This window comes from Achromobacter sp., assembly GCF_032102605.1.
In the GTDB taxonomy this organism is placed as follows: Bacteria; Pseudomonadota; Gammaproteobacteria; order Burkholderiales; family Burkholderiaceae_B; genus Achromobacter.
Window position 1 is genome coordinate 1 of record NZ_DAMDGT010000019.1, and the last position, 97,946, is coordinate 97,946.

The 97,946-nt window shown below is 66.2% G+C and carries 89 protein-coding genes, 3 tRNA genes and 1 riboswitch; of the genes, 39 read left to right on the top strand and 53 right to left on the bottom strand.

Translation table 11 applies throughout. The features are described from left to right. Positions 1–258: 258 nt before the first annotated feature. On the top strand, positions 259–1,098 hold the full coding sequence (locus RT614_RS26485) for a tRNA threonylcarbamoyladenosine dehydratase (RefSeq protein ID WP_313625308.1): 840 nt from the start codon (positions 259–261) through the stop codon (positions 1,096–1,098). Positions 1,099–1,136: 38 nt separating this feature from the next. On the opposite strand, the gene RT614_RS26490 is transcribed toward RT614_RS26485, so the two are convergent. The 3 genes from RT614_RS26490 to RT614_RS26500 are packed head-to-tail and all read right to left on the bottom strand — an operon-like array spanning position 1,137 to position 3,198. Further along, positions 1,137–1,448: a non-heme iron oxygenase ferredoxin subunit gene (locus tag RT614_RS26490; protein WP_313625309.1), complete on the bottom strand. Its 312-nt coding sequence runs from the start codon at positions 1,446–1,448 to the stop codon at positions 1,137–1,139. Positions 1,449–1,462: 14 nt separating this feature from the next. Next, entirely contained in the window at positions 1,463–1,936 is a 474-nt protein-coding gene (locus RT614_RS26495; protein WP_313625310.1) for an aromatic-ring-hydroxylating dioxygenase subunit beta, read from the bottom strand. A gap of 2 nt (positions 1,937–1,938) precedes the next feature. Further along, positions 1,939–3,198, bottom strand: a complete 1,260-nt coding sequence (locus tag RT614_RS26500; protein WP_313625312.1) for an aromatic ring-hydroxylating dioxygenase subunit alpha — start codon at positions 3,196–3,198, stop codon at positions 1,939–1,941. Positions 3,199–3,409: 211 nt separating this feature from the next. Between RT614_RS26500 and RT614_RS26505 the strand changes: the two genes are divergently transcribed. Continuing rightward, positions 3,410–4,312 (top strand): LysR family transcriptional regulator, encoded by a 903-nt coding sequence (locus RT614_RS26505; protein WP_313625313.1) that lies wholly within the window; start codon positions 3,410–3,412, stop codon positions 4,310–4,312. Positions 4,313–4,339: 27 nt separating this feature from the next. Here the strand turns inward: RT614_RS26505 and RT614_RS26510 are convergent, their stop codons facing one another. The 3 genes from RT614_RS26510 to uvrA all read right to left on the bottom strand — a co-directional run bounded on the left by RT614_RS26510 (position 4,340) and on the right by uvrA (position 11,971). Further along, positions 4,340–4,972 carry an aminotransferase class IV family protein gene (locus RT614_RS26510; protein WP_313625315.1) on the bottom strand — a complete coding sequence of 211 codons (633 nt, stop codon included), beginning with the start codon at positions 4,970–4,972 and terminating at the stop codon, positions 4,340–4,342. A 66-nt stretch (positions 4,973–5,038) separates the two neighbouring features. Then, the gene (locus RT614_RS26515) at positions 5,039–6,175 is read right to left on the bottom strand and encodes an aminodeoxychorismate synthase component I (RefSeq protein ID WP_313625316.1); all 1,137 of its coding nucleotides are present in this window, start codon (positions 6,173–6,175) and stop codon (positions 5,039–5,041) included. A 6-nt stretch (positions 6,176–6,181) separates the two neighbouring features. Continuing rightward, entirely contained in the window at positions 6,182–11,971 is a 5,790-nt protein-coding gene (uvrA, locus tag RT614_RS26520) for an excinuclease ABC subunit UvrA (protein ID WP_313625317.1), read from the bottom strand. A gap of 271 nt (positions 11,972–12,242) precedes the next feature. Between uvrA and RT614_RS26525 the strand changes: the two genes are divergently transcribed. The 4 genes from RT614_RS26525 (at position 12,243) to RT614_RS26540 (ending at position 14,968) form a co-directional block, all read left to right on the top strand. Beyond that, on the top strand, positions 12,243–12,983 hold the full coding sequence (locus RT614_RS26525; RefSeq protein WP_313625319.1) for an IclR family transcriptional regulator: 741 nt from the start codon (positions 12,243–12,245) through the stop codon (positions 12,981–12,983). A gap of 22 nt (positions 12,984–13,005) precedes the next feature. Beyond that, positions 13,006–13,656: a bifunctional 4-hydroxy-2-oxoglutarate aldolase/2-dehydro-3-deoxy-phosphogluconate aldolase gene (locus RT614_RS26530; RefSeq protein ID WP_313625320.1), complete on the top strand. Its 651-nt coding sequence runs from the start codon at positions 13,006–13,008 to the stop codon at positions 13,654–13,656. Beyond that, the gene (locus RT614_RS26535) at positions 13,649–14,581 is read left to right on the top strand and encodes a sugar kinase (RefSeq protein WP_313625322.1); all 933 of its coding nucleotides are present in this window, start codon (positions 13,649–13,651) and stop codon (positions 14,579–14,581) included. Before RT614_RS26530 ends, RT614_RS26535 begins: the two co-directional genes overlap by 8 nt. A 258-nt stretch (positions 14,582–14,839) precedes the next feature. Next, complete coding sequence (locus RT614_RS26540) at positions 14,840–14,968, top strand: hypothetical protein (RefSeq protein ID WP_019936597.1); 129 nt, start codon at positions 14,840–14,842, stop codon at positions 14,966–14,968. A gap of 103 nt (positions 14,969–15,071) precedes the next feature. On the opposite strand, the gene RT614_RS26545 is transcribed toward RT614_RS26540, so the two are convergent. Beyond that, entirely contained in the window at positions 15,072–16,031 is a 960-nt protein-coding gene (locus RT614_RS26545; RefSeq protein ID WP_313625327.1) for a LysR family transcriptional regulator, read from the bottom strand. Positions 16,032–16,255: 224 nt separating this feature from the next. On the opposite strand from RT614_RS26545, the gene RT614_RS26550 reads away from it, so the two are divergent. After that, positions 16,256–17,191 (top strand): glycosyltransferase family A protein, encoded by a 936-nt coding sequence (locus RT614_RS26550; RefSeq protein ID WP_313625329.1) that lies wholly within the window; start codon positions 16,256–16,258, stop codon positions 17,189–17,191. A 38-nt stretch (positions 17,192–17,229) separates the two neighbouring features. Here RT614_RS26550 and RT614_RS26555 read toward each other — a convergent pair whose 3' ends face one another. The 14 genes from RT614_RS26555 to RT614_RS26620 form a co-directional block, all read right to left on the bottom strand. Continuing rightward, the gene (locus RT614_RS26555) at positions 17,230–17,976 is read right to left on the bottom strand and encodes an ABC transporter ATP-binding protein (protein ID WP_313625331.1); all 747 of its coding nucleotides are present in this window, start codon (positions 17,974–17,976) and stop codon (positions 17,230–17,232) included. Beyond that, the gene (locus RT614_RS26560) at positions 17,977–19,770 is read right to left on the bottom strand and encodes a branched-chain amino acid ABC transporter ATP-binding protein/permease (RefSeq protein WP_313625332.1); all 1,794 of its coding nucleotides are present in this window, start codon (positions 19,768–19,770) and stop codon (positions 17,977–17,979) included. After that, entirely contained in the window at positions 19,767–20,807 is a 1,041-nt protein-coding gene (locus RT614_RS26565) for a branched-chain amino acid ABC transporter permease (protein ID WP_313625333.1), read from the bottom strand. The genes RT614_RS26560 and RT614_RS26565 overlap by 4 nt, the downstream gene beginning before the upstream one ends. Before the next feature lie 171 nt (positions 20,808–20,978). Beyond that, a complete protein-coding gene (locus RT614_RS26570) occupies positions 20,979–22,130 on the bottom strand; it encodes an ABC transporter substrate-binding protein (RefSeq protein WP_313625335.1) in 1,152 nt (383 codons plus the stop codon). Positions 22,131–22,295: 165 nt separating this feature from the next. Further along, on the bottom strand, positions 22,296–23,024 hold the full coding sequence (locus RT614_RS26575) for an SDR family oxidoreductase (protein WP_313625337.1): 729 nt from the start codon (positions 23,022–23,024) through the stop codon (positions 22,296–22,298). A 38-nt stretch (positions 23,025–23,062) separates the two neighbouring features. Then, positions 23,063–23,848, bottom strand: coding sequence for a cyclase family protein (locus RT614_RS26580; protein WP_313625339.1), 786 nt, complete (start codon positions 23,846–23,848; stop codon positions 23,063–23,065). A 47-nt stretch (positions 23,849–23,895) separates the two neighbouring features. Continuing rightward, a complete protein-coding gene (locus RT614_RS26585) occupies positions 23,896–25,143 on the bottom strand; it encodes an SDR family NAD(P)-dependent oxidoreductase (protein ID WP_313625341.1) in 1,248 nt (415 codons plus the stop codon). Then, positions 25,140–26,309: a thiolase family protein gene (locus tag RT614_RS26590; RefSeq protein ID WP_313625342.1), complete on the bottom strand. Its 1,170-nt coding sequence runs from the start codon at positions 26,307–26,309 to the stop codon at positions 25,140–25,142. Before RT614_RS26590 ends, RT614_RS26585 begins: the two co-directional genes overlap by 4 nt. Next, positions 26,306–27,973, bottom strand: coding sequence for an AMP-binding protein (locus RT614_RS26595; RefSeq protein ID WP_313625344.1), 1,668 nt, complete (start codon positions 27,971–27,973; stop codon positions 26,306–26,308). Before RT614_RS26595 ends, RT614_RS26590 begins: the two co-directional genes overlap by 4 nt. 9 nt (positions 27,974–27,982) lie before the next feature. Continuing rightward, positions 27,983–28,474, bottom strand: a complete 492-nt coding sequence (locus RT614_RS26600) for an aromatic-ring-hydroxylating dioxygenase subunit beta (RefSeq protein WP_313625345.1) — start codon at positions 28,472–28,474, stop codon at positions 27,983–27,985. Further along, complete coding sequence (locus tag RT614_RS26605) at positions 28,471–29,790, bottom strand: aromatic ring-hydroxylating dioxygenase subunit alpha (RefSeq protein ID WP_313625346.1); 1,320 nt, start codon at positions 29,788–29,790, stop codon at positions 28,471–28,473. The genes RT614_RS26600 and RT614_RS26605 overlap by 4 nt, the downstream gene beginning before the upstream one ends. 19 nt (positions 29,791–29,809) lie before the next feature. Next, a complete protein-coding gene (locus RT614_RS26610) occupies positions 29,810–30,787 on the bottom strand; it encodes a PDR/VanB family oxidoreductase (RefSeq protein ID WP_313625347.1) in 978 nt (325 codons plus the stop codon). Between the two features lie 27 nt (positions 30,788–30,814). Next, on the bottom strand, positions 30,815–32,359 hold the full coding sequence (locus RT614_RS26615; RefSeq protein WP_313625348.1) for an indolepyruvate oxidoreductase subunit beta family protein: 1,545 nt from the start codon (positions 32,357–32,359) through the stop codon (positions 30,815–30,817). Between the two features lie 13 nt (positions 32,360–32,372). Then, complete coding sequence (locus RT614_RS26620; RefSeq protein ID WP_313625349.1) at positions 32,373–34,595, bottom strand: indolepyruvate ferredoxin oxidoreductase subunit alpha; 2,223 nt, start codon at positions 34,593–34,595, stop codon at positions 32,373–32,375. 365 nt (positions 34,596–34,960) lie between these two features. Here RT614_RS26620 and RT614_RS26625 point away from each other — a divergent pair, with 365 nt between their 5' ends. From RT614_RS26625 to RT614_RS26650, 6 genes are all read left to right on the top strand, one after another. After that, positions 34,961–35,458 carry a MarR family winged helix-turn-helix transcriptional regulator gene (locus RT614_RS26625; protein WP_313625350.1) on the top strand — a complete coding sequence of 166 codons (498 nt, stop codon included), beginning with the start codon at positions 34,961–34,963 and terminating at the stop codon, positions 35,456–35,458. Between the two features lie 183 nt (positions 35,459–35,641). After that, a complete protein-coding gene (locus RT614_RS26630; RefSeq protein WP_313625351.1) occupies positions 35,642–37,213 on the top strand; it encodes an ABC transporter substrate-binding protein in 1,572 nt (523 codons plus the stop codon). Positions 37,214–37,271: 58 nt separating this feature from the next. Beyond that, the gene (locus tag RT614_RS26635; RefSeq protein ID WP_313625353.1) at positions 37,272–38,261 is read left to right on the top strand and encodes an ABC transporter permease; all 990 of its coding nucleotides are present in this window, start codon (positions 37,272–37,274) and stop codon (positions 38,259–38,261) included. Then, on the top strand, positions 38,261–39,175 hold the full coding sequence (locus tag RT614_RS26640; RefSeq protein WP_313625355.1) for an ABC transporter permease: 915 nt from the start codon (positions 38,261–38,263) through the stop codon (positions 39,173–39,175). The genes RT614_RS26635 and RT614_RS26640 overlap by 1 nt, the downstream gene beginning before the upstream one ends. A gap of 142 nt (positions 39,176–39,317) precedes the next feature. Then, positions 39,318–40,304 carry an ABC transporter ATP-binding protein gene (locus tag RT614_RS26645; RefSeq protein ID WP_313625357.1) on the top strand — a complete coding sequence of 329 codons (987 nt, stop codon included), beginning with the start codon at positions 39,318–39,320 and terminating at the stop codon, positions 40,302–40,304. After that, positions 40,301–41,296, top strand: a complete 996-nt coding sequence (locus RT614_RS26650; protein ID WP_313625359.1) for a dipeptide ABC transporter ATP-binding protein — start codon at positions 40,301–40,303, stop codon at positions 41,294–41,296. The genes RT614_RS26645 and RT614_RS26650 overlap by 4 nt, the downstream gene beginning before the upstream one ends. A gap of 75 nt (positions 41,297–41,371) precedes the next feature. On the opposite strand, the gene RT614_RS26655 is transcribed toward RT614_RS26650, so the two are convergent. Beyond that, positions 41,372–41,884 (bottom strand): hypothetical protein, encoded by a 513-nt coding sequence (locus RT614_RS26655; protein ID WP_313625361.1) that lies wholly within the window; start codon positions 41,882–41,884, stop codon positions 41,372–41,374. A 117-nt stretch (positions 41,885–42,001) separates the two neighbouring features. Continuing rightward, positions 42,002–42,793, bottom strand: a complete 792-nt coding sequence (locus RT614_RS26660; RefSeq protein WP_313625363.1) for a helix-turn-helix transcriptional regulator — start codon at positions 42,791–42,793, stop codon at positions 42,002–42,004. 99 nt (positions 42,794–42,892) lie between these two features. Here RT614_RS26660 and RT614_RS26665 point away from each other — a divergent pair, with 99 nt between their 5' ends. From RT614_RS26665 to RT614_RS26680, 4 genes are all read left to right on the top strand, one after another. Further along, positions 42,893–43,816 carry a DMT family transporter gene (locus RT614_RS26665; protein WP_313625365.1) on the top strand — a complete coding sequence of 308 codons (924 nt, stop codon included), beginning with the start codon at positions 42,893–42,895 and terminating at the stop codon, positions 43,814–43,816. A 93-nt stretch (positions 43,817–43,909) separates the two neighbouring features. Next, positions 43,910–45,583, top strand: a complete 1,674-nt coding sequence (gene ettA, locus RT614_RS26670) for an energy-dependent translational throttle protein EttA (RefSeq protein WP_313625367.1) — start codon at positions 43,910–43,912, stop codon at positions 45,581–45,583. A 199-nt stretch (positions 45,584–45,782) separates the two neighbouring features. Continuing rightward, positions 45,783–46,316, top strand: a complete 534-nt coding sequence (locus tag RT614_RS26675; RefSeq protein WP_313625368.1) for an isochorismatase family protein — start codon at positions 45,783–45,785, stop codon at positions 46,314–46,316. 190 nt (positions 46,317–46,506) lie between these two features. Then, the gene (locus RT614_RS26680) at positions 46,507–46,731 is read left to right on the top strand and encodes a glycine zipper 2TM domain-containing protein (RefSeq protein ID WP_056321146.1); all 225 of its coding nucleotides are present in this window, start codon (positions 46,507–46,509) and stop codon (positions 46,729–46,731) included. Positions 46,732–46,816: 85 nt separating this feature from the next. On the opposite strand, the gene minE is transcribed toward RT614_RS26680, so the two are convergent. The 4 genes from minE to RT614_RS26700 all read right to left on the bottom strand — a co-directional run bounded on the left by minE (position 46,817) and on the right by RT614_RS26700 (position 50,869). Further along, the gene (gene minE, locus RT614_RS26685) at positions 46,817–47,074 is read right to left on the bottom strand and encodes a cell division topological specificity factor MinE (RefSeq protein ID WP_006217654.1); all 258 of its coding nucleotides are present in this window, start codon (positions 47,072–47,074) and stop codon (positions 46,817–46,819) included. Positions 47,075–47,077: 3 nt separating this feature from the next. After that, complete coding sequence (minD, locus tag RT614_RS26690; RefSeq protein ID WP_008158705.1) at positions 47,078–47,893, bottom strand: septum site-determining protein MinD; 816 nt, start codon at positions 47,891–47,893, stop codon at positions 47,078–47,080. 142 nt (positions 47,894–48,035) lie between these two features. After that, entirely contained in the window at positions 48,036–48,944 is a 909-nt protein-coding gene (gene minC / locus RT614_RS26695) for a septum site-determining protein MinC (protein ID WP_313625369.1), read from the bottom strand. Positions 48,945–49,102: 158 nt separating this feature from the next. Continuing rightward, positions 49,103–50,869 carry a glutamine--tRNA ligase/YqeY domain fusion protein gene (locus RT614_RS26700; protein ID WP_313625371.1) on the bottom strand — a complete coding sequence of 589 codons (1,767 nt, stop codon included), beginning with the start codon at positions 50,867–50,869 and terminating at the stop codon, positions 49,103–49,105. A gap of 136 nt (positions 50,870–51,005) precedes the next feature. Between RT614_RS26700 and RT614_RS26705 the strand changes: the two genes are divergently transcribed. Next, on the top strand, positions 51,006–52,349 hold the full coding sequence (locus tag RT614_RS26705; protein ID WP_313625373.1) for a cytochrome ubiquinol oxidase subunit I: 1,344 nt from the start codon (positions 51,006–51,008) through the stop codon (positions 52,347–52,349). After that, positions 52,346–53,401: a cytochrome d ubiquinol oxidase subunit II gene (locus RT614_RS26710; RefSeq protein WP_313625374.1), complete on the top strand. Its 1,056-nt coding sequence runs from the start codon at positions 52,346–52,348 to the stop codon at positions 53,399–53,401. Before RT614_RS26705 ends, RT614_RS26710 begins: the two co-directional genes overlap by 4 nt. 69 nt (positions 53,402–53,470) lie before the next feature. Here the strand turns inward: RT614_RS26710 and recQ are convergent, their stop codons facing one another. After that, positions 53,471–55,300: a DNA helicase RecQ gene (gene recQ / locus RT614_RS26715; RefSeq protein WP_313625376.1), complete on the bottom strand. Its 1,830-nt coding sequence runs from the start codon at positions 55,298–55,300 to the stop codon at positions 53,471–53,473. 91 nt (positions 55,301–55,391) lie between these two features. Beyond that, a complete protein-coding gene (locus RT614_RS26720; protein WP_313625378.1) occupies positions 55,392–56,738 on the bottom strand; it encodes a fimbrial protein in 1,347 nt (448 codons plus the stop codon). A 218-nt stretch (positions 56,739–56,956) separates the two neighbouring features. Between RT614_RS26720 and RT614_RS26725 the strand changes: the two genes are divergently transcribed. The 5 genes from RT614_RS26725 (at position 56,957) to RT614_RS26745 (ending at position 62,496) form a co-directional block, all read left to right on the top strand. Next, a complete protein-coding gene (locus RT614_RS26725) occupies positions 56,957–57,658 on the top strand; it encodes a response regulator (RefSeq protein WP_056321163.1) in 702 nt (233 codons plus the stop codon). After that, positions 57,658–59,241 carry an ATP-binding protein gene (locus RT614_RS26730; RefSeq protein WP_313625380.1) on the top strand — a complete coding sequence of 528 codons (1,584 nt, stop codon included), beginning with the start codon at positions 57,658–57,660 and terminating at the stop codon, positions 59,239–59,241. The genes RT614_RS26725 and RT614_RS26730 overlap by 1 nt, the downstream gene beginning before the upstream one ends. Positions 59,242–59,313: 72 nt before the next feature. Beyond that, positions 59,314–60,387 carry a Holliday junction branch migration DNA helicase RuvB gene (gene ruvB, locus RT614_RS26735; protein ID WP_313625382.1) on the top strand — a complete coding sequence of 358 codons (1,074 nt, stop codon included), beginning with the start codon at positions 59,314–59,316 and terminating at the stop codon, positions 60,385–60,387. Between the two features lie 108 nt (positions 60,388–60,495). Further along, positions 60,496–61,461 carry a threo-3-hydroxy-L-aspartate ammonia-lyase gene (locus RT614_RS26740; RefSeq protein ID WP_313625384.1) on the top strand — a complete coding sequence of 322 codons (966 nt, stop codon included), beginning with the start codon at positions 60,496–60,498 and terminating at the stop codon, positions 61,459–61,461. Positions 61,462–61,554: 93 nt separating this feature from the next. Continuing rightward, complete coding sequence (locus tag RT614_RS26745; RefSeq protein ID WP_313625386.1) at positions 61,555–62,496, top strand: complex I NDUFA9 subunit family protein; 942 nt, start codon at positions 61,555–61,557, stop codon at positions 62,494–62,496. Here the strand turns inward: RT614_RS26745 and ruvA are convergent. From ruvA to RT614_RS26775, 6 genes are all read right to left on the bottom strand, one after another. Further along, complete coding sequence (ruvA, locus tag RT614_RS26750; protein WP_313625388.1) at positions 62,493–63,065, bottom strand: Holliday junction branch migration protein RuvA; 573 nt, start codon at positions 63,063–63,065, stop codon at positions 62,493–62,495. The genes RT614_RS26745 and ruvA overlap by 4 nt on opposite strands. Positions 63,066–63,190: 125 nt before the next feature. After that, positions 63,191–63,739: a crossover junction endodeoxyribonuclease RuvC gene (ruvC, locus tag RT614_RS26755; protein WP_313625390.1), complete on the bottom strand. Its 549-nt coding sequence runs from the start codon at positions 63,737–63,739 to the stop codon at positions 63,191–63,193. After that, positions 63,739–65,328 (bottom strand): bifunctional phosphoribosylaminoimidazolecarboxamide formyltransferase/IMP cyclohydrolase, encoded by a 1,590-nt coding sequence (gene purH, locus RT614_RS26760; RefSeq protein WP_313625392.1) that lies wholly within the window; start codon positions 65,326–65,328, stop codon positions 63,739–63,741. The genes ruvC and purH overlap by 1 nt, the downstream gene beginning before the upstream one ends. A 104-nt stretch (positions 65,329–65,432) precedes the next feature. Then, positions 65,433–65,672, bottom strand: coding sequence for a helix-turn-helix domain-containing protein (locus RT614_RS26765; RefSeq protein ID WP_006217670.1), 240 nt, complete (start codon positions 65,670–65,672; stop codon positions 65,433–65,435). Between the two features lie 36 nt (positions 65,673–65,708). Next, positions 65,709–66,734 carry a tRNA dihydrouridine synthase DusB gene (dusB, locus tag RT614_RS26770; protein ID WP_313625440.1) on the bottom strand — a complete coding sequence of 342 codons (1,026 nt, stop codon included), beginning with the start codon at positions 66,732–66,734 and terminating at the stop codon, positions 65,709–65,711. A gap of 120 nt (positions 66,735–66,854) precedes the next feature. Then, complete coding sequence (locus tag RT614_RS26775; RefSeq protein ID WP_313625393.1) at positions 66,855–68,024, bottom strand: UbiH/UbiF/VisC/COQ6 family ubiquinone biosynthesis hydroxylase; 1,170 nt, start codon at positions 68,022–68,024, stop codon at positions 66,855–66,857. A gap of 79 nt (positions 68,025–68,103) precedes the next feature. Here RT614_RS26775 and RT614_RS26780 point away from each other — a divergent pair, with 79 nt between their 5' ends. Beyond that, positions 68,104–68,568 carry a hypothetical protein gene (locus RT614_RS26780; RefSeq protein ID WP_313625395.1) on the top strand — a complete coding sequence of 155 codons (465 nt, stop codon included), beginning with the start codon at positions 68,104–68,106 and terminating at the stop codon, positions 68,566–68,568. Positions 68,569–68,584: 16 nt separating this feature from the next. On the opposite strand, the gene RT614_RS26785 is transcribed toward RT614_RS26780, so the two are convergent. Beyond that, the gene (locus tag RT614_RS26785; RefSeq protein WP_313625396.1) at positions 68,585–69,928 is read right to left on the bottom strand and encodes an aminopeptidase P N-terminal domain-containing protein; all 1,344 of its coding nucleotides are present in this window, start codon (positions 69,926–69,928) and stop codon (positions 68,585–68,587) included. A gap of 143 nt (positions 69,929–70,071) precedes the next feature. Then, positions 70,072–70,259: riboswitch (yybP-ykoY riboswitch) on the top strand. A gap of 43 nt (positions 70,260–70,302) precedes the next feature. Between RT614_RS26785 and RT614_RS26790 the strand changes: the two genes are divergently transcribed. The 5 genes from RT614_RS26790 (at position 70,303) to RT614_RS26810 (ending at position 77,461) form a co-directional block, all read left to right on the top strand. Next, the gene (locus RT614_RS26790; protein WP_313625398.1) at positions 70,303–71,307 is read left to right on the top strand and encodes a sodium:calcium antiporter; all 1,005 of its coding nucleotides are present in this window, start codon (positions 70,303–70,305) and stop codon (positions 71,305–71,307) included. Positions 71,308–71,747: 440 nt separating this feature from the next. After that, complete coding sequence (locus RT614_RS26795; RefSeq protein ID WP_313625400.1) at positions 71,748–72,101, top strand: hypothetical protein; 354 nt, start codon at positions 71,748–71,750, stop codon at positions 72,099–72,101. Between the two features lie 425 nt (positions 72,102–72,526). Further along, positions 72,527–75,325 carry a magnesium-translocating P-type ATPase gene (gene mgtA / locus RT614_RS26800; RefSeq protein ID WP_313625402.1) on the top strand — a complete coding sequence of 933 codons (2,799 nt, stop codon included), beginning with the start codon at positions 72,527–72,529 and terminating at the stop codon, positions 75,323–75,325. 52 nt (positions 75,326–75,377) lie between these two features. After that, positions 75,378–76,481 (top strand): porin, encoded by a 1,104-nt coding sequence (locus RT614_RS26805; RefSeq protein WP_313625404.1) that lies wholly within the window; start codon positions 75,378–75,380, stop codon positions 76,479–76,481. Between the two features lie 107 nt (positions 76,482–76,588). Further along, positions 76,589–77,461: a cytochrome c oxidase assembly protein gene (locus RT614_RS26810; protein WP_313625405.1), complete on the top strand. Its 873-nt coding sequence runs from the start codon at positions 76,589–76,591 to the stop codon at positions 77,459–77,461. Positions 77,462–77,485: 24 nt separating this feature from the next. On the opposite strand, the gene galU is transcribed toward RT614_RS26810, so the two are convergent. Beyond that, a complete protein-coding gene (gene galU, locus RT614_RS26815) occupies positions 77,486–78,337 on the bottom strand; it encodes a UTP--glucose-1-phosphate uridylyltransferase GalU (RefSeq protein ID WP_313625407.1) in 852 nt (283 codons plus the stop codon). Between the two features lie 56 nt (positions 78,338–78,393). Here galU and RT614_RS26820 point away from each other — a divergent pair, with 56 nt between their 5' ends. Further along, positions 78,394–79,917: a M48 family metalloprotease gene (locus tag RT614_RS26820; protein ID WP_313625409.1), complete on the top strand. Its 1,524-nt coding sequence runs from the start codon at positions 78,394–78,396 to the stop codon at positions 79,915–79,917. A gap of 66 nt (positions 79,918–79,983) precedes the next feature. Here the strand turns inward: RT614_RS26820 and RT614_RS26825 are convergent, their stop codons facing one another. From RT614_RS26825 to RT614_RS26840, 4 genes are all read right to left on the bottom strand, one after another. Next, positions 79,984–81,084 (bottom strand): YheT family hydrolase, encoded by a 1,101-nt coding sequence (locus RT614_RS26825; protein ID WP_313625411.1) that lies wholly within the window; start codon positions 81,082–81,084, stop codon positions 79,984–79,986. 17 nt (positions 81,085–81,101) lie between these two features. Further along, positions 81,102–81,524 carry a nuclear transport factor 2 family protein gene (locus RT614_RS26830; RefSeq protein WP_313625413.1) on the bottom strand — a complete coding sequence of 141 codons (423 nt, stop codon included), beginning with the start codon at positions 81,522–81,524 and terminating at the stop codon, positions 81,102–81,104. A 39-nt stretch (positions 81,525–81,563) separates the two neighbouring features. Further along, positions 81,564–81,785 (bottom strand): zinc-finger domain-containing protein, encoded by a 222-nt coding sequence (locus RT614_RS26835; protein WP_313625415.1) that lies wholly within the window; start codon positions 81,783–81,785, stop codon positions 81,564–81,566. 76 nt (positions 81,786–81,861) lie between these two features. Beyond that, positions 81,862–82,782: a branched-chain amino acid transaminase gene (locus tag RT614_RS26840; protein ID WP_313625417.1), complete on the bottom strand. Its 921-nt coding sequence runs from the start codon at positions 82,780–82,782 to the stop codon at positions 81,862–81,864. Positions 82,783–83,015: 233 nt separating this feature from the next. Here RT614_RS26840 and RT614_RS26845 point away from each other — a divergent pair, with 233 nt between their 5' ends. From RT614_RS26845 to RT614_RS26855, 3 genes are all read left to right on the top strand, one after another. Further along, complete coding sequence (locus RT614_RS26845; RefSeq protein ID WP_313625418.1) at positions 83,016–83,765, top strand: AzlC family ABC transporter permease; 750 nt, start codon at positions 83,016–83,018, stop codon at positions 83,763–83,765. Continuing rightward, a complete protein-coding gene (locus tag RT614_RS26850) occupies positions 83,762–84,097 on the top strand; it encodes an AzlD domain-containing protein (protein ID WP_313625419.1) in 336 nt (111 codons plus the stop codon). Before RT614_RS26845 ends, RT614_RS26850 begins: the two co-directional genes overlap by 4 nt. 382 nt (positions 84,098–84,479) lie before the next feature. Beyond that, the gene (locus RT614_RS26855) at positions 84,480–85,967 is read left to right on the top strand and encodes a DEAD/DEAH box helicase (RefSeq protein ID WP_313625421.1); all 1,488 of its coding nucleotides are present in this window, start codon (positions 84,480–84,482) and stop codon (positions 85,965–85,967) included. 88 nt (positions 85,968–86,055) lie between these two features. Here RT614_RS26855 and RT614_RS26860 read toward each other — a convergent pair whose 3' ends face one another. Further along, complete coding sequence (locus tag RT614_RS26860; RefSeq protein WP_313625422.1) at positions 86,056–86,442, bottom strand: thioredoxin family protein; 387 nt, start codon at positions 86,440–86,442, stop codon at positions 86,056–86,058. Positions 86,443–86,506: 64 nt separating this feature from the next. Between RT614_RS26860 and RT614_RS26865 the strand changes: the two genes are divergently transcribed. The 3 genes from RT614_RS26865 (at position 86,507) to RT614_RS26875 (ending at position 89,178) form a co-directional block, all read left to right on the top strand. Beyond that, on the top strand, positions 86,507–87,316 hold the full coding sequence (locus tag RT614_RS26865; RefSeq protein WP_313625424.1) for an EI24 domain-containing protein: 810 nt from the start codon (positions 86,507–86,509) through the stop codon (positions 87,314–87,316). Between the two features lie 32 nt (positions 87,317–87,348). Then, entirely contained in the window at positions 87,349–88,164 is an 816-nt protein-coding gene (locus RT614_RS26870) for a competence/damage-inducible protein A (RefSeq protein ID WP_313625426.1), read from the top strand. Between the two features lie 150 nt (positions 88,165–88,314). Then, entirely contained in the window at positions 88,315–89,178 is an 864-nt protein-coding gene (locus tag RT614_RS26875) for an IclR family transcriptional regulator (protein ID WP_313625427.1), read from the top strand. A 125-nt stretch (positions 89,179–89,303) separates the two neighbouring features. Here RT614_RS26875 and RT614_RS26880 read toward each other — a convergent pair whose 3' ends face one another. Beyond that, positions 89,304–90,281 carry a tripartite tricarboxylate transporter substrate binding protein BugD gene (locus tag RT614_RS26880; protein WP_313625428.1) on the bottom strand — a complete coding sequence of 326 codons (978 nt, stop codon included), beginning with the start codon at positions 90,279–90,281 and terminating at the stop codon, positions 89,304–89,306. A gap of 383 nt (positions 90,282–90,664) precedes the next feature. Here RT614_RS26880 and phaP point away from each other — a divergent pair, with 383 nt between their 5' ends. After that, positions 90,665–91,243, top strand: a complete 579-nt coding sequence (gene phaP, locus RT614_RS26885; RefSeq protein ID WP_313625429.1) for a TIGR01841 family phasin — start codon at positions 90,665–90,667, stop codon at positions 91,241–91,243. Between the two features lie 156 nt (positions 91,244–91,399). Here the strand turns inward: phaP and RT614_RS26890 are convergent, their stop codons facing one another. From RT614_RS26890 to RT614_RS26910, 5 genes are all read right to left on the bottom strand, one after another. After that, the gene (locus tag RT614_RS26890; protein ID WP_313625430.1) at positions 91,400–92,443 is read right to left on the bottom strand and encodes a quinone-dependent dihydroorotate dehydrogenase; all 1,044 of its coding nucleotides are present in this window, start codon (positions 92,441–92,443) and stop codon (positions 91,400–91,402) included. A 70-nt stretch (positions 92,444–92,513) separates the two neighbouring features. Then, positions 92,514–93,281: an arginyltransferase gene (locus tag RT614_RS26895; RefSeq protein ID WP_313625431.1), complete on the bottom strand. Its 768-nt coding sequence runs from the start codon at positions 93,279–93,281 to the stop codon at positions 92,514–92,516. A gap of 55 nt (positions 93,282–93,336) precedes the next feature. After that, positions 93,337–94,107 (bottom strand): leucyl/phenylalanyl-tRNA--protein transferase, encoded by a 771-nt coding sequence (gene aat, locus RT614_RS26900; protein WP_313625432.1) that lies wholly within the window; start codon positions 94,105–94,107, stop codon positions 93,337–93,339. Further along, positions 94,104–94,685 carry an NUDIX hydrolase gene (locus RT614_RS26905; RefSeq protein ID WP_313625433.1) on the bottom strand — a complete coding sequence of 194 codons (582 nt, stop codon included), beginning with the start codon at positions 94,683–94,685 and terminating at the stop codon, positions 94,104–94,106. Before RT614_RS26905 ends, aat begins: the two co-directional genes overlap by 4 nt. A gap of 10 nt (positions 94,686–94,695) precedes the next feature. Then, entirely contained in the window at positions 94,696–95,628 is a 933-nt protein-coding gene (locus RT614_RS26910) for a LysR family transcriptional regulator (protein WP_313625434.1), read from the bottom strand. A 132-nt stretch (positions 95,629–95,760) separates the two neighbouring features. Here RT614_RS26910 and RT614_RS26915 point away from each other — a divergent pair, with 132 nt between their 5' ends. After that, complete coding sequence (locus RT614_RS26915; RefSeq protein WP_313625435.1) at positions 95,761–96,162, top strand: DoxX family protein; 402 nt, start codon at positions 95,761–95,763, stop codon at positions 96,160–96,162. 59 nt (positions 96,163–96,221) lie between these two features. On the opposite strand, the gene RT614_RS26920 is transcribed toward RT614_RS26915, so the two are convergent. The 5 genes from RT614_RS26920 to RT614_RS26940 form a co-directional block, all read right to left on the bottom strand. After that, on the bottom strand, positions 96,222–96,821 hold the full coding sequence (locus RT614_RS26920) for a DUF2946 family protein (RefSeq protein ID WP_313625436.1): 600 nt from the start codon (positions 96,819–96,821) through the stop codon (positions 96,222–96,224). Positions 96,822–96,825: 4 nt separating this feature from the next. After that, positions 96,826–97,161, bottom strand: a complete 336-nt coding sequence (locus RT614_RS26925) for a hypothetical protein (RefSeq protein ID WP_313625438.1) — start codon at positions 97,159–97,161, stop codon at positions 96,826–96,828. Between the two features lie 100 nt (positions 97,162–97,261). After that, positions 97,262–97,335: transfer RNA gene (locus RT614_RS26930), tRNA-Cys, on the bottom strand. A 56-nt stretch (positions 97,336–97,391) separates the two neighbouring features. Continuing rightward, positions 97,392–97,467: transfer RNA gene (locus RT614_RS26935), tRNA-Gly, on the bottom strand. 174 nt (positions 97,468–97,641) lie between these two features. Continuing rightward, positions 97,642–97,717 (bottom strand) — tRNA-Gly (locus tag RT614_RS26940). Between the last annotated feature and the right edge of the window lie 229 nt (positions 97,718–97,946).

The window sequence follows — 97,946 nt, forward strand, 5'->3', positions numbered from 1 at the left end:
GATGCGCCCGACGGAATCCGAAGGCAGCCGCCGGAGGCGGCAACGAGGATGAGGATGGGGGAGTCCGGAGCGAAGGCTCCGGACCGCAATCGTAGCCCCGCGCTCCCCAGCCGCCGCCGTGCCAGGCGGCTTAAGAACCACAGCCGCCGTGCCACGGCCGCCGTGCCAGGCGGCCCAAGAACCCCAGCCGCCAAGCCAAACGGCCCAAAGACCCCCACCGCAGCAATCACAACCCACGCCTGCAATAAAATCCCCCCCATGAACTCCCCCGACCCCCTCCCCGAGCCCGCCGATCTAGACCGTCGTTTCGGCGCCCTGTCGCGCCTGTACGGCCCCGAAGCCCCCGCCCGCATCCGCAACGCCCATGTGGCCGTCGCGGGATTGGGAGGCGTCGGCTCCTGGACCGTCGAAGCGCTGGCGCGTTGTGGGGTAGGGGCGTTGACACTCATCGACCTGGATCACATCGCCGAATCCAACGTCAACCGGCAGATCCACGCGCTGAGTTCGACGCTCGGGCAGTCCAAAGTCGATGCGATGGCCGAGCGCGTGCTTGCCATCAATCCGGAATGCAACATCACGCGCGTAGATGACTTCGTCTCGCCCGAGAATGTGGCCGACGTGCTCCCCGGCCCGTACACGGTCATCATCGACTGCACCGACCAAGCGGCCGCGAAGATCGCGATGATCCTGCACGCACGCAAGCTCAAGACGCCGATGTTGCTGTGCGGCGGGGCCGGCGGCAAAACGGATCCGCTCGCCTTGCGCGCCGGAGACCTGTCGCACGCGCTCAACGACGCGCTGCTGGCCAAGTTGCGCAACAAGTTGCGGCGGGAACACGGATTCCCCCGGGCTTCCGACAAAAACGGCAAAGCGCTCAAGAGAGTGCCCAAAATGGGCATCCATGCGTTGTGGTTCGACCAGCCCGCCATCCTGCCCGACGCCTGGACCCGCCCTCGTGAAGGCGAAGACGACATGGGCGCGTCCGGCATGAACCTGGCGCCGCAGGGGCTGTCGTGCGCGGGTTACGGGTCCGTCGTCACCGTGACCGCCGCCATGGGCATGGCTGCCGCCAACGAAGCGCTGCGCCTGGCGGTCTGAGACCACCCTGGCGCAGCAAGGCCTGACAACTCACGCGTTCAAAGCGCCACGAACACCACACCGTCCTCGATCCGGACGGGATAAGTCGCAATATTCTCGCGCAGCGGAGAACAGAGCGCGCGGCCGTCGCGCACATCGAAACGGCCTTGGTGCAGCGGGCATTCGATTTCGTGGCCGGTCAGGAATCCATCGCACAGCCTGGCATTGCCGTGCGTACAGAGAATGTCGGTCGCGAAGACCTCGCCGTCCACGCCGTACAGCGCGATCTCGCGCTCGCCCGCCAGCACGGCGATGACGTCCTCTTCCGGTACCTCGTCACGTCCGATCGCCTTGATCCATTGCACACTCATTCTCGTCCTCTCCTTCAGATGGGATAGATCAGCGAATTCGGAATCAGCTCGCTGTCGAAGATGCACAGCCGCGACTCGAACTTCAGACCGTCCGGCGTCTGGCGTATCACGTCCAGATAGCGGCCCACGTTGAACACGGTGGTCAACTGGCTGGGCTTGGTGCGGAACACCGCGTAGTTGGCTTCGGACTCGATGCGGCCGTCCTGCACCAGCAGAACGCGCGGCGATCCCACCACGTGGCGCTGGTAATAGGGATCGTGGAAGATCGTCTCGGTGGCGCCGTAGATGCGATCCTTCAGCATGCCGCGGCTTTCGAACGCCATGGTGGCCAGGGGAAAGCCGCGCTCGTAGTTTTCGCGCGGCAGCACCTTGTACACGCAATCCTCCACGAAAAAGTCGGGCCATTTCTCCCATTCGCCGGCGTCCAGCGCCGCCGCGTAATCGGTGTACAGGCGGCTCAATTGGTAATACAGCGGGAAGTCCAGCATCGTCAGGCCTCCATCACACGGCGCCAGTACGCGTACATGCCGCGTATCAGCGTTTCCGTGACCATGTGGTCGGTGTTCTCGGCGGTCTTTCCGCCCAGTTCCGCCACGCTGCGGTGCCAGGGTTTTTGTTCGAACCCGGACTGCGAGAACTCGATGACCTCGCCATCGTCGGCCGACACGAAGCCCGCCGGCCCGAAGAGGTTGGCCTGGCGCAGGCGCCGTTGCGTCATTTCAGGGCTGTCGTCGGCAAAGCCGAAATGCGTCCAGACGAAGTCGAACGCGTCGCGGCCCACCGGCTGGATGTGGCGGGTGGACAGCGAATTCACCTGCTGCTGGATGATCACGCTGGGAAACAGCGTCATCAGCACCGCGGTGGGACCGTTCCACCAGGGTTCCTGCACGATGTCCAGGAAGCGGTCGTCGTTCAGCGACATCTGCTCTTTGAAGCTGGACACGCCGCTGGTGACGGTGCCCTTGCCGCCCTGGCCGCGCGTGGAGATCATGGCGGCATGGCGGAAATGCTGGTCCATCTTCAGTTCCGAGCGATTGTCCGCGCGCCACAGCCCGAAAGTCACGAACCACGTGTGCAGCAGGCCGGGGTGATAGGGATCCTTGATGTTCTCCTGCATCAGCTTCCAGTTGCCCGGAATGCGCTGCCGGCTGTAGCCGTGGATCACCAGTTCACGTCCGTCGAAGACGCGGTCGAAGTAATGCAGGATATCGGGGCCCAGATAATCCTCCAGCGGCTCGACGCCATGATCGAACGAGGCGAACACCACGCCGTTGCGACAGGCGACCGCCAGCTTGGTCAGGCCGTGGTCCTCGGGCTTGAAGTCGGGCGGCATGCCGCCGTTGATCTTGCCGTCCTGCTTCACGCCGCGACGGAACGGCACGCCGATCAGGTTGCCCTGCAGGTCGTAATTCCACTGGTGGTAGGGACACACGAACTCGCTGCGGTTGCCGGCGCGTTCTCGGCAGAACTGCACACCGCGGTGGGCGCACACGTTTTCCACCACGCGCACCTGGCCGTCGTTGTCGCGCAGCAGGATGACCGAACGTTCGCCCACCACGGTGCGCTTGAAGTCGCCGGCGTTCGGGATCTCGGCTTCCAGGCCCACGTAGCTCCAATGCCCGCGATAGAAGAAGCGGTCCAGTTCGCGCTGGTGCAGCGCGGCATCGGTGTACACGCCGAAGGGAATGCGATGGGAGCCGTCGCCCTGCCAGGGCGGGACGATATGGACGGGATATTCAGGGGCGTTCATGGGGCGCCCCGCGGACAGGGCGTGGCGATGCGATGCGTGCAGGCGCGCATGGTTTGTCTCCGTTTTCCTACTGGCCGCGCGGCGGCCGGGCAGAGCCTTGCGCGACATGGGCGCAGGCGTTTGGCGCATCATCGGGCACGCCACGAAATTAATAAATAGAATCTGGCTTATTACATAAATCACCAAAATCAATATTGGTGGAGACAAGCGCATGAACCTGAAAGACGTGGACCTGAATCTGCTCGTCGTCTTCAATGAACTGCACAAGCATGGCCGCGTGTCGGCCGTGGCGGCAAGCCTGGGCATATCCCAGCCCGGCGTCAGCAATGCGCTGGGGCGGTTGCGCAAGCTGCTGGGCGACGAGCTGTTCCTGCGCACGTCGCGCGGCATGGTGCCGACGCCTTATGCCGAAAGCCTCGCCCGTCCCATCGCCGACGCGCTGGGCGCGCTGCACGGCACCTTGAATGCGCGAATGGCATTCGATCCGGCGCGCAGCGAGCGCGCCTTCGTGATCGGCGTGAACGACGTGGGAGAAACCTACTTTCTGCCGCGCCTGATGCGGGCCCTGGACGGCGTGGCGCCCGGCGTCACGATCCGCACGGTCCGCACCACATCCATCGATGTCCGGGACGAAATGGAACGTGGGCGCATGGACCTGGCCATGGGCTTTCTTCCGGGATTGAAGGGCGGCTTTTTCCAGCGCCGGCTGTTCAGCCAGCCTTACGTCTGCATCTTCCGCCAGGACCATCCGCTGGCGCGCTCGGGCGTGTCCGCCAGGCAGTTCCGGGCGGCCGAGCACGTCGCCATCGTGTCCGAAGGCACGGGCCATGGCGTGGTGGACGAAGTGATCGAGCGCGCCGGCATCCGCCGGCGCTTGAGGCTGACAGTGCCGCACTTCATGGCGGTGGGACCGGTGCTGCAGGCCACCGACATGATCGCGGTGGTGCCGCAGCGCTTCGCCGACTGCGCCTGCGGCCCGTTCGGGCTGGCGGCGGCGCCGTGTCCGGTGAAGATCCCGGAATCCGTCATCAACGTGTTCTGGCACGCCCGCAACCACCGCGAGGCCGCCAACCAGTGGCTGCGGCAAGTGGTGGTGGACGTGTTCGCGGATTGACGGCGGGACGGGGCGCGAGATTCGCCGTCAGACGTCCCGGAACGTCACCGTGAACCAGCCGCGCAGTGCATTCGACAGGCGGACCTCGTCGGCGGCGTGCAGGTCGGCCAGGGTCAGCACGCGTTCCTTCGCCTTGCCGGCATCCAGCAGGTGGGCGCGCTGCACGCCGGGCAGGCAGCCGCTGTCCACCGGCGGGGTGTACCAGGCGTCGCCCATGCGCAGATAGACGTTGCTGCGGCTGCCCTCGCAGAGTTCGCCGCGTTCGTTCAGGTAGACCAGGTCGAAGATGTGCGGGTGCGCGGGCAGCCATTCGATGGTCTTGGTGTACCAGGGGCGGTGCGTGGTCTTGTAGCGCAGCAGGGGCTCGCTGGAGCGCAGCGCTTCGGGGGCCAGCATGATTTCCTGGTGCGCGGGCAGCGGGGGCAGGACTGCGGTCTGGATGTGGCGGCTGCCGTCGCGCGCGACCAGCAGGCGCAGGCGGTGCGGCCCGGGCGTGCCCAGCGCCATCACGGCGACCAGGATGTCGCCTTCGACGGCGCGTCCGCCCCACACATAGCCCAGCGCCTTGCAGGACGCCTCAAGGCGGTACAGGTGGCGCGCCAGCAGGGGCACGTTGCCGGACGCTTCAACCAGGATGGTCTCGATCAATTCGGGCTGCATGGAACTCTCCTGGATTGCGGCGGGCGGGGCCGCTCTATGCTACTACCGCCGGGCGGCTTTGCGCGCTCAGGCGCGCAGGATGCGGGCTTTCCAGTGGCACTCCTGCCATTCCTCGGCGGGGTCCGAATCGTAGACGATGCCGCCGCCGACGCTGTAGACGCCTTGGCCGTTCTGGCCAAGGACAAGCGTGCGGATGGCGACGTTCAACGAAAAGTCGCCATCCGGGGCAAGCCAGCCCACGCTGCCGCAATACAGTCCGCGCGGCGCGGATTCCATCTGGCGGATGCGGCGCATCGCGGCCACTTTCGGCGCTCCCGTGATGGAACCGCAGGGAAAAAGCGCATGCAGCACGTCCGACAGCGACGCGTCGGGCGCCCTGGCGGACACGGTGGACGTCATGGTCCAGACGGTCGGGTAGCGTTCCAGCGAGAACAGGGCGTCCACCTTGACCGAACCCGGCTCGGCCAGCCGGCCGAGGTCGTTGCGCAGCAGGTCGACGATCATCAGGTTTTCAGCGCGGTTCTTTACGCTGGCCAGCAATTCCCGACCCAGGCGCTCGTCCTCGACCGGATCCGGATGGCGTGGGGCCGTCCCTTTCATGGGGCGAGTCGTGAGGACGGGGCCGTCCCGCCGGACGAAAAGCTCCGGAGAAAACGACAGCACGGTGCGCTCGCCATCCTGGATGAAGGCGCCGTGGGCGACGGGATTGCGCGCGGCAATGCGCCGGTAGAGCGTGGCTGGATCGCCCTGGAACTGCAGATCCAGCGGCTGCGTGAAATTGATCTGGTAGAGCTCGCCGTCGCGGATCAGCCCGCGTATGGCGTCGATCTGGCGGACGTAGCCGGATTCGGTCATGCGGGGCGCGGGCAGGCTGATGGCGGCCGACGGCGCGTCAGCGTCGGGGGCGTCCCAGGGCGCTTCGTCGATCTTGCGCTCGAACACCAGCGCGGTCAGGCGTGCGCGGCCGTCGTCGCTCGGGGGCGCCCAGGACCCGGCCGGCGCGGGCAGGGCGGCTTCCGGAAGAAGCCATTCGCCCAGCTCGTAATCCAGCAGCAGGGCGATCCAGCGCCCCTGCTGCCGCGCGGCGTCGATGGCCGCCAGGGCCGGGGCGACCTCGGCGGCGGTGCGCGCCTCGATGCGGAAGCAGAATCCGTCCAGCCGCAGCGCGCGCCCGGCCAGCCGGTCTTCGAAACGACATTCCATGGCTGTTTACGGCTGTTGTTGCGCCAGGAACTCGGTCAGGACCCGGCCCGTGTGGGAATGGTCGGCCAGCGTCATGACGTGCTCCGGAGAGCCTTCGCCCACGAGTTGTCCGCCACCCGTGCCGCCTTCGGGGCCCAGGTCCAGCAGCCAGTCGGCTTCGGCGATGACGTCCAGGTTGTGTTCGATCACCACCACCGTGTTGCCGGCCTCGACCAGGCGGTGCAGCACGTGGATCAGCTTTTCGACGTCCGCCATCGACAGGCCCACCGTGGGCTCGTCCAGCACGTACAGCGTGTGCGGGATGCGCGACGCGCGGCCGGTCTTGATCAGGCCGTCGGTCAGCCGCGCCTTGGACAGTTCGGTCACCAGCTTGATGCGCTGCGCTTCACCGCCCGACAGGGTGGGCGACGGCTGTCCAAGCGTCAGATAGCCCAGGCCGACGTCCTGCATGAGTTGCAGCGGACGATGGATCTTGGGATGCGCCGCGAAGTAGCCGATGGCGTCGTCCACTTCCATGGACAGCAGCTCGCCGGCGTTCTTGCCGCGCATCTGCACGCTGAGCGTGTCGTTGTTGAAGCGCGCGCCGTTGCAGGCGTCGCACGGCACCTTCACGTCCGGCAGGAAGTTCATCTCGATGGTGCGCATGCCCTGGCCTTCGCAGATCGGGCAGCGGCCGTCGCCGGTGTTGAACGAGAAGCGCGCCGCCGTCCAGCCGCGCATGCGGGCCTCGCGGGTGTCGGCGAACTGCTTGCGCACGTCGTCCCAGAAACCCACGTAGGTGGCGGGGCACGAGCGCGGCGTTTTACCGATGGGCGTCTGGTCCACTTCCAGCACGCGGTCGATGGCCTCCCAGCCCTTGATGCTTTCGCAGCCCGCCCAACCCGGCGCCTTGCCTTGCGAGACGGCCTGGGTCAGGTTGTCCAGCAGCACTTCGCGCGCCAAGGTGGATTTGCCGGACCCGGAGACGCCAGTCACCACGCTGAGGCGGCCCACCGGGATGCGGGCGTCGACGCTGCGCAGGTTGTGCAGGCGCGCGCCGCGGATTTCGATCATGGGCGTGTCGGCCTCGACCGGACGGCGGCCTTGCAGCGGATGCGCAAGCGGCGTCTTCAGGTATCGGCCGGTCACCGATTCGGGCGAATCGATCACGTCCTGCACCGTGCCCTGCGCCACCACGCGGCCGCCGCGGATGCCCGCGCCCGGTCCGATGTCGATGACGTGGGAGGCGCGGCGGATCGTGTCGTCATCGTGTTCGACGACCACCAGCGTGTTGCCGTTGCCTTCCAGGCGCGCCAGCGCATCCAGCAGGATGCGGTTGTCGCGCGGGTGCAGGCCGATGGTGGGTTCGTCCAGCACGTAGCAGACGCCTTGAAGGTTCGAACCCAGCTGCGCGGCCAGGCGGATGCGCTGCGCCTCGCCGCCGGAAAGCGTGGGCGCGGCGCGGTCCAGCGCCAGGTAGTTCAGCCCCACTTCCTGCATGAAGTTCAGGCGGCCGCGGATTTCGGCCAGAATGTCGCGAGCGATCTCGCCTTCACGGCCGCGCGCCACCAGCCCGGTGAAGAAGGTGTGCGCGTCGGATACGGGCAGCGACGCCAGTTCGGCAATCGACTTGTCGCGCCAGCGCACGGCCCGCGCGACGCGGTTCAATCGCTGGCCGTCGCATTGCGTGCAGGTCTTGGCCTCGCCTTCGTACCAGGCGTTCCAGGCGGTTTCCTCGCCGGTCTGCTCTTCGTCGAAGCCCTGCAATTGCAGGCCCGTGCCGTAGCAGCCCGTGCACCAGCCGTGCTTGGAGTTGTACGAGAACAGGCGCGGATCGGGTTCGGGGAAGCTGGTGCCGCAGGACGGGCAGGCGCGCTTGACCGAAAAATGCTGTTGCTGCAGTTCGCTGTTCAGGGCCTCATGCAGCTTGTTCACGGGCCAGACCACCGACATCACGCCCTGGCCGTTTTCCAGCGCGCTTTTGACCGCCGCGCGCAGGTCGGCTTCGTTGGCCGGATCGACCACGACATCCGCCACCGGCAGTTCGATGGTGTGTTCCTTGTAGCGGTCCAGGCGCGGCCAGGGGGCCACGGGAATGAATTCGCCGTCCACGCGCAGATGCGAGTGGCCCTTGGAGCCAGCCCACTTGGCCAGGTCGGTGTAATAGCCCTTGCGCGCGGTGACCAGCGGGGCCAAAAGGCCGATGTGCTCGCCCTTGTGCTCGCGCAGCAGGCGCGCCACGATCTGGTCGGTGTTTTGCGGTTCGACCGCCACGTTGCAGTCCGGGCAGTACTGCGTGCCCAGCTTCACGTAGAGCAGGCGCAGGAAATGGTGGATTTCCGTCATCGTGGCCACGGTGGACTTGCGGCCCCCGCGGCTGGTGCGCTGTTCGATCGCGACGGTGGGCGGGATGCCGAAGATCGCGTCCACGTCGGGCTTGCCGGCCGGCTGCACGATGGCTCGCGCATAGGCGTTCAGGGATTCCAGATAGCGGCGCTGGCCCTCGTTGAACAGGATGTCGAACGCCAGCGTGGATTTGCCCGAGCCCGACACGCCCGTGATGACGGTGAACTTGTCGTGGGGGATCTCGACGCTGATGTTCTTCAGGTTGTGTTCGCGCGCGTTGCGGATTTCAATCGCCATGTTGCCGTGGCGGCGTTCGCGCACCAGGGACTGCAACGGCGTGCCTTCGCCGGCGCCATAGGACGCGTCGGGTTCGGCGATGCGGGCCGTCAGGCCCGCCTGCTCGACTTCCTGCGCGTCGGCGTCGTTGCTGACCACGACGTCGGCCTGCCCGCCCACCACTACATCGGTGGGCAGGATGCTGGTTTCGTAGTCGCGCAGTGCGGCGCCGGTATGCGACCGCGGATTGTCCATCAGGTCCTGCGGCGTGCCCGTGCCGATCACCAGGCCGCCGGCGTCGCCGCCTTCGGGACCCAGGTCGATCAGCCAGTCGGCCGCCCGAATCACGTCCAGGTTGTGCTCGATGACCAGCAGCGTGTGGCCTGCGGCCAGCAGCTTGCGGAACGCGCGCATCAGGCGAGCGACGTCGTCGAAGTGCAGGCCGGTGGTGGGTTCGTCGAACAGGAACAGGCTGCCCTTCTTGGCGACCTTGGCGGTCGAGATGCCGCTGCGCGCGGCCTCGGCCAGGTGGCCGGCCAGCTTCAGGCGCTGCGCCTCGCCGCCCGACAGCGTGGGCACGGGCTGGCCGAGCCGCACGTATTCCAGGCCCACGTCGGCCAGGGGCGCCAGGCCCGTCTGCACGTCGCGCAGGCCTTTGAAGAATTCCAGCGCCTCGCTGACCGTCATCTCCAGCACTTGGTCGATGGACGCGCTCTTGCCCAGGTGCTCGACGCGCACTTCCAGCACTTCGGGGCGGAAGCGCTTGCCGTCGCAATCGGGGCAGCGCAGGTACACGTCGGACAGGAACTGCATTTCAACGTGTTCGAAGCCGGTGCCGCCGCAGGTGGGGCAGCGGCCGTCGCCGCCGTTGAAGCTGAACGTGCCGGCCGTGTAGGCGCGTTCGCGCGCCAGCGGGGCCTGGGCGAACAGCTTGCGGATCGCGTCGAACGCGCCGACATAGCTGGCCGGATTGGAGCGCGCGGTCTTGCCGATGGGGGTCTGGTCCACCATGACCACGTCGGCGATCTGCTCGGCGCCCAGCAGGCGGTCGAAGGCGCCCGGCGCCTCCGAGGGCTTGCCCTTCTGCTTGAGCAGCGCCGGGTACAGCACGTCCTGCACCAGCGTGGACTTGCCGGAACCGGACACGCCGGTGATGCAGACCAGGCGGCCGAGCGGCAGCTCGACCGAAACGTTTTTCAGGTTGTGCGCGTTGACGCCTTCCAGAAGCAGGCGCGGCGTGTTGGCCGCCACCGGCATCGGGCGCGGCGCTTCCACGCGCATGCGGCCGCCCAGGTAGTCGCCGGTCAGCGTCGGGGCTGCGCGCAGGCTGTCGGGCGATCCGTCGAACACGATGCGGCCGCCGCGTTCGCCGGGGCCGGGCCCGATGTCGATGATGCGGTCGGCGGCCACCATGACCTGCGGATCGTGCTCGACGACCACCAGCGTGTTGCCCGCGTTGCGCAGGCGATGCATGACCTCGACGACCCGGTGCATGTCGCGCGGGTGCAGGCCGATCGACGGCTCGTCCAGCACGAACAGCGTGTTCACCAGCGAGGTGCCAAGCGCCGTGGTCAGGTTGATCCGCTGCACTTCGCCGCCCGACAGCGTGCGGCTCTGGCGATCCAGCGTCAGGTAACCCAGGCCGACGTCGCACAGGAATTTGAGGCGCGCGCGGACCTCGGTCATGAGCAGGTCGGTCGCGGCGTCCAGCGCGCCGGAGAAGGACAGCGTGTCGAAGAAACGCCGCACCCGTTCGATGGGCAGCAGCATCACGTCATGGAGCGACAGTCCGTCCAGGCCATTGAGCTGTTCGCGGCTCCAGGTGGTGCCGACGGGCATGAAGCGCTTGTAGCGGCCGTCTTCGGGCGGCAGCACGGCGTCGGCCTCGTCCTTGGCGCCCAGGCGCCACAGCAGCGCGTCGGGCTTCAGGCGCGCGCCGTTGCAGGCGGGGCAGGGCGTATAGCTGCGGTATTTGGACAGCAGCACGCGCACGTGCATCTTGTAGGCCTTGGTCTCCAGCCAGTCGAAGAAGCGCTGCACGCCGTACCACTGGTGCTTCCAGGCGTCGTTGCCGCCCTTCCAGTCGGGCGTGCCGTAGAGCACCCAGCGCTTGTGCTCGTCGCTCATGTCCTTCCAGGGCACACCCAACGGCACGCCGGCGCGCGGCGCGTACTTTTGCAGGTCGTCCTGGCATTCTTTGTACGAAGGCGTGGTCCAGGGCTTGATGGCGCCTTCGAGCAGGGTTTTTTTCTCGTCCGGGATCACCAGGCCGAAATCGATGCCGATCACGCGGCCGAAGCCGCGGCAGGACTCGCACGCGCCCAGCGGCGAATTGAACGAGAAGCTGCTGGGCAGCGGGTCGGTGTATTCGATGTCGCAGTCGGCGCAGTGCAGGCGGTCGCTGTATTTCCAGATATGCGCGTCGTTGCCGTCGGCGTCCATGACGTAGACGGCGATATGGCCGGCTCCCATGCGCAGCGCCGTGTCCAGCGCTTCCATGATGCGTTCGCGCTCGGTGCCGGCAAAGCGGAAGCGGTCCTGAATCACGTGCAGGATGCGGCGCGCTTCCGTTGCAGCCTTTGCAGCCTTGGCCTTTTTGGCTCCCTTGGCCGCCGGCGCGGCGGCGCGCGGGGCGGCGTTTTCCTCGGCGTGCACGCGGGTGTAGCCCTGCTGCTCGAGGAAGCCACGCACTTCGTCTTCGGTGAAGTTGGCGGGCACGGCGATGGGGAAGGTCACGACCAGGCGCGGGTCACCCGCAGCGGCGGCGCGCTCGGCCAGCGAGTGATAGACCGAATCCGGCGTGTCGCGGCGAACCAGCTTGCCGCAGCCGCGGCAGTACAGCCGTGCGCCCCGCGCGAACAGCAGCTTCAGGTGGTCGTTCAGCTCGGTCATCGTGCCGACCGTGCTGCGCGAGCTGCGCACCGGGTTGGTCTGGTCGATGGCGATGGCCGGCAGGATGCCTTCGATGCGATCCACCTGGGGCTTGTCCATGCGGTCCAGGAACTGGCGCGCGTAGGGCGAGAAGGTCTCCACATAGCGCCGTTGGCCCTCGGCGTACAGGGTGTCGAAGGCCAGCGAACTTTTACCGGACCCCGAAACCCCGGTGACGACAACCAGTTCGCCGGTGGCGATGGTCAGGTCCAGGTTCTTGAGATTGTTCTGGCGGGCGCCAACGATGCGGATATGGGAGCTCATGGACGGTATCGTAGCCTGACGGAAGAGGCATGCCGGCGCGGCCTTCCATTGCTGGTCGGGGGCGCGTCGATATGGAATAATTGACTATATTGTGAGGCGGCTGTCCATATTGTGGACAATCTTCGCCTCGGAAGCTGTACAAATAAACAGTATCGCAGATTCGTCTGAATATCGCGTTGTTTGCGTTGCGCATCTGCTGGGCTATCGCCTTTATTTGGGGACGTTTTTGCCAGAATCCAGGGTCGCGGGCGCGGCAGCGTTCGGAAAATTCATGACGGTGCTGCAAGCGGTGGCGGACGCCCCGCAGCCGCCCACGGCCGCGATGCTGGCGCGCACCTGCGGCTTTCCCCGCCCCACGGTCTACCGCATCGTTGCGGCGCTTGCCGAGCAGGGCATGGTCGCCGAAGCCGGCGGCGCCTATCGATTGGGCCCGCGGCTGATGGCGCTGGCCAGCCGCGCCTGGTCGCAGTTCGACCTGCGCGCCGCGCTCGCGCCGGACTTGCAGGCGCTGCGCGACCAGACCGGCGAAACGGTCCACCTGGCGGTTCCCGCCGGCGCCGAGATGATCTACATCGACAAACTCGAAAGCCCCGGCCCGGTGCGCATGGTCTCGCGCGTGGGCACGTCCGTGGCCCTGCACTCCAGCGCGGTGGGCAAGGCCTACCTGGCCGCGCTGGACGAGCCCGCGCGCGAACGGCTGCTGCGCGACCTGCCGCTGCCCGGGCGCATGCCTGCCACGCTGACGAGCCTGCCCGCGCTGCGCGCCGCGCTGGGCGAGGCGGCGTCGCGCGGATATGCGATGGACAACGAGGAAAACGAAGCCGGCATCGTCTGCTATGGCGTGGCGCTTTGCGACGCGGCCGGCCAGCCCGTCGCCGGTGTCAGTGTCAGCACGTTGTTGTTCCGGCGCCGTGACGACCCGCAATCCGCCTATATCGAACCCTTGCTGCGGCTGCGCGACGCCGCCGCGGCCAAACTCGCCGTCCTGCCGGCATCGTCCGGCGGCGCCTGACCGTCAGCCCCAGAGGAAATCCATGACCGCATCCGCTGCTCCCATCGCCTCCAAGCTTGCCGCCCTGCTCGCCGCCCGGGTCGTGCCCGTGCTGCGCTATACCGACGCCGCAACCGCCGCCTACGCGGCCGAAGTCGCGGTTTCGGCCGGCTGCACGACGCTGGAGCTCACCTGGACCGTCCCCAACGTCACCGACCTGGTGCGCGCGCTGCGCGACAAACATGGCGCGGGCCTTTTGCTGGGTGTGGGCACCGTGCTGGACGAGGCCCAGGCGCGCGACGCGCTGGTGGCGGGCGCCGACTTCCTGGTGTCGCCCGCCTTGGTCCCCGAAATCGTCGACATGGCGCATGCCGCGGACGCGCTGTGCATGCTGGGCGCGTTCACGCCGTCCGAGGTGCTGGCCGCCCGTCGCGCGGGCGTGGACGTCGTGAAGGTGTTCCCGGCGGACACCGGTGGGCCCAAGCACCTGGCCGCACTGAAGTCCGTCTATCCCGACACGATCTTCTGCCCCACGGGTGGCGTCACCCAGGAAAACATGGGCACGTACTTCGCGGCCGGCGCAGGCCTGGTCGGCATCGGCAGCAACCTTTACGACAAGGCCGCCTTTGCCGCGCGCGACACCGCCGCGCTGGTGGAGCAGATTACCCGTACCCGCGAGGCCGCCCATGGCTGACTTCGACATCGTCGCGCTGGGCGAGCCCCTGATCGAATTGAACCAGACCAGCAAAGACCAGCTTAAATACCTGCAAGGTTTTGGCGGCGACACGTCCAACGCGGCCATCGCCGCGGCGCGGCAGGGCGCGCGCTGCGCCTACCTGACCCGCGTGGGCGACGACGCCTTCGGCCGCCTGTTCCTGGATCTCTGGAAGGCCGAGGGCGTGGATACGTCCGGCGTCCAGACGGATGCCGACGCCCATACCGGCCTGTACTTCGTGCAGCACGGCCCGGACGGCCACGCCTTCAGCTATCTGCGCCGCGGATCCGCGGCTAGCCGGATGACGCCCGCATTCCTGGACGGCGGCCTGATCGAACGCGCCCGCTTCCTGCATGTGTCGGGCATCAGCATGGCCATCAGCACCAGCGCCTGCGACACCGTCTTCGCCGCGATGGAACGCGCCCATGCGGCCGGCGCGCAGGTCAGTCTGGACTCGAACCTGCGGCTGCGCCTGTGGCCCGTGGATCGCGCGCGCGCCATCCTGCGTGAAGCGATGCGTTCGGCCGATCTCTTCCTGCCCAGCATGGACGACATGCAACATCTCACCGGCAACGACGATCCCGAGCGCACGCTCGACTGGATCCGGGAAGGCGGCGCGCCGGGCGTGGTGGTGTTGAAGCTGGGCAAAGACGGCTCGATCATCGATGACGGTCGCAGCCGCAAGCCCATGCCGGCCTTGCGCGTAAAGGCCATCGACGCCACGGGCGCGGGCGACTGCTTTGCCGGCAGCCTGTTGGCGCGCCGCTGCCAGGGTGACTGCTGGGAAGACGCCGTGCGCTACGCCAACGCAGCGGCGGCCTTGTCCACGCTGGGGTACGGCGCGGTCGATCCCCTGCCGCGCGCGGAACAGGTCTGGGAACGCCTGAAAGACACGGCGGGCTGAACGCCTGCTCGACCTGGCCGGCTTGGGCGCTCCAGGCCGCCCCTGGGGGACGGTGGAGCCCGGCTGGCCCCCCCCCGCGATTTGATTTGTCCCTTGTTTGTGGGAAATGCGCGCGGAACCGGGTAGGGCGCCGCCAAATCCCGCTCATTGGCGTGGTCTTCAAATTTCAGGCTAAAATGCCAAGTTATCCGAATTTTTCCGCCAGCCCTTTTTCCGGTTGTGCGGGCCACTTTCCGCAAATTCAACAGGAGAATCAACATGGCTGAACGCAAACGCGTGCGTCGTAACACCCTGGAACGCCGTTGCCTGGGCAAGGCCTTCAAGCGCTTGTTCGTCAAGTCGCCCAAGGGTGTTTTCAAGATGCTGGAAAAGGTCAAGCGCGTCTAATCGACGTGTTCGGCCCGGTGAATCCACACGGATGAACCTGGCCTGACCTTTAGAAAAAAACCGCAAGGCATGCCCTGCGGTTTTTTTTCGTCCTCGCGATGCGTCAGGGCTGCGGCGGGCCGAGCTTTGGACGAATGAAATCCATGAAGGCCCGCGTCTTGGCGGGCTGGATGCTGGACGGGAACACCACGTAGATCGAGATCGGGTCCACCGACCAGCCCGGCAACACGCGCCGCAGCGAATTGCGCTGGATGATCGGCTCCAGCGCCAGGCAATGCGGCATGCGCGTGATGGCAAGGTCCAGTCCCGCCAGCGTGCCCGCGATGCTCATGTTGTTCGCGGCCAGATGGCCCTTGACGGGGATGCGCTGCGTGATCGCGCCGTTGTGCAGCGTCCAGTACGAATGCGCTTCGTCGATGGTCGTGCGCAGGCATTGGTGCTGCGACAGATCCGCAGGGGTCTGGGGTTCGCCGTGGCGTTCCAGGTAGCGGTCGGACGCGTACAGGTGGTTTTCCAGCGACACCAGTTCATGCACCACCGCGCCCTCGATGGCGGGCAGCGGCGCACCGTTGCCGTTGTCCGACGCCGCGCCTGGATAATCGCCTTCGCGGCCAAAGCGCAGCACGATGTCGAACGGCGTGCCCTGCGCATCCGACGCGGTCAGCATGCTCAGGTCGAACTCGCATTCGACGTCGGGGTAGCGGTCGGTGAAATCGTTGATGGTTTCAGGCAGCAGCCACATCGCCAGGCTGTACGGCATGGATACCCGCAGGTTGCCGGACGGTCCGCCCGACAGCGACAGCAACTGCTCGTGCGCAAGGCGCGCCTCGTCGATCAGGCCCTGGCAGCGCCGCATGTAGGCTGCGCCCGCCTCGGTGAGGTCCAGCCGGCGCGTATTGCGGTTGATGAGCCGCAGGCCGATCGCGCGTTCGAGTTCGTTGATCCGGCGCGACAGCGTGGACGTCGGCATGTCCAGCGCGCGAGCCGCCTGGCTGAAGCTCTTGCGCTTGGCAACCTCGACGAACAAGGCGATGTCATTGAGCTGGACGGACGAAGCTTCCATAGGTGTTCCGAATTGGGCCGCCCGAGTTTACGCCACTACGACGCGCGCCCAACGCCCGGCCGAGCCAGCCGCTTCAAAAAAAAGCGCACGGATTGTCAGATTTGATTGCAAATTCAAATGCCGTGGCATCGGTTGGCACAGGCATATCCCCTACACTTCAGGCGAAACACATAAGAACCAAGACCGCAGCGGTTTCTTTGAAGATCGCAAGGGGCACAGCAGGCATGACCGATACACCGATTTTCTTCACAGTTCTGACGCCAACCTACAACCGGGCCGGCACGTTGCACCGGGTTTACGAATCGCTGTGCCAGCAAACTTTCCGGGACTTCGAATGGGTAGTCGTGGACGACGGATCCACCGACAACACGCACGAGTCCATCCTGGGCTGGCAGGCGCGGGCCGATTTTCCGATCCGCTACGTCTGGCAGAACAACCAACACAAAAAGACAGCCTTCAATCGCGGCGTGCGCGAGGCGCGCGGCAAGATGATCGTCGGGCTGGACAGCGATGACGAGATGCCGCCCAACGCCCTGGCCACGTTCAAAGAGGCCTGGGACGCCATTCCGCCAGCTCGACGCGATTCCTATGTGGCGGTGACCGGCCTGTGCGCGCGCCCGGACGGCGCCATCGTCGGCGACCGCTTTCCGCAGGACGTCTTCGACAGCACGTCCGTCGATGTCTATTTCCGGTATCGCATCAAGGGCGAGAAATTCGGCTGTATGCGCACCGACCTGCTCAGGAAATATCCTTTTCCCGAGAACGTCGCGGGGTTCGTGCCCGAAAGCCTGGTCTGGTGGGCGATTGCGCGCGCCGGCTACCTCAGCCGCTTCATCAACCGCGTCGTGCGCACCTATCACGATACGCCGGGCGGCTTGACCCAGGGCTCGGTGTCCGTCTCCAACAATGCCCAGGGGCTTTATCTGCTGGCCTGGGACATGCTGCAGCATCACCTGGAATTCTTCCGCTATCGTCCGCGGGAGTTCCTCATGGCCGCGGCGCGCTACACGCGCTTTCGCCTGCACCTGAAGCACTCGGGCGTGCCGAATGCGTTGCAGGCCTATCGGCTGACCAATCCCGTGGCCACCTTCCTGGTCGGGATGATGTGGCCGCTGGGCTATGCGCTTTATCGCCGCGACCGGCGACGCGGCGTCGCGTAGCCGCCTCACCCACCGGCGCCAGGTGGCTGGCGCCGCGATCAACCGGCTGGCGCGGCCGCGCCGTGCCCCAACCCCAGGTAGACCTCCACCACGCGCGGATCCTGCGCCACTTCAGCGGCCGGTCCCTCGAGAGTAACGGCGCCGGTTTCCAGCACGTAGGCGTAGTCCGCCACCTGCAGCGCTGCTCGCGCATTCTGTTCGATCAGCAGTATGGACACGCCCATTTCTCGCAACCGGGCGACGATGCGGAACACCTCGCGCACGATGCGCGGCGCCAGGCCCAGGCTGGGTTCGTCCAGCATCAGCAGGCGCGGCTTGGCCATCAAGGCGCGGCCCACGGCCAGCATCTGGCGTTCGCCGCCCGACAGGGTGCCCGCAAGCTGGGCGCGCCGCTCCTGCAGGCGGGGGAACAGCTCGTAGACCTCGGCCAGCGTCTGGTCCTGATCGCGCACGCCGCGGCGATAGCGGTCGAAGGCGCCCAGCATCAGGTTGTCCTCGACGGTCATCTCGGCGAAGAGCTCGCGCTTTTCGGGCACGAGATTCATGCCGGCGGCCACCATTTCCTCGATCTCCGCGTGGTCCTGTTCCTTGCCGCCGAAAAGGATCTTTCCTTGTGACGGCAGCACGCCCATGATCGCGGACAGCAGCGTGGTCTTGCCCGCGCCGTTAGGACCGATCACGGTCACGATCTGGCCTTCGCCCACGGCCAGGCTGACGCCCGAGACCGCTTCCACCTTGTCGTACGCCACGCGCAGGTCGCGCACTTCCAGCAATTTCGCGCTCATCTATTCCACTCCGCCCAGATAGGCCTCAAGCACTGCGGGGTTCTGCTGGATTTCGCCCGGCAGGCCTTCGGCGATCTTTTCGCCGAAGTCCATGACCACGACGCGGTCCACCAGACCCATCACGAAGTCCATGTCGTGTTCGACGAGCAGGATGGCCATGCCTTCGGCGCGCAGCTTTTTCAGCAGGTCGGCCAGTTCGCGCTTTTCCTGGTAGCGCAGTCCTGCCGCGGGCTCGTCCAGCAGCAGGATGCAGGGATCCGATGCCAACGCGCGCGCGATCTCCAGGATGCGCTGCTGTCCCAGGGCCAGGGAGCCGGCCTCGTCGTGCAGGTGCTTGCCCAGGCCCACGCGCTCGACCTGGCGCGCGGCTTCGGCCAACAGGCGCGCCTCTTCAGGACGGTCCAGTCGCCAGGCGGCCGGCAGCACGCCACGGTGTCCGCGCAGGTGCGCGCCGATCGCCACGTTTTCCAGCACGCTCATTCGGCCCAGCAGGCGCACGTGCTGGAAGGTCCGGGACAAGCCCAGGCGCGCGATCCGGCGCGCGCCGGCGCCGGCCACGGGCTGGCCCAGCAGGGTGACCTGGCCGGAAGTCGGCGTGTCCACGCCGGATATCTGGTTGAACATCGTGCTCTTGCCGGCGCCATTGGGGCCGATCAGCGCCAGCACTTCGCCAGCGCGGATTTCCAGGTTCATGGCGTTGTTCGCGACCAGTCCGCCGAACTTGCGCGTGACGTCCACGGCCTTCAGCACGACCTCGCCGCGCGGCGGCATGGTCCGGCGGGGCAGCGGCTCGGCCGACATGTCCAGCTTGCGGACCGGCTTCTTCACGGGAACCCAGCGGGTCAACACCGGCCACAGGCCGCTGCGTGCGCGGTGCAGCAGCAGCACCATGCCAAAGCCGAACACGATGACCTCGAAGTTGCCGGTCTGTCCCAGCACCTTGGGCAGCAGGTCCTGCAGCCACTGCTTGAGCACCGTGAAGACGCCGGCGCCGACCAGCGCGCCCCAGACCTGCCCGGCGCCGCCGATGACGGTCATGAACAGGTACTCGATGCCCATCTGCAGCCCGAAGGGATTCGGGTTCACGAAACGCTGCATGTGCGCGTACAGCCAGCCCGAGGCGCAAGCCTGCAGGGCGGCGATGACGAAGATCACCATGCGCGACCGCGCCGTGTCCACGCCCATGGATTCGGCCATGACGCGGCCACCCTTGAGCGCGCGGATCGCGCGGCCTTCACGCGAGTCCAGCAGGTTCTGGGTCGACCAGATGGCCACCAGCAGGAAAGCCCAGATCAGGTAGTAGATGCTGCCGCCCTGGTTGAGCGCCCAGCCAAACAGATTGATGGCGGGAATGTCCGGGATGCCGGTGTGGCCGCCCAGGCCTTCGACGGAGCCGAAGACGAAGTACAGCGACAGGCCCCAGGCGATGGTTCCCAGCGGCAGGAAGTGTCCCGACAGTTTCAGCGTGATCGCGCCCAGCAGGTAGGCCAGCGCCAGCGTCAGCGCCAGGCCCGCCAGCAGCGTCAGCCAGGGCGACGCGCCCAGCCACGCCAGCCACGAGGGCAGGGTGTCGGCGCGAGTGGTGAGCAGCGCCGTGGTGTAGGCGCCCACGCCCACGAAGGCGGCCTGTCCGAAGCTCGTGAGTCCGCCAACCCCGGTCAGCAGCACCAGGCCCAGCGCCACCAGGGCGTACAGGCCGATGTAGTTCAGCAGCGTTACGTAGAACGGCGGCAGCACCAGCGGGCCGAGCGCCAGCAGGGCCAGGAAGGCGAGGAGGATGTGGCGCGGCGTCATTCGTCTTCTTCCTCGACGTGATGGCTTTTGAGTGAACGCCAGAGCAGCACGGGGATGATCAGCGTGAACACGATGATTTCTTTGTAGGCGCTGGCCCAGAAGGAGGAGAAGGCCTCGATCAGGCCGACCAGCACCGCGCCGGCCGCGGCCAGCGGGTAGCTCACCAGGCCGCCGATGATGGCGCCCACGAAGCCTTTCAGGCTGACCATGAATCCAGAATCGAAATACATGGTGGTGATCGGCGCGATCAGGATGCCCGACACCGTGCCGATCAGCGCGGCCAGAAAGAAGGTGGCCTTGCCCGCGAAGACCGGCGAAATGCCCATCAGGCGCGCGCCCAGCCGGTTGAAGGCCGCGGCTCGCAGCGCCTTTCCATACATGGAGCGCTCGAAGAACTGGTAGAGCACGACGATCAGCAGCGCCGATACCGCCACCACCCACAACGCCTGGCTGTTGACGTTGATGGGGCCCAGAGCAAGCGCGGCGTCGTTGAAGGGCGCCGTGCGGGCGCCTTCCGCGCCGAAGGCCAGCAGGCCCAGCCCAACCAGCGCCAGGTGGACGGCGATGGAGACGATCAGCAGCACCAGCGTCGAGGCCGACGCGATGGGCTGGTAGAACAGGCGGTACAGCTGCGGACCCATCGGCACGACAAGCAGCAGCGTCAGCAGCGCCTGCACCGCCATCGGAAGCTGGGCCAGCGGCAGGCGGTAGAACAGCGCGGCCAGCACCAGCGGATAGATCACCTTGGCCGCCATGCGCCAGATTCCGCGGTTGCGGCCCGGACGCTTGCGGCGCGCCATCAGGTCGGCCGCCACTTCGGCCAGTGCGAAGGCGAACAGCAGCCATACCAGCAGGACGGGCTTGCCGGCCTGCAGGGCCGCCATCGTCAGCGCGCCGAAGGCGACGAATTCGCCCTGCGGGATGAACAGCACGCGGGTGACGGTAAAGACCAGCAGGATGGACAACGCCAAGAGCGCGTAGATGGCGCCGTTGGTGATGCCGTCCTGCCCGAGTATCAAGGCAATCTGGGCATTCATGCGAAATTCCGGGTAAGACAGACAAGCGGATGCCCCCCCGAAGCGCTGCGCGCTTCCCCAAGGGGGCATGCCTGCGGACCGGCGGAGCCCGGATCCGCGGCATCCCGATGGGACGCGCAGAGCCTGCTTCCTGGCGACGTCCACAGCGCATGTGAGCGTGGGGTGCTCCCTTTACTTGACCAGGGTCCAGTTGCCGTCCTTGACGGTGATGAGCTCTCGGCCGCGGTCGTCAAAGCCGCTGTGGTCGGAGGCGCTCATGTTGTAGACGCCCTGCGTGCCCACCAGCTCCTTGGTCTGTTCCAGCGCGTCGCGCAAGGCGTTGCGGAACTCCTTGGTGCCCGGCTTGCCGGCCTTTTCCGCCAACGGGACGGCCTTTTCCAGCAGCAGGCCGGCGTCGTAGACGTTGGCGCCGAACGTGGCGGGCTTGGAACCGTTGAGTTTTTCGTACGCGGCGATGTAGTCGGTCGCGACCTTCTTGGACGGGTTGCTGTCGGGCATTTCCGGCAGCACCAGCATCAGGCTGGCGGCGAGCACGGTGCCTTCGACCTTCTTGCCGCCCAGCTTCAGGAAGTCCGGCAGCGCGGCGCCGTGGGTCTGGTAGAACTTGCCCTTGTAGCCCTGGTCGAACAGCGTGGTTTGCGGCAGCACGCTGGCGGCGCCGGGCGCGGCCACCAGCACGGCGTCCGGCTTGGCGGCCAGGATCTTCAGCGCCTGCCCCGTGACCGAGCTGTCGAAACGCAGGTAGCGTTCGTTGGCGGCGATCTTGATGCCCTTTTCCGTGGCAAGGCCCGAGAACACCTTGTACCAGTTCTCGCCATAGGGATCGTTCAGGCCGATGAAGCCCACCGTCTTGATGCCGGCCTTCGCCATGTGGTCGATCAGCGCGCGCGCGATGATGTCGTCGTTCTGCGTGGTCTTGAAGACCCACTTCTTCTGGTCGTTCATCGGCAGCACCACCGCGGCGGTGCCCACCGGCGCCAGCATCGGCACGCCGGCCTCGGCGGCGAACTGGATCACGCCCATCGCGTTGGGCGAACCCGACGGTCCGATCAGCGCGTCCACGTTCTGCTCCGTGATCAGCTTCTTGAAAGCCGTGACCGAGTTCGTCGAATCGCTGGCGTCATCCAGCGAGATGTATTCCACCGTCAGGTCGCCGATCTTCTTGGGCAGGAGCGGCACCGTGTTCTTCTGGGGGATGCCGACCAGCGCGGTGGGGCCGGTGGACGAGGTGACCACGCCGACCTTGACTTGCGCCAGGGCGGGCAGGGCGAACAGGGCGGCGACGGCGGCGGCAGCGGCCAGGGGGAGTTTCTTCGACAGCATGGCAAAACCTCCGGATAGGGAGCAGAGTGGGAGTGCGGCTGAAAAGCGGAGAAAACGGGAACTGCGGGATTACTTGTTGCTTAAAATTTCTAATCGGCAAGGATGTGCACTGTAGACCCGGGTCACGGTGCTTACCTATCCGTCAAAACCCGAAGCGGAACGCGCTCAGATGGTGATTGAACTGACGCTGGCGCCGCCGCAGACGAAAAGCGTCTGGCCTGTGACGAAGCTGTTGGCAGGGTCCGCGAAGAACATGACGGCGCGCGCCACGTCGTCCGAACGGCCCAGGCGCTTGACCGGGATGCCCTCGGCCAATTGCCTTTCGCGTTCGCTGCCCGCCTCGATCACGTCATAGAACATGTCCGTCTGGATGGGGCCTGGCGCCACGACGTTGACGGTGATGCCATAGGGAGCCAGTTCCAGCGACCAGGTGCGGGCCATGCCCACCATGCCGGCCTTGGTGGCGGAATAGGCGGTGCGCGTGGGCAGGCCCAGCGCGCCGCGCGATGACATCATGACGATGCGGCCGAACCGGCGCTCCTGCATGCCCGGCAGGGCGGCCTGCACCAGGCTGATCGCGGCGCCCAGATGGATCTGCGTCAGGCCGTGCAGTTCTTCCTGCGTGACCTGCGGCAGCAGGTTGGGCCAGATCACGCCGGCGTTGTGGATAACGTGGCTGACCGGGAATTTCGCGGCGACTTCTGCGCCGGCCTGTGCGGTCGCGGCAGCGTCCAGCAGGTCCACCTGAATGTTGTGCAGGCGCGGATGCGACAGGTCGGCGGCGCGGCGCGCCATCGAGATCACCTCGTAGCCGGCGTCCAGCATGCTGCGGCAGATTTCGGCGCCGATGCCGGCGCTGCCGCCGGTCACGATGGCCACATTGTCGTGCGTCATGATTCCCCCTTGGTTTTTTTGGTGTGGTCCGGACGTAATCAGGCCGTGGGCGCAAGCGCCAGCACGCGCAGCGGGCTGCCGGAGCCGCTGCGGATCTTCAGCGGCGCGGAAAAGATCACCGCGCCCGTCGCCGGCAGCTGGTCCAGGTTGGTCAGGCACTGCAGGCCGTAGCGGTTGTTGCCGTGCATGTAGTAGTGGCAGGGATAGGGCGGATCCAGGTGCTGGGCCTGGCCGGCGTCCGTGCCCACCGATTCGGTGCCAAAGCCGTGCACGTCGCGCTCTTTGATCAGCCAGGGCACCACATCGGCGTCGGGGCCCGGCGAATGCGCGCCGTCGGCCTGCATGTTCAGGTATTCGGCGGGCTTGGCGCGCTTGGACCAGTCGGTGCGCATCAAGACCCACGACCGCGCGGGGATACGCCCGTGCTGCTCTTCCCACTTCTTGACGAAGTCGATGGTCAGCAGGAAGTCCGGGTTGCCCGCGGCCTCGGCGGAACAGTCGATCACGCAGGCGCTGGCGATGAACGCATCGATGGGAATGGTGTCCACGGTGTTGTCGGGCTGGTCCTTGCCCGTCACCCAGTGCGCCGGCGCGTCGAAGTGCGTGCCGGTGTGTTCGGAACACGAGAAGTTGTTCCAGTACCAGGCCGGACCGCGCTCGTCGTAGCGCGAAATCTCTTCGATGCGGAACGGCCAGGCCTGGCCGAATTCCGGCGGCAGGACGATGGTCGGGAATTCCGGCGTCAGGGTCTCGGTCAGGTCCACCAGGCGGATGCGTCCGGAGACCAGTTCGGTCATGAATTGGGCAAGGATGTTTTGAGTCACGGTGTTATCTCCAGTGATGCGTCGGGGCGTCGCGCGGGGCGGGCGGCTCAGCCTCCCGCGCCCAGCTCTCTTTCCAGTCCCTTGGGATTTTCGGCCAGGCGCGCGCGAAATTCCTGCGCCACGTCGCCCACATACACGTCCTCGATGCCGTCCTTCAGTGCTCGCACGATGGCTGTCGCGATCGCCGCGGGCGCTACGCGCGGGGGCGGCGTGCGCTGTTCCCATTCATGGTCCACGGGGCCGGGGAACACGTTCACCACCCGCACGCCCGCGCCGCGCATCTCGGCGCGCAGGCACTGCGCCAGCGACAGCGCCGCGGCCTTGGACGCCGACCACATGCCGCGGGACGGCAGGTTCACGTGGGCATAGATGGACAGCACGTTGACCCAGGCCGCGGCGCTGTTCACGCCGTCCGCGGCGCGTCCGCACAGCGCGGGGCCGAAGCATTGCGCCAGCCGCATCAGGCCCAGCACGTTGACGTCCATGGCGTCGCGCGCCGTGTTCACGTCCTTGCGGTTCAGGAGGCCGCCTTCGCGCTCCAGGTCAGCGGTATTCACCAGGATCTCGACCTTGCCGCCGATGGAAGCGGCCACGCGCTCGACGGAGTCGGTGTCGGTCACGTCCAGGGACACCGCCTGAACGCGCGGATCGGCGGCCAGGGCGTCGAAAGCCTCGTCGCGCTTCCAGGCCTGCGGGTCGCCCAGGAACACCAGCGGGCTGCCCGCGTCCAGCAAGGCGAGCGCCACGGCCTGTCCCACGGCCGATTTGCCGTCGGTGACCAGTACGCGGCGGAATTTGGGATCGCACGAGGTCTCGCGCAGGGTTTTGTCGTCTTCCATGTTCGGCGTATTCCTTTCGGGCAGCGCAATCATCACGGCCTGTCCGCTGCGGTCCAGCTTGAGCGCCAGGCGCACGCGGGCGCCATCGACGCAGTCCTGGTGCACGTGCGCCACGACGGAGGGACCGGCGTCCATTCGCACGGTGCCCACGCGCCAGGGCAGGCGTTCGCGGAAGTAGAGGTCATTGCTGTGGTGCAGGGTGGTGCTGACGAGCAGCACGCCTTCGGGATTGGCGGGGCGCCAGGGCAGGCGTTCGGACAGGCAATGGCCGCAGACCTCGCGCGGGGGATACTGCACCGCGCCGCAGTCGGCGCAGGTCTGCAGGTCGAAGCGTCCTTCGGCTGCGGCGGCGGTGAGTCCCAGCGCCGCACGGCTGCGCGAGCCGGGCGGCAACGTGGGCTGCCGGGTGCGCGCGACCGGATTCTTGCGGGGCGGCTCGGCCAGCGGCTCGGTCATGCGTCGCTCCTTGCCAGGATGGCCGCGGCGGTGCACAGCCCGCGGTCGTAGTTGATCATGCCGAACCCGCTGACCAGCCCGAGGCGGGCGCTGGCGACCTGAGTGCCGCCCGCCGTGCCCGTCAACTGGCGCAGCGCCTCGACCATGCCGAGATAGCCGCCGGCCGCGCCGGCCTGGCCCACCGACAACTGGCCGCCGTTGGTGTTGAACGGGAAACTGCCGTCCACGGTAAAGGTGTTTGCCCGGATGAACGCCGGCGCCGCGCCTTTCGCGCAGAAGCCCAGGTCTTCCATCTGCATCAGGTTGATGACGGGGTAATCGTCGTAGGCTTGCAGGAAATTCATGTCCGCCGGGCCGGCGCCGGCCTGGCCGTACAGTTCGTCGATGTCCATGGTCCAGCCGCCGCGGGTCTGGATGGGGTCTTCGGTCCAGGCGTTGTGGCGTTCGACGGTGGACAGGATGCGGGCATAAGGCAGCTTCAGCGCGCGCGCCCGGTCTTCGCTCATCACCAGGAAGGCGTCGGCGCCCGCGCAGGGCATGACGCAGTCGAACAGGTGGATCGGGTCCGTGATGACGCGCGCGTCCAGGTATTGCGCCAGCGTCAGCGGCTTTTTCATCAGGGCGTGCGGATAGCGCAGCGCGTTGTCGCGTTGCGCCACGCACAGCTTGCCGAAGTCCTCGCGCGTGGCGCCCGTCGTCCGCATGTAATGGGCGGTCAGCAGCGCGAAGCTGGCGTTCGGCCCGCCCGCGCCGTACGGGTACACGGCGTCCTGCGCAAAACGCGAGAACTGGCTGACCGTGTTGCGGAACGAGTCCACGTGATTGGTGTCGCCCGCCAGGCAGGCGACGACCTGGGCGTCTCCCGCCTGCACGGCCCGCGCCGCGCGGCGCAGCGCGGCCACGCCGCTGGCGCCGCCCATGGGGATGTGGTCCAGCCACCGCGGGCTCATGCCCAGGTGCTGGACCAGGCCGACGGCCGTATCGGGCGCCAGCGTGAAACTGGACACGCACAAGCCGTCGACGTCGGTCTTCGCCAAGCCGGACTGCCGGATCAGCGAGCCCAGCGCGCGGCCCAGCCACCAATGCGCGGCATGGGTGGAATAGCGTTCATACGGAATCGTGACGGGCAGGGCCGCCACCACGCCGTCGTAGCCCAGGCGGGTCATCGGGCAGGCCCCTCGTTGGGCGCAGCGTGGGGGCTGCCCCCTCCAGTTTTTTTCTTCATGTGACACGTGTCCACGCAGCGCGGCGTGCCCGGCAGGGTCGGCGCCAGCGCCTTCATCTCGCCGCGCTGGATCTTGTTGGTGGTGGTGAGCGGCAGGCTCTCCACGAACGCCACGTACCCGGGCGCCTTGTAATAGGCCAGCTGGTCCAGGCTCCATGCCACGATGCTGCGCGCGGCCTCGGCCATTGCGGCCGCGTCGGCGGGCAGGGTTTCGGGCACGACGCAGGCCAGCACCTCGTCGCCTCGCACGGGGTCGGGCACGGCGGCGACCGCCACGGCCTTCACCAGCGGATGCTGCATCAGCACGCTTTCCACTTCCACGGCCGAGATGTTCTCGCCGCTGCGGCGGATCACGTTCTTCTTGCGATCGACAAAGCGCAGCGCGCCGTCCGCTTCCCGACGCACGATGTCGCCGGTGTGGAACCAACCGCCTTCCCAGGCCTCGTTGGTGGCGGCATCGTCCTTCAGGTAGCCGGCAAAGAAACCGTAGCGCGGGTCGTCGCCGGCGTGGCGGACCAGCAGTTCGCCGGGTTCGCCGATGGTGGCCGGCGCGCCGGCGTCGGTCACGATGCGCACTTCCACGTCGTCTTCCTCGCGGCCGAAGCTGCTGGTGCCGACGTGACGCGGCTCCTGGTTGGCGATGACGACGGCGCCCGCGCCGGTTTCGGTCATGGCCCAGGCCTCCAGCAGCGGAAAGCCGAAGCGTTCCTCGAAGGGCGCATGCAGCTTGCGGTCCACGCCCGCGCCAAAGCCGAAGCGGATGGCGGGCTGCGGATCACGGTCGGACGGCTCGGCCTTCATCAAAATGGCCGGCATGACGCCCAGGTAGTGCAGCACGGTGGCGCGGGATTCCCGCACGCTGTCCCACCAGGAGCGGGGATGAAAGCGGTCCAGCGGGATCAGGCATCCGCCGGTCAGCACCATCGCCATGGCGGAATACGCCATGGCGTTCATGTGCACCAGGGGCAACGGGGTCAGCATGCGTTCCTGGCCCGGCCGCAGCGCGGCAAGCCCCCCGATGCGCGCGTACCAGCCGCCCGCGTGCAGGAAGTAGCGGTTGGGCAGGATGCAGCCCTTCGGGCGGCCGGTGGTGCCCGACGTGTAGAGCAGCGCGCACTCGGTCAATTCAGACGGGGCGGTGTCCTGCAACGGCGCGGGAAACGGCGCGGCGGGGGGCGCATCGTCCGGCCCCATCACGCGCAGCGTCCGGCCGGCGCGTTGCGCGGCCGCCAGCAGGTCGGCATGGCGTTCCGGCAGCGCCACCGCCAGCGCGATTTCGGAGTGGCCCGTCAGGTATTCCAGTTCGGCGGCGCGCAGGTCCGGGTTGATGGGGACTACCGACACGCCCAGCGCATTCAGCGCGAACCAGTGCAGGAAGAAGGCTGGGCGGTTCTCAAGCAGCAGGCCGGCACGATGGCCATGGCCATAGCCCGCTTCGGCATAGGCGGCGCGCAGGGTCTCGATGGCGTCGGCCGCCTTGGAATAGGCCAGCTCGCCGGCCTCGACGCCATAGGCGGCGGCCGTCTCCGGAAGAATGCACAGAAAAGGCTGGCTGCCATGACGGGACGCGGTGTCGGCAAAGGCCTGGTGGACGGTGGTATTCACGGTCCGCTCCTACATGAACAGTTGGATGTTGCCGAAGGCGGCGTCGCAGTTGACCAGGTCGACGCGCTTTTGCCGGATGCGAAGCTTGCCGTCCTGCTCCACCAGCGTGTGCGTGGCCCAGCCGGCGTACAGGGTCTGCGAGTCCTGCCGGGTCTCGACATAATGGAAGGCGGTGCGCACCACGTGGCGGCCCTCGGCCGGAGCCGACTCCGGGTGGCCGTGTTCGATGGTGGGCGCCTGCAGCAGGTGGTGGCAGCGGCTTTTGGGCTGTTGCGAAAACGTGCGCTGGCCGGCCAGGCGCTCGACGCGCACGCGCAGAAGCAGCTTGTCTTCGTACATCAGCGAAGCGTGCAGCTTCGCGTCCGTCTGGCCATGCGCCAGCGGCATCCAGTAATGGCCGTCCTCGGTGTACAGGTCCAGCCAGTCCTCGAAGCGCAGTTCGTCCAGCATGCGCGCCTCGGCATAGACAAAATCGATCAACTCGCGGTCGCTTGCGCTCATACCGACTCCGGTCCGGTCATGTAGCGGCCCCATGCGCGGTACTGGTTGCGCATCTGCCACTCGTTGGTGCCATTCGTGGTGACGTTCTTCTGGTCTTCCTCGCCGGGCGCATACAGCCGCCCCACGTTCACCCAGTCGCGCGCGCGGGAATGCAGGCCGTCCTGGGCGCGTTCGTACATTTCCAGGTCGTCGTGGCCCACCACGGACGTCGGCGCGTTGATGAGCCGGTTGTACATGAGCGTGCGCTCCAGCAGGAGGTCCGGCGCGCCGACCAGCCGGAACGTCCAGGACTCCACCAGCGTGCGGTCGGCGGCGATGGGCTTGAAGATGCGCAGCGTCTGGATCGGTCCCTTCACCATGATGTTGGGGAAGTACACCGTGTTGTGGCGCACGTCACCCAGGATCTGCTTGGCGCGTTCCTCGCCGTAGGCAGCCACCATCGATTCCCAGTAGCCGGGGATGCCCGAGTACGACGCATGGATCGAATCGGACACGCCCGTGTGCCCGTGGCCGTTTTCCCACACGCGGATGCCCATGTTCTCGAAGAACTCGTAGGGCGAGATGAACGGGGCGAAGAGTTCGACCGCCATGGGCTTGGGTGTGCCATCCGGCGCCTGTTCCCAGACCTTGACGGCAGTGCCGGCGGAGGACTCGTGGGCCACCATCGGATGGCAGGTGTCCGTCTGGTTGTCGACCAGCATCTTCCAGTTGCAGCGGTGCATGTAGCGCAATACGCCGCCGGCGACTTCGAGGCGGCCTTCGGGCGAGCGGTCCACCATGTTGTCCAGGGTGGAGAGCGATTCGCCGAAGAAGTCCTCGAACGACTGGCCTTGCGGGTTCAGACGGCAGAACACGAAGCCGCGGTGGTTCTTCACGTCTTTCACGGCCGCCATGCCCTGACTGGCCTCGCAGTTCTCCAGGCCGGTGTTTTCGTAGCCCTTCTTCAGGGGAATCGACAGCAGGCTGCCGTCCGTCTTGAAGGTCCACGCGTGATAGGGGCAGCGGAAGAACTTGCCGGTATTGCCGCAGGCGTCGCCCGCCACCATCGTGCCCTTGTGCGGGCAGCGGTTGTGCAGCACGCGCACGCTGCGGTCGCTGTGCCGGACCATCACGACGGGCTGGTTGCCGACGGTGGTGGTGACGTAGTCGCCGGGATTGGGCACCTGGCTGTCGTGGCCGACGAAGACCCAGGTGTTGGCGTACAGGCGTTCCATTTCCAGGTCGAACAGTTCCTGGTCGATGAACAGGTCCTTGTGCACCTCGGTGTCGCGCACGAGGGCGCGGATGGCGTCGGGATTGTCGCGGTAGTTGGCCATGGTCGCTTCCTTGTCCGGGCTACAGGTCCAGCACCAGGCGCGCGGACTTGGCGCGTGAGATGCAGATCTGGATGATCTTGCCGCTGGCCTTCTCGGTGTCCGAGAGGTAGTAATCGCGGTGGTCGGGCTCGCCTTCCAGCACGGTGGCCTGGCAGACGCCGCATTCGCCGCGCTTGCAGTCGAACATGGGATCGCAGCCTTCTTCTTCCATGACGTCGACGATGGTCTTGTCGGCGGGAATGGTCAGCACACGGCCGGACTGGCGCAGTTCGACCTCGAACGGCTGGTCGCCGGCCTGGGCCGCCGCCGTCACGAACAGTTCGAAATGGATGTGGGCGTCGGGCCAGTGGCGCGCGCGGGCGCCCTGTATCACCGCATCGATCAATCCCTTGGGGCCGCAGACGTACAGGTGCTGGCGCGGCGTGGACGATTCCAGCAGCGCCTGCAGATCGAAGCGGCTGGCCGGATCGTCGTCGGCGTGCAGCGTCAGGTCGTCGCCCGCCAGCACCTGGAGCTCCGGCAGGAAGGCAAGCTGGTCCTTGCTGCGGCCGCAGTAATGCAGATGGAAGGCGCGGCCCGCGGCCTTCAGTGCGGCGGCCATGGAGGCCACTGGCGTGATGCCAATGCCGCCGGCGATCAGAACGACGGGTTCGTCGCCCGCCGGCGATTCGTGCAGCGGAAAGTCGTTCTTGGGGCCCTCGACGGTCAACGCGTCGCCCTCGGCCAGCGCATGCATGTGCCGCGAGCCGCCCTGGCTGGTCTCTTCCAGCCGCACGCCCAGGCGGTACTCGACGGGCTCGGCGAACCGTCCGGCCTCGGGCGCAAGCTGCACCAGCGAATAGCAGCGCGGATCGCGCAGGCCGGGGATCGTTACCTTCAAGTGCGCGCCTGGTCCGAACGCAGGCAGCGTGCCGCCGTCTTCGCGCGCCAGCCGGAAGGCGCGGATCAGCGAAGATTCCTGGCGGACTTCCCGGACGATGAGTTTGAGTGTCTGCACGATGTCTGTCTCTGTCTTGTGTCGGCCTCAGGCGGCCAGTTTTTCAGCCAGCTGGCGTTCCATGGGCCCGCACTTTTCATTGGCGAGCGCCGTGTCGCGCAGCGCGCGCAGCGCGTCGGCCGCGCCGGGACGGCCCGCCAGCTGCGCGGCGGCCGCGATCAATTGCCGGTACTTGCCGCCGCCGCGCGCATGGGTGTCGCTGTAGCCCTTGACCAGCCGCCGGCAATTGACGGTCTCGACCGCCAGCGCGTAGTCCTGCGGGGCCAGCCGCGCGATCAGCGCCAGCCATTCCTCAAGGCCCTCTGTTTCGATCTGGTGGCGCAGCGTGCTGCGGCGAAAGCGCCGCATGCCGGCCAGCGTGTACAGCATCAGGAAGCCGCCCAGGGTGCCGCTGCGCATGCGGCGGCCCTTGCCCAGGCGGCGTTCGACAAAGCCGCCGAAAGCGTTGGACCCCTCCAGCCACCGGCCCAGCCGTGACGGCAGGGTGCCGCAGATTTCTTCCAGCCGCGGATGCATGAATTCCGTCGTGTCGACGAGCTGGCCGGGGCGCGCGCCAACTTCCGTCCGCACGCGCTCGAAGCGCGATCCGCGCGTCTTCAGGTCCGCCACGCGGATGACGTCGTCGTAGGCCATGGCCGTGGCCACGTAGCGCGCGGCGGCACAGGTCAATGCCCATTGGCGGGCCTCGCCGCCGTGTTGACCGTCCAGGTCGCGGATCGCCTTCATGCGGCGCAGGTAGTCCTGGGCGTAGGCCAGGTCCTGGAATTCAAGCTGGCGGCGCACGCCCGCGGCCAGCATCGGTTGCGCACAGGACGGGAAGTCGCGCCGGATGGCGTCAAGCAGCGCTTGCGTGCGCGGGCTGGCGGCGCGCTCGGGCACGGCCGGAACCGGGCGGGCCAGGTCGATGGCGGCGGGCTGCGCCGGCGCCTTGTCCGCGGACTCGAATCCCAGCGCAAACGCCCGCAGGCTGGCGTCGACGCCCAGGCCGGCGCGGCGCACGGTGGCCTCGTAGTCTTCGCGGGCAAAGGGCAGGGCGCCGCTGCCGGCCACCGCGCCGAACAGGCTGGCGCTGATGACGCTGCCGGCGCGGTCGGCCAGGTCCTGCAGGTCAAAGCAGAGGAACCGCCGGGCCGCCGCGCGGCCGGCGTCCAGCACCTTGTTCGGATCGGCGATGCCGTTGCCGGGCGCGGATTTTTCGCTGACGGCGTAGCTGCGGTGCGAAGAGGTGATCAGCACCGTGCGTTCCGGCGTCACCAGGCCGCGCTGGATGGCGCGGCCCCCTTCCATCAGTTCGGCCGCCACCACCAGGTCCACGTCGCCCGGCGTGGGCATCAGCGCCAGCGCGGGCTGGCGGCCCGCGCGTTGCACGTCGGCCTCGGGGAGCAGTTCCAGGTAGTAGATCGTGGCGCCGGTGCGCTGCGCGACGCCGGGAACCGACGTGGTCTGCGCCCACCAGCCGGCGTGTTCGGCCATGTCGACGATCCAGTCGGCCAGCACGCCGCCGCCCTGGCCGCCCATGGCCAGGATGGCGATCTTGATGGGGTTGCCTTGCTGCATTGCCGCCGCGTTCATGGAGCTGGTTTCCTTAAAGGGCATCTTGGGCCAGGCGCGCCGCGCGGCGACGTTGCAGGAAGCCGATCACCGCGCCGCGCATGCGGGCCATGAAGCGGTCGGCGCCGGTGGGGTTGTGGATGATGTCGGCGCGGTAGAAGGACGGGCACAGGACCGCGGCGTGGGCGACTTCGCCGCAATTGCCACAGCCCACGCAGCTGCTCTCCACGTGCGCCACGGGGTCTTCCTTGAGGGGGTCGCCACTGTCCTTCACCGTCAGCGACGGACAGCCCGACAGCCGGATACAGGCGTGGTCGCCGGTGCAGACGTCAGGGTCCACGCCGAACCGCTCCTTCACCACGCGCTTGCCTTCCTTGACCGCCTTGTTGAACAGCGGCTTCACGCGCCGCTGCTTGTTCAGCATGCACTCGGACTGCGCGATGATGACCTTGGGACCCTTGATATCGGTGGTCAGCGCCTCTTCGATGGTGGCGCGCACCTTCGCGACGTCGTACGTGCGGTCCAGCGTGCGGACCCACTTCACGCCCACGCCGCGCACGGCCTGGTCGATGGGATTGTTGGTCGAGCGGTCCGGGTTGTCGGCGCGCGACGACAGGATGTCCTGCCCGCCGGTGGCGGACGCGTAGAAGTTGTCGACGATGACGATGACGCCGTCGTACTTGTTGAACACCGCGTTGCCGATGCCGGACGCAAGGCCGTTATGCCAGAAGCCGCCGTCACCCATGATGGAAATGGGCCGCTTGGCGGCCGGCACGTTGAAGGCCGCCGCGCTGGAGGCGCCCAGGCCATAGCCCATCGTCGTCGCGCCCAGGTTGAAGGGCGGCAGGATTGAAAACAGGTGGCAGCCGATGTCGCACGAAATGTGATGCTGGCCCAGCGTTTCCTGCGCCAGCGTCAGCGCCGAAAAGATGGGGCGTTCCGGACAGCCCGTACAGAAGCCCGCGGGCCGGGGCGGCACCACGGCCGCCAGGCCCTCGACGTGCTTGTGAAACGTGATGGGCTGCTCGACGGGCCGGGCGGGCTTGGGCCGCGCGACTTCCGTGATCGTGATCTGGCCGCTTTCCGCCTCTGCGTCGGCCGCGACGGCCGGGTGCGTCTGCAGCGATTCCGGCCGGTTGCGCTTGAGAAATTCGCGCAGGCCGTCGCGCATGACCTGGGTGGTGTATTCGCCGGCCATCGGCAGCACGTCCTTGCCGGACAGGCGCGTGCCCACGCCCGCGCGGCGCAGCACCGCGTGCAGGTTCTGTTCGATGTAGTCGGGCTGGCCTTCTTCCAGCAGCAGCACGGCGCGCTTGTCGCGGCAGAAGTCGATGACCTCGTCTTCGATGGCGGGGTAGGTGACGTTCATGACGTACAGCGGGATGCGGCTGTTGCCGAAGTTGTCCGCCAGGCCCAGCAGTTGCAGCGAGCGGATGACGCCGTTGTACAGGCCGCCCTGCAGGATCAGGCCGATGTCGTCCTGGTCGCCGTCGAAATGTTCGTTGAGCTTGTTGTCCTTGATGTAGCGGATGGCGGCGGGCCAGCGTTCCTTGATTTTCTCCTGCTCGTGCAGGAATGACGCGGGCGGCAGCACGATGCGGCTGGTGTCGCGCGCCGGGCTTTCCAGCGCCTGCGCCAGCGAAAACGCGGGACGCTTGTTTTCCTTCGCGATGAAGCGGCCGTGCACGTGGCAGCCGCGGATGCGCAGTTGCAGCATCACGGGCGTCTTGCTGGCCTCCGACAATTCAAAGCCGTCTTCCACGGCCTTGACCATGCTTTCCAGGTTGGGGCGCGGGTCCAGCAGCCAGATCTGCGACTTCATCGCGAACGCGTGCGAGCGTTCCTGCATGATCGACGAGCCTTCGCCATAGTCCTCGCCCACGATGACCAGCGAGCCGCCGGTGACGCCGCCGGACGCCAGGTTGGCCAGCGCATCCGAGGCGACGTTGGTGCCCACCGTGGACTTCCAGGTGACGGCGCCGCGGATCGGGTACATGACGGAAGCCGCCAGGGTGGCCGCGGCGGTGGCTTCCGAGGCGCTGGCTTCGAAGTGCACGCCCAGTTCCTGCAGGATGTCGTTGGCGTCGGCCAGCACGTCCATCAGGTGCGAGATCGGCGAACCCTGGTAGCCGGCGACGTAGCCGACGCCCGATTGCAGCAGCGCCTTGGTGACCGCAAGAATCCCTTCGCCGCGGAACTCTTCGCCCGCGCCGATGCGCAATTGCTGCACTTCTTTCTTGAAAGACCTTTCAGCCATCTGGATCCCTTTCGCGGACCGGCGCGGCCCTCAACCCGTGCTGCCATGCAGCATCGAACCATCACGAAAACGTCGCCTGAAAAATACTTTAGGAGTCAACGTTTTAGCTGTCAACAAAAAAGATGAAATTTCATGGAAATTAAAAAATATCACGCTAAAACAAGGGTGTATATACTGGCTCTTCCCTAGGTTAAACGTCTATCGGAGCGCTGAGATGGTGCAAAAACGGGTTGCGATTCGGGGTATACCCTGTGCTGCGCAACAGCATTGCGGTACATCATGGCGCTTGGCTGCGCCGTCGTGGTGCAATGCGCTTTTCGTCAAAGGGGCGAGCCTTGGAAACCGGTGCGTGGGAGCAAACCAACATGCGGGCGGCTAAGTCGCGGGGCAGCCGCGCCGCCATGCCGGGCCCCCGGTTCGTCGACGGCTACCTGGCCTATCTGCTGGCGCAGGCCAGCCAGCGCATCTCGGCCGAATTCCACATGCAGGTCAAGGCGGCGGGCCTGTCGGTCACCGAATGGCGGGTGCTGGCCAGCCTGCAAGGCAGCGCCGGCGAAACCATCGGCAGCCTGGCGGTCCTGGCCATCACCAAGCAGCCCACGCTCAGCAAGGTGGTGCAACGCATGGAAGCCGAGGGCCTGGTGGCGCGCACCGGCGTGCGGGCGGACCGCCGGCAGACACGCGTCTGCATCACGGCCAAGGGCTCGAACCTCATCGCAGGCCTGTGCGAACAGGCCCTGCAGCACCAGAAGGCGGTGCTAGCGCCCTTCGGCGAAGCCAAGGCGGCCATGCTGATCGACATGCTGGGCGTGCTCATGACCGAACACGTCCCGCTCGAGCTCCCGATCGACGCTGAAGACTAAGTCCGTTGCGCGCGCGCACTCGAACGTTGTTCGGTCCGATTATTTTGTTACAAGCATATGCGTCCCTGATTGTCATTCCTCTGTGAAAACCGTCTCCGGTACGCACAAACCCTGAATTGACGCGGGTCTTGCCGGTAGGCACACTCGCGCCGATATTCAGACTACTGTCAGGAGTTGATACTTATGCGCCGCACTTTGATTGCTATCGCGATCGCCGCCGCCGTGGCAGTGCCCTCGATCGGGCAAGCCAAGACCTTCCGCTGGGCCGCCCAAGGCGACATCCTCACCTTCGACCCGCACTCGCAGAACGAAGGCATGACGATCGCCGCCAACAGCTACATCTACGAGCCCCTGGTCGACTACGACAAGTCCTTCAAGGTGTCGCCGCGCCTGGCCACCGAATGGGAACAGGTCTCGCCCACGCTGTATCGCTTCAAGCTGCGCCCCGGTGTCAAATTCCATGATGGCGCCGCGTTCACCGCGGACGACGTGGTCTTCTCCATCCACCGCGCCATGGCGCCCACGTCGAACTACAAGGCGTACACCACGGGCATCAAGGAAGCGCGCAAGATCGACGAGCTGACCGTCGAAGTCGAGACCTCGGCGCCCAATCCCGTGCTGCTGCGCCAGCTGACCAACGTGTTCATCATGAACAAGGCCTGGTCGGAAAAGAACAACATCGCCAAGCCGCAGGACTACGTCAACAAGGAAGAAACCTACGGCGCGCGCAACACCAACGGCACCGGCCCGTACAAGCTCAAGAGCCGCGAAGTCGACGTGCGCACCGTCTTCGAAGAAAACAAGGACTGGTGGAACAAGGCCGGCAAGGTCGGCAACGTGACCGAAGTGGTGTTCACGCCGATCAAGCAGAACGCCACGCGCACCGCTGCGCTGCTGTCCGGCGAAATCGACTTCGTGCTGGATCCGGCCGCGCAGGACCTGGAACGTATCCGCCAGGCGCAGAAGGTCGTTGAAGGCAACGAATACCGCACCATCTACCTGGGCCTGGACCAGAAGCGTCCCGAACTCCAGTACTCAAACATCAAGGGCAAGAATCCGTTCCAGGACATCCGCGTGCGCGAGGCGCTGTACCGCGCCATCGACGTCGACGCCATCAAGCGCGCCGTGATGCGCGGCCTGTCCGCGCCCACCGGCACGATGATCGCGCCGCAGGTGCATGGCTGGGCCGAATCGGTGCACAAGCGCGTGCCGTACGATCCCGAAAAGGCCCGCGCCCTGCTGAAGGAAGCCGGCTACGACGGCACCCTGAACTTCACGCTGGACTGCCCGAACAACCGCTACATCAACGACGAAGCCATCTGTCAGGCCGTGGTGGGCATGTGGGCCAAGGTGGGCGTCAAGGCCACCATGAACGCCATGCCGCGTTCCACCTACTTCCCGAAGGTGCAGTCGTTCGACACCAGCGCCTACCTGTTCGGCTGGGGCGTGCCCACGTTCGACGCCATGTACACGCTGCAGAACCTGATCCGCACCAAGGGCGAAGGCGCGGACGGCATGTACAACCTGGGCAACTACAGCAACAAGGAACTGGACGTCATCATCGACCGGATCAAGACCGAGACCGATCCGGCCAAGCGCGACGCCGACATCATCACCGTGCTGCAAGGGCACGCCAAGGACTTCGGGCACATCCCGCTGCATGACCAGGTCATCCCCTGGGCAATGCGCAAGAACGTCACGGTCATCCACCGCGCCGACAACCGCCTCGTTGCCGATTGGGTCAAGATCGACTGATCCAGGCTAACCAGACGGCGGGACCTACCCGGTTCCGCCGTCTTTGTTTTTTTCGCCTATGTTCGCCTTCATTCTGCGTCGCCTGTTGCAGGCCGTAGCGGTGATGCTCACCGTCGCGCTACTGGCCTTTGTGCTTTTCCAATACGTCGGCGACCCCGTCACCATCATGCTGGGACAGGACGCCACCGATGCCGAGCGCATCGAACTGCGTGAGCGCCTGGGCCTGAACGAGCCCGCCATCGTTCAATTCGGCCATTTCGTGGCCAACGCCGCACAGGGCAATTTCGGCATCTCCCTGCGCCAGAGCGAACCCGTATCCACCTTGTTGAAATCGCGGCTGCCGGCCACGCTGGAGCTGTCCATGGTGGCCGCCCTGCTGGCGCTGGTCGTCGGCGTGCCGCTGGGCGTCTATACGGCGCTCAAGCGCAACAGCCTGGTCTCCCAGATGCTGCTGGCCGGTTCGCTGCTTGGCGTGTCGTTGCCCACGTTCCTGATCGGCATCCTGCTGATCCTGGTGTTTTCCGTGCAGCTCGGGTGGTTGCCCAGCTATGGGCGCGGCGACACGGTCGCGCTGGGATGGTGGACGTCGGGCCTCTTTACCGCCACGGGCTGGAAGCACCTCATCCTGCCGTCCATCACCTTGTCGCTCTTCCAGATGACGCTGGTGCTGCGGCTGGTGCGCTCCGAAATGCTGGAGGTCCTGCGTTCCGACTACATCAAGTTCGCGCGCGCCCGCGGCCTGAAACGGCGCGCCATCCATTTCGGGCACGCCCTGAAGAACACGATGGTGCCGGTGATCACCATCACCGGCCTGCAACTGGGCGGCATCATCGCCTTCGCCATCGTCACGGAAACCGTGTTCCAGTGGCCGGGCATGGGCCTGCTGTTCATCCAGGCGGTCCAATTCGCCGACGTGCCGGTCATGGCCGCGTACCTGTGCCTGATCGCGCTGGTGTTCGTGGTGATCAACCTGATCGTCGATCTACTGTATTTCGTCGTGGACCCGCGGTTGCGTTCGGGGATGACTCGCGGCGGGGGGGCTCACTGATGCGCGCCGTACTCAAACGCTGGTGGGACAGCGACATCGCCTGGGCCTGGCGCCGGGCCCCCGTGGCCATCGTGGCCACCGTGCTGCTCGCGGCCCTGTTGATCGGATCCTTCGGGGCCGGCTGGGTCGCGCCGCACAATCCGTTCGACCTGACGAAGGTGGAATTGCTGGACGCGCTGCTGCCGCCGGCCTGGGAAGCCAACGGGCAGGCCACCTACCTGCTTGGCACCGATAGCCAGGGCCGCGACCTGTACTCGGCCATCCTCTACGGCACGCGCGTGTCGCTGCTGATCGGCCTGGCTTCCGTGCTGCTGTCCATGCTGATCGGCATCGTGCTCGGCCTGGTGTCCGGCTATGCCGGCGGCCGGATCGACGCTTTCATCATGCGCGTGGCCGACGTGCAGCTGTCGTTTCCGGCCATCCTGATCGCGCTGCTGATCGACGGCGTGGCGCGCGCGGCGGTGCCGCGCGAACTGCACGAACTCATCGCGTTCCCGGTCCTGATTGGCGCGATCGCGCTGGCGGGCTGGCCGCAGTACGCCCGCACCGTGCGCGGCTCGACGCTGGTGGAAAAGAACCGCGAATACGTGCAGGCCGCGCGCGTGATCGGCGTGGCGTCGCCCGTCATCATGTTCCGCCACGTGCTGCCCAACGTGCTGGGCCCCGTGCTGGTGCTGGCCACGGTGCACCTGGCGACGGCGATCATCACCGAGGCGACGCTGTCGTTCCTGGGGGTGGGCGTGCCGCCGACCGCGCCTTCGCTGGGCACGCTGATCCGCATCGGCAACGACTTCCTGTTTTCCGGCGAGTGGTGGATCACCATTTTCCCGGGCGCAGCGCTGGTGCTGCTGGTGCTATCGGTCAACCTGCTGGGCGACTGGCTGCGCGATGCGCTCAACCCGCGGCTGATGTGATGCGGCCCATCTCCGAAACGCCTGCGGCGAGTGTCCCTCACGGGGCCGCCGCGCTCGGACCGGGACACCCGGATCCGCTGCGGCCCCGCCAGACGGGATGCCGCGGGCGTGTGCAACAGGTATTTGAATCGAGGTATCGCGCATGAGCGCATTACTAGAGGTCCGCAACCTGCGCGTGGAGTTTCCCACGCGCCGCGGCACGCTGCGCGCCCTGGACGACGTGTCCTTTTCCATCCAGGCCGGCGAAGTCCTGGGCGTGGTGGGCGAATCCGGCGCCGGCAAATCGCTGACCGGCGCCTCCATCATCGGTTTGCTGGAACCGCCCGGCCGCATCGCCAGCGGCGAGATCCTGCTGGCGGGGCGCCGCATCGACAACCTGCCCGACGAACAGATGCGCCGCGTGCGCGGCCGCGAAATCGGAGCCGTGTTCCAGGATCCGTTGACGTCCCTGAATCCGCTGTACACGGTGGGCAGGCAGCTGGCGGAAACCATCGTGACCCACCTGGACATGACGTGGTCGCAGGCGCGCAACCGCGCTGTCGAACTGCTGGCGTCCACCGGCATTCCCGCCGCGCGCGAACGCATCGACCATTATCCGCACCAGTTTTCCGGCGGCATGCGGCAGCGCGTGGTGATTGCGCTGGCGCTGGCCGCCGAGCCCAAGCTGGTGGTGGCCGACGAGCCCACCACGGCGCTGGACGTATCCATCCAGGCGCAGATCATCGAGTTGCTCAAGCGCCTGTGCCGCGAGAACGGCACGGCCGTGATGCTGATCACGCACGACATGGGCGTGATCGCGGAAACGGCCGACCGCGTGGCGGTGATGTACGCCGGCCGCGTGGCGGAGATCGGCCCGGTGGCGGATGTCATCCACAAGCCGCGTCATCCGTATACGTCCGGCCTGATGGGATCCATCCCTACGCTGGAAGGCCACGCCGAACGGCTGGTGCAGATCGACGGCAGCATGCCGCGGCTCAACGCCATTCCCCCGGGATGCGCATTCAATCCGCGCTGTGGCAAGCGCCTGCCGCGCTGCGCGCACGACAGGCCCGAACTGCTGCCGGCGGGCACGTCCCGCGCAGCCTGTTGGCTGCATGACAAAGGCGATACGTTGGAGGTGGCCGCATGAGCACGCCCTTGGTTGAAGTGAAGGACGCGGCGCGCTGGTTCGATGTGTCGCCTCCCTGGCTGGAGCGCACGCTGGCGCGCAAGCCGAAAGTGATGCTGCGCGCGGTGGACGGCGTGTCGTTCGACATCGCCCGCGGCGAGACCCTGGCCCTGGTGGGCGAATCCGGCTGTGGCAAGTCCACGGTGGCGCGCATGCTGGTGGGGCTTTATGGACTGACCCGGGGCGACATCCGCTTTGACGGGCAGCCCTTGTCGCGCATGTCGGAGTCCGGCGGCCGCGCCTTGCGCAAGCGCCTGCAGATGATCTTCCAGGATCCCTATGCCAGCCTGAATCCACGGTGGCGGGTTGGCCGGATCATCGCCGAGCCCATGTTGACGCATACGCAGATGACGCCGGCCGAACGCGAGGCGCGTGTGGGCGACCTGCTCCGGCAGGTGGGCCTGGACCCGGCGGACCAGGGGCGCTATCCGCACCAGTTTTCCGGCGGCCAGCGCCAGCGCATCTCGATCGCGCGCGCGCTGGCGGTGAATCCGGAATTCCTGGTGTGCGACGAGCCCACGTCCGCGCTGGACGTGTCGGTGCAGGCGCAGGTGCTGAACCTGATGAAGGACCTGCAACGCAAGCTGGGGCTGACCTACCTGTTCATCTCCCACAACCTGGCGGTCGTGCATCACGTGGCCGACAGAGTTGGCGTGATGTACCTGGGCCGCATGGTGGAAGTCGCGCCGCGCGACGAGCTGTTCGCGCGGCCGCGGCACCCCTACACGCGGATGCTGCTGGAAGCCATTCCCGACATCAACGGGGCCGGCAAGCCGCGCACGGCGGTGGCGGGGGAAGTGCCCAACCCGCTGAATCCGCCGCCGGGGTGCACGTTCCATCCGCGGTGTCCCCACGCCAACGACCGCTGCCGGGCCGAGGCGCCGGTGGCGATGCTGGCGGGCGTGTCGGTCGTGGCCTGCCACGCGGTGCAGGAAGGTCGGATCACCGCGTGATCCGGCGGGCGCTGCGTAAGGCGGCTGGCGGCTCCGCAGCCGCCTGGCGGCCCGCGGCGCCCGGCGAAGAATCAATCAGTGGCGGTGATTGCGATCGTCGTCGTACGGCGTGTCGTCGTCATCGTCCTCGCCGTCTTCTTCCTCGTCTTCCTCTTCCGGGTCCGGCTGCGGCTCCTCGGTCAGGGCGAACGGCAGCACGTCTTCAAGGTTGTCGGACCAGGCGGATTCCTCGCCGTCGTGATCCAGCTTGACGAAGCGCTCGCCTTCGTTCAACGAGATCAGGATCGCCCACAGGTACAGGCAGTCGTAGGTGTCGTCGTCGGATTGCGGCAGGCCGCCACGATTGCCCAGCAGGCGCGCGCCCGGGCCGCCGAGCTGCACGTGGGTCTGTTCTTCGTCGGTCTCGGCCTTCTCGTCCATCGGCACGCCGTAGGTCACCCATTCGGTCCCTTCGTCGCCCAGCACCACTTCGGCCAGCACGGGCTTGCCCAGATAGGCGCTGAGTGCGTCCGCCGTCTTGGCCAGCATGTCCAGTTCAGGAGCTGTGAAATGGGTCAAGGAAGCGGGGGGAGTGGCAGAAGCGGACATGAAGGTTCCTGGGCGCGATGAAGCCGCGACGGCACGGCAGATACGTCAGGCGCTATTGTCTCGCGAACAGCGCTGCGATGCATCGGACGCTTGGATGACGAAGAGGGGACGGGGCACTCATGGCGCCGCCGGCAGGCCGCGCTTGCGCGCGCTATCGGGGGATTCCCCGGTCAACCGCTGGAACATCGCGATAAAGGCGGATGGGCTGCTGTAGCCGAGATCGCGCGCAACGGCTTGCACCGGCAGGCCCGAATCCAGCATGCCCAGCGCGCTGACCACCCGCAGCCGCTGGCGCCAATCGTTGAAGGACATGCCAAGGTGCTGCTGGCAATGGCGCAGCAAGGTGCGTTCCGTGATGCCCGCCGTCGCGGCCCAGTGGGCGGCGCCACGCTTGTCGCCTGGGCGGCGCTGCAACGCAGCCAGCACCGGCGCCAGCACGGGATCGGCGGTGGAGGGCAGGTAGCTGGCGTAGGCCCGCGCCTGGCGCGCCTGGTCGATGACGACCTCGGCCATCCTCCGATCCTGCGGCGTCACGGGATGGCACACGCCGCGCCGCTCGAAGTCTGCCAGGATCGCCCGCATGACGGGGCTGATCTCCAGCGTGCACGGTTCCTTGGGCAGGTCCGCGCAGGCAGAGGCGGGGATGTCGATGCAGGCGTAGTGCACTTCGCCGGCGTTCTGGCAGCAGTGCTCAACCCCGGGGGGTATCCAGATGGCGTACTGCGGTGGCGACAGGTAAGTGACACCGCGGATGCCGATTTCCATGATGCCCGAGATGGCGAAATTCAATTCCGCCCACGGCGACGTGTGGCGCTTCACGCCCGAATTGGGCGTGAAATGCAGGATGCGGCAGGCCAGCGGGTAGGGCAGGTGTTCGGCCAGGACATGCTGGGTGTCGGCTCGGTCCATGTCGGAAGTTCGGGTCGGTTTGTCTGTTTTTCATTATATGCAGAAGGTCGGACACGGCCTACACTGGCGTGCCGTTCCTGACTGTTTCCCCCGCTTCCCATGACGCGCTCCGACGCTCCGCACGTTCCTTTCCGTTATCTGCTTTTCCCGCTGCTGGCGGCCCTGATCTGGTCGGTCAACATGATCGTGACCAAGATGGCGGCCGGCGTCATTGCGCCGGCCGCCATCGGGTTCTACCGCTGGGCGCTGGCCGGCGCCGTGCTTACGCCCTTTGCGCTTCCCGGCGTGTGGGCGCAGCGCCGGATGGTGATGGCCCACTGGCCGAAGTTCGCAGTGCTGGGCGGGCTGGGCATGGCGCTGTACCAGGGGCTGGCGTATGTGGCGGCCTCCACCACCACCGCCACCAACATGGGTTTCATCACCGCGATGATTCCGCTCTTGACGGTCGCCGTGGTCGCGGTTGTGCTGCGCGAACGTCCGTCCGTCATGGCCGTGCTGGGCGGGCTGGTATCGCTGGCCGGCCTGGCGCTGCTGATCGGTGAAGGCGACCCGGCGCGCCTGCTTTCAGTCGGGGCCAATCATGGCGATGTGCTGATGGGCCTGGGCGCGCTGGCGTACGCGTTGTACGGCGTGCTGCTGCGCCGCTGGGCCCTGCCGGTGGGGCCGTGGCAATCGCTGTACGTGCAGGTCGCCTTCGGCGTCCTGTTCCAGCTGCCGGCCTTCCTGCTGGCGCCGCCGTCGCCGCTGAACGCCGCCAACGTGCCGCTGGTGCTCTACGCGGCGGTCTTCCCGTCGCTGTTCGCGCCCTACCTGTGGATGCAGGGCGTGAAGCACCTGGGACCCAACCGCGCCAGCATCTTCCTGAACGTGATGCCGGTGTTCACCGTGGCGATCGCGGCGATGTTCCTGGACGAAAAGCCCCATCTGTTTCATGTCGTGGGCGGAGCGCTGGCGCTGGCCGGCGTCATGCTGGCGCAGATGCGCACGCCGGGCCTGCCGGGGCGCGCCGCCCGGGCCGACTGAGGCCGGACCGGCGGTAGACCGTCGTCGCCGCGCGCCCATCAGGGTTCCGGCCTACAATCGACGGTTTCTCAGCTATATCTCTTCTACGAGCCCATGGCCCAATACGTCTACACCATGAACCGCGTCGGCAAGATCGTGCCGCCCAAGCGGCAGATCCTGCGCGATATCTCGCTTTCGTTTTTTCCTGGCGCCAAGATCGGCGTGCTGGGCCTGAACGGCTCGGGCAAGTCGACGCTGCTGAAGATCATGGCGGGCGTCGACCGCGAGATCGAAGGCGAAGCCATCCCCATGCCGGGGCTGAACATCGGCTACCTGCCGCAGGAACCCCAGCTCAACCCTGAGCACACGGTCCGCCAGGCCGTCGAAGAAGGCCTGGGCGCGGTCGTCAACGCCAAGAAGCGCCTGGACGAGGTCTACGCCGCCTACGCCGAACCCGACGCCGATTTCGACGCGCTTGCCGCCGAGCAGGCCGACCTGGAAGCCATCATCGCCGCGGCCGCATCCAGCGGTTCGGACGATATCGAGCACCAGATGGAAATCGCCGCCGACGCGCTGCGCCTGCCGCCCTGGGACGCCATCGTCGGCAACCTGTCCGGCGGTGAGAAGCGCCGCGTGGCCCTGTGCCGCCTGCTGCTGTCCAAGCCCGACATGCTGCTGCTCGACGAACCCACCAACCACCTGGATGCCGAAAGCGTCGAGTGGCTGGAGCAATTCCTGCACAAGTTCCCCGGCACCGTCGTCGGCGTCACCCACGATCGCTACTTCCTGGACAACGCGGCCGAATGGATTCTCGAACTGGACCGCGGCTACGGCATTCCCTGGAAGGGCAACTACAGCTCGTGGCTGGAACAGAAGGAAGACCGCCTGAAGCAGGAAGAATCCTCGGAATCCGCCCGCCAGAAGACCATCAAGAAAGAACTGGAATGGGTGCGCCAGAACCCCAAGGGACGCCAGGCCAAGGCCAAGGCGCGTCTGGCGCGTTTCGAGGAACTGTCCTCGTACGAATACCAGAAGCGCAATGAAACCCAGGAAATCTTCATTCCCGTGGGCGAGCGCCTGGGCAACGAGGTCATCGAATTCAACAACGTCAGCAAGGCCTACGGTGACCGCCTGCTGATCGACAACCTCAGCTTCAAGATTCCGCCCGGCGCCATCGTCGGCATCATCGGCGCCAACGGCGCCGGTAAGTCCACGCTGTTCCGCATGATCGCCGGCCGCGAACAACCGGACTCGGGCGAAGTCAAGATCGGCCAGACCGTGAAGCTCGCCTATGTCGACCAGTCGCGCGACGCGCTGGAAGACAAGAAGACGGTGTTCGACGCGGTCTCCGACGGCGCCGACATCCTGACCGTGGGCAAGTTCGAAATGTCGTCGCGCGCCTATCTGGGCCGCTTCAACTTTAAGGGCGGCGACCAGAACAAGGTCGTGGGTCAGCTGTCGGGCGGCGAACGCGGCCGCCTGCACATGGCCAAGACGCTGATCGCCGGCGGCAACGTGCTGCTGCTTGACGAACCGTCCAACGACCTCGACGTCGAAACCCTGCGCGCGCTGGAAGACGGTCTGCTCGAATTCCCGGGCAGCGTCATGGTCATCAGCCACGATCGCTGGTTCCTGGACCGCATCGCCACGCACATCCTGGCCTTCGAAGGCGATTCTCAGGTGGTGTTCTTCGACGGCAACTACCAAGAGTACGAAGCCGACAAAAAGCGCCGCCTGGGCGACGAGGGCGCCAAGCCCAAGCGCCTGCGCTACAAGGCCCTGAAGTAAGCGGCTCGCCGCTCTTCAACCCGAAAAATCCCGGCCCGCGCGCCGGGATTTTTCTTGGGGGACGGCTGGCATTCGGGCTCGCCAGAAGGGATCCGGAGCCGCCTTGCGGACATGAGGCGCCGCGCTGCACGTTTGCATGCGCACGCGCCCACTGCGGCGGCGCGGGTTATTCTGGTGGCTTGCCCAGGAGTCCTCCATCATGCTGCTGTCCGCCTCCGATTCCACGCTGCTGATCGTTGATATGCAAGGCAGGCTGATGCCTGCCATCCACGACGGCGACGTTGTGCTCAAAGCCGCCCACAAGCTCGCGCAGGCCGCGCGTCTGCTCGACGTTCCCGTGATGGCCACCGAGCATCACAGCAAGATGCTGGGCGTCACGGCGGAACCCTTGCGCGAACTGGTGCAGGGCACGTTCCAGAAGATGCATTTTTCGTCGACGCGCGAACCCGGTTTCGACGGCTGGCTGCCAGCCTCGCGCCGGACGGTGCTGGTGGCCGGTTGCGAAGCGCACATCTGCGTGCTGCAGACAGTGATCGGTTTGATCGATCTGGGCTTGCGGGTGGCGCTCGTCGCGGATGCCGCGGGCTCGCGCAAGCCCGCCGACCACCACGCCGCGTTGCGCCGCGCCCGCGCGCATGGCGCCGATATCGTCACCACCGAAATGGCGATTTTCGAGTGGATGGAGACCTGCGAGCATCCACGCTTTCGCGACGTGTTACGTCTCGTCAAATAGCAACCGGGGCCTGCAACACGGTCCCCAGGGGAGTGCAAAGATTCGCTCTCCCTTTGACACAATTCCTGGGCAAACCTAACACCGTGTCCCCGGATATTTTGCGATCCTGATCCTGTAGACCCAAAAGGGACCGCGCGCTCGCGTCAAGGTTCATCGGTGCGGCCCTGGGTACAAGAACAGGAGCTTCATCATGAAAATCGCATCGCTTTCCAAGATCTGTGCCGCTGTGGCGTTGGCTGCAACCATGGCAGGTTGTTCATCGTGGGATGGCATGAGCCATCGCCAGAAAAGCACCGTGGGGGGCGCCGCGCTGGGCGGTGTGGCGGGCGCCGTCATCACCAACGGCGGCGTGCTCGGCACGGTGGGTGGCGCGGCGATCGGCGGCGTCATCGGCGACCAGGTCGGCAAGCGTTAAGCCGCTTTCCCAAAGCGAAACGCCCGGCAATGCCGGGCGTTTTTTTTGCGCAGCGCATGCCGGCGGGCCGGCACGCAGCGGGGCGTCAGGTTTCGTTCTGGGGCATTTCGATCTTCACTTCCAACACTTCCAGCGTGTCCTGGCGTTCCAGGTGCACCTTGATGTCTTCGGGGTTGATCTTCACGTACTTCGAAATGACCGCGATGAGCTCCTGCTGCAGCTGCGGCAGGTAGTCGGGCGAATCGCCGCGCCCGCGCTCGTGGGCGAGAATGATCTGCAACCGTTCTTTGGCGACGGAAGCGGAGGTCTTCTTTTGACCAAGCAGAAACGACAGGAAGGACATCGCTTACTTGCCTCCGAACAGACGTTTCAGGAAACCGGGCTTTTCGTAATCGGTAAAGCGCAGGGCCTTGTCTTCGCCCAGGTAGCGGCTGACGACGTCCTTGTAGGCTTCGGAGACGTCGGTGTCCTTCAGGTGAATGGCGGGCAGGCCCTGGTTCGACGCCTGGAGCACGGCTTCCGATTCGGGGATCACGCCGATCAGCTTGATGCGCAGGATGTCCTCGATGTCGGTCAGCGACAGCATTTCGCCGTCGGACACGCGCTTGGGGTTGTAGCGGGTCAGGAGCAGGTATTCCTTGACCGGCTCGTCGCCTTCGACCGCGCGCTTGGACTTGGCCGCCAGGATGCCCAGGATGCGGTCGGAGTCTCGCACCGACGACACTTCGGGGTTGGTGACGACCAGCGCGTCATCGGCGAAATAGGCCGCCATGAGCGCGCCCGTTTCGATGCCGGCGGGCGAGTCGCACACGATGTAGTCGAAGCCCATTTCCTTGAGGTCGTTGATGACCTTTTCCACGCCTTCCTGCGTCAGCGCGTCTTTGTCGCGCGTTTGCGAGGCGGGCAGGATGAACAGGTTTTCAAGCTGCTTGTCCTTGATCAACGCCTGCTTGAGGGTGGCCTCGCCCTGGATCACATTGACGAAGTCGTACACCACGCGGCGCTCGCAACCCATGATGAGGTCGAGGTTGCGCAGGCCGACATCGAAGTCGATGACAGCGGTCTTGTGGCCCCGCATCGCGAGGCCCGCGGAAAAACTGGCGCTCGTCGTGGTCTTGCCCACGCCGCCTTTGCCGGAAGTCACCACAACAATGCGTGTCATGACGATCAAACCCTTATGTTCGAATAAATCGCGTTATCGTAAAGCAAAAAGCCCGTGTAAGGCTTCTTACAGGATGTGTTGAAGTTGTGCGAAGCCGGGTTCTCGCCGGGCTTTCGCAACTGAAGCGACAGGCGACGCGGCATCAAGCCTTCAGTGCTTCGATGCGCAAGGTGTCGCCGTCCAGTCGAACCAGCGCGGGCTGGTTCTGCAACGTGCCGTCAAGCTTGTCTTCGACGACGCGGTAGACCCCGGCCACGGCAAGCAGTTCGGCGTCCAGGTGCGTCGTGAAGATGCGGGCGGACGTGTCGCCGCGCGCGCCGGCCATGGCCTTGCCGCGCAGCGGTCCGTATACGTGGATGTTGCCGTCGGCGATGACCTCGGCGCCCTGGCTGACCATGCCGATGACGACCAGATCCGTGTGGCGCGCATAGACGCGCTGCCCGGAACGCAGCGGCTTGGTGACGACCAGCGCCGAAGAGGAGTGCGGCGCCGCGGGCGTCGGGCTGGGCGCCGACGTGGTGTTGCTGGCGGCGCGTGCCGGCACGGGGTCAGCGGCCGGCGCGGCGGCGGAATCGGATGACGCAGGCTTCTCGGATGCTGGCGTCTGGCTGGCCGGCGCATCGGCTGCGGACGTGTCCGTGGGCGCAGGAGCGACTTCGATGGCGGCCGCCGGCACGGACGGCACGGGCGTCGCCACGTCGTTCGGCGGCGCGGTGTCCACCACTGGCGTTGGACGGGCCGCGGGGGTCGACAGTTCGACGGGCGTCAGGCCCGCTTCGCGCGCGGCTTGCAGGTTGGCGCCTTCCGCGACCACGCCGATGGGGGGCAGGTTATGGCCGCGCAATGCGGCAACCAGGGCGGTCCAGTCGATCTTTTCGTCCACGCGGCTGGCGTCGATGACGACGGGCTCGTTCTCGAAGAAGCTGCCCGCGTCCGCCATGCGCTTGGCCAGCGCTGCGTTCAGGCGTTCGGTGTCTGCGCTATGCAGGACCACCCGGATGGCATACAGGGTGGCGCTCTTGAAGTCCAGGGCTAGGGATTCAGTGTTCATCTTGATTGTGGCTGGCGGTCCGGGCGCCTGAAACGGCGCGCTCAACCGGCTGCGGGATGTCGGGGATGATAACCCGCCCGGGGCGGCCTGAGCCGGAGCCGCAAGCAAAGAAAAAGGCGCTTCAAGGCGCCTTTTTCCGGTATTGCGCGCGCGGCGCGTCAGCCTTGGGCCCAGGAATCGCGCAGGGTCACGATGCGGTTCAGCACCGGGGCCTCGGCCGTCGAGTCCTTCAGGTCGGCCGTGAAGTAGCCCAGGCGCTCGAACTGCCAGGTGGCGCCAGGCGTGGCCACCGTGCCCGGTTCGAGCCAGGCCGTGACGGTCTGCTTGGAGTTCGGGTTCAGGCAGGTCAGGAAGTCCTTGTCGCCGGCGTCAGGACGCGCGTCGGCGAAAAGGCGGTCGTAAAGGTGGATCTGGGCGGGCACGGCATGCGCCGCGCTGACCCAGGTGATGTTGCCCTTGACCTTGACGCTGTCGGCGCCCGGCGTGCCGCTCTTGGTGTCGGGCAGGTATTCGGCCTGGACTTCGACGACTTCCCCGGCTTCGTTCTTGGTGAAGCCGGTGCAGCGGACGACATAGCCGTACTTCAGGCGCACGGTGTTGCCGGGGAACAGGCGGAAGTACTTCTTGGGCGCTTCCTCGCGGAAGTCGTCGCGCTCGATCCACAGCTCCCGCGACAGCGGGAATTCGCGCACGCCGGCTTCCGGATCATGCGGATTGCGCGGGGCGGTGCAGGTTTCGGTCTGGCCTTCGGGGTAGTTCGTGATGACCAGCTTGATCGGGTCCAGCACGGCCACCGAACGCGCGGCGATCGGATCGAGGTCGTCGCGCACGGCCTGCTCCAGCAGGCTGTAGTCGATGCGCGAATCGGACTTGGACACGGCGGTGCGGTCGCAGAACAGGCGGATCGAGGCGGGCGTGTAGCCGCGGCGGCGCAGGCCGAAGATGGTCGGCATGCGGGGATCGTCCCAGCCGTCCACATGGCCTTCGCGCACCAGTTGCAGCAGCTTGCGCTTGCTGGTGACGACGTAGCTCAGGTTCAGGCGGGCGAATTCGTACTGGTGCGGCAGCGGCGCGGCAAGCTTGCCGAGTTCGGCCAGGCGCGTCAGGATCCAGTCGTAGAACGGGCGCTGGTCTTCGAATTCCAGGGTGCAGACGCTGTGCGTGATGCCTTCCAGCGCGTCTTCCACCGGATGCGCCCAGCTGTACATCGGGTAGATGCACCATTGGTCGCCCGTGCGGTGGTGGGTGGCGTGGCGCACGCGGTACATGACCGGGTCGCGCAGGTTGATATTGGGCGAAGCCATGTTGATCTTCGCGCGCAGCACCAGGCTGCCGTCCGGATGCTTGCCGTCGCGCATTTCGCGCAGCAGTGCGATGGACTCCGCTGCGGGACGGTTGCGCCAGGGCGAATCCGTGCCGGGTTCGGTCAGGGTGCCGCGGTTGGCGCGGATTTCCTCGGCGCTCTGCTCGTCCACGTAGGCGTGCCCGGCTTCGACCAGCGCTTCGGCGAAGTCGTACATGTAGCCAAAATAGTCGCTGGCGAAGTACAGGTTTTCGCGGCCGTCGGCCTTCCAGTCAAAGCCCAGCCAGTGGACGGCCTCGATGATGGCGTCGACGTATTCCTGGTCTTCTTTCTCGGGGTTGGTGTCGTCGAATCGCAGGTGACAGACGCCGCCGAAGTCGCGCGCCAGGCCGAAGTTCACGCAGATGCTCTTGGCGTGACCAATGTGCAGGTAGCCGTTGGGCTCCGGCGGAAAGCGCGTGCGGATGCGGGCCGGGTCCGCTTCGCCCTGCTGCTGCAAAGCCGCCGGGCCAGGCTTGCCCGCCCAGCGCTTGCCCTGGAAGCGATTGGCTTCGAGGTCGTCTTGGACGATGTTGAGCAGGAAGTTTGATGCAGCGGGGGTCGGCGTCGTGGCGGAGGTCATTCTTGAAAGAATAGGAAAAAGCAGCGACAAAGCGTCAATTTTGCCACGTTCCGCAGCCCAGGCCTTTCAGCCCTGTCCGCAACTGGTTTCAAACTGCTCCCATAGTCATGTAACTGGCTCTACACTACGGGCCATTATGGATATCTCCACCCTATCCCTGGCCAGGGCGCAGTTCGTGGCCAGCCTTAGCTTCCTGGCGCTTTTCCTGGCCGTTTCCCTGGCCCTGGCCTGGGTGCTGCTGTTCTTCAAGATCCGTGCCCGCTGGTCCAGCCATGGCGGCTGGACCGCCGCCTACCGCTTCTGGGTGCGCATCTTCGCGCTCGCCTTCGTGCTGACGCTCGCCGCCAGCGTTCCCGTCCTTATCCAGATCGGCAGCTTGTGGGCCGGCCTGATGGACAAGATCGGCAACGTGGCCGGTCCGCTGCTGGGCTACGGCATCCTGTCGGTCTTCATTCTCAAATCCTGTTTCCTGGGTGTCATGCTGTTCGGCCAGCGCCGGGTGTCCGACGGCGCGCACACGCTGGCGGTGCTGATGGTGGCCGTCGGCCAGATGGTGGCGGTGTTCTGGGTGCTGGCCCTGCAGTCATGGATGCAGACGCCGGATGGCGCACTGCTGGTCGATGGCCGCTATCAGGTCTATGACTGGGTGAAGGTCGTGCTGAATCCCTCGGTGGGCTGGCGCATGGCCGTGGTCATTGTCGGCGCCGCGTTGGCTGCTTCGTTCCTGATGATGGGAGTGACCGCGTTGCAGGCGCTGCGCCGACCGCTGGGCGATGGCGAACGCAGTGCATTCAAGACCGCGCTGGTCGTCGCGGTGGTGGGCGCCTTCCTGCAGCTGCCGGTCGCGACCGGGGCAGGGCAGATGGTGGCCAAGCTGCAGCCGGCCAAGGCGGCCGCCGCGGCCGGCTACTGGGAAAGCGGCAGCGTGCCCCAACTGGTGCTGTTCGGCTGGCCGGATGCGCGCGCGCACACGAACGTGGGCGACCTGACCTTCAACAATGCTGGCGGCATGTGGCTGCATCGCAACCCGGACGGCACCTATCAGGGCCTCGACAAGTATTCGGGCATGCTGCCGCCGGTTGCCCTGACGTTCTGGTCGCTGCGCGTGGCGGCAGGCCTGGGCCTGCTGATGCTGGCGGTGGCCTGCGTGACGTTCCTCTGGACGTTCCGTCGCGGCATGGACCCATCCCTCCTGCCGCCCTGGTGGCAGCGTGTCCTGTGCGGCATGATGTTCTCCGGCGGCATCGCCGTGGTGGCCGGGTGGTGGGTGTCGGTCATTGGACTGCAACCCTTCGTCGTGAACGGCACGGTCACGCAATCCGAAGTCCTGGGCTCCGTGGCCTCCAGCACGGTTCTTTACGGCCTGGCGGGGTACGTCCTGCTCTATACGCTGCTGCTGGCGGCGTTCGCCGGCATGCTGTTCCACGCCGCGCGCTATGGCGTCGTGCCCGTGCGCAAACTCATCGGAGGCGCGCCATGATCGCGATGCTGGCCGCCTCGCAAGGCCTGAACCCCGACGATCCCTCGTTCTGGATGCCCCTGGCCTTCATGGCCCTGCTCTTCGTGGTCATCGCCGCCGGCATGGTCCTGGACGGCTTCGACCTGGGCGTGGGGATCCTGCTGCAGATCGCGCCGGAACACGAGCGCGGCCGCATGATGAGCCTGCTCAGCCCCTGGCGGGACGCCAACGAATTCTGGCTGCTGCTGGGCATGGGGCTGTTCGCGGCCGCGTTCCCGTTTGCCTGGGGAGCGGTGCTGGGCAAGCTCTACGGCCCGCTCACTTTCATGGTGCTGGGCGTGGTGCTGCGCAGCGTCGCGTTCGAATTCCGCATCCGCGCGCGCAACGAACACAAGCCGCGCTGGATCTTCGCGTTCTGGGCCGGGTCCGTCATCACTGCATTCGGCCAGGGCATGCTGCTGGGGCGGATCGCCACGGGCTACCAGTCCGATGCCGGCTATGGCTGGTTTGCGATGTTCGTGGGCCTGTGCGCCGTGGCGGCCTACGTGCTGCTTGGCGCGTCGTGGCTGGTCATGCGCGTGGCCGGCGACCTCCAGCGCCGGGCCGCCGGCTGGGCCCGCCATGCCATCCGCTGGACGGCGGTCGGCATGGTGGCGATCGCGGTCACGCTGGGCCTGGCCAATGCGGGCATCTTCTACAAATGGAGCAACATCGCCCATCTGAGCCTGGCGGCGTCCGTCTGGGTGCTGATGCTGGCGGGCTTCGTCGCCGCCGAAATGCTGCTGGCGCGTTTGCCCGGCCGCGCCGATCGCTTCAGTTGGCTGCCTTTCGTGCTGACGGTGGCGCTGTTCCTACTGATGCTCAGCGGGCTGGCCTACAGCCTGTTCCCCTACCTGATCCTGGACGACATGACCCTGTGGGACGGCGCAGGCGCGCTGGGCTCGATGCGGTTGGTTCTGGCGGGTGCGGTCGTGGGAATTCCGGTGGTGCTGGTGTTCAACATCCTGGCCTACCGGTCAGTGTTCGGCAAGGAACGTCCGCCCGTGCCGCTGCTGCCGCCGCCTTCCTATTGATTGGTCCCGGCCGGGCCTTTGCACCGGCCTTCAGGGCGGGTGCTGCGGCCGGGCGTTCAACGCCCGGCGCTACAGGACCGGCCTGGCCACCCGCTGCAGGATTTCTTCGCCGTAGGCTTCCAGCTTGCGGGCGCCCACGCCGCTGATGTGGCTCAGTTCGTCCATGGATTCCGGCTGGGCCAGCGCGATTTCGCGCAGGGTGGCGTCGTGGAAAATGACGTACGCCGGCACGCCGTGGCTCTTTGCGACTTCGCCGCGCCACGCGCGCAAAGCCTCGAAGACCGGTTGCAGTTCGGGCGGCAGGTCGATGGTGGCGGCCTTGGGACGTCCGCTGCCGGTCTTGCCGGACCGTGGCTTCTTTTCGGATTCGCGGCGCAACATGAGCTGCCGTTCGCCCTTCAGCACCGCCCGGCTGCCTTCCGTCAGGGCCAACGTGCCGAAGCCCTCGTTGTCCACCGTCAACAGGCCCTGCGCCAATAGCTGGCGCAGCACGCCGCGCCACGCCGTGTCGCTCAGGTCGGCGCCCACGCCGAACACGCTGAGGGACTCGTGGCCGTGCTGCGTGGTGCGCTCGGTGACCTTGCCCCGGAGGATGTCGATGATGTGGCCCGCGCCGTAGCGCTGGCCGCGCTCCTTCCATAGCCGGTACACCGCCGACAGCACCTTCTGCGCCGCAACGGTGCCGTCCCACGCCTGCGGCGGGTCCAGGCAGACGTCGCAGTTGCCGCAGGCGGTGATCTGCTGTCCGAAGTATTCCAGCAGGCGCACGCGCCGGCATTCCACGGTTTCGCACAGGCCCAGCATGGCATCCAGTTGCTGGCCCAGGCGCCGGCGGTAGGATTCGTCGCCGGGGGACTCGTCGATCATGCGGCGCTGCTGCACGACGTCCTGCAGGCCATAGGCCAGCCAGGCGGTCGCGGGCAGGCCATCGCGGCCTGCGCGGCCGGTCTCCTGGTAATAGCCTTCCACGGACTTGGGCAGGTCGATGTGCGCCACGAAACGCACGTCGGGCTTGTCGATGCCCATGCCGAAGGCGATGGTGGCCACCATGACCACGCCGTCTTCACGCAGAAAGCGGGACTGGTTGGCCGCCCGCACCTGCGCGCTGAGGCCGGCGTGATAGGGCATGGCGTCGATGCCCTGATTGCACAGGAATTCGGCCGTTTCCTCGACGCGGGCCCGCGACAGGCAATACACCACGCCCGATTCGCCTTCGTGTTCGGTGCGGATCATTTCCAGCAGCTGCTTGCGCACTTCGTTCTTTTCGACGATGCGGTAGCGGATGTTGGGGCGGTCGAAGCTGGAAACGAAATGGCGCGCTTCGTCCAGCGACAGGCGCTGCGCGATTTCGGTCCGGGTGACGGCCGTGGCAGTGGCCGTGAGCGCGATGCGCGGCACGTCCGGCCAGCGCTCGTGCAGCATGGACAGCCCCAGGTATTCGGGCCGGAAGTCGTGCCCCCATTGGGACACGCAGTGGGCTTCGTCGATGGCGAACAGCGCGATGCGGCCGCGGTCCAGCAATTGCAGGCAGCGGTCGGTCAGCAGGCGTTCCGGGGCTACATAGAGCAGATCCAGTTCACCGTCGAGGAAAGCCTGCTCCACCTCGCGGGCCACCCGCCACTCCTGCGTCGAATTCAGGAAGGCCGCGCGCACGCCCAGTTCGGTCAGGGCGTCCACCTGGTCCTGCATCAGTGCGATCAGGGGCGAAACGATGATGCCGGTGCCTTCGCGCACCAGCGAGGGGATCTGGTAACAGAGCGACTTGCCGCCGCCGGTGGGCATGAGCACGAGCGCATCGCCACCGCCGATCACCTGTTCGACAATGGCTTGCTGGTCGCCGCGGAAGGATTCGTAACCGAAAACGCGCTGCAACACGCCGAGGGCGCGCGCGTCAGACATGGGGGTAGGCCGGAAGCATCATGGCAGCGATTTTAAGCCGCAAATGCCGCAGACTGCCCCGGCGGGACATTTTCGTCCGCTGCCACCGCGCCTACCAGCTCAGCCAGGTGCCGCGCATGAAGGTTTCGACCGGCATGCTCAAATTGGCGCGCCAGCCGTAGTCGCCCGACACGATGTCGCGGTCGGCCCCCACCGCCAGCTTGACCTTGGGCGCGACGTACATGCTGTGCGACAGACCCACGCGCTGCTCGGCCAGGACGGAACCTTCGCGCAGGCCGGAATAGGTGCCGCTGAGCGTGCCCCAGCCAGACAGGGGAACGCCGGCCGACAGGGTGTTGCGGGTCTGGTTGGTCGAGGCGACGCCGTCGGAATAAGTGGACAGGTCCCCATAGCCCGCGCCGATCTGCTCGTTGGTGTAGCCCAGGATCACGGTGTCGGCCACGTCCACGCTGTAGCCGAAGCGGTAGCGGTAGCCGTTGGCCGCGTCGAACGTGCTTTGGGTGGCGCCGGCCTGGAACGTGCCGTACTCGCCCGCGGTATACGTGGTGCCGACGCCGCGCGTGGTGAGCGCAGGCGCGCTCTGCATCTGGCCTTCCAGCGTCAGCACCGGCGTCAGCCCGTAGCGCACGCTGCCGCTGCCCACCGAAGCGCCATAGTCGACGGCGCCGGACTTGGCGGCGGGGTCCATGAGATTGAGCTTGCCGACCGAAGACGAATACCCGAAGCTGCCTTCGGGCAGCGTGGCGCTGGTGCCGGCCCAGTTCGAGATCTGCAATCCGCCGACGGACGCGCCGCTACCCCAGGCAGGCGCGTTGGGGTTGACATTGCCGACGGTCACGGAGGGGCCCGACGTGTTCCGGTATACCCAGTTGCGGCTGCCGCCGTAACGCAGGCCGTCCTGTCCGCTGACGCTCGCGAACCACGGACGGCTGGGGCGCGCCACGCCAGAGATCACGACCACCGGCACGCGCGGGATATCTCCGTCTTCCAGGGTGAACGAATAGTCGGGTTCGATATCCGGGGTGGAGGGCGCGGCGAGGGGATCGCAAGAAAGAGGGCGCGGCGAAGCGTCCCCGGTAAGCGTCAGACCGGTTCCCGGAATGAAGCCATCGTCCGAATCCTCGGCCCCGCCTTGCACGGTTGTGTCCATGCCGGGCTCCGTGGCGTGCAGATCGCAGGGCGTGGGATCGAGCGGCACGGCGCGATCCGCCAGGGAAGGGGCCGGACGAACGGGGATGGGTTGAACCGGGGACAGGACGCCAATGCCGCGCGCCACGAGCATGACGTCACCGGCGGCCGGAGCGGCGGCGGGCGGCGTCACAATAGTTGGGGACACATCGGACTCGTTGCCGAACGCCGGCGCCAGCGGCCAGCCCAGGCCCGCCATCAGCGCCGCGTGCAACAGCCCTCTGCGCCAGAGGGTTGCTTTGGCGACCATGGGGACAGTGTAGAGAGATCCTGCGCCGCGTCTGTAAACGTTTTTTAGGAAACCCCACGAGCGGCGGCAGGCGAAGCGACATTTTAGAACCAGCAAAACCGGCGCGGGGGACCGGGTGCAAAAAGACCGAAACATCCGTCCAACATCGTGCAACGGGTATATTTCAGATGATTTCTCGCCTCTTGCAGGCAGGGGCGGCGCACCGCACTATGACGTCCATGGACAATTCCCACACCAAGCTGCTGGTCGTCGACGACGACCCGGCATTGCGCCAATTGCTGGCCGACTACCTGAATCGGCACGGCTATGACACCCTGCTGGCGCCCGACGCCACCGATCTATCCTCGCGCATCACGCGCTATGCCCCCGACCTGCTGGTGCTGGACCGCATGTTGCCCGGAGGCGATGGCGCCGACGCCTGTCGCCGCCTGCGGGAGCAGGGCGAAGACATCCCCGTCATCCTGCTCACCGCCCGCGACGAAGCCGTGGACCGCATCATCGGCCTGGAGGCCGGCGCGGACGACTACGTCGGCAAGCCTTTCGACCCGCGCGAACTGCTGGCTCGCATCGAGGCCGTGCTGCGTCGCAAGCGCGGCCCGTCGGCGCTCACCAAGGATGCGCCCGTCGCTTTCGGCCCCTTTGTGTTCGATCCCTCGACGCGCCAGCTTTCGCGTGAAGGCACCGTCGTCAAGCTGACCGGCGGCGAGATCAATCTGCTCGAAGCCCTGGTGCGCAACGCCGGCAAGCCGCTGTCGCGTGAACGCCTGCTGGCGCTCGCGCGCGACGACGACGCCGGAGAACGCAACGACCGCGCGATCGACATCGCGATCCTGCGCCTGCGCCGCGTCATCGAAGACGACCCCAAGCAGCCACGCTGGATCCAGACCGTCTGGGGCATCGGCTACCGGTTTTCCCCCTGATGCGCTTTTCGCTTGGTTCCCTGGTCCCGCGTTCGCTGCGGGCGCGATTGATCCTGCTGATTCTGGGGGCGGTCCTCCTGACGCAGGCGGCCACCCTGGTGACGGTGTCGTACTTCCGGCACAAGTTCATGGAAGACGTGGCCATCGGGTACATCGTCACCACCATCCGCACGCTGCGCGCCGCCGTGTCCCAGGTGCCGGCCGAAGATCGTGCCGATTTCGTCCGTAGCGCGTCCCAGAACCAGTGGCGGCTCTGGTCGCGCGTCCTGCCCGCCGAAGCCAAGCTGCAGCGCTTCAACGGCCGCCGCCCGCCGCCCCCGCCGCGTCCGGCCCCAAAACCGGCGCCCGCGCCATCCGCCATGGATTCGCAAATGCACGGCCCGCCGCCGCCTCCGCCGCCCGAGGTCCGGGGCGACGAACGCGATATGGCGGACGGCCGCGACGACCGCACGGAAGAACAGCGGCAGGCCGACCGCGCCCGTGAGCACGAGGAACACGCCCGCCGCTACAAGCCCGAACCGGACGATATCCGCCGCGATCTGCGGGTGCTGGTCCAGCAGCTCAACGAACGCCTCAACGACGGCACCCGGGTGGCGCTGTCGCGCGGCCCCACCCCCGAGGTCTTCATATCGCTGGCGCCCAACCCCGCCACGGAAGATGCGCCGCGCCTGCGGGAGTGGCTCGTCATTCCGCTGGACCGGCTGGATCCGCCGGTCGCCACGCCGTTCATCGCCGCCTGGCTGGGCGGCCTGGGCCTTCTGCTGCTGCTGGCGGTGGGCTTTTCCTGGCACATCACGCGGCCGATCACGCGGCTTGCCGACGCCGCGGATCAGCTGGCCGCGGGCCAGCCGCAACGGGTGGAGCCCTCCGGCCCCCATGAAACGCGCGTGCTGGGCGAACGCTTCAACGCCATGCTGGACGCGCTGTCCGAATCCGATTCGGTCCGCCGCACGCTGCTGTCGGGTCTGCCGCACGACCTGAAAGGCCCCTTGTCGCGCATGTGGCTGCGGGTCGAGATGGCGGACGACTCCACGCTGAAGGAAGGCCTGCGCACCGATCTGCGCGACATGCAGCACATGGTCGACCAGTTCATCGGCTTCGTGCGCGGCACCGATCCCGCCGCCTACCGTTACGCGCCCATCGTGCTGTCCGATTGGCTGACCGAACGCGTGGGCGCCTGGCAGGGCGCCGGCACCGAAATCACCCTGGATACCGCCGCCGACGCGGGCACGATGGTGGTGCAGGCGGACGCCGTGGCGCTGGGCCGCCTGCTGGACAACCTGATCGGCAATGCGTTGAACCACGGCGCGCCGCCGGTGGATGTCGCGTTGCGCTGCGAAGGGGACGTGGCGGTGCTGGACGTCGCGGACCACGGCCCCGGCATCGTCCCGGAACGCCGCCAGGAGGCCTTGCGTCCGTTCAGCCGGCTTGACGACGCGCGTACGCGCACCGGCAGCGTGGGCCTGGGCCTGGCCCTGGCCGAGGCCATCGCGCGGGCGCATGGCGGTTCGCTGGAGTTGCGCCAGGCGGAATCCGGCGGCCTGTGCGTGCGCGTCGTCCTGCCGCTGTCCCACGCCGCCTGACCGGGGGCGGCCCCGGCGCCGCCCGCCCTACGGTACGATGCATCCTGCTTCGTCCTTTGTCGTTTCCGCACCATGGCCATCCAGTCCGACTCGCTTTCCTCCCGTCCCGACGCCCCCCGTATCGTGGCGCCGCAACCGGTGTCGCCCAATGAAGAATCGATCGAACGCGCGTTGCGGCCCAAGGCGCTGGACGAATACGTCGGACAGCAGCGCGCCCGGGAACAGCTCGAGATCTTCATCGCCGCGGCCCGCAAGCGGCAAGAGGCCCTGGATCACGTCCTGCTGTTCGGTCCCCCCGGCCTGGGCAAGACCACGCTGGCGCACATCATCGCGCACGAAATGGGCGTGCAGCTGCGCCAGACGTCTGGACCGGTGCTGGAGCGTCCGGGCGACCTGGCCGCGCTTCTGACCAACCTGGAAAAGAACGACGTCCTGTTCATCGACGAGATCCACCGCCTGTCGCCCGTGGTCGAGGAAATCCTGTACCCGGCGCTCGAGGACTTCCAGATCGACATCCTGATCGGCGAAGGGCCGGCCGCGCGCAGCGTAAAGCTGGACTTGCAGCCGTTCACGCTGGTGGGCGCCACCACGCGCGCCGGCATGCTGACCAACCCGCTGCGCGACCGCTTCGGCATCGTGTCGCGGCTCGAGTTCTACAACGCGGCTGACCTGGGCCGCATCGTCACGCGCAGCGCGGGCCTGCTCAATGCCGTCATCACCCCTGAAGGCGCCGACGAAGTGGCCCGCCGCGCCCGCGGCACGCCGCGTATCGCCAACCGCCTGCTGCGCCGCGTGCGCGACTACGCCGAGGTCAAGGCGGGCGGCACCATCGACGCCGACGTCGCGGGCCGCGCGCTGGCCATGCTCGAGGTCGACCCCCAGGGCCTGGACCTGATGGACCGCAAGCTGCTGGAAGCCATCGTCCACAAGTTCGACGGCGGTCCGGTCGGTGTGGACAGCCTGGCCGCGGCCATCGGCGAGGAACGCGACACGATCGAAGACGTCATCGAGCCTTACCTGATCCAGCACGGATATCTGCAGCGCACGCCGCGCGGCCGCACCGCCACGCTGACCACCTGGCGCCACCTGGGCCTGGCTGCCCCCGCCGGCACCACCGGCGGCAGCGGCGACCTCTTCGGCAAATAGGCGGGCATCGTTCCCCGCGCGTCGTGCATCTGGCCGGCGCGCAAACGGCGCTGAGAGGTTTATGATCCGAGGGTTTCGTTTCCCCTCGCGATCAAAGGACCCCATTTCATGCAGCCCGAATTGCCCTCCTATGATGATGTCGCGCGCGCCAGCGAGCGCCTGGCCGGCAACGCACACCGCACGCCCGTCCTGACCTCGGCCACCGCCGACGCCATCGCCGGCGCGTCGCTGTTCTTCAAGTGCGAAAACTTCCAGCGCATGGGCGCCTTCAAGTTCCGGGGCGGGTACAACGCCATCGCGCGCCTCACGCCCGAACAGCGGGCCGCCGGCGTGGTGACGTTTTCATCGGGCAACCATGCGCAAGCCATTGCGCTGGCCTCCAAACTGCAGGGCGTGCAGGCCACGATCATCATGCCGCTGGACGCCCCCGCGGCCAAGCGCGCCGCCACCGAAGGCTACGGCGGCAAGATCGTCACCTATGACCGCTACACCGAAGACCGCGAGGACATCGCGCGCCGCATCCAGGCCGAGACCGGCGCCACGCTCATCCCCCCGTACGACCACGAAGACGTGATCGCCGGGCAGGGCACCGCGGCCAAGGAACTCTTCGAGGAAGTCGGTGAACTCGATTACCTGTTCGTATGCCTGGGCGGCGGTGGTCTTTTGTCTGGCTCGGCGCTGTCCGCATTCGCGCTGAGCCCGCGCTGCCTGGTCTACGGCGTCGAACCGGAAGCCGGCAACGACGGCCAGCAGTCCCTGCGCAAGGGTGAAATTGTCCGAATCCCCGCGCCCAAGACCCTGGCCGACGGCGCCGCCACCACGCATCTGGGCAATCTGACCTTCCCGCTCATCCAGAAATACGTCCGAGACATCGTCACCGTGACGGATGATCAGCTTGTGACGACCATGAAATTCTTCGCCGAGCGCATGAAGATGGTGGTGGAGCCCACGGGCTGCCTGGGCGCCGCGGCCGTCATGCAGCAGGTGGTGCCGGTGCGTGGGGCCCGGGTAGGCGTCATCATCAGCGGCGGCAACGTCGACCTTCCGGCTTACGCCCGTCTGCTTTCGGCCTGAGGTCCGCGGGCGGTTCGCCGCCCGCGCGCGCTTGCGGTCGTCGACCTTGCAGGGCAGAATCGGAATTCGATCCTGACGAACAGGGGCTGCGGCATGCGTATCCTTGTCATCGGCGGCACGGGCTTCATCGGCCGTCACTTGATTGCACGGCTTTGCGCGGACCAGCATCAGATCACCGTGCCGACGCGTCTTCTCGCACGCGGACGCGACCTGCAATTACTTCCGACCGTCACCCTGCTCCAGCGAGACATCCACGACGATGCCGCATTGGACAGCATGGTCCAGGGCTGTGATGCCGTCGTCAATCTGGTCGGCATCCTGCACGGCAATTCGGGCCGGCCCTACGGTTCGGATTTTGCGCGCGCCCACGTGCATCTGCCGCAGCGTATCGCGCAGGCGTGCCTGCGCCACGGCGTGCACCGGCTGCTGCACGTCAGCGCGCTGGGCGCCGATTCCAGCGGCGACAGCATGTACCAGCGTTCCAAGGGCGATGGCGAAGCCGCCATCAAGCAGGCGTTCCTTGAGCGGCGTGAGGGCTGCTGGACGATCTTCCGCCCCTCGGTCCTGTTCGGCCCCGACGATCACTTCACCACGATGTTCGCCTCGTTGGCGCGCTGGCTCCCGGTGCTGCCGCTGGCGGGCGCGCACGCGCGCATGCAGCCGGTCTATGTCGGCGATGTCGTGACCGCCATGGTGTCCGCGCTGGCCGATCCGCATACCTGCGGCAAAACCTACGAGCTGGGCGGTCCCCAGGTCTACACGCTCGGCGAGATCGCGCGGTTGTGCGCCGCCTGGAGCGGCCATCCGCGGCCCGTGATCAGCATCCCCATGGGAGTGGGCCGCATGCAGGCCAGGTTGTTCGAATGCATGCCTGGCACACCCTTGATGTCGCGCGACAACCTGGACTCGCTGCGCCGCGACAACATCTGCACCGGGCCGATCGCGCCCGAACTGCATGTGGTGCCGACCGGGCTGGAGGCCGTCGCGCCCCGCTACCTGGGCAGAGAGCCTGGCGGGGGCCGAGGCCGGCCCTAGCGCACCAGCGCCTTCAAGGCCTGCTTGATCCCGTCGGACACACCCACGCCTTCGGGCAGCGTCTTCAGCGCCGACAGCGATTCCTTTTCCGAGTAGCCCAGCGCGAGCAGCGCGTTCAGGATGTCGGACTGGTTGTCGTGCGTGACGTGCGCCGATGCGCCGATGTCCGCGCCCAGCTTGCCGCGCATTTCCAGCAGCAGCCGCTCGGCCGTCTTCTTGCCGATGCCCGGCACCCGGGTCAGGCGGCCCGATTCCTGCAGCGTGATGGCCTGGGCCAGGTCCGCGACCGACAGCCCGGACAACACCGACAACGCCGTGCGCGCGCCGATGCCGCTGACCTTGATCAGCTCGCGGAACGCGCTGCGTTCGTTGGCCGAGGCAAAGCCGTACAGGATGTGGGCGTCTTCTCGCACGGTCAGGTGCGTGTAGAGGGTGACGCGAGCGCCGGTCTCCGGCAACGCGTACAGCGTGCTCATGGGCACGTCGATGTCATAACCCAGTCCGCCGACGTCCACGCAGATGGTGGGCGGCAGTTTTTCGATCAGGGTTCCGGTGATGCGTCCGATCATGTGTGTAGGCCTGGCAAAGGTGGGGCCGCGCGTTGCGCGGCGAATGCGGGGATTCTATACGCGAGGGGCGTTCATGCGGGCCGGATCCGAGCCTCGGCGCACATTGGCGGGCGAAATGAAAGACGTCAGCCGATCAGGCGGCCGTTGCGGATGCGGGTCTTGCCGCCCATGCGCAGGGCGCTGCCCAGGCGCTCCAGCCTGTCCTGCAGCGGTCCCACGTGCGCGTGGCAGATGGCGCAGGCCAGCGCGTCGGCGGAGTCGGGCGCGGGCACGCCGTCCAGGGCCAGCAGGTGCTGCACCATCATCTGCACCTGTTCCTTGGCGGCCCGGCCGGTGCCGACCACAGCCTTCTTGATCTGCAGCGCGGTGTACTCATGCACGGCCAGCGAACTGTCGGCCAGCGCGCACAACGCGGCGCCGCGCGCCTGGCCCAGCAGCAGGGTCGACGCGGGGTTGGTGTTCAGGAAGACGATTTCCAGCGCGGCCACGTCGGGCTGCGTGTCGCGGGCCACCTGGCGCAGATTGTCCAGGATGACTTTCAGGCGTTCGGAAAGCGTCAAGGCCGGCGGGACCACGATGGTCCCGCTGGCGACATAGCGCAGCCGCGTGCCGTCGGCATCGATCACACCGAAACCGGTGCGGCGCAGGCCGGGATCGATGCCGAGGACGCGCATCAGTGGCGGAAGTGGCGGGTGCCGGTCAGCACCATGGCGATGCCGTGCTCGTCGGCCGCGGCGATGACTTCGTCGTCGCGCACGCTGCCGCCCGGCTGGATCACGCAGGTTGCGCCTGCGGCCACCACCACGTCCAGACCGTCACGGAACGGGAAGAACGCGTCGGACGCCACGGCCGAGCCCTTGAGGGTCAGGCCGGCGTTTTCCGCCTTGATGGAGGCGATGCGAGCGGAGTCGATGCGGCTCATCTGGCCGGCGCCCACGCCCAGGGTCATGCCGCCGCCCACAAACACGATGGCGTTGGACTTGACGTACTTGGCGACCTTCCAGGCGAAAGCCAGGTCGTTCATTTCCTGTTCGGTGGGCTGACGCTTGGAAACCACCTTCAGCGCGTCGCGCGGCACGTTGTAGGCGTCCGGCGTCTGCACCAGCCAGCCGCCGCCCACGCGCTTGATGTCGAAGGCGTTCTGGCCCGTGCCCATGGGCACTTCCAGGACGCGCACGTTCTTCTTCGCGGCCAGGATGGCCAGCGCGGCGCCGTCGTAGGCCGGGGCCAGCAGCACTTCCAGGAACTGCGCGCTCACGGCTTCGGCCGTCGCGGCGTCCACCGGACGGTTGAAGGCGATGATGCCGCCGAAGGCCGACGTGGGGTCGGTCTTGAAGGCTTGCTGGTACGCGCCCAGCGTGTCGGCAGCGACGGCCACGCCGCACGGGTTGGCGTGCTTGACGATGACGCAGGCGGGGGCCTCGAAGCTGCGTGCGCATTCCCACGCGGCGTCCGCGTCGGCGATGTTGTTGTAGGACAGTTCCTTGCCCTGCAGCTGGCGGTAATTGCCCAGCAAGCCGGCGGGACGTTGCGCGTCCACGTAGAAGGCGGCGCTCTGGTGCGGGTTTTCGCCGTAGCGCAGGGCTTGTTCCTGCTTGACCTGCAGCGTCAGCGTGCCGGGCCATTCGTTGCGGGCGGGCGCGGCTTCCTGCGCGGGCTCGGCGTCGGCCAGGCTGGTCAGGTAGGCGGCGATGGCGCCGTCGTAGGCGGCCGTATGGGCGTAGACCTTGGACGCCAGCGCCAGGCGCAGGCCGTACGAAGTGCTGCCGCCCTTGTCCATCTCGGCGAGCACGCGCGAATAGTCGACCGGGTCGATCACGACGGTGACGCCGCCGGCTTCGGTGCCGTGGTTCTTGGCGGCGGCGCGCAGCATGGCGGGACCGCCGATGTCGATGTTCTCGACGGCGTCGGCGAACGTGCAGCCAGGCTTGGCCACGGTTTCACGGAACGGGTACAGATTGACCACCAGCATGTCGATGCGATCGATGCCCGCCGCCTTGATGGTGTCCATGTGCTCGGCGCTGTCGCGACGGGCCAGCAGGCCGCCGTGGATCTTCGGGTGCAGCGTCTTGACGCGGCCGTCCAGGATCTCGGGCGAACCGGTGTGGGCGGCCACTTCGGTGACGGTCAGGCCGGATTCGGCCAGCAGCTTGGCGGTGCCGCCGGTCGACAGCAGGCGCACGCCGCGCGCGGCCAGGGCGCGGGCAAATTCAACGATGCCGGTCTTGTCGGACACCGAAAGCAGGGCGGTTTCGATTTTCATGATGAGGGACGGGAGTGGGGCGGGGACGCCTTTCTCGTTCTGGTCGGATGGGAAATCTGAAGGGGCAGGGCGGCCCGGGGCTCCGGCCGCCCGCGCGGGGAAAGCTATACCTGGATATTGTGCGCCAGCAACTTCTTGCGCAGGGTGTTGCGGGTGATGCCCAGCATTTCAGAGGCCCGGGACTGGTTGCCGCCCGACCGCTCCAGCGCTACTTCAAGCACCGGGCGTTCCACGCAACGCATGACCATGTCCCACATGTCGTGGGGCTCGGATTCGCCCAAGTCTTCGAAATAGCGCTCCAGGCTGGCGCGCACGCATTCTTCCAGGACATCTTTCTTGCTCATTTGAGTACAGATATTTTTATGTTGGTGTTGAGGCGGTTATGCCGCCAGCAGGGCTTCTGCGATCGGCGCCGGGTGGGCGGCGCCGTCGCGCGAGATGATGTCGAACCAGTCCGCCACCGCCCGCCACTGGTCGCGGGTGTTGTCGATCAGGTTCATGCGGGCGCAGAACGAATCCGCGCCCGGCAGGCCGTCCACATACCAGCCTATGTGCTTGCGCGCCGTGCGTACGCCGGTGTGTTCGCCATAGAAACGGTAGTGGTCGTCGAGATGTTCGAGCAGCAGCTCGCGCATTTCCCCATAGGAGGGAGGGGCCAGTGTTTCGCCCGTGCGCAGGTAGTGGTCGATTTCGCGGAAGATCCACGGACGGCCCTGGGCCGCCCGGCCGATCATGACCGCGTCGGCGCCAGTGTAATCCAGGACTTGCCTGGTTTTGGCGGGCGAGTCGATATCTCCGTTGGCGATGACGGGGATGTTCAGCTCGGCCTTGACGGCGCGGATAGTGTCATATTCCGCCTCGCCCGTATAGAGGTCGGCACGCGTTCGGCCGTGCAGAGTCAGTGCCGCGATGCCGGCGTTTTCGGCCAGTTTGGCCACGCGCACGGCATTGCGGCTGGAACGATCCCAGCCGGTTCGGGTCTTCAGGGTGACCGGCACGCCCAGGGGCGCGCAGGCGGCCACCACGGCATCCAGGATCCGCACGATCAGGTCTTCGTGGCGCAGCAGCGCCGAGCCGGACGCCACGTTGCACACCTTCTTGACCGGGCAGCCCATGTTGATGTCGATGATCCGGGCCCCCTTGCTGGCGTTGAAGGCGGCGGCCTCGGCCATCATGGCGGGGTCGGCGCCGGCGATCTGCACGGAAATGGGGGCGATCTCGCCGTCGTGGTTCAGGCGGCGCGACGTCTTGACGCTGTCCCATAGCTTGGGATTGCTGGCGGCCATTTCGGACACCGCATAGCCCGCCCCCAGCTTTTTGCAAAGCTGACGAAAAGGACGGTCCGTCACGCCCGCCATGGGCGCGACAAGAACGTTGTTGGGGAGGGTCCACTGGCCTATGCGCATGCTCACATTTTAACCGGCTCGATCGAACCCCCGTTTTCAGGGGCCGACGCGTTGGTAACAAACAGGGAAGGAAAGCGACGGATCCGGCCCTTCTGCAAGGGCCGGATCCCCGAGGGAAATTCAGGCGCGAAAGCCCTGCAGCAGGTGCTGGGCCAGGGGCGCGCGCAAGGGGGACGCCAGGTCCATCCCCAGCAACGCCGCGCCACAGGCATGTTCTACCGGCGCAAGCCCGGTGGCGAAGACGCGCGGCATGAAGTCGGTCAGGCTGGCGGTGATGAAGCGGTCGATATAGCGGGCGCTGGCGAAATCCGCCAGGGCCGGGCCCGGGTTGCCTGCGGGGTGGGCAAGCCAGCCGGCCAGCGTCTGCGCCAGGCGGGCGGCGTCCCGCAGCCCCAGGTTCAGGCCTTGGCCCGCCACGGGGTGCAGGGTCTGCGCGGCGTTGCCGATGGCGGCTACCCGGCCATGCACCTGCGCCCGGCGGGCCGACAGCGCCAGCGGGAAGACGTGGCGCGGCGCGTGGCTGGACAGGCGGCCCAGGCGGTCGCCGAACGCCTGCGACAGCGCGTGCGAAAAAGCGGCATTGTCCAGCGCCGCCAGTTCGGCCGCGCGCTCGGGAGCGCTGCACCAGACGACGGAATAGGCATCCGGCGTCTGCGGGTGCGGCAACAGCGCAAGAGGCCCTTCGGAGGTAAAGCGTTCCCAGGCCCAGCCGCGCCGGGGCAGCGTGGCGTGCGCGGTGGTCAGCACGGCGTGCTGGTCGTAGTCGCGCCGCACGTCGGTGGCGCCTGCGCCATCGGACTGCACGGCAACCTGGCACAGGAGTTCGGCGTCGCCCTGCTGGATGCGCACGCCGTCGGCGTCCTGCCTGCCGATACGGGCCGGCGGGCCCGGCAGCACGGTGACCCCGCAGGCGGCGACGCATTCGTCCAGCTTGGCGTGCAGCCCCGAATAGGCGACCACGCTGCCCAATTGAGGCACGCCGAAATCGGTGTGCTGGATCAGCGTGCGACCCAGCCGTCCGCGCTGCGACACGTGGATGTTGCGGATATCGGCCGAACGTTCGGGCCAGGCATGCAGCGATTCCAGCAGCACGCGGCTGCCGTGGTTCATGGCCAGCACGCGGGGATCCGCGGCGGGCACGGCTGCGGCGGCGGTAGCCGGGACGGGGGCGCTGCCCGCCAGCAGGACGATGCGCGCCGGGTCCGGCGCCACGCGCGCCAGCATCAGGGCCAATACGCGGCCCACCGGGCCGGCGCCAAGAATCGCGATGTCGAAGGCGGATGCAGTCATGCCCGGATTTTAACCGTCCACTACAATCGCGGCACTCTGGCGCGGCTTGGCGCCATGGCCCCTTTCCCGGTTGATTGACATGACGCAGGCTCAGGCTTCATCTTCGCTGTCCGCCGTATCCGCCCGCCGTCCGCGCGGCAAGGTCGCCGTGGGGCTGCTGGCCTGCCTGTTCGGCGCGGTGGGCGCGCACTGGTGGTATCTGAGCCGGCGCCACGCCTGGCTGGTGACCGCGGTGGCCCTGGCCAGCCTGTTCTGCGCCGTCAGTTTCTACCCGGTCTGGTACGACAACCCCGCCTTCTTCCTGCTCTTCATCCCCATGATCGACGGGTTCATCGAAAGCGCGGTGTTCTCGCTGATGTCGGATGAAAAGTTCGACCGCCTGTACAACCCGGGCCTGGGCCGCGTGACGTCCACGGGCTGGGGGCCGGTGCTGGTGGCGATCCTGGCCTGCCTGGTGGGGGCCATCGTCACCATGTTCGCCATCGCCATGGTGGTGGTCTATGTCTGGGTGGCCATGGGCTGGCTGGACGGGTACGTGCTCTAGGCCCGCGTCTGGCGAGCTATTCCCGCATCAGGGCCTCGATCTCGCTGGCCTGCACCGGAACGCCGCGGGTGATGAGCTCGCAGCCTTCGTCCGTGACCAGGGCGTCGTCCTCGGTGCGGATGCCGATATTCCAATAGGCCTCGGGCACATCGTCGGCAGGGCGGACGTAGATCCCGGGTTCGATCGTCAACATCATGCCGGCCTCGAGTTTGCGCCATGGCCGTTCGGCGCCCGATCCATTGCCGGGCTGCCGATAATCCCCCACGTCGTGGACGTCCAGCCCGAGCCAGTGTCCGGTGCGGTGCATGTAGAACCGGCTGTAATCGCCGGATTCGAGCACGCCGTCCAGCGAACCCTTCAACAGTTTCAGATCCAGCATGCCTTGGGCCAGGACGCGCAGCGCGGCCTCGTGGCCGTCGTTGAACGTGCGGCCGGGTGCGGTGGCGGCGGCGGCCGCTTCCTGGGCTGCCACGGTCAGGTCGTACAGCGCGCGTTGAGGGCCGCTGTAGCGGCCGTTCACCGGGAAAGTCCGCGTGATGTCGCTGGCGTAGCTGTCGACTTCGCACCCGGCGTCGACCAGCACCAGGTCGCCGTCGCGCAGCAATGCCTGGCCCGCCGGGTAATGCAGCACGCAGGCGTTCGCACCGGCGGCGACGATGCTGTTGTAGGCCACTGATTGCGCGCCGTGGCGGCGGAATTCATAAAGCAGCTCGGCCTCGATCTCGTATTCGTGCATGCCGGGCCGCGCCGCCCGCATGGCGCGCGCGTGCGCGCCCGCCGAGATCTTGGCCGCGCGCCGCATTGCCGCGATTTCCGTCGCGTCCTTGATGAGCCGCATGTCCGCCAGCAGCGGGCGGACGTCTTGTTGCCGGTTGGGCGCGGCATGGCCGCCGCGGCTGGCCTCGCGCGCGGCGGCCAGCCAGCGGTGCAGGCGGCCGTCCGTGCGTTTGTCGGCGGCCAACGGCGCATACAGGGTCGGGTGGTCCAGCAACAGCGAGGGAATCAGCTCATCCAGCGCGTCGACGGGATGGGCGTCGTCAAAGCCGAAATGCTCGGCGGCGCCTTCGGGGCCGAATCGCTTGCCTTCCCACAACTCGTGCTCGATGTGGCGGGGCCGGCAGAACAGCAAAGCCCGGTCCGACACGCCTGCGATCAGCACCAGCCAGGCATCGGGCTCAGTGAATCCGGTCAGGTAGAAGAAGTCGCTGTCGTGCCGGTAGGGATATTCGGCGTCGCGGTTGCGGATGGCTTCGGGCGCTGTCGCCAATATCGCGATCCCGCCCCCGTCGGCGCGCATGCGTTCCATGAGGCGCTGGCGCCGCGCGGCGAAAGGGGAAATGTCGTCGGGAGGCAGGCTCATGGCGGGCCGGGGCGGCAAGCCCCGCAAGGGCGGAAGATGGAACCTACTTTACCTGCCATCCCGCAAATGCAACACCCCGCGGACGACACGCGGCTGCCGGGCAGGGTTTCACTGGACGGTCATGGAACCGCTGCTACAATCGCCGCTCTGTCATTGGGGAGTAGCCATCCTTTGTCCCCAAAGGAGTTAGCGTCAACAGACTTGGTGGTTCAGCACTGCGGAGCAGCTGCTAGAACTCCATGGCGCTAACGGTTCCCATGCGGCGTGCCGCCGCGTGGATCAGCCAGGCGAGACCTTTGGCCGCGTAGCGTTCACCCTGGCCGGGCGAGCCGCTGCGTCGCGCCAATGGTATCTGCTCGTCCGGCCGCGTCCCTATGTTGCTCACCCTGTTTCTGTTCTTCCTGTCCGCGGCAGTGATCTACTTCGCCTGCGAATTCTTCGTCAATGGCGTCGAATGGGTCGGCCACCGGTTCCAGCTTGGAGCCACGGCCACCGGCACCGTGTTGGCGGCCTTCGGCACGGCCCTGCCCGAAAGCGCCGTCACCTTCATGGCCGTGGTTTTCGGCGATACCCCTGAACAAAAAGACATCGGCGTCGGCGCCGCGATGGGTGGCCCCCTTGTCCTCGCCACGCTTGCCTATGCGGTGGTTGGTTTCGCGCTTTGGCGCGCCCGTCGCGGTCGGCCTGTTCAGGCTGACTGTATCAACGCGGACCAGCGCAGGCTGGCCCGCGATCAGGCCTGGTTCATGGGCATCTTTGTTTTCAAGGTCGGTCTGGGCCTGCTGGCTTTTGCCTGGAAACCCTGGCTGGGTTTCGTGTTCCTGGCCACATACGGCCTCTACATCAAGCGCGAACTCTCCAACGACGAAGAATCCCTGGGCAGCGAGGAACTGGAGCCGCTGAAGCTGCGCCCGCGCGACGAAAACCCCACCATGTTCTGGGCTGCCGCGCAGACCATCATGGCGCTGGTGGTGATCGCGGGCGCGTCCCATGTGTTCGTGAACCAGATCGAGCTGCTGGGCATCGCCATGGGCGCGTCGCCGCACGTGGCGGCGTTGTTGCTGGCGCCGGTGGCGACCGAGCTGCCCGAAATCATGAATGCGCTGATCTGGGTGCGTCAGGGCAAGGAGCGCCTGGCGTTGGCGAACATCTCCGGCGCCATGATGATCCAGGCCACCATCCCCAGCGCGCTCGGCATCTTCATGACGCCGTGGTTGCTTGACGGCCCCTTGCTGGCGGCCGGCCTGTTCACCATGCTGTCCATCGCGCTTCTGTGGCTGCGCTTCCGTCGCGCGGCCATGAGCGTGCCGGCGTTGTCCGCGGTGGGCGGTTTGTATGCGCTGTTCGCCGGATATCTGGGGTGGCATTTCTACGCCTGATACGCTGGCCGGGCCGGGCATCTTCGGTGCCCGCCCGGCGCGCGCCCCTTTTGTGTGTCGGAAATGCGCACAACCCTTGTCCATCAGTACAAACCCGCGTAAAATCGTTCTGTTATCCATCCCAGGAGCAGTCTTCGTGAATACCGATTCCGGCGAAAGTTGTCGATCTTGCATCGACGTCGCTGTCTGACAGGATCCACGCAGAACTCCGTCTGCCGCATCCTGTCATTCAGGTTGCGGTGTATCCCAGGCGCCAGGCCCAAACCTGGCCAATAGCGCAAGCCTTCAGCTTGCCGGGACCCTCCCCAACATAAACCGCCAGAACCGCCGCTAGTCGCAGCGCCCGCGTTCGTGCACGTCCGTCGTGCCCGCCGCCTTGGCGCCGTTCGGCTGCGCATGTGTTCGCGATCACGCTCCGCCTTCTTGCCATGGAGGTCGATATGCGTTTCTTTGACTTGTTCCTGCGCCGTGCCGGCGTGGACCGCGCCACCGCCCTGGGCCGCCGTCGCGGCACGTCGCGGCTGACCGTCATCTGTCCGCGCGGCGAGCTGGGCGCACTGCGCAAGCAGATTTGCCTGGACTTCAGCGCCGCCGGCCTGGACGTCGCCCAAGTGCAGATCGATCAGGGAAAAGACCCGGATCTCGCGTCGGCGTGCATCACCGTCAATTGCCCCCCGGAACTGCGGGCGGAATTGATGTCGCAAGCGCGCCGCCTCAGCGCCAACCCCGCCGTGCGCCACGTGCATTTCGGCGCCCAGGCCGCGGCTTCTGCTGCTGCCGTTGTTGCTGCCTGAACTCCATTCACCCGAAATACCGGAGGAACCATGCCTAGCGCCTTAGACCCCGAGCCTCGATTGCGCCTTGTGCGCGGCTCCGGCATGCCTGTCTGACCTGTCTCCTCCCTGCGAGCCGACTGGCCGGATAGTCATCCCGGTCCGTACGGAGTCCGCAGCCCAGAATCCCCGGCTACGTCTGCGCATCTCGCGCCGCCTCGCCCGGTTCCGATTCCCCCGCTAGCTCCCCCCGTTTTCCGCACCCGGGCGCGCCATTGACGCGATCCGGACACCGGCAACATTGCTCCGGCGCCCGCGCGCGCCCGTTCGCGGCAGGCGGCGGCTTTTCTTGCAAAAGGCCCCGCCCGCCGGCGACCGTGTGCGCGCGCCGCCCGCAGGGTCGTCCGTGTCTCCCGCAACAACATCAATAAATGCGGACCACTCCCATGTTTGCTTTCCTGAAGTCCTTTTTTTCTTCCGCCGCGCGCCTGCGCCGCACCGGCCGTCACTTTCGCCGCAACCCCATCCTGGAGCAGGGCGGCGATCGGGCCGCGGCGTCGTCCGAGGCCGCCCGCCGCGCCAGCCTGCGCATGGCGGAAACGTCCCGCCTGGGGTTCGATTCCTTGTTCGCGCGGTTTGGCAGCGGTTGGGGCGGTCTGTCCGAAGCCCAGGCGCAAGCCGCCCGCGAACGGCACGGCGCCAATGAGGTCGACCACGAAAAGCCTCTGTCCTGGCCCGTCCATCTTTGGCTGTCCTATCGCAATCCATTCAACCTGCTTTTGACCGCGCTGGCGGTGCTGTCCTGGCTGACCGATGTGCGGATGGCGGCGTCGGAGGAACAGTCGTGGACGGCCGTCGTCATCATCGGCTCGATGGTGGCGATTTCCACCGTGCTGCGCTTCGTGCAGGAGCAGCGTTCGAACCGCGCGGCCGAAGCCCTGAAGGCCATGGTGCGCAACACCGCAACCGTGCTGCGCAGCGACGCCGATGCGCCCGGCGAAGGCGATGGCCGGCGATTCTTCGGCGCCGCGCTGCATGCCACCGGCTCGCGCCAGCGGGAGGTTCCGCTGGCCGAGCTCGTGCCGGGCGACGTGGTGCTGCTCTCCGCGGGCGACATGGTCCCCGCCGATTGCCGCATCCTGAACGCCAAGGATCTGTTCGTCGCGCAGGCTGCGCTGACCGGCGAATCCCTGCCCGTCGAAAAGCACATGTCCCCGCGGCTGCAGACCAGCAACCCGCTCGAGCTCGAAAACATCGCGTTCATGGGGACCAACATTGTCAGTGGCGCCGGCAGCGCATTGGTGGTGGCCACGGGCTCGGACACCTACTTCGGCCAGCTGGCGGGCCGCGTTACGCAAACGTCCCGCGCGCCCACGCAGTTCCAGCAGGGCATCAACCGCGTGAGCTGGATCCTGATCCGGTTCATGCTGGTCATGGCGCCGCTGGTGATGCTGATCAACGGCTTCACCAAGGGCGACTGGCTGGAGGCGCTGTTGTTCGCGCTGGCCATCGCGGTGGGGCTGACGCCCGAAATGCTGCCCATGATCGTCACCGCCACGCTGGCCAAGGGCGCGGTGCGCATGTCGCGACGCAAGGTCGTGGTCAAGCGCCTGGACGCCATCCAGAACCTGGGCGCCATGAATGTCCTGTGCACCGACAAGACGGGCACGCTGACGCAGGACCGCATCGTGCTCGAGCGCCATACCGACGTGTATGGCGGGTCCAGCGACGACGTCCTGGCTTATGCCTATCTGAACAGCTATTACCAGACCGGCCTGAAGAACCTGCTGGACGTCGCGGTGCTGGAGCATGCCGAAGTCGAGCGCAGCCTGGATCTGGCGGCCCGCTATCGCAAGGTCGACGAAATCCCCTTCGATTTCTCGCGGCGCCGCATGTCCGTGGTCGTCAATGAGACCGAGAACGGCCGTGATCACCACGAGTTGATCTGCAAGGGCGCGCTGGAGGAAATGCTGGATGCCTGCACCCATCTGCGCGTGGGTAGCGAGATACACCCGCTGACGGACGCGCGCCGCGCCGACATCCGCCGGGTGACGGCCCGGCTGAACCGCGAGGGGCTGCGCGTCATCGCGGTGGGCGTCAAAGAGATGGCGCCTACCCAGCAGGCCTACGGCGTGGCGGACGAATCCGACCTGGTGTTGGTGGGATACATCGCGTTCCTGGATCCGCCCAAGGAGTCGGCCGGCCCCGCGCTGGGCGCGCTGAAGGCTTCAGGCATCGAGGTCAAGGTGCTGACCGGTGACGTCGAGCTGGTTACTCGAAAGGTCTGCCACGAAGTGGGGCTGGATGTCCGCAAGGTGTACCTGGGCGCGGAGATCGAAGCGATGGACGACGACCAACTGGGCATCGCGGTGCGAGAAGCCAACGTATTCGCACGCCTGTCGCCCATCCACAAGGAGCGCATCGTGCGCAGCCTGCGCGCGCAGGGCGACACCGTGGGTTTCATGGGGGACGGCATCAACGATGCGCCTGCCCTGCGGGCGGCGGACGTGGGGATTTCGGTGGATTCGGCGGTGGACATCTCGAAGGAGGCCGCCGACATCATCCTGCTGGAAAAGAGCCTGATGGTGCTGGAGGATGGCGTGATCGAAGGCCGCAAGACCTTCTGCAACATGCTCAAGTACCTGAAGATGACGGCCAGCTCGAACTTCGGCAATGTGTTTTCGGTTCTGGTGGCCAGCGCCTTTCTGCCCTTCCTGCCGATGCTGCCCATTCACTTGTTGCTGCAGAATTTGATGTATGACGTCTCCCAGACCGCGATACCGTTCGACAATGTCGACGAAGAATTGCTGAAGCAGCCGCAGCGTTGGGATCCCGACGGCCTGGGCCGTTTCATGGTGTTCTTCGGCCCGATCAGCTCCATTTTCGACATCGCTACCTATGCCTTCATGTGGTACGTATTCCAGGCAAACGCGCCCGAGCACCAGACGCTGTTCCAGTCCGGCTGGTTCGTAGAGGGGTTGTTGTCGCAGACTTTGGTCGTGCACATGATCCGCACGCGCCGTATTCCCTTCCTGCAGAGCCGCGCCTCGTGGCCCCTGATGGGCATGACGCTGATGGTCGTCGTGCTGGGCCTGGCGCTGCCGTTTTCGCCGCTGGCAGAGTACTTCCAGCTGCAGGCGCTGCCCTGGAGCTACTTTCCCTGGCTGGCGGGCATCCTGCTCAGCTACTGCGTGCTGACGCAGCTGCTGAAGCACTTCTGGGTGCGCCGCTATGGCTGGCAGTAAAACGGTTCACATGCGGCGGGCGGTGCGCCCGCCGCCCACGCGAGAAACAATCATGAAAATCGCAATGTTCGCCGTGGTCGCGGCGGCGGGGCTGATTCCGCTGCAACAAGCGTTTGCCGCGGATCCGGGAACCAGCCTGCAACTTTATGGGGTCGTTGACGCCGGCGTGGCGGTGACGAAAGTATCCGGCCAGGGCAGCCGCAGCGGCTTGCTGGATGGCGGACTGACGGATTCGCTTTGGGGACTTCAGGGAACGGAGGAGCTCGGGGAAGGCTGGCAGGCCAGCTTCCAGCTTGAAAGCGGCTTCAATCCCTCCAGCGGCAGCAGCGCCGATGAACGCAGCTTCTTCAACTACGGCGCCTGGATCGGCCTGAACCATGCGCGCTACGGCGACTTGCGCCTGGGCCGCCAGTACAGCGTCGGCCAGACCTACGGCGATGCGCTGGAGATCGCGTCCTGGAAAGACATGGGCATGGGCGCGACCTTCAAGGCTTCCGACAACTACCAGTTCAGCAATATGGCGAATTACTACTTGCCGCTGTGGAACGGTTTCCAGGCGGGAATCGGCTACTCCTTCGACGCGAACGGGCTGGACCGATTTCGCACAGGCCAGAATCCTCGAGCAATCAGTCTCGGCCTGAAGTATGAGGACGGACCCTTGCTGGCCGTGGCCACCTGGGAGCAATTGCGCCTCGCTGCGCCCGCAGTCGCCGGGAGCGGCCGTCCCCAGGCGTTCCAGGTAGGCGCCTCGTATGATTTCGAAGTGCTCAAACTGGCGGTGGCGTGGTCGCGGCAGCGCAACGGCTATGTCGGTCTGGACGGCGGCGACCCCGATGAGCTTGGAGTCGGGCTTGGGCCCGTCGCATTTGTACAGGGCGGCACGGTCGATGCCTGGCTGATCGGCGTCAGCGTGCCGCTCGGTCCGGGCGCCGTCCTGGCGCAATGGTCGCTGGCCAGACCCGACTGGCGCTGGGCCAACGGCATGACGGCGCGCAACGCGCAGGTCGCGACCCTGGGTTACACCTACGACCTGTCCCCGCGCACCACGCTCTATGCCTTTGCCGGCTACGCGTCGAACTACGCGCTGGACAATCAGTTCGACCCCGCCAACTCCCACACCACGCGCGTCGGAACGGGAGTCTCGCACCGCTTCTGAACGCCGGGCCGTCCCGCGCGGCGCTGGCAGCGGGGAACTGCGGGGTCTACTACAATCGGCGGAGATCGACGCTTACCGCCGATCCCTGTCTTCCCGTCGTTCCTCGGATGGCCTGCATGGATAGTCTCGAATGGCTCGTACCCTGGGAGTTCTCTCCCACGCTGGTGGCTTCCTTCCTGGTCGCCATCGTGCTGTTCGTGCGCGGTCAACGTGTCCACCATGTAACGCGCGCGCGCCGCATCCTGTTCTGGACCGGGATGGTGCTGTTGTACCTGTCGCTGCACACGCGGCTGGACTACTACGCCGAGCGCATGTTCTTCATCCACCGCATCCAGCATCTGGTGCTGCATCATCTCGGGCCGCTGCTGGTCATGGCGGCTTTCCCCGGGCAGGTGATGCGCGCCGGATTGCCGATGGCCTGGCGCATCCGCCTGCGCGATTTCCTGCGCACCGGCGCGGGCCGCGCCACCGTGGCCGTCCTGACCAACAAGATCTTCGTGCCGGTGCTGTTCGTTTTCCTGGTGCTGGTCTGGCTGATTCCGTCGGTGCAGTTCTATTCCATGCTCGACTGGCGCCTGTATCGGATCATGAACTGGTCGGTGGTGATCAGCGGCTTCATGTACTGGAACCTCATCCTGGACCGCCGGCCTGCGCCGCCCGCGGCCATGACGCCCGGCGGCCGGGTCATTTCACCCGTGGCGACCATGCTGCCGCAGATGGTTGCCGGCGCCGTCATCGCTTTCACGGAAAGCGACATCTACCCGCTGTTCGAACTGTGCGGACGAGCCATCGCCATGTCGGCCCAGACCGACCAGACGATCGGCGGCCTGACGATGTGGATACCCGCTGCGCTGGTCGAGGTGATCGGGCTGATGGTGGCCCTGGGAACCTTGATGCGCCTGTCCGCGAAGGGACGCCTGCGCAAGGCCGACCGCGACGCGCGTGCGCGCGCCAAGGCGGGCGCGGCGCTATCGTCCTGAGCCGCCCGCCCGACTGCGCCCAGGTTATTCGGGACGCAGGCCGTGGTACTTCTTGCCCAGCGCCACGGTAGCCTGGAACATCCCAGCCTTGTTGCCGCAGTCGTAGCGCACGCCCTCGAAGCGGTGTGCGTACACGGCGCGCTCGCGCATCAGCGAAGCAATGCCGTCAGTCAGCTGGATCTCGTTGCCGGCGCCCATCTTCGTCGAACGCAGGTGGTCGAAGATGGCGGCTTCGAGCACATAGCGGCCCACGACCGCGAGCGTCGACGGGGCGGCCTCGGGATCCGGTTTTTCCACGATATGCGTGACGCGTTCGGTCCGGCCGTCCGCCGGGGTCTCGCCCGGATGGGTCGCCACGATGCCGTATTTGCGGGTGTCGGCGCGCGGCACGCCCTGCACGCCCAGCACACTGGCGTTGCGCGATACGGCAATATCCACCAGTTGCTTCATGGCCGGCGTATCTGCGTCGATCAGGTCGTCGGCGAGCAGCACGGCGAAGGGCTCGTCGCCCACGGCGGGCGCGGCCGACAGCACGGCGTGGCCCAGGCCCAGCGGGGCCGATTGGCGGATGTAGAGGCAATTCACATGCGCGGGTAGAATGCCTCGCACCATGGCCAGGAGCTCGTGCTTGCCCTTGCTTTCTAGGTCGGTTTCCAGCTCGGGGGCGGAATCGAAATGGTCTTCGATGGCGCGCTTGTTGCGACCGGTCACGAATATAAGGTCGGTGATGCCGGCGGCCACGGCTTCTTCCACCGCGTACTGAATCAGGGGCTTGTCGACCACGGGAAGCATTTCCTTGGGCATCGCCTTGGTGGCGGGCAGGAAGCGCGTGCCCATGCCGGCGACAGGGAAAACGGCTTTACGGACGGGACGCATTGAGACCTCGTTGAAGATTCGATGAAACATTTTAAGCTCATCGCTATCATAGGCTTATGAACCGCAGGAAAATGCCATCCATTTGCTCGATTGCGAAACGGGGCGCGATCGCCAGCCTGTGCGCGGCTCTTGCCGTGCCCGCCGTCCCCATCGCCGCCTGGGCGCAGCCGGTCGGGCTGCCATCCATGGGCGCCGCGTCGGCGGCCGAACTCTCCCCCATGCTCGAACGCAGCCTGGGCGAAGCCATTATGTCCCAGGGCCGTCGCGACCCCACTTACGTGGACGACTCCGAGCTCAGCCAGTACCTCACCACCATGGGCCGCAAGTTGGCGGCGTTCGCCCCGGGCGGGGTGCCTGACGTAGAAATGTTCGGCGTCCGCGATCCCGAGATCAACGCTTTCGCCATGCCGGGCGGCTTTATTGGCGTGAACACCGGGCTGATCGTGTCATCGGCGAGCGAATCCGAGCTTGCCGCCGTGCTGGCCCACGAAATCGGCCACGTCGTGCAGCGCCATATTGCGCGAGGCATGACGCAGCAGAACCAGAACGGCATGGTGATGCTGGCCAGCCTGGCCGGCGCGTTGCTGGCGGCGCTGGCCGGAGGCGGCGGCAACCTTGCCATGGGCGTCGCCGCGTTCGGGCAGGCCGCGGCTATCAACCGGCAACTGGGCTTTTCCCGCGATGCCGAACGCGAAGCCGACCGCGCCGGGCTCCAGATGCTGACCAAGGCGGGCTACGACGCCGACGGCATGGCCCAGATGTTCTCGCGGCTGATGAACGCATCCCGCCTGAATGAAGGGGCGGGCGGCGGCTCGTGGGCCAGCACCCACCCGCTGTCTATCGAACGTATGTCCGACGTGCAGAACCGGGCGCGGTCCATGCCCGCCTCGCGCCATCTGGACAGCGATGACTTCTGGTACATCCGCGCCAAGATGCGCGTGGTGCAGGGCCGCGACGCGGTCAGTCTGCGGTCGGCCGGCCAGCAATTGCAGGACGAGGCCCAGGCGCTGTCGGGAGTCAGGCAGTCGGCCGCCAATTACGGACTGGCGCTGCAGAATTTCCAGCGCAACAACCTGGCCGAAGCGGAACGCTATTGGAACCTTGCTTCCGCCGACGGACGCAGTTCGCCCCAGCTGGCGAAACTGAGCGTGGACATCGCACTGGCGCGCAAGGACTATCCGCGCGCCTTGTCGCTGGCGCTGGCGGGCACCAAGCGTTGGCCGGACCATCGCGCGCTGGGCATCGCGTATGCCCAGGCGCTGCAGGGCAATGGCCGGCACGCCGATGCGCAGGACTACCTGCGCGCCAAGATCAAGCAATGGGGCAGCGACGAACCCAGCCTGTATCAGATGCTGGCGCAAAGCGAAGAACGCAATGGCAAGCCGGTGCAGGCCCGACGCGACCTGGCCCGCTATTACGTGATGACGGGCGCCTACGCTGCGGCCGAATCACAGCTTCAACAGGCGCGTGGCCTGTCCAGCGACTTCTATGAGCAATCGCAGATCGACGTGCAGATCAAGGAAGTGAAGGACAAGCTGGCCGAAGAACGCCAACTGCTCGAGCGCTTCAAGTCCGGCTGACCCGCGCATCGCGTCGGCGGGCTCGACCCGCCCGTCGCGCGGGCGCCCGGCGCCCGCGGATCGGTCCTATTGCCCGGTTTCGAAAAAACGTCCCAGCCGCTGCGGCAGCCAGTTCAGGTGTCCGGGGAAACCGCCAGTCGGGAAACCCGCGTGTCCGCCGTCGGAAGGTTGGTGCAGCAGGATGCCGGGCGCGCAGTCTTCGGGTTTGGGCAGGGACGCCGCGGGAATGAAGGGATCATTGCGCGCGTTCAGCACCAGCGTCGGCACCACGATCTTGGGCAGCCACGGCTTGCTGGACGCGCGCGTCCAGTAATCCAGGGCATTGCGAAAGCCGTGCATCGGCGCAGTGTAGGTGTCGTCGAATTCGCGCAGGTCGTGCGCGTGCGCAATGCGCATGACGTCGATCGACCCCGGGAATCGATGTGCCTTTTCCAGCACCTTGCGCTTGAGCGTCTTCAGGAAATGCGCGGTGTACACCCGCCGGTTGACGATGCCCGTCGAGAGTGTCTTGCCGCAGGCGACCAGGTCCAGCGGCGCCGAGACGCCGGCGCATGCGGTCAGCCAGGCGGTGTCTTCCTGGTGTTCACCCAGGTATTTCAGCAGCGCGTTGCCGCCCAGCGATACGCCGACGGCGTGCCACCTGGCATGGGGAATGCGCTGGCGCACCGTTTCCAGCAAAAAACCGACCTCGGCCGAATCACCAGAATAATAGGCGCGCGCCAGCCGGTTGGGCACACCCGAGCATCCGCGAAAGTGTGCGATCACGACAATCCAGCCGCGCGCCCGGAAGTAATGCGCGACGGACTGCGCATAGCGGCTGTTGCTGCCGCCTTCAAGACCGTGGAACAGGATCAGGGCGGGCGTATCGGGCGTCTGCGGCAGGGACTTCCAATCCGCGTCCGTCATCCAGCGCGCGGCCGCGGTCTTGCCGTTTGCGACCGGACGCTGTCCGCTTACAGGCGCGCCGTCGGCGGCCTTGTGCGGAAACAGGCCGGGACCGGTCCAGTCGAAATCAACAAAGTCCGTATCCGGCGTGTCGACGCGGTCGCGCACGAACGCGATGCGGTGATACTGCGCGAACAGGGCGGCGTAAACCGTCTGGCTGTCGCCCCCGGGCAGCCAGGGGGGGACGGGGCAGGGCGATGTATCAAGACGAGCAGCAGCCAACTAGAAGTCCACCCGGGTCAATGGAGCATGTCGGGTACGTCGTGCAGATCGAGCACCCCGGCTTCCGTGGGCGCCTGCGAGGCATGGTGCATGACCATGCGCCAGCCGGTGGGGCCCTTGTGGTAGATGTTGGTTGCGTAGCAATTGGCGAATTGCGTGCCTTCACGCGTGCGCACCGCTACCTGTTCGACCAGCACGTGCACCGCGCACATCATGCTGAGCATGACCAGCGGGCGCAGTGGGCGGACGTGCAGCGGGCCGTTGGCCAGCACCTGTTGCCACGATTCGTGCACCGCGGAGTGGCCGACGATGCGCAGGCCCCCCGGATGGATGCATACGACTTCTTCGTCGTCGGCCCAGACCTGCATCAGGCGGACAGCGTCCGCCTGCTCAAGGGCTTCGTAGAACGCGTGTTCTGCTTCTTCGGGCGTGGCGAACATGGCTGCTGAAACGGATAAGCGTGTTGTGGGTCGGGAGACTCAGTGTCCGTGGCCGTGCAGCACCGTGCCGGCCTTCAGGCGGTATTCGGCGCCGCAATAAGCGCAGCTGGCCGAGCCGGTGCGGGCCACGTCCAGGAAGACGCGGGGGTGCATGCTCCAGAGCGGCGCCTTGGGGCCGGGACAGAACACGGGCAGGTCTTCGGCGCCTACCTCGATGACTTCGTGAGCGCGGGGGACGGCGGCCGGGGCAGCAGCGGTCATGGATATTCCTGAAAAAAGAACCGATATACGGCAGGTTGAAACAATGATGCGGTCTTGCGTAGCAAGGCCGCGCGAATCAGACTTTACTTAGCCAGTGATGGTACTTCGGGTTGCGGCCATTCACCACGTCAAAAAACGCGTTCTGCAGCAGTTCAGTGATCGGGCCGCGACGGCCCGCGCCGATTTGGCGGTTGTCGACCTCGCGGATGGGCGTCACTTCGGCGGCGGTGCCGGTGAAGAAAGCCTCGTCCGCAATGTAGACGTCGTCGCGGGTCAGGCGCCTGGTCACCACGCGCAGTCCGTTGTCGGCCGCCAACGCGTGGATGGTGGAGCGCGTGATTCCCGTCAGCGCGGAGGCGATCTCGGGTTCGTAGAGCACGCCGTCCTTGACGAGAAACAGGTTTTCGCCGGAGCCCTCGGCCACGAAACCGTCGGTATCCAGCAGCAGGGCCTCGTCGTAGCCGTCCTGCAGGGCTTCGGTGTTGGCCAGGATGGAATTGGCGTACGTGGTGGCCACCTTGGCGCGCGGCATCGTGACGTTCACGTGCTGGCGCGCAAACGAAGACACCTTGACGCGGATGCCGTCGGACAACGCCTCTTCGCCCAGATAGGCGCCCCACGGCCACGCCGCGATGGCGACATGAACCCGCGCGCCCTTGGGCGACACGCCCATTTTTTCCGGGCCGTAGAACACCAGGGGACGGATATAGCCGGATTGAAGCTGGTTCCCGCGCACGACCATCCGTTGGGCCTCGTTGATCGTGTCGCGATCAAACGGCATGGGGATCTGATAAATGTGCGCGGAATTGAAGAGCCGGTTGGTGTGGTCTTCGAGACGGAAGATGGCGGTGCCGATCGTGGAGTGATAAGCGCGCACGCCTTCGAAGACGGACAGTCCGTAATGCAGGGAATGCGTCAGGACGTGCGTCGTGGCGTCTCGCCATGGAACGAGCTTGCCGTCATACCAGATGAAACCGTCGCGGTCAGCCATCGACATGGTCTACTCCACACAGTGCGCGCCAGACCTGCCGCAACGCGCCAGGTCCCAAGGGGTCAAGAATCTTGAGGCCGCTATTGTATCAAGCAGCGAGGTTACAATAAGCGCCTATTCGCGCACCGGCGAAGGGCCCAGGCCCGCATTTCGTGATTCCGGCGGGCGAACGGGCTGCCGCGTGTTTTCTTCCCATAGAGTTTCCATGTCGTCCTGTCTGAATCGCCAGGGGCCAGCCGTTGTCCTCTGAATCCGCGCTTCCTGAATCCGAAGACCCCGCGCAGGTCCGCCAGGAACGCCTGACCGCCTTCCGTGCAGGTATCCATGCAATAGTGCCGGCCCTTATCGCCACCGCGACGTGGGGCCTGGTGACCGGCGTGGCCATGGTCAAGTCCGGACTGACCGAATCCATGGCGCTGGCGATGACCCTGCTGCTCTACGCCGGCTCCGCGCAGTTGACCTCGCTGCCGCTCATCGCCACTGGCGCGCCGCTTTGGCTGATTTTCGCGGCCGGCTGCGTCGTGAACCTGCGCTTCATCATCTTCGGCGCCGCGCTGCAGCCGTATTTCCGTCACCTGTCCTGGCCCAAGCGGCTGGGGCTGGGCTATTTCACGACCGACATGGGCTTTGTGCTGTTCATGCCGCGTTACGGCGATTCGGTCGAGCGCGGCACGCGCGAACAGCTATGGTTCTTCCTGGGCACGATCGCGCCGGGCTGGCTGGTGTGGCAGTCGTCATCCATCGTCGGCATCTATCTGGGCGCGATGGTGCCCACCGCCTGGTCGCTGGACTTTGCCGCCGTGCTGGCGTTGCTGGCCATCACCGTGCCCCTGGCAAGCTCCAAGCCCATGGTGGTGTCCATGCTGGCGGCCGGCGTAGTCGCCTGGGTGGGGCAGGCGCTGCCGCTGCGCCTGGGCCTGGCTGCGGCCGTCATCGCCGGCGTGGCGGGCGGCATCTGGGCGGAACGCTTCTTCAAGGCGCGCCCATGACGCTCTGGTCCACCGAAATCTACGTCTACAGCGCCATCCTGTTGCTTGCCTTGTGCAGCGTGCTGACACGCGCCGGCTTCATGCTCTTTGGCGACTACATTCCGCTGCCCGACAACGTGCGCCGCGCCTTGCGCTATGCGCCTGCCGCGGCGCTGACGGCCATCGTGGTTCCCGACCTGCTGCCCTGGAAGGCCGGGTTGGGGCCAGTGTTCGATTACAAACTGGTGGCCGGACTGGTTGCCATATTGGTGTTCCTGCGCACGCGCAGCGCGGTCCTGGTGATTGTCGTCGGCATGCTGGTTCTGTGGGGGCTGCGCTGGCTGGCCGGCTGACGGCCGGTATTTCGTTTGGATGATGTCCATTCTGTGGACACTTGTGGCACTCCGTATGCCCCGTTGCGCGGCCCGAACCCGCCTTCAACCGGCCCGCGGCGGGTCGATTTGACCGTGTGGTAATGCGGCTGCGCTAAAATTCACTTATCCACAGCAATCCGGGCCTGGTACTGCCCACATAAGTATCGAATCCAGAATGCGCCTTGTGGCCTGCAAAGGCAGGGCGTGGATTGTCCGCGAAGCCGCTGGCGAGTCGCGGCAATATGCGTGCCGCCGCGATGCGGTCACGCGTTTTCGGGTTGCCCCGATGCATATGTAGAGCAGTGCGCGTAGCACTCTCGTTTTGTTCTTTTTCACTGGTCCCGGTATCTGCCAAACCCTGATGATTGAATCCACTCAAACCGAAGCACCCACCGCTGACGCGCCCGCGCCGACGTTCGCCGAATTCGGGCTGCACCCCTTGTTGCTGCAGTCCATCGCCGAAACCGGCTACACCACTCCTACGCCCATCCAGGCGCAAGCCATCCCCGTCGTGGTGTCGGGCCGCGACGTCATGGGCGCCGCCCAGACGGGCACGGGCAAGACGGCGGCCTTCACGCTGCCCATCCTGCACCGTCTCATGCCGCTGGCCAACACCAGCGCATCGCCCGCCCGGCATCCGGTGCGCGCGCTGATCCTCACGCCCACGCGCGAGCTGGCGGACCAGGTTTATGAAAGCGTCAAGCGCTACAGCAAGCAGACGCCCTTGCGTTCGGCAGTGGTGTTCGGCGGCGTGGATATCGGCCCGCAAAAGGAAGCGTTGCGTCGCGGTTGCGAAGTGCTGGTCGCCACGCCGGGCCGCTTGCTGGATCACGTCGAACAAAAGAACGTGAATCTCAGCCAGGTGGGCATTCTGGTGCTGGACGAAGCCGACCGCATGCTCGACATGGGCTTCCTGCCGGACCTGGAACGCATCATTCGCCTGTTGCCCGCACAGCGGCAGGGCCTGCTGTTCTCCGCCACGTTCAGCAACGAAATCCGCAAGCTTGGCCGCTCGTACCTGAATCATCCCGTCGAAATCGAAGTCGCGGCGCGCAACGCCACCGCAACGACGATCACGCAGATCGCCTACAAGATGACCAGCGACGCCAAGCGCGCCGCCGTCGTCCACCTGGTGAAGTCGCGCGGACTGAAACAGGTCATTGTTTTCTCCAACACCAAGATCGGCACGGCGCGCCTTGCGCGCGACCTGGAACGCGACGGCGTGAAGGCTGAATCGATCCACGGCGACAAGACCCAGGCCGACCGGATGAAGGCGCTCGAAGCCTTCAAGGCCGGCGAGCTCGAAGTGCTGGTCGCCACCGACGTGGCCGCGCGCGGCCTTGACGTCGCCGGCGTGCCCTGCGTGATCAACTACGATCTGCCCTACAACGCCGAAGACTACGTGCACCGCATCGGCCGTACCGGCCGGGCGGGCGCGTCGGGCGAAGCCATCGCCCTGTTCACGGCGGACGAAGAGCGTTTCCTGCTCGACATCGAAAAGCTCATCAAGCGCGAAGTGCCGCGCGGCTCGCTCGACGTGCCGGCCGACCTGATCGCCCGCAGCCATCGCCGCAGCGAAGGCCATTCCCATTCGCGCGAAGGGCGCGAGAGCGGCCGTGACCGCGACAGCCGCGGCGACCGTGGCGACCGCGGCCGTTCCTCGGACCGCCGTTCCAGCCACCATTCGGGCGGGTCCCGCCAGCCGGTGGACGACTTCTTCTTCAAGCCCTACGAGCCCTCCGCGCCGTCCAAGCCGGCCGAAGAGCAGGACTCCCGGAACGACGCGTCGCCGACTTCCACCCCCAAGCGTCAGATCGCGGTGCTGCTCGGCGGTAGCCGCAAGCCCTGACCGCTTCATCGGCGTCCCCAACGAAAAACCCGCAAGGCCTTCAGGCCTTGCGGGTTTTTTTTTTCTATTGGCGCCGGATATAGAAAGGTCAGGCGGCCGCGAGCATTCTTGGCAGGTCGGGCAGGGCTGCGGCCACCGGGGAGCTGTCTTCGTTGAGGCTTTCCAGAAGGCGTTCCAGATGGCCGATGTGCGGCAGCATGGGTCCGTAGAACACCACGCGCGCGCCGATCTGCACCAGCAGCGTGGGGAAGTTCTCGACGTCGACGTCGCCAAGCAGTTCCGCGTGGTCTTCGATGTCGACCCAGGCGAACACGTGCTGCGGCAATGCGTCGGCCAAGGCCTGCAGCTTGGGTTTGTATTCTTCGCAAGTGTCGCACCAGGCGGCGCAGAAGCAGGCGATCAGCCAGGCATTGGGCGTTGCGCCCAGGCGCGCACGCAGGGGTGCAAGGTCGGTACCGGGGGTAAGCAGTGACATGTGAGCAGGTCGGGGCGTGTTTGACTATCATACCCGGGATGTTCATCCCTTATTTCCAACTGCCATGACCGTATTGCGCCCTGAATCCGCCTCGCCCGGCAATGGCCGACTGTCCGGCGCGGGGGCGGGCGCTGCCAGCGTGGGACAGGCGTTCAAGCGTGCGCTCGTGTCCCAATGCCACCCCACCATGCTGTTCGCGGTGTTGTTGCCCTTCCTGATTTCGCTGGTCGGCGCCGTCCTGCTCTTGTGGCTGTTCTGGACGCCCCTGACGGAATGGCTGCGCGTCGAGGCCTCGGAATGGGACTTCGTCAACCGCGTCGACGCGTGGCTGGTCGCGGTGGGGCTGTTCTCGCTCAAGATCTACCTGATACCGGTCATCGCGGCGGCGATCCTGCTGCCGGTGTCGGGCATCCTCGGACTTGCGATCGCGGCGGTGTTCGTCATGCCGCTGGTGCTGCGTCATGTGGGCCAGCGCGAGTACGCGACGGTTGGTCGGCGAGGCAAGTTTTCCACGGCGGTCAGCGTATGGAATGCGGTCTGGGTTTCGGCGGCATTCGCGGTCGGCTGGGTCCTGACCCTGCCGTTGTGGCTGGTGCCTCCGATGGCCGTCGTGCTATCGATCTTTTGGTGGGCGTTCGCGTTTTCGCGCATGATGCGCGTCGACGCGATCGTGGAGCACGCCAGTCCCGATGAACGCAAACTGCTCCTGCATCGGAACAACGGCGGCTTCTGGAGCATCGGCCTGATCTGTTCGTTGCTGAACCTGCTGCCTCCCGCCTGGATTATCCTGCCGGTGTTCTCGGCACTGGTCTACGCGCATTACGGCCTGGAAGCGCTGAAGCGCTTGCGGGAAGACCGCGTCATTGACGTCTGATCGGCGTCTTTCTCTTTCCAATGGAATCGGACATGGCAGCAGAATCCAACTCCCGTCGCATCGGCCTCATCATCGTCGGGGACGAAATCCTGTCGGGCCGCCGCCAGGACAAGCATTTTTCCAAGATCGTCGAAATGCTCAGTGCGCGAGGCATGCATCTGAGCTGGGCCGAATTCCTGCCGGACGAGCGCGACCGGCTGGTGGCCGCCTACGAACGCAGCTTTGCAACCGGCGACGTCGTTTTTTCCTGCGGCGGAATCGGCGGCACGCCGGATGACCATACCCGTCAGGCGGCAGCGGCTGCCCTCGGTTTGCCGCTGGCCCTGCACCCCGAAGCCGAACAAGCCATCGCCCTGCGCACCCAGGAAATGGCCGCCAAAGGGCAGGGCACCGCAGACATGAGCGCGCCCGAAAACCAGCAACGACTGCAAATGGGCATGTTCCCGCAAGGCTGCGAGATCGTTCCCAATCCGTACAACCGCATTCCCGGCTTCTTCATCCAGGACCATACCTTCGTGCCCGGATTTCCCGTCATGGCGTGGCCAATGCTGGAGTGGACCCTGGATACCCGGTATCGTGCGCTGCAGCATGTGCGGTCGCACGTAGAACACTCTTTCCTCGTGTTCAGCATGCCCGAATCCCGCATCACGCCCGCGATGGTCAGCGTCGAAACCCGCTGGCCCGGCGTGCGCGCCTTCAGCTTGCCCAGCGTCGGCGAGGCCGGCGGAATGCCCCATATCGAACTGGGTGTTAAGGGCGAGCCCGAAGGATCGGCCGCCGCGCTGGAGTTCCTGCGGGCGGAAGTGCTTCGCCTGGGCGGCAAGCTGGCGCCACCTGCGGCGGCGTGATTCGCAGGTTGGACGAAGGTGGCCGCACTGCCCCCTTCATCAAATTCTGATTGCCAAACAGGCCGCTAAATTTCACAATACGGGAAAGAACTGTTTGCTGCGATGCCGCAATGTCACTCCGTGGCCACGCGGCGCTAGCCCACCTCTTCCATGCCCCGTCTGCCGACCCCCCGCAATCCCCTGGACGCCGAGACCGAAGGCGGTTCCTCACATCCCATCGCGATTCAGGTCATTGAACGCGCGATGCGCCTGCTGGACGCCCTGGCCGCGCAGCCGGATCCGGTCACGCTCAAAGAGCTGTCCGCCACCACCGGTTTGCATGCATCCACCGCGCACCGCATCCTCAACGACCTGGTCGTAGGGCGCTATGTCGAACGCGTCGACAATGGCCTGTACCAGTTGGGCATGCGGCTGCTGGAACTGGGGTCCCTGGTCAAAGGCCGGCTCAATGTGCGCGAAGCCGCCATCCCCGCCATGCGGTCGCTGCACAAGCTCACCGGCCAGACCATCAATCTTTCCGTCCAGCAGGGCGACGAGATCGTCTACATCGACCGCGCCTGGAGCGAACGCTCGGGCATGCAGGTGGTGCGGGCAATCGGCGGCCGGGCGCCCCTGCATCTCACGTCCACCGGCAAGCTGTTCCTTTCCACGGGCGATACGCGCCAGGTGCGCGCCTATGCGCTGCGCACGGGGCTGGCGGGCCATACGCGCAACAGCCTGACCGACCTGGACAAGCTGGAACGCGAACTCGCGCTGGTCCGGCGCCACGGTTACGCCCGGGACAACGAAGAACTTGAACTTGGCGTGCGGTGCATCGCCGCCGGCATCTTCGACGATACCGGCAAGCTGGTGGCCGGCCTGTCCATCTCGGCTCCGGCCGAGCGCCTGCAGGACGACTGGATCAAGGCGCTGGTCGACACGGCCGCAAGCATTTCCGAAGCCCTGGGATTTGAGCCGTCGGTGTCCACTGGATTCAACGGCCTGGGCATGGCGGCAGAGGCCTTGCGACCCTGAACCCGCCTCCCCCAGCAAAAAGCCCCCATGCGGGGGCTTTTTGGTTTCTGGGGACAGAGTCCCGGCCAATCCGGGGGCGTCGCCATCAGGCGACCCCCGGTTGGCTGTCCCCGGCTGCAGGGCGCTTATTGCTTTTCGATGCCCGCCTTCTGGAACAGCTGGGCCCACTGCGGCACCTGCTGCTTGACCTTGGCTTGCAGCGCGTCGGGGTTGGCTTCCGAGGTCAGCACGGTGGCGCCGAGCTGCTTCATGCGCTCCTGGAACTTCGGATCGGCCAAACCGGCTTGCAGGCTCTTGACGAGCTTGTCGACGACGGGCTTGGGCGTGCCCTTCGGCACCCACATACCGTGCCAGATACCCACTTCAAAGCCCTTGAAGCCGGACTCGTCCATGGTCGGCAGCTTGGGCAGCGTGGGAACGCGCTGCAGGCTGGTCACGGCATAGGCCTTCACCTTGCCGGCTTCGATCTGCTGCGTGGTGTTGGTGGTCTGGTCGCACATCAGGTCGACCTGCTTGCCCAGCAGGTCGTTCATGGCGGGGGCGGTGCCCTTGTAGGGGATCGTCAGCAATTGCACGCCCAGCGCCTCGACCAGCATGGTGCCGCACAGGTGGCTGGCGGCCCCGATGCCGGCGTTGGCCAGCGACACCTTGTCCTTGTTCTTTTTGACGTACTCCGCCAATTCGCCGATGGTGTTGGGCGGGAAGTCCGAACGCGCGACGATGGTCATCGGCACGTCGACCACCAGGCCAATCGGCTCGAAGCTGGTGAAGGGGTCGTAACCCGGATTCTTGTACAGCGAAGGGGCGGTCGAGAAACCGGCGTGCATCAACAGGACGGAATAGCCGTCCGGCTGCGCGCGCGCGACCTGAGTGGTGCCGATGGTGCCACCGGCGCCGCCTTTGTTTTCAACCACGACCGTCTGGCCCAGGCTGGGGCGCATGGCTTCCGCGAGAGAGCGGGCGACGTTGTCGGTCGGACCGCCTGCAGCGAACGGCACCACCATGTTGATGGGGCGCTCCGGATATTCCGCTTGCGCGGCGCCGGCCGCGAAGAAGGCACCGGCCGCGAGCAGGGCCGAAAGCGTGCGGGGAATGAGGGTCATGAGGTCTCCGATTGCAGGGTTTTGCTTGCTGCGATTTAGTTATCAACCGCTGACATGTAGTTTGTATTTGTCTGTCATCAGCGTGAAAGCAGTGTAGAAAAGAATTGATACCGCGTCATGTCCGGTATTTCCCGAATCATGGGAAATCGTTGAGCAGAATCAATGCCGGAGAGGGGCCGCCCAGCGAAAGTGCAAACACTTGTTGCGCCGCACAAAAACTGCTTGACAAGGTTTTTACCGCGTCTAGAATAGCAATTGTGCAGTGCATCAAACGCGCCGGCGGTAGCTTGTAGTACCAGTTTCCGCGCACGTTGATTTATTTCGTCGCAGACAACCATCCCTACTTGCCGGACGCTGTCCGGCTACCCTGAGAGGAGCATCCTATGAGCGCCATTCCGCAACAAGTCCTGGACCGCCAAAAGGCCAGCATCAACACCATCGTGGCCGCGCAGACCGCCGTTTTCGCCGGTTTCGAAAAGCTGGTCGAACTGAACCTGAAGGTCGTGAAGGCCACCCTGGACGAAGTCGCCCAGAAATCGCAGCAAGCTGCTGAAGTGAAGGATCCGCAGGAAGCCGCAGCGTTCGCCACCGGCCTGCTGCAGCCCGGCGCCGAAAAGGCCCTGGCCTACACCAAGCACGTGTACGACATCGTTGCCGGCGTGCAAGGCAGCCTGGTCAAGCTGACCGAAGAACAGATCGCCGAAAGCCAGCAGCAGCTGAGCGAAGCCGTCGACCAGTTCTCCAAGAACGCCCCGACCGGCTCCGAAAGCGCCGTCGCCCTGATCAAGTCGTCGCTGGCCACCGCGACCAGCGCCTACGATTCGATGACCAAGGCCGCCAAGCAGGCTGCTGAAGTCGCCGAATCGAACCTGAACGCCGCCGCCAACGCGACCTTCAAGGCCGCCACGGACGCCGCCGACGCCGCCAACAAGGTCGCCGGCCGTACCCGTCGCAGCGCCTAAAGTTGGACGCAGGGCTGCGCAAATCGCAGTTATGTAGTACTGTTGAGTGACAGAGCAGAGCTGGAATTAGGGCCACCCACAGGGTGGCCCCTTTTTTTTGCCCAGAGCGGGCGGATCAAAGCTTGGCAGGCAAACGGCAAACGGCAAACCCCGCGTTCAGCGACGCGCCACGGCTTGCACGCACTCGCCCACCAGCGCCGGGCCGCGGTAGATCAGGCCGGTGTAGAGCTGCACCGCGTCGGCGCCCGCTTCCATCTTTTCGCGGGCCTCTCGGCCCGACATCACCCCACCAACACCGATGATCGCCAGGCTGTTGCCCAGCTGTTCTTTCAGGCGGCGGATGACGGCGAGCGACAACTGATGCACCGGCGCGCCGGACAGCCCGCCGGCTTCTTCGGCGTGCGCCTGGCCTGCGACGGCGTCGCGCGACAGCGTGGTGTTCGTGGCGATGACTCCATCGATGCCATGACGCGGCAGGATGTCGGCGATGGCGTCGATCTGCTCCTGGGTCAGGTCGGGGGCGATCTTCACCGCCATCGGAACGCGCCGTTGGTGCTGGTCTTCCAGCGCGCGGCGCTTGTCGGCCAGTTGCCCCAACAGTGCGGAGAGCTCGTCGCCGCTTTGCAGCGCGCGCAGATTCTTGGTGTTGGGCGACGAAATATTCACCGTTACGTAGTCGGCATGCGGGTACACGCCTTCCAGGCCGATGAGGTAGTCGTCAGCCGCGCGTTCGATGGGCGTATCGGCGTTCTTTCCGATATTCAATCCCAGGATCCCGCCCTGCTTGCGAAACGAGCTGCGCTGCACGTTCGCCAGGAAGGCATCCAGGCCCTGGTTGTTGAAGCCCAGCCGGTTGATCAGCGCATTGGCGCGCGGCAGGCGGAACATGCGAGGCTTGGGATTGCCGGGCTGGGCGCGGGGAGTCACCGTGCCGACCTCGATGAAGCCGAAACCCAGGTTGCCCAGCGCGTCGATATACGCGCCATTCTTGTCCAGGCCTGCCGCCAGGCCGATCGGATTGGCCAACTGCATCCCCATCAGCGTGCTGGGCGCCTTGGGCTGCGCGTGCAGGAGCTTGCGCGTGGCGCCGCATTCATAAGCGCGTTGCAGCCCCGACAAAGTGACTTCGTGGGCGGTTTCCGCGTCCATGGCGAACAGCGCCGGGCGGGCCAGGGGATAGGCATGGAAAAGGATAGACATGGGGCGGAATTGTAGAGCGAATCGGGCCGGACTTGCGGTGGCCAACGGCTTGGGACGCAGGCAGGGGAAATCAGAAGGAAGGCGAGCCGTCGGCCGGCGCGCGAGGGATAGCCGCCTCGGGTTTGTCGCGCCACTGGCCGTCCACCAGGAACTGCGCCGGCCGGAAGGCCGATTTGTAGGACATCTTGCGGCTGTCAGCGATCCAGTAGCCCAGGTATAGCCAAGGCAGGTTCAGCGCGCGGCACTGTTCGATCTGCCAGAGGATGCTGTACGTGCCCAGGCCGTCGGCGATATCGGGGTCGTAGAAGGTGTAGACCGAGGACAGGCCGTCGTCCAGGACGTCGATGATGGAGACCATGACCAGCACGCCTTCCGGATTCCGGAATTCGACCAGGCGAGTGTTGACGCGGCTGGTAAGCAGGAACTGCGCATACTGGGTGCGGCTGTCTTCGTCCATGCCGCCACCCGGGTGCCGTCCCTGCTGATAGCGGGTGTAAAGCCGGTAGTGTTCCGGCGACCAGGCCAGTTCCGCCACGAACGATTGCAGATGCAGATGGTCGCGCCAGGCGCGGCGCTGGCTGCGATTGGGCGTGAATCCCGCCGCGTCCACGCGCACCGGGATACAGGCCTGGCAGTTGTCGCAATGAGGACGGTAGGTGAACAGCCCGCTGCGGCGAAAGCCCTGTTCAACCAACTGGGAATACGTGCCCGCGTTGATCAGGTGGCCGGGCGCGGCAACCTGCGACCGGGCCTGTCGACCCGGCAGGTAACTGCACGGGTAGGGGGCGGTTGCATAGAACTGCAGCGTGGAGAAGGGAAGTTCTTTAAGCTGGCTCATTGGAGGTCCCGCAGCATGGCGGCGAGCCCTGACGGGAGTGGCTCCATATTAACGCCTAACCGGCGCTGCAATCCGGGCTGGCAGGCGTGACCGGATGCAATCGTCCCTGGCTGTCCAGCGTGCCTGCAGCCCACGAAATGCCGGGTAGCGACGTGGTCTTGCGCACGTGCTCCAGGAAGCGCGACCGCGGCACGGGACGCGCGCCCATGCTGGCCAGATGCCGCGTCTGCTGCTGGCAGTCGATCCACTCCACCCCTTGCGCCGCCAGGAATCTGACCAGGTAAGCCAGCGCAATCTTGGACGCATTGGGCACGCGCGTGAACATGGATTCGCCGAAAAACATGCGGCCCAGGTTGATGCCGTATAGCCCTCCCGCCAGTTCACCGTCAATCCAGGTCTCGATGCTGTGCACGTACCCCGCTTCGTGCCAGCTCCGGTAGGCCTCCTGCATCGCGGCGGTGATCCAGGTGCCTGGTTGCCCGTCGCGGGGCGCCGCGCAGGCGGCCATGACCTGGGTGAAGGACGTGTCCACACGAACCTGGACGCGCGGGGGGGGATCGTTTTCCTGGCTGGCGATCTGCCTGAGTTGCTTGCGCAAAGAATGCGACGGAGCGAAATCCTTGATGGCCAGCACCATGCGGGGATCCGGGCTCCACCACAGCACCGGCTCGCCCTCGGAATACCAGGGAAAGATGCCGTTCGAATAGGCCTGGATCAGCCGGGTTGGGGACAGGTCGGCGCCGGCGGCCAGCAGGCCGTCCGGATCCGTCAGCGCGAATTCCGCGGGAGGAAACGGGGTGTCGGCGGCCAGCCAGGGCAGTTTCAACGGTGGGATTCTAGGGTGTAGTGATGGGGGCCGAAGGTGCCGCGCTTGCGGTCTTCGAAGAACAGCCGCAGGGTGCTCGCGACGGTGCGGAACGCCAGGTCATCCCAGGGGATCTCGGCTTCGTCGTAGTAGCGGGCCTCCAGGCTTTCCGGGCCGGGATCCAGCTCGGGTCCGACGGCCTGCGCCAGATAGAAGACATGCACCTGTTCAATCTGCGGAACGTCGATGATGGTGTAGATGTCGCCCAGCTGGATCTTGGCGCCGGATTCCTCGAGGGTCTCGCGCGCGGCGCCCTGCGCGGTGCTTTCGCCCAGTTCCATGAAGCCCGCCGGCAGCGTCCACGTGTTGTAGCGCGGTTCGATGGCGCGGCGGCAGAGCAGCACGCGGTTCTCCCAAACGGGGACGGTGCCGACCACCAACCGGGGATTCTGATAATGGATCGCGCCGCAGTGATCGCAGATGTCGCGCTCTCGGTTGTCGCCTTCCGGCACCCGGCGGTTTACCGGCGAGCCGCACTGGCTGCAGAAATGGGAACGGCGCGGAGCGGGGAAGTATTCGATGGGCGATTTGGCGGTCATGGGTACGATTCTAACGGCTGCGGCGGGTCGTGGCGCGCCGCCCGGGCGGGGTGGGCGCCTGGCTGCCGAAGCGGACTTCCAGGTGCTCGACGAATGACCTTACCTTGGGCGACAGGAACCGCCGATGCGGGTAGACGGCCACCATGGAGATGGGCGTATGGGCATAGTCCGTAAGCAGCGCCACGAGGCGTCCGGCGCGGATGTCGTCGCCCACCAGGAACTCCGGTTGCAGGATGATTCCGTGGCCCGCCAGCGCGGCGGTGCGCAGCACGTCGCCGTTGTTGGCGCGCAGCGCCGCGTTCACGCGCACCAGATGCGTCACGCCGTCTTTCTCGAAATGCCATTCGTTGCCGGTGCTGGCGTAGGCGTAATGCAGGCACCGGTGCTGCTTGAGGTCTTCGGGGACTATCGGCGCGCCATGCCGCTGCAGGTAGGACGGCGCCGCGCACACCAGCAACTGCTGGGGCGCAAGCGGCCGCGCCACCAGGGATGAATCCAGCAGTGGTCCGATCCGTACGGCCACGTCGTAGCCGTCCTCCACCAGGTCCACCACCCGGTCGTTCAAGTCCAGGTCGATCACGACGTCGGGATAGCGTTGCAGGTATTCCGCGATGGCCGGGCCCAGATGCAGGATGCCGAAGGAAACGGGCGCGCTGACCCGCAGCCGCCCGCTGGGCCGCTGTCCTTCGGCCTGCAGCGATAGTTCCAGGTCCGCGACCTCGGCCAGGATGGGCCGCACGCGTTCGTAGAAGGCGCGGCCGGCGTCGGTCATGCTCAGCTTGCGGGTGGTGCGATTGAGCAGCCGCACGCCGTACTTTTGCTCAAGGTAGGCGATCTGCCGCGTCACCACGGAACGCGCTTGGCCCATTTTGTCGGCCGCGGCCGCAAACGAGCCCAGCTCGACGACCTTGGCGTAGGTCTGCATGGCGGTGTGGGTGTCCAAGATTGTTTCCTATCGAGGAACAATAATTTGCAATTCTGCATGTTTATCTTTGTTTTTGGAATCGCAAGAATACGACCCACGAAGAATCCACCCGTTCCGGTCGATTCGTGTTTCCGCACAAGGATGATTGCAATGACTGATACCCGTACCGCGCCGTATGCCGCGCTGCTGCTGCGCGTCGCGCTTGGCGTGATGTTCCTGGCCCACGGCCTGACCAAGCTGCTGGTCTTTACCCTGCCCGGCACCGCGCAGTTCTTCGCCAAGATCGGCTTCGCAGGTTGGCTGGCCTATCCCGTCACGTTCTTCGAAGTCGGCGCGGGCGTCATGCTGATCCTGGGCATCTTGCCGCGCTGGGTTGCCGCCATTGCGGTCGTCCAGCTCTTTGTCGCTTCGACGGTCCACTTCGGCAACGGCTGGGGCTTTGGCAATGCGGGCGGCGGCTGGGAATATCCCATCTTCCTGACCGTGGCCGCTGCGGCGCTGGCCCTGCTGGGCGACGGCAAGTTCGCGCTGGTCAAGAGCAAGCGCGGCTGAACGCCAGCGAACGGCCGGCCACTGGTCAAGGGATGTTCTGACTGATCCGATTGGGGGCGTCAGGCCGGGTCGGCCTGCGGGTTCGGCGTGAATCCCAGGCGCCCAGGGATTGCCTGGCGCGCCACGGATTGCAGGGGCGCTGCCGGGTAGACGCCGGGACGCGCCGCCATGACGGGCTGGTCTGGCGTCAGGTCGGCCAGCGCGTCCAGCAAGGGGGCGCCGTCAGCGGTCGTCATTTTTTCCAGCAGGGGCTGGAGATCGCGATCCAGCACGACGCCGCCGCCTAGCGGCGTCATCGCGTAGAGATGCCCGGCGTCATCCAGCAACCATTCGCTGATTGATTCCACCGGGGCGTCCGTGTGCGTGACCAATGCGTGATTGTCGTCCGCCAGGCGCAATACATAAGGCGCCGCATCCAGCCGCACGAACACACGCTGGGGCCCATTCTGGAAAAACCAGCGGCCGGCGTCTTCGTGGTCGTAGTTGCGGTTGATGAATTCCAGGATCTGCGTGTTGGTGATGGGCTCGCCCGGTCCGCCGTCGGCGGCCTGGCCTTGCGGGTGCAGGCGCCAGCGGCCGCGCGCATCCAGCGAGAGCCAGCCGTGCACCGCCGGCACATTCGGCCAGCGGGCAAGGGCGTCTTTCACCGATTGGTCCATGTTGTCAGGGGCGGATGACGATCGTGGGGGAGATGACGATACCGGGCTGCACCGGCATCACGGGCACGGCCACGGGTTGCGGCGCATAGCCATAAGCATAGTCGTCGCGGCATTTGCGCTTTTCACTATAGTCGCCGTTGCGCTTCCATTTGCGCTCGACCTTACAGGCGCCATCCCAGTACTTCTCTTTATAGTCGCCGCCTTTGTGGCGATGGTGATGATGTTTGTCACCCGCCTCGGCGGCAAAAGGCGCCAGCGAGATCAGCGCGGCCGCGGACAACGTCAGAAGCGAAGACGATCGGCGAGTCGCGCCCGTCCGAAATACCGAAAAGTTATGCATGGAGTCATCGTTTAAATGAAAACGGGGTCACCATAGCAATCATCCGGCTGACGGGGCGTAGGGATGGGTAACGAGATGCTGGGGGGAGGGGGAAAGATGCTGGAGGCGCAAGCCGGAATCGAACCGACGTACACGGATTTGCAATCCGCTGCATAACCACTCTGCCATTGCGCCAGCACTTGCAAGAAAAAAGGAAGCGCGGATGTGGGCCGGTGCTTCCTCTTTGTATTTGGAGCGGGAGACGAGTCTCGAACTCGCGACCTCAACCTTGGCAAGGTTGCGCTCTACCAACTGAGCTACTCCCGCGGGGGGTACTACTAAAACACTGCTGGGGTACTGCTGCGGTACTGCTTAATGCAGTGCTCACCTTTGTGCAGTTCTCCACTTTGGCGCCACCACCTGGTTGGCTTCAGGGGTAATTCACCAAAGACAGCGATTGTACATGTTTTTTGGGGTCTTTGTACAGTAGACCGGACAATCTGGAGCGGGAGACGAGTCTCGAACTCGCGACCTCAACCTTGGCAAGGTTGCGCTCTACCAACTGAGCTACTCCCGCGGGGGGTACTACTAAAACACTGCTGGGGTACTGCTGCGGTACTGCTTAATGCAGTGCTCACCTTTGTGCAGTTCTCCACTTTGGCGCCACCACCTGGTTGGCTTCAGGGGTAATTCACCAAAGACAGCGATTGTACATGTTTTTTGGGGTCTTTGTACAGTAGACCGGACAATCTGGAGCGGGAGACGAGTCTCGAACTCGCGACCTCAACCTTGGCAAGGTTGCGCTC

Coding starts and splice junctions, on each gene's coding strand:
- galU (WP_313625407.1), bottom strand. CDS start 78,337: ATGCGTCCCGTCCGTAAAGCCGTTTTCCCTGTCGCCGGCATGGGCACG.
- RT614_RS26790 (WP_313625398.1), top strand. CDS start 70,303: ATGTTGCTCACCCTGTTTCTGTTCTTCCTGTCCGCGGCAGTGATCTAC.
- RT614_RS26575 (WP_313625337.1), bottom strand. CDS start 23,024: ATGACGCACGACAATGTGGCCATCGTGACCGGCGGCAGCGCCGGCATC.
- ruvA (WP_313625388.1), bottom strand. CDS start 63,065: ATGATCGGACGCATCACCGGAACCCTGATCGAAAAACTGCCGCCCACC.
- RT614_RS26765 (WP_006217670.1), bottom strand. CDS start 65,672: ATGAGCAAGAAAGATGTCCTGGAAGAATGCGTGCGCGCCAGCCTGGAG.
- RT614_RS26795 (WP_313625400.1), top strand. CDS start 71,748: ATGCGTTTCTTTGACTTGTTCCTGCGCCGTGCCGGCGTGGACCGCGCC.
- RT614_RS26600 (WP_313625345.1), bottom strand. CDS start 28,474: ATGAGCGCAAGCGACCGCGAGTTGATCGATTTTGTCTATGCCGAGGCG.
- RT614_RS26640 (WP_313625355.1), top strand. CDS start 38,261: ATGCGCGCCGTACTCAAACGCTGGTGGGACAGCGACATCGCCTGGGCC.
- RT614_RS26745 (WP_313625386.1), top strand. CDS start 61,555: ATGCGTATCCTTGTCATCGGCGGCACGGGCTTCATCGGCCGTCACTTG.
- phaP (WP_313625429.1), top strand. CDS start 90,665: ATGAGCGCCATTCCGCAACAAGTCCTGGACCGCCAAAAGGCCAGCATC.
- RT614_RS26725 (WP_056321163.1), top strand. CDS start 56,957: ATGGACAATTCCCACACCAAGCTGCTGGTCGTCGACGACGACCCGGCA.
- RT614_RS26905 (WP_313625433.1), bottom strand. CDS start 94,685: ATGACCGCCAAATCGCCCATCGAATACTTCCCCGCTCCGCGCCGTTCC.
- RT614_RS26590 (WP_313625342.1), bottom strand. CDS start 26,309: ATGACCCGCCTGGGCTACGACGGCGTGGTGGCGGCCCTGCCCGTCACG.
- RT614_RS26635 (WP_313625353.1), top strand. CDS start 37,272: ATGTTCGCCTTCATTCTGCGTCGCCTGTTGCAGGCCGTAGCGGTGATG.
- RT614_RS26585 (WP_313625341.1), bottom strand. CDS start 25,143: ATGACCGAGCCGCTGGCCGAGCCGCCCCGCAAGAATCCGGTCGCGCGC.
- RT614_RS26680 (WP_056321146.1), top strand. CDS start 46,507: ATGAAAATCGCATCGCTTTCCAAGATCTGTGCCGCTGTGGCGTTGGCT.
- RT614_RS26705 (WP_313625373.1), top strand. CDS start 51,006: ATGGATATCTCCACCCTATCCCTGGCCAGGGCGCAGTTCGTGGCCAGC.
- RT614_RS26850 (WP_313625419.1), top strand. CDS start 83,762: ATGACGCTCTGGTCCACCGAAATCTACGTCTACAGCGCCATCCTGTTG.
- RT614_RS26700 (WP_313625371.1), bottom strand. CDS start 50,869: ATGACCTCCGCCACGACGCCGACCCCCGCTGCATCAAACTTCCTGCTC.
- RT614_RS26625 (WP_313625350.1), top strand. CDS start 34,961: ATGCGGGCGGCTAAGTCGCGGGGCAGCCGCGCCGCCATGCCGGGCCCC.
- RT614_RS26525 (WP_313625319.1), top strand. CDS start 12,243: ATGACGGTGCTGCAAGCGGTGGCGGACGCCCCGCAGCCGCCCACGGCC.
- RT614_RS26530 (WP_313625320.1), top strand. CDS start 13,006: ATGACCGCATCCGCTGCTCCCATCGCCTCCAAGCTTGCCGCCCTGCTC.
- RT614_RS26515 (WP_313625316.1), bottom strand. CDS start 6,175: ATGGAATGTCGTTTCGAAGACCGGCTGGCCGGGCGCGCGCTGCGGCTG.
- RT614_RS26895 (WP_313625431.1), bottom strand. CDS start 93,281: ATGAGCCAGCTTAAAGAACTTCCCTTCTCCACGCTGCAGTTCTATGCA.
- RT614_RS26485 (WP_313625308.1), top strand. CDS start 259: ATGAACTCCCCCGACCCCCTCCCCGAGCCCGCCGATCTAGACCGTCGT.
- RT614_RS26805 (WP_313625404.1), top strand. CDS start 75,378: ATGAAAATCGCAATGTTCGCCGTGGTCGCGGCGGCGGGGCTGATTCCG.
- RT614_RS26865 (WP_313625424.1), top strand. CDS start 86,507: ATGACCGTATTGCGCCCTGAATCCGCCTCGCCCGGCAATGGCCGACTG.
- RT614_RS26810 (WP_313625405.1), top strand. CDS start 76,589: ATGGCCTGCATGGATAGTCTCGAATGGCTCGTACCCTGGGAGTTCTCT.
- RT614_RS26860 (WP_313625422.1), bottom strand. CDS start 86,442: ATGTCACTGCTTACCCCCGGTACCGACCTTGCACCCCTGCGTGCGCGC.
- RT614_RS26920 (WP_313625436.1), bottom strand. CDS start 96,821: ATGGACCAATCGGTGAAAGACGCCCTTGCCCGCTGGCCGAATGTGCCG.
- dusB (WP_313625440.1), bottom strand. CDS start 66,734: ATGCGCATAGGCCAGTGGACCCTCCCCAACAACGTTCTTGTCGCGCCC.
- RT614_RS26740 (WP_313625384.1), top strand. CDS start 60,496: ATGCAGCCCGAATTGCCCTCCTATGATGATGTCGCGCGCGCCAGCGAG.
- uvrA (WP_313625317.1), bottom strand. CDS start 11,971: ATGAGCTCCCATATCCGCATCGTTGGCGCCCGCCAGAACAATCTCAAG.
- RT614_RS26605 (WP_313625346.1), bottom strand. CDS start 29,790: ATGGCCAACTACCGCGACAATCCCGACGCCATCCGCGCCCTCGTGCGC.
- recQ (WP_313625376.1), bottom strand. CDS start 55,300: ATGTCTGACGCGCGCGCCCTCGGCGTGTTGCAGCGCGTTTTCGGTTAC.
- RT614_RS26890 (WP_313625430.1), bottom strand. CDS start 92,443: ATGTCTATCCTTTTCCATGCCTATCCCCTGGCCCGCCCGGCGCTGTTC.
- RT614_RS26500 (WP_313625312.1), bottom strand. CDS start 3,198: ATGAACGCCCCTGAATATCCCGTCCATATCGTCCCGCCCTGGCAGGGC.
- ettA (WP_313625367.1), top strand. CDS start 43,910: ATGGCCCAATACGTCTACACCATGAACCGCGTCGGCAAGATCGTGCCG.
- RT614_RS26720 (WP_313625378.1), bottom strand. CDS start 56,738: ATGGTCGCCAAAGCAACCCTCTGGCGCAGAGGGCTGTTGCACGCGGCG.
- RT614_RS26840 (WP_313625417.1), bottom strand. CDS start 82,782: ATGTCGATGGCTGACCGCGACGGTTTCATCTGGTATGACGGCAAGCTC.
- RT614_RS26545 (WP_313625327.1), bottom strand. CDS start 16,031: ATGGAAGCTTCGTCCGTCCAGCTCAATGACATCGCCTTGTTCGTCGAG.
- RT614_RS26675 (WP_313625368.1), top strand. CDS start 45,783: ATGCTGCTGTCCGCCTCCGATTCCACGCTGCTGATCGTTGATATGCAA.
- purH (WP_313625392.1), bottom strand. CDS start 65,328: ATGAAAATCGAAACCGCCCTGCTTTCGGTGTCCGACAAGACCGGCATC.
- RT614_RS26820 (WP_313625409.1), top strand. CDS start 78,394: ATGAACCGCAGGAAAATGCCATCCATTTGCTCGATTGCGAAACGGGGC.
- RT614_RS26540 (WP_019936597.1), top strand. CDS start 14,840: ATGGCTGAACGCAAACGCGTGCGTCGTAACACCCTGGAACGCCGTTGC.
- RT614_RS26775 (WP_313625393.1), bottom strand. CDS start 68,024: ATGACTGCATCCGCCTTCGACATCGCGATTCTTGGCGCCGGCCCGGTG.
- mgtA (WP_313625402.1), top strand. CDS start 72,527: ATGTTTGCTTTCCTGAAGTCCTTTTTTTCTTCCGCCGCGCGCCTGCGC.
- RT614_RS26570 (WP_313625335.1), bottom strand. CDS start 22,130: ATGCTGTCGAAGAAACTCCCCCTGGCCGCTGCCGCCGCCGTCGCCGCC.
- RT614_RS26915 (WP_313625435.1), top strand. CDS start 95,761: ATGACTGATACCCGTACCGCGCCGTATGCCGCGCTGCTGCTGCGCGTC.
- RT614_RS26565 (WP_313625333.1), bottom strand. CDS start 20,807: ATGAATGCCCAGATTGCCTTGATACTCGGGCAGGACGGCATCACCAAC.
- RT614_RS26880 (WP_313625428.1), bottom strand. CDS start 90,281: ATGACCCTCATTCCCCGCACGCTTTCGGCCCTGCTCGCGGCCGGTGCC.
- RT614_RS26560 (WP_313625332.1), bottom strand. CDS start 19,770: ATGACGCCGCGCCACATCCTCCTCGCCTTCCTGGCCCTGCTGGCGCTC.
- RT614_RS26645 (WP_313625357.1), top strand. CDS start 39,318: ATGAGCGCATTACTAGAGGTCCGCAACCTGCGCGTGGAGTTTCCCACG.
- RT614_RS26620 (WP_313625349.1), bottom strand. CDS start 34,595: ATGGCTGAAAGGTCTTTCAAGAAAGAAGTGCAGCAATTGCGCATCGGC.
- RT614_RS26855 (WP_313625421.1), top strand. CDS start 84,480: ATGATTGAATCCACTCAAACCGAAGCACCCACCGCTGACGCGCCCGCG.
- RT614_RS26710 (WP_313625374.1), top strand. CDS start 52,346: ATGATCGCGATGCTGGCCGCCTCGCAAGGCCTGAACCCCGACGATCCC.
- RT614_RS26785 (WP_313625396.1), bottom strand. CDS start 69,928: ATGAGCCTGCCTCCCGACGACATTTCCCCTTTCGCCGCGCGGCGCCAG.
- ruvB (WP_313625382.1), top strand. CDS start 59,314: ATGGCCATCCAGTCCGACTCGCTTTCCTCCCGTCCCGACGCCCCCCGT.
- RT614_RS26665 (WP_313625365.1), top strand. CDS start 42,893: ATGACGCGCTCCGACGCTCCGCACGTTCCTTTCCGTTATCTGCTTTTC.
- RT614_RS26835 (WP_313625415.1), bottom strand. CDS start 81,785: ATGACCGCTGCTGCCCCGGCCGCCGTCCCCCGCGCTCACGAAGTCATC.
- minE (WP_006217654.1), bottom strand. CDS start 47,074: ATGTCCTTCCTGTCGTTTCTGCTTGGTCAAAAGAAGACCTCCGCTTCC.
- RT614_RS26655 (WP_313625361.1), bottom strand. CDS start 41,884: ATGTCCGCTTCTGCCACTCCCCCCGCTTCCTTGACCCATTTCACAGCT.
- RT614_RS26535 (WP_313625322.1), top strand. CDS start 13,649: ATGGCTGACTTCGACATCGTCGCGCTGGGCGAGCCCCTGATCGAATTG.
- RT614_RS26875 (WP_313625427.1), top strand. CDS start 88,315: ATGCCCCGTCTGCCGACCCCCCGCAATCCCCTGGACGCCGAGACCGAA.
- RT614_RS26650 (WP_313625359.1), top strand. CDS start 40,301: ATGAGCACGCCCTTGGTTGAAGTGAAGGACGCGGCGCGCTGGTTCGAT.
- RT614_RS26615 (WP_313625348.1), bottom strand. CDS start 32,359: ATGAACGCGGCGGCAATGCAGCAAGGCAACCCCATCAAGATCGCCATC.
- RT614_RS26510 (WP_313625315.1), bottom strand. CDS start 4,972: ATGCAGCCCGAATTGATCGAGACCATCCTGGTTGAAGCGTCCGGCAAC.
- RT614_RS26660 (WP_313625363.1), bottom strand. CDS start 42,793: ATGGACCGAGCCGACACCCAGCATGTCCTGGCCGAACACCTGCCCTAC.
- RT614_RS26925 (WP_313625438.1), bottom strand. CDS start 97,161: ATGCATAACTTTTCGGTATTTCGGACGGGCGCGACTCGCCGATCGTCT.
- RT614_RS26555 (WP_313625331.1), bottom strand. CDS start 17,976: ATGAGCGCGAAATTGCTGGAAGTGCGCGACCTGCGCGTGGCGTACGAC.
- RT614_RS26780 (WP_313625395.1), top strand. CDS start 68,104: ATGACGCAGGCTCAGGCTTCATCTTCGCTGTCCGCCGTATCCGCCCGC.
- ruvC (WP_313625390.1), bottom strand. CDS start 63,739: ATGCGCGTCCTCGGCATCGATCCCGGCCTGCGCCGCACCGGTTTCGGT.
- RT614_RS26505 (WP_313625313.1), top strand. CDS start 3,410: ATGAACCTGAAAGACGTGGACCTGAATCTGCTCGTCGTCTTCAATGAA.
- minD (WP_008158705.1), bottom strand. CDS start 47,893: ATGACACGCATTGTTGTGGTGACTTCCGGCAAAGGCGGCGTGGGCAAG.
- RT614_RS26550 (WP_313625329.1), top strand. CDS start 16,256: ATGACCGATACACCGATTTTCTTCACAGTTCTGACGCCAACCTACAAC.
- RT614_RS26870 (WP_313625426.1), top strand. CDS start 87,349: ATGGCAGCAGAATCCAACTCCCGTCGCATCGGCCTCATCATCGTCGGG.
- RT614_RS26490 (WP_313625309.1), bottom strand. CDS start 1,448: ATGAGTGTGCAATGGATCAAGGCGATCGGACGTGACGAGGTACCGGAA.
- RT614_RS26630 (WP_313625351.1), top strand. CDS start 35,642: ATGCGCCGCACTTTGATTGCTATCGCGATCGCCGCCGCCGTGGCAGTG.
- RT614_RS26730 (WP_313625380.1), top strand. CDS start 57,658: ATGCGCTTTTCGCTTGGTTCCCTGGTCCCGCGTTCGCTGCGGGCGCGA.
- RT614_RS26495 (WP_313625310.1), bottom strand. CDS start 1,936: ATGCTGGACTTCCCGCTGTATTACCAATTGAGCCGCCTGTACACCGAT.
- RT614_RS26830 (WP_313625413.1), bottom strand. CDS start 81,524: ATGTTCGCCACGCCCGAAGAAGCAGAACACGCGTTCTACGAAGCCCTT.
- minC (WP_313625369.1), bottom strand. CDS start 48,944: ATGAACACTGAATCCCTAGCCCTGGACTTCAAGAGCGCCACCCTGTAT.